The 115343-nt window shown below is 59.6% G+C and carries 95 protein-coding genes and 1 pseudogene (2 of these 96 running past the window's edge); 64 read left to right on the top strand and 32 right to left on the bottom strand.

The genetic code is table 11. The features are described 5' to 3' along the window. The 9 genes from ACXZ1M_RS06395 to ACXZ1M_RS06355 all read left to right on the top strand — a co-directional run. On the top strand, positions 1 to 1444 hold the 3' end of the coding sequence (locus tag ACXZ1M_RS06395; protein WP_459052354.1) for an error-prone DNA polymerase. The gene continues 1721 nt to the left of window position 1, outside the view; 1444 of the gene's 3165 nt are visible here — the last part of the coding sequence; its start codon lies off the left edge, out of view; it ends in the stop codon at positions 1442 to 1444. 134 nt (positions 1445 to 1578) lie between these two features. Continuing rightward, a complete protein-coding gene (locus ACXZ1M_RS06390) occupies positions 1579 to 3216 on the top strand; it encodes a DUF1800 domain-containing protein (protein WP_459052353.1) in 1638 nt (545 codons plus the stop codon). Next, entirely contained in the window at positions 3213 to 4577 is a 1365-nt protein-coding gene (locus ACXZ1M_RS06385) for a DUF1501 domain-containing protein (RefSeq protein WP_459052352.1), read from the top strand. The genes ACXZ1M_RS06390 and ACXZ1M_RS06385 overlap by 4 nt, the downstream gene beginning before the upstream one ends. 14 nt (positions 4578 to 4591) lie before the next feature. Further along, on the top strand, positions 4592 to 7150 hold the full coding sequence (locus ACXZ1M_RS06380; protein WP_459052351.1) for a DUF4214 domain-containing protein: 2559 nt from the start codon (positions 4592 to 4594) through the stop codon (positions 7148 to 7150). A 40-nt stretch (positions 7151 to 7190) separates the two neighbouring features. Then, entirely contained in the window at positions 7191 to 7688 is a 498-nt protein-coding gene (locus ACXZ1M_RS06375; protein ID WP_459052350.1) for a TlpA family protein disulfide reductase, read from the top strand. After that, entirely contained in the window at positions 7685 to 7942 is a 258-nt protein-coding gene (locus ACXZ1M_RS06370) for a DUF4266 domain-containing protein (RefSeq protein WP_459052349.1), read from the top strand. Before ACXZ1M_RS06375 ends, ACXZ1M_RS06370 begins: the two co-directional genes overlap by 4 nt. Next, complete coding sequence (locus tag ACXZ1M_RS06365; protein ID WP_459052348.1) at positions 7942 to 9081, top strand: DUF3570 domain-containing protein; 1140 nt, start codon at positions 7942 to 7944, stop codon at positions 9079 to 9081. Before ACXZ1M_RS06370 ends, ACXZ1M_RS06365 begins: the two co-directional genes overlap by 1 nt. Continuing rightward, a complete protein-coding gene (locus ACXZ1M_RS06360) occupies positions 9081 to 9998 on the top strand; it encodes an FAD:protein FMN transferase (protein ID WP_459052347.1) in 918 nt (305 codons plus the stop codon). The genes ACXZ1M_RS06365 and ACXZ1M_RS06360 overlap by 1 nt, the downstream gene beginning before the upstream one ends. A 34-nt stretch (positions 9999 to 10032) precedes the next feature. Beyond that, positions 10033 to 10980 (top strand): DUF4214 domain-containing protein, encoded by a 948-nt coding sequence (locus ACXZ1M_RS06355; RefSeq protein WP_459052346.1) that lies wholly within the window; start codon positions 10033 to 10035, stop codon positions 10978 to 10980. 27 nt (positions 10981 to 11007) lie between these two features. Here the strand turns inward: ACXZ1M_RS06355 and ACXZ1M_RS06350 are convergent, their stop codons facing one another. Continuing rightward, the gene (locus ACXZ1M_RS06350; RefSeq protein WP_459052345.1) at positions 11008 to 11430 is read right to left on the bottom strand and encodes a PRC-barrel domain-containing protein; all 423 of its coding nucleotides are present in this window, start codon (positions 11428 to 11430) and stop codon (positions 11008 to 11010) included. Between the two features lie 145 nt (positions 11431 to 11575). On the opposite strand from ACXZ1M_RS06350, the gene ACXZ1M_RS06345 reads away from it, so the two are divergent. The 3 genes from ACXZ1M_RS06345 (at position 11576) to eno (ending at position 15486) form a co-directional block, all read left to right on the top strand. Beyond that, positions 11576 to 13225, top strand: coding sequence for a CTP synthase (locus ACXZ1M_RS06345; RefSeq protein ID WP_459052344.1), 1650 nt, complete (start codon positions 11576 to 11578; stop codon positions 13223 to 13225). After that, on the top strand, positions 13222 to 14076 hold the full coding sequence (kdsA, locus tag ACXZ1M_RS06340; protein ID WP_459052343.1) for a 3-deoxy-8-phosphooctulonate synthase: 855 nt from the start codon (positions 13222 to 13224) through the stop codon (positions 14074 to 14076). The genes ACXZ1M_RS06345 and kdsA overlap by 4 nt, the downstream gene beginning before the upstream one ends. A 126-nt stretch (positions 14077 to 14202) precedes the next feature. Continuing rightward, a complete protein-coding gene (gene eno, locus ACXZ1M_RS06335; protein WP_459052342.1) occupies positions 14203 to 15486 on the top strand; it encodes a phosphopyruvate hydratase in 1284 nt (427 codons plus the stop codon). A gap of 46 nt (positions 15487 to 15532) precedes the next feature. On the opposite strand, the gene ACXZ1M_RS06330 is transcribed toward eno, so the two are convergent. Genes ACXZ1M_RS06330 through ACXZ1M_RS06310 form a run of 5 tightly spaced genes read right to left on the bottom strand, consistent with a single transcriptional unit; the run spans position 15533 to position 20685 of the window. Next, positions 15533 to 16177 carry a TetR family transcriptional regulator gene (locus tag ACXZ1M_RS06330; protein WP_459052341.1) on the bottom strand — a complete coding sequence of 215 codons (645 nt, stop codon included), beginning with the start codon at positions 16175 to 16177 and terminating at the stop codon, positions 15533 to 15535. 5 nt (positions 16178 to 16182) lie between these two features. After that, on the bottom strand, positions 16183 to 17103 hold the full coding sequence (locus tag ACXZ1M_RS06325; RefSeq protein WP_459052340.1) for an ABC transporter permease: 921 nt from the start codon (positions 17101 to 17103) through the stop codon (positions 16183 to 16185). Next, positions 17100 to 18149, bottom strand: coding sequence for an ABC transporter permease (locus tag ACXZ1M_RS06320; protein WP_459052339.1), 1050 nt, complete (start codon positions 18147 to 18149; stop codon positions 17100 to 17102). The genes ACXZ1M_RS06325 and ACXZ1M_RS06320 overlap by 4 nt, the downstream gene beginning before the upstream one ends. 5 nt (positions 18150 to 18154) lie before the next feature. Next, a complete protein-coding gene (locus tag ACXZ1M_RS06315) occupies positions 18155 to 19711 on the bottom strand; it encodes an ABC transporter ATP-binding protein (RefSeq protein WP_459052338.1) in 1557 nt (518 codons plus the stop codon). After that, on the bottom strand, positions 19711 to 20685 hold the full coding sequence (locus tag ACXZ1M_RS06310) for a BMP family protein (protein WP_459052337.1): 975 nt from the start codon (positions 20683 to 20685) through the stop codon (positions 19711 to 19713). Before ACXZ1M_RS06310 ends, ACXZ1M_RS06315 begins: the two co-directional genes overlap by 1 nt. 91 nt (positions 20686 to 20776) lie before the next feature. Between ACXZ1M_RS06310 and ACXZ1M_RS06305 the strand changes: the two genes are divergently transcribed. The 16 genes from ACXZ1M_RS06305 to ACXZ1M_RS06230 all read left to right on the top strand — a co-directional run bounded on the left by ACXZ1M_RS06305 (position 20777) and on the right by ACXZ1M_RS06230 (position 34887). Next, the gene (locus ACXZ1M_RS06305) at positions 20777 to 21556 is read left to right on the top strand and encodes a cysteine hydrolase family protein (RefSeq protein WP_459052336.1); all 780 of its coding nucleotides are present in this window, start codon (positions 20777 to 20779) and stop codon (positions 21554 to 21556) included. After that, the gene (locus ACXZ1M_RS06300) at positions 21553 to 22746 is read left to right on the top strand and encodes an amidase (RefSeq protein ID WP_459052335.1); all 1194 of its coding nucleotides are present in this window, start codon (positions 21553 to 21555) and stop codon (positions 22744 to 22746) included. The genes ACXZ1M_RS06305 and ACXZ1M_RS06300 overlap by 4 nt, the downstream gene beginning before the upstream one ends. Next, the gene (locus tag ACXZ1M_RS06295) at positions 22743 to 23984 is read left to right on the top strand and encodes an amidase (RefSeq protein WP_459052334.1); all 1242 of its coding nucleotides are present in this window, start codon (positions 22743 to 22745) and stop codon (positions 23982 to 23984) included. Before ACXZ1M_RS06300 ends, ACXZ1M_RS06295 begins: the two co-directional genes overlap by 4 nt. A 1-nt stretch (position 23985) precedes the next feature. Further along, positions 23986 to 24381, top strand: coding sequence for an oxalurate catabolism protein HpxZ (gene hpxZ, locus ACXZ1M_RS06290; protein WP_459052333.1), 396 nt, complete (start codon positions 23986 to 23988; stop codon positions 24379 to 24381). Continuing rightward, entirely contained in the window at positions 24371 to 25966 is a 1596-nt protein-coding gene (locus ACXZ1M_RS06285; protein ID WP_459052332.1) for a gamma-glutamyltransferase family protein, read from the top strand. The genes hpxZ and ACXZ1M_RS06285 overlap by 11 nt, the downstream gene beginning before the upstream one ends. A gap of 53 nt (positions 25967 to 26019) precedes the next feature. Beyond that, complete coding sequence (gene ftsB / locus ACXZ1M_RS06280; RefSeq protein WP_459052331.1) at positions 26020 to 26349, top strand: cell division protein FtsB; 330 nt, start codon at positions 26020 to 26022, stop codon at positions 26347 to 26349. A gap of 5 nt (positions 26350 to 26354) precedes the next feature. After that, positions 26355 to 27158, top strand: a complete 804-nt coding sequence (locus ACXZ1M_RS06275) for a hypothetical protein (RefSeq protein ID WP_459052330.1) — start codon at positions 26355 to 26357, stop codon at positions 27156 to 27158. A 7-nt stretch (positions 27159 to 27165) separates the two neighbouring features. After that, complete coding sequence (locus ACXZ1M_RS06270) at positions 27166 to 27555, top strand: VOC family protein (RefSeq protein ID WP_459052329.1); 390 nt, start codon at positions 27166 to 27168, stop codon at positions 27553 to 27555. A gap of 2 nt (positions 27556 to 27557) precedes the next feature. Next, entirely contained in the window at positions 27558 to 27944 is a 387-nt protein-coding gene (locus ACXZ1M_RS06265; RefSeq protein WP_459052328.1) for a VOC family protein, read from the top strand. Between the two features lie 43 nt (positions 27945 to 27987). Further along, positions 27988 to 28956, top strand: coding sequence for a L,D-transpeptidase family protein (locus ACXZ1M_RS06260; RefSeq protein ID WP_459052327.1), 969 nt, complete (start codon positions 27988 to 27990; stop codon positions 28954 to 28956). Positions 28957 to 29001: 45 nt separating this feature from the next. After that, positions 29002 to 29313 (top strand): DUF4124 domain-containing protein, encoded by a 312-nt coding sequence (locus ACXZ1M_RS06255; protein WP_459052326.1) that lies wholly within the window; start codon positions 29002 to 29004, stop codon positions 29311 to 29313. 33 nt (positions 29314 to 29346) lie between these two features. After that, entirely contained in the window at positions 29347 to 30039 is a 693-nt protein-coding gene (locus tag ACXZ1M_RS06250; RefSeq protein ID WP_459052325.1) for an aspartate/glutamate racemase family protein, read from the top strand. Between the two features lie 38 nt (positions 30040 to 30077). After that, entirely contained in the window at positions 30078 to 30710 is a 633-nt protein-coding gene (locus tag ACXZ1M_RS06245; RefSeq protein ID WP_459052324.1) for a glutathione S-transferase, read from the top strand. An 11-nt stretch (positions 30711 to 30721) separates the two neighbouring features. Further along, positions 30722 to 31252 (top strand): gamma carbonic anhydrase family protein, encoded by a 531-nt coding sequence (locus ACXZ1M_RS06240; protein WP_459052323.1) that lies wholly within the window; start codon positions 30722 to 30724, stop codon positions 31250 to 31252. A gap of 172 nt (positions 31253 to 31424) precedes the next feature. Continuing rightward, on the top strand, positions 31425 to 33695 hold the full coding sequence (locus tag ACXZ1M_RS06235) for a TonB-dependent receptor domain-containing protein (protein ID WP_459052322.1): 2271 nt from the start codon (positions 31425 to 31427) through the stop codon (positions 33693 to 33695). 10 nt (positions 33696 to 33705) lie between these two features. Then, positions 33706 to 34887, top strand: coding sequence for a hemin-degrading factor (locus ACXZ1M_RS06230; protein ID WP_459052321.1), 1182 nt, complete (start codon positions 33706 to 33708; stop codon positions 34885 to 34887). Positions 34888 to 34984: 97 nt separating this feature from the next. Here the strand turns inward: ACXZ1M_RS06230 and ACXZ1M_RS06225 are convergent, their stop codons facing one another. Further along, complete coding sequence (locus ACXZ1M_RS06225; protein ID WP_459052320.1) at positions 34985 to 36187, bottom strand: glycerophosphodiester phosphodiesterase; 1203 nt, start codon at positions 36185 to 36187, stop codon at positions 34985 to 34987. Then, positions 36187 to 38565 carry a TonB-dependent receptor gene (locus ACXZ1M_RS06220; RefSeq protein WP_459052319.1) on the bottom strand — a complete coding sequence of 793 codons (2379 nt, stop codon included), beginning with the start codon at positions 38563 to 38565 and terminating at the stop codon, positions 36187 to 36189. Before ACXZ1M_RS06220 ends, ACXZ1M_RS06225 begins: the two co-directional genes overlap by 1 nt. Before the next feature lie 114 nt (positions 38566 to 38679). Here ACXZ1M_RS06220 and ACXZ1M_RS06215 point away from each other — a divergent pair, with 114 nt between their 5' ends. Together ACXZ1M_RS06215 and ACXZ1M_RS06210 are read left to right on the top strand one after the other, a co-directional pair. Then, a complete protein-coding gene (locus ACXZ1M_RS06215) occupies positions 38680 to 39000 on the top strand; it encodes a hypothetical protein (RefSeq protein WP_459052318.1) in 321 nt (106 codons plus the stop codon). Continuing rightward, a complete protein-coding gene (locus ACXZ1M_RS06210) occupies positions 39000 to 39959 on the top strand; it encodes a bile acid:sodium symporter family protein (protein WP_459052317.1) in 960 nt (319 codons plus the stop codon). Before ACXZ1M_RS06215 ends, ACXZ1M_RS06210 begins: the two co-directional genes overlap by 1 nt. Positions 39960 to 40052: 93 nt before the next feature. On the opposite strand, the gene hslO is transcribed toward ACXZ1M_RS06210, so the two are convergent. Continuing rightward, positions 40053 to 41012 (bottom strand): Hsp33 family molecular chaperone HslO, encoded by a 960-nt coding sequence (gene hslO / locus ACXZ1M_RS06205; protein ID WP_459052316.1) that lies wholly within the window; start codon positions 41010 to 41012, stop codon positions 40053 to 40055. A gap of 6 nt (positions 41013 to 41018) precedes the next feature. Next, positions 41019 to 41543, bottom strand: a complete 525-nt coding sequence (locus ACXZ1M_RS06200) for a gamma carbonic anhydrase family protein (RefSeq protein ID WP_459052315.1) — start codon at positions 41541 to 41543, stop codon at positions 41019 to 41021. 156 nt (positions 41544 to 41699) lie between these two features. On the opposite strand from ACXZ1M_RS06200, the gene ACXZ1M_RS06195 reads away from it, so the two are divergent. After that, positions 41700 to 42587 (top strand): alpha/beta fold hydrolase, encoded by an 888-nt coding sequence (locus ACXZ1M_RS06195; protein WP_459052314.1) that lies wholly within the window; start codon positions 41700 to 41702, stop codon positions 42585 to 42587. Between the two features lie 39 nt (positions 42588 to 42626). On the opposite strand, the gene ACXZ1M_RS06190 is transcribed toward ACXZ1M_RS06195, so the two are convergent. Together ACXZ1M_RS06190 and ACXZ1M_RS06185 are read right to left on the bottom strand one after the other, a co-directional pair. After that, positions 42627 to 45779 (bottom strand): S8 family peptidase, encoded by a 3153-nt coding sequence (locus tag ACXZ1M_RS06190; protein ID WP_459052313.1) that lies wholly within the window; start codon positions 45777 to 45779, stop codon positions 42627 to 42629. Then, the gene (locus ACXZ1M_RS06185) at positions 45780 to 47231 is read right to left on the bottom strand and encodes an NF038120 family PEP-CTERM protein (RefSeq protein ID WP_459052312.1); all 1452 of its coding nucleotides are present in this window, start codon (positions 47229 to 47231) and stop codon (positions 45780 to 45782) included. A 172-nt stretch (positions 47232 to 47403) separates the two neighbouring features. Between ACXZ1M_RS06185 and ACXZ1M_RS06180 the strand changes: the two genes are divergently transcribed. From ACXZ1M_RS06180 to bamC, 8 genes are all read left to right on the top strand, one after another. Then, positions 47404 to 48243: a 3',5'-nucleoside bisphosphate phosphatase gene (locus ACXZ1M_RS06180; RefSeq protein WP_459052311.1), complete on the top strand. Its 840-nt coding sequence runs from the start codon at positions 47404 to 47406 to the stop codon at positions 48241 to 48243. A 114-nt stretch (positions 48244 to 48357) separates the two neighbouring features. Then, complete coding sequence (gene htpX, locus ACXZ1M_RS06175) at positions 48358 to 49242, top strand: protease HtpX (RefSeq protein WP_459052310.1); 885 nt, start codon at positions 48358 to 48360, stop codon at positions 49240 to 49242. 3 nt (positions 49243 to 49245) lie between these two features. Further along, the gene (locus ACXZ1M_RS06170) at positions 49246 to 49869 is read left to right on the top strand and encodes an L-threonylcarbamoyladenylate synthase (RefSeq protein ID WP_459052309.1); all 624 of its coding nucleotides are present in this window, start codon (positions 49246 to 49248) and stop codon (positions 49867 to 49869) included. A 76-nt stretch (positions 49870 to 49945) separates the two neighbouring features. Then, the gene (locus ACXZ1M_RS06165; RefSeq protein WP_459052308.1) at positions 49946 to 50623 is read left to right on the top strand and encodes a site-2 protease family protein; all 678 of its coding nucleotides are present in this window, start codon (positions 49946 to 49948) and stop codon (positions 50621 to 50623) included. A gap of 2 nt (positions 50624 to 50625) precedes the next feature. Further along, entirely contained in the window at positions 50626 to 51828 is a 1203-nt protein-coding gene (locus tag ACXZ1M_RS06160) for a tryptophan--tRNA ligase (protein ID WP_459052307.1), read from the top strand. Positions 51829 to 51841: 13 nt separating this feature from the next. Beyond that, entirely contained in the window at positions 51842 to 52390 is a 549-nt protein-coding gene (locus ACXZ1M_RS06155; RefSeq protein WP_459052306.1) for a class I SAM-dependent methyltransferase, read from the top strand. Positions 52391 to 52474: 84 nt separating this feature from the next. After that, positions 52475 to 53350 (top strand): 4-hydroxy-tetrahydrodipicolinate synthase, encoded by an 876-nt coding sequence (gene dapA / locus ACXZ1M_RS06150; protein ID WP_459052305.1) that lies wholly within the window; start codon positions 52475 to 52477, stop codon positions 53348 to 53350. Between the two features lie 78 nt (positions 53351 to 53428). After that, positions 53429 to 54619 (top strand): outer membrane protein assembly factor BamC, encoded by a 1191-nt coding sequence (bamC, locus tag ACXZ1M_RS06145; protein ID WP_459052304.1) that lies wholly within the window; start codon positions 53429 to 53431, stop codon positions 54617 to 54619. Positions 54620 to 54769: 150 nt separating this feature from the next. On the opposite strand, the gene ACXZ1M_RS06140 is transcribed toward bamC, so the two are convergent. The 3 genes from ACXZ1M_RS06140 to ACXZ1M_RS06130 all read right to left on the bottom strand — a co-directional run bounded on the left by ACXZ1M_RS06140 (position 54770) and on the right by ACXZ1M_RS06130 (position 56937). Continuing rightward, positions 54770 to 55021, bottom strand: a complete 252-nt coding sequence (locus tag ACXZ1M_RS06140; protein WP_459052303.1) for a hypothetical protein — start codon at positions 55019 to 55021, stop codon at positions 54770 to 54772. Positions 55022 to 55316: 295 nt separating this feature from the next. After that, on the bottom strand, positions 55317 to 55793 hold the full coding sequence (locus ACXZ1M_RS06135; protein ID WP_459052302.1) for a DUF7931 domain-containing protein: 477 nt from the start codon (positions 55791 to 55793) through the stop codon (positions 55317 to 55319). 22 nt (positions 55794 to 55815) lie between these two features. Further along, entirely contained in the window at positions 55816 to 56937 is a 1122-nt protein-coding gene (locus ACXZ1M_RS06130; protein WP_459052301.1) for a JmjC domain-containing protein, read from the bottom strand. Between the two features lie 100 nt (positions 56938 to 57037). Here ACXZ1M_RS06130 and ACXZ1M_RS06125 point away from each other — a divergent pair, with 100 nt between their 5' ends. Then, positions 57038 to 57583: an FKBP-type peptidyl-prolyl cis-trans isomerase gene (locus ACXZ1M_RS06125; RefSeq protein WP_459052300.1), complete on the top strand. Its 546-nt coding sequence runs from the start codon at positions 57038 to 57040 to the stop codon at positions 57581 to 57583. Positions 57584 to 57586: 3 nt separating this feature from the next. Here the strand turns inward: ACXZ1M_RS06125 and ACXZ1M_RS06120 are convergent, their stop codons facing one another. Further along, positions 57587 to 58627, bottom strand: coding sequence for a hypothetical protein (locus ACXZ1M_RS06120; RefSeq protein WP_459052299.1), 1041 nt, complete (start codon positions 58625 to 58627; stop codon positions 57587 to 57589). Continuing rightward, positions 58624 to 61266, bottom strand: a complete 2643-nt coding sequence (gene mutS / locus ACXZ1M_RS06115; RefSeq protein WP_459052298.1) for a DNA mismatch repair protein MutS — start codon at positions 61264 to 61266, stop codon at positions 58624 to 58626. The genes ACXZ1M_RS06120 and mutS overlap by 4 nt, the downstream gene beginning before the upstream one ends. 321 nt (positions 61267 to 61587) lie before the next feature. Here mutS and ACXZ1M_RS06110 point away from each other — a divergent pair, with 321 nt between their 5' ends. Then, positions 61588 to 63135, top strand: a complete 1548-nt coding sequence (locus ACXZ1M_RS06110; RefSeq protein ID WP_459052297.1) for a tyrosine-type recombinase/integrase — start codon at positions 61588 to 61590, stop codon at positions 63133 to 63135. Between the two features lie 254 nt (positions 63136 to 63389). Here the strand turns inward: ACXZ1M_RS06110 and ACXZ1M_RS06105 are convergent, their stop codons facing one another. Continuing rightward, positions 63390 to 63971, bottom strand: coding sequence for a hypothetical protein (locus ACXZ1M_RS06105; protein WP_459052296.1), 582 nt, complete (start codon positions 63969 to 63971; stop codon positions 63390 to 63392). A gap of 160 nt (positions 63972 to 64131) precedes the next feature. Between ACXZ1M_RS06105 and ACXZ1M_RS06100 the strand changes: the two are divergent. From ACXZ1M_RS06100 to ACXZ1M_RS06090, 3 genes and pseudogenes are all read left to right on the top strand, one after another. After that, positions 64132 to 64394: pseudogene (locus tag ACXZ1M_RS06100) on the top strand (helix-turn-helix domain-containing protein). A 1018-nt stretch (positions 64395 to 65412) separates the two neighbouring features. Beyond that, complete coding sequence (locus ACXZ1M_RS06095) at positions 65413 to 66981, top strand: AAA family ATPase (protein ID WP_459052295.1); 1569 nt, start codon at positions 65413 to 65415, stop codon at positions 66979 to 66981. Then, on the top strand, positions 66978 to 68309 hold the full coding sequence (locus ACXZ1M_RS06090; RefSeq protein WP_459052294.1) for an HNH endonuclease family protein: 1332 nt from the start codon (positions 66978 to 66980) through the stop codon (positions 68307 to 68309). Before ACXZ1M_RS06095 ends, ACXZ1M_RS06090 begins: the two co-directional genes overlap by 4 nt. A 137-nt stretch (positions 68310 to 68446) precedes the next feature. On the opposite strand, the gene ACXZ1M_RS06085 is transcribed toward ACXZ1M_RS06090, so the two are convergent. Further along, positions 68447 to 68797 carry a helix-turn-helix domain-containing protein gene (locus ACXZ1M_RS06085; protein WP_459052293.1) on the bottom strand — a complete coding sequence of 117 codons (351 nt, stop codon included), beginning with the start codon at positions 68795 to 68797 and terminating at the stop codon, positions 68447 to 68449. Positions 68798 to 68895: 98 nt separating this feature from the next. On the opposite strand from ACXZ1M_RS06085, the gene ACXZ1M_RS06080 reads away from it, so the two are divergent. Further along, complete coding sequence (locus tag ACXZ1M_RS06080) at positions 68896 to 70005, top strand: CAP domain-containing protein (RefSeq protein ID WP_459052292.1); 1110 nt, start codon at positions 68896 to 68898, stop codon at positions 70003 to 70005. Positions 70006 to 70041: 36 nt separating this feature from the next. Then, positions 70042 to 70686, top strand: coding sequence for a hypothetical protein (locus tag ACXZ1M_RS06075; protein ID WP_459052291.1), 645 nt, complete (start codon positions 70042 to 70044; stop codon positions 70684 to 70686). Between the two features lie 451 nt (positions 70687 to 71137). Here the strand turns inward: ACXZ1M_RS06075 and ACXZ1M_RS06070 are convergent, their stop codons facing one another. After that, positions 71138 to 71788 (bottom strand): hypothetical protein, encoded by a 651-nt coding sequence (locus tag ACXZ1M_RS06070; RefSeq protein ID WP_459052290.1) that lies wholly within the window; start codon positions 71786 to 71788, stop codon positions 71138 to 71140. A 327-nt stretch (positions 71789 to 72115) separates the two neighbouring features. Here ACXZ1M_RS06070 and dgoD point away from each other — a divergent pair, with 327 nt between their 5' ends. The 3 genes from dgoD to ACXZ1M_RS06055 are packed head-to-tail and all read left to right on the top strand — an operon-like array spanning position 72116 to position 74771. Continuing rightward, positions 72116 to 73264 carry a galactonate dehydratase gene (gene dgoD, locus ACXZ1M_RS06065; protein WP_459052289.1) on the top strand — a complete coding sequence of 383 codons (1149 nt, stop codon included), beginning with the start codon at positions 72116 to 72118 and terminating at the stop codon, positions 73262 to 73264. A 5-nt stretch (positions 73265 to 73269) separates the two neighbouring features. After that, positions 73270 to 74157 (top strand): 2-dehydro-3-deoxygalactonokinase, encoded by an 888-nt coding sequence (locus tag ACXZ1M_RS06060; RefSeq protein ID WP_459052288.1) that lies wholly within the window; start codon positions 73270 to 73272, stop codon positions 74155 to 74157. After that, entirely contained in the window at positions 74154 to 74771 is a 618-nt protein-coding gene (locus ACXZ1M_RS06055) for a 2-dehydro-3-deoxy-6-phosphogalactonate aldolase (protein ID WP_459052287.1), read from the top strand. The genes ACXZ1M_RS06060 and ACXZ1M_RS06055 overlap by 4 nt, the downstream gene beginning before the upstream one ends. Positions 74772 to 74792: 21 nt before the next feature. On the opposite strand, the gene ACXZ1M_RS06050 is transcribed toward ACXZ1M_RS06055, so the two are convergent. Further along, the gene (locus ACXZ1M_RS06050) at positions 74793 to 76214 is read right to left on the bottom strand and encodes a sugar porter family MFS transporter (protein ID WP_459052286.1); all 1422 of its coding nucleotides are present in this window, start codon (positions 76212 to 76214) and stop codon (positions 74793 to 74795) included. Between the two features lie 66 nt (positions 76215 to 76280). On the opposite strand from ACXZ1M_RS06050, the gene ACXZ1M_RS06045 reads away from it, so the two are divergent. Continuing rightward, positions 76281 to 77222, top strand: coding sequence for an aldose 1-epimerase (locus tag ACXZ1M_RS06045; protein WP_459052285.1), 942 nt, complete (start codon positions 76281 to 76283; stop codon positions 77220 to 77222). 13 nt (positions 77223 to 77235) lie between these two features. Here ACXZ1M_RS06045 and ACXZ1M_RS06040 read toward each other — a convergent pair whose 3' ends face one another. Further along, on the bottom strand, positions 77236 to 78198 hold the full coding sequence (locus ACXZ1M_RS06040; RefSeq protein WP_459052284.1) for a LysR family transcriptional regulator: 963 nt from the start codon (positions 78196 to 78198) through the stop codon (positions 77236 to 77238). A 106-nt stretch (positions 78199 to 78304) separates the two neighbouring features. Next, on the bottom strand, positions 78305 to 79216 hold the full coding sequence (locus ACXZ1M_RS06035; protein WP_459052283.1) for an SMP-30/gluconolactonase/LRE family protein: 912 nt from the start codon (positions 79214 to 79216) through the stop codon (positions 78305 to 78307). A 233-nt stretch (positions 79217 to 79449) separates the two neighbouring features. On the opposite strand from ACXZ1M_RS06035, the gene ACXZ1M_RS06030 reads away from it, so the two are divergent. The 7 genes from ACXZ1M_RS06030 to ACXZ1M_RS06000 are packed head-to-tail and all read left to right on the top strand — an operon-like array spanning position 79450 to position 91422. Continuing rightward, positions 79450 to 80970 carry a family 43 glycosylhydrolase gene (locus tag ACXZ1M_RS06030; protein WP_459052282.1) on the top strand — a complete coding sequence of 507 codons (1521 nt, stop codon included), beginning with the start codon at positions 79450 to 79452 and terminating at the stop codon, positions 80968 to 80970. Between the two features lie 31 nt (positions 80971 to 81001). After that, positions 81002 to 81775, top strand: coding sequence for an SDR family oxidoreductase (locus ACXZ1M_RS06025; protein WP_459052281.1), 774 nt, complete (start codon positions 81002 to 81004; stop codon positions 81773 to 81775). A gap of 16 nt (positions 81776 to 81791) precedes the next feature. Then, positions 81792 to 84251 carry a beta-galactosidase gene (locus ACXZ1M_RS06020; protein WP_459052280.1) on the top strand — a complete coding sequence of 820 codons (2460 nt, stop codon included), beginning with the start codon at positions 81792 to 81794 and terminating at the stop codon, positions 84249 to 84251. Positions 84252 to 84269: 18 nt separating this feature from the next. After that, the gene (locus tag ACXZ1M_RS06015; protein WP_459052279.1) at positions 84270 to 85295 is read left to right on the top strand and encodes a glycoside hydrolase family 43 protein; all 1026 of its coding nucleotides are present in this window, start codon (positions 84270 to 84272) and stop codon (positions 85293 to 85295) included. Next, positions 85292 to 88465 carry a glycoside hydrolase family 2 protein gene (locus ACXZ1M_RS06010; protein ID WP_459052278.1) on the top strand — a complete coding sequence of 1058 codons (3174 nt, stop codon included), beginning with the start codon at positions 85292 to 85294 and terminating at the stop codon, positions 88463 to 88465. The genes ACXZ1M_RS06015 and ACXZ1M_RS06010 overlap by 4 nt, the downstream gene beginning before the upstream one ends. A gap of 20 nt (positions 88466 to 88485) precedes the next feature. Next, the gene (locus ACXZ1M_RS06005) at positions 88486 to 91104 is read left to right on the top strand and encodes a glycoside hydrolase 5 family protein (RefSeq protein ID WP_459052277.1); all 2619 of its coding nucleotides are present in this window, start codon (positions 88486 to 88488) and stop codon (positions 91102 to 91104) included. A gap of 24 nt (positions 91105 to 91128) precedes the next feature. Beyond that, positions 91129 to 91422 (top strand): L-rhamnose mutarotase, encoded by a 294-nt coding sequence (locus tag ACXZ1M_RS06000; RefSeq protein ID WP_459052276.1) that lies wholly within the window; start codon positions 91129 to 91131, stop codon positions 91420 to 91422. On the opposite strand, the gene ACXZ1M_RS05995 is transcribed toward ACXZ1M_RS06000, so the two are convergent. The 4 genes from ACXZ1M_RS05995 to ACXZ1M_RS05980 form a co-directional block, all read right to left on the bottom strand. After that, entirely contained in the window at positions 91410 to 92147 is a 738-nt protein-coding gene (locus tag ACXZ1M_RS05995; RefSeq protein ID WP_459052275.1) for a carbohydrate-binding family 9-like protein, read from the bottom strand. The genes ACXZ1M_RS06000 and ACXZ1M_RS05995 overlap by 13 nt on opposite strands. 95 nt (positions 92148 to 92242) lie before the next feature. Further along, positions 92243 to 94990: a TonB-dependent receptor gene (locus ACXZ1M_RS05990; protein ID WP_459052274.1), complete on the bottom strand. Its 2748-nt coding sequence runs from the start codon at positions 94988 to 94990 to the stop codon at positions 92243 to 92245. 279 nt (positions 94991 to 95269) lie between these two features. Then, positions 95270 to 98242: a TonB-dependent receptor domain-containing protein gene (locus tag ACXZ1M_RS05985; protein ID WP_459052273.1), complete on the bottom strand. Its 2973-nt coding sequence runs from the start codon at positions 98240 to 98242 to the stop codon at positions 95270 to 95272. A 487-nt stretch (positions 98243 to 98729) separates the two neighbouring features. Then, positions 98730 to 99503, bottom strand: coding sequence for a FadR/GntR family transcriptional regulator (locus ACXZ1M_RS05980; protein WP_459052272.1), 774 nt, complete (start codon positions 99501 to 99503; stop codon positions 98730 to 98732). 381 nt (positions 99504 to 99884) lie between these two features. Here ACXZ1M_RS05980 and ACXZ1M_RS05975 point away from each other — a divergent pair, with 381 nt between their 5' ends. After that, a complete protein-coding gene (locus ACXZ1M_RS05975) occupies positions 99885 to 101432 on the top strand; it encodes an AbfB domain-containing protein (RefSeq protein ID WP_459052271.1) in 1548 nt (515 codons plus the stop codon). A 258-nt stretch (positions 101433 to 101690) separates the two neighbouring features. On the opposite strand, the gene ACXZ1M_RS05970 is transcribed toward ACXZ1M_RS05975, so the two are convergent. From ACXZ1M_RS05970 to ACXZ1M_RS05950, 5 genes are all read right to left on the bottom strand, one after another. Further along, positions 101691 to 103910, bottom strand: a complete 2220-nt coding sequence (locus tag ACXZ1M_RS05970) for a hypothetical protein (RefSeq protein ID WP_459052270.1) — start codon at positions 103908 to 103910, stop codon at positions 101691 to 101693. Between the two features lie 45 nt (positions 103911 to 103955). Then, the gene (locus ACXZ1M_RS05965) at positions 103956 to 104351 is read right to left on the bottom strand and encodes a plasmid mobilization protein (protein ID WP_459052269.1); all 396 of its coding nucleotides are present in this window, start codon (positions 104349 to 104351) and stop codon (positions 103956 to 103958) included. A 1539-nt stretch (positions 104352 to 105890) separates the two neighbouring features. Then, on the bottom strand, positions 105891 to 107135 hold the full coding sequence (locus ACXZ1M_RS05960; RefSeq protein WP_459052268.1) for an AAA family ATPase: 1245 nt from the start codon (positions 107133 to 107135) through the stop codon (positions 105891 to 105893). Between the two features lie 355 nt (positions 107136 to 107490). Then, positions 107491 to 108636 carry a hypothetical protein gene (locus tag ACXZ1M_RS05955; protein WP_459052267.1) on the bottom strand — a complete coding sequence of 382 codons (1146 nt, stop codon included), beginning with the start codon at positions 108634 to 108636 and terminating at the stop codon, positions 107491 to 107493. 361 nt (positions 108637 to 108997) lie between these two features. Then, positions 108998 to 109675 carry a hypothetical protein gene (locus ACXZ1M_RS05950; protein WP_459052266.1) on the bottom strand — a complete coding sequence of 226 codons (678 nt, stop codon included), beginning with the start codon at positions 109673 to 109675 and terminating at the stop codon, positions 108998 to 109000. A gap of 59 nt (positions 109676 to 109734) precedes the next feature. Between ACXZ1M_RS05950 and ACXZ1M_RS05945 the strand changes: the two genes are divergently transcribed. The 6 genes from ACXZ1M_RS05945 to ACXZ1M_RS05920 all read left to right on the top strand — a co-directional run. Continuing rightward, positions 109735 to 110457, top strand: a complete 723-nt coding sequence (locus ACXZ1M_RS05945; protein ID WP_459052265.1) for an SOS response-associated peptidase — start codon at positions 109735 to 109737, stop codon at positions 110455 to 110457. After that, positions 110454 to 110861 carry a hypothetical protein gene (locus ACXZ1M_RS05940; protein WP_459052264.1) on the top strand — a complete coding sequence of 136 codons (408 nt, stop codon included), beginning with the start codon at positions 110454 to 110456 and terminating at the stop codon, positions 110859 to 110861. Before ACXZ1M_RS05945 ends, ACXZ1M_RS05940 begins: the two co-directional genes overlap by 4 nt. A gap of 122 nt (positions 110862 to 110983) precedes the next feature. After that, positions 110984 to 112171, top strand: a complete 1188-nt coding sequence (locus tag ACXZ1M_RS05935) for a hypothetical protein (protein ID WP_459052263.1) — start codon at positions 110984 to 110986, stop codon at positions 112169 to 112171. Between the two features lie 570 nt (positions 112172 to 112741). Continuing rightward, positions 112742 to 113458, top strand: a complete 717-nt coding sequence (locus ACXZ1M_RS05930; RefSeq protein ID WP_459052262.1) for a hypothetical protein — start codon at positions 112742 to 112744, stop codon at positions 113456 to 113458. 9 nt (positions 113459 to 113467) lie between these two features. Next, on the top strand, positions 113468 to 114535 hold the full coding sequence (locus ACXZ1M_RS05925) for an ImmA/IrrE family metallo-endopeptidase (RefSeq protein ID WP_459052261.1): 1068 nt from the start codon (positions 113468 to 113470) through the stop codon (positions 114533 to 114535). A gap of 160 nt (positions 114536 to 114695) precedes the next feature. After that, positions 114696 to 115343, top strand: the start of a protein-coding gene (locus ACXZ1M_RS05920) for a Fic family protein (protein ID WP_459052260.1). Its footprint extends 648 nt past the window's final position; the window shows 648 of its 1296 coding nt (coding positions 1-648); its start codon is at positions 114696 to 114698; its stop codon lies beyond the right edge, outside the window.

Below are 115343 nucleotides of genomic sequence, written 5' to 3'. Positions count from 1 at the left end.
TATGGATTTATACGATATTCCCAGGGAGGACGTGGCAACCTACGACATGATCTGCGAAGCTGACACGATCGGCGTCTTCCAGATCGAATCGCGCGCCCAGATGAGTATGTTGCCGCGCCTGCGGCCCAGGCGGTTTTATGATCTGGTCGTCGAAGTGGCTATTGTGCGGCCCGGGCCGATCCAGGGAGGCATGGTGCACCCCTATCTGCAACGGCGCATGGGACTGCAAAAAATTGACTGTCCCAAGGGATTGGAGACGGCGCTCGGCCGCACCATGGGCGTGCCCATTTTCCAGGAGCAGGTGATGCAGATTGCCATGATCGCCGCCGGCTTTAGCGAAGGCGAGGCCGATGAATTGCGCCGCGCGATGGCAGCCTGGAAGCGCAAGGGCGGCGTCGATGGATATCATGACCGCATCGTCAACGGCATGACCGCACGGGGCTATGATCTGAAGTTTGCCAAAGCGATTTTTGAGCAGATCAAAGGCTTTGGCGAGTATGGTTTCCCCGAGTCGCACGCGGCCAGCTTTGCGCTGTTGACCTATTTCAGCTCGTGGATCAAATGCCACGAACCGGCCGCCTTCCTGTGCGCGCTGCTCAACAGCCAGCCGATGGGCTTCTACAGCCCGTCGCAACTGGTGCAGGACGCCAAGCGCCACGGCGTGGTGGTGCGCGAGATCGACGTCGCCATCAGCGGCTGGGATTCCTCGCTGGAAGAACCGGCCGGGCAGCTGGGCCAGCCGGCGGTGCGGCTCGGCCTGTCCATGTTGAAGGGCATGCGCGAGGACGTGGCGCAGCGCATCGCGGCGGCGCGCGCCCACGGTCCGTTCGCCGGCGTCGATGAACTGGCGCGCCGCGCCGACCTCGATCGCCACGCCCTGCAGGTGCTGGCTGGCGGCAACGCCCTGCGCCAGCTGGCCGGTCACCGCCGCCAGGCGCTCTGGCAGGCGGTCGGTGCGGTGCCGGACAAGGACTTGCTGCGGCCCACCGCGCCGCGTGAAGCGGCGCCGGTGCTGGCGGCGCCGTCCGAAGGCGAGGACATCCTTGGCGACTACCGCTCGCACGGCCTGACGCTGGGCCGCCATCCGCTGGCGCTGCTGCGCGCCACGCTCACGCAACACCGCTTCATGCCGGCCGAAACGCTCAACAGCTACACCAGCGGCATGGTGGCGCGCGCCTGCGGCATGGTCACCGTGCGCCAGCGTCCCGGCACCGCCAAGGGCGTGATCTTCATGACGCTGGAGGATGAAACCGGCAACGTCAACGTCATCATCTGGCCGGCCTTGCTGGAGCAGCAGCGCCGCGAAGTGCTGAGCGCGCCGCTGCTGGGCGTGTATGGCGTGTGGCAGCAGGAGGGCATGGTGCGCCATCTGGTGGCCAAGCGCCTGGTCGACATGTCCCATCTGCTGGGACGGTTGCCGACCGTGAGCCGCGATTTCTGCTAACTAGCGGCTTTGCTGCAACAAAAGTCGGCATTTCACCTATTTGGGTGACGAGGCTTAACAATATCAATACTATAATTTCCTGCCAGTAGGCAATTCCTCTTTTTAGCGTCGCACTAATCCTCAGGGCCCGAGCAATGAAAACTCCGTCACGATTTTTGATCACGCTGGCGCTGGCGACGCTGGGCGGCTGCGGCCAGCAGTCCGGGTCCGATACGCCGGCGGCGGCGCTGGTGGCGTCAAGCGGCCAGGTGGTCAACAAGCCGGATACCACGGTCTCCCATTACGCCGCCGCCCGGTTCGCCGAGCAGGCCACCTTCGGCCCGACGCCGGAGCTGGTCGCCGAGCTGGAGAAAAAAGGCTACGCGCAATGGATAGACGAGCAGTTCGCCTTGCCCGCGTCCAAATACAATACCGCGCCGATCCGGGTCTACAACAGCGAGATCCCGGCCGAGGGCCAGCGCGCCAACGATTACTACGTCTCCGAGACCTATCCGCTGCTGGTCAACAGCCAGGACCAACTGCGACGCCGGGTCAGCTGGGCGCTGTCGCAGTTCGTGACGGCTTCGGTGGGCAAGCTGACGCCGTATCCGGGCCTGGTCTACGCCAACTTCCTGCAGGACCAGGCGTTCGGCAACTATGGCGACTTCATCCGGGCGCTGACCATCCATCCCCCGATGGGGCTGTATCTCGACAACCTGCAGAACCGGCCGTTGTCGCCGCAGTGCATCGGCTGCGCGCCGAACGAAAACTATGCGCGCGAGCTGCTGCAGCTGTTCACCCTGGGCGTGGTCAAGCTCAATATGGACGGCAGCACCGTGCGCGACGCCAAGGGCGCGCCGGTCGAAACCTACAGCCAGGAGGACGTCTCGCAGCTGGCGCGCGCGTTGACCGGCTGGAGCATGGCCGAGGCGCCGTCGCGCTGGGACTGGTCGAACCGCGATGGTGTGCTGTTCCCCGACAGCTGGGACCAGGCCCACGACTACGGCCAGAAAACCGTGCTGGGCACCACCTTCCCGGCCGGCAAGGGCGCCGCCGCCGAACTGGAAACCATCGTCACCATGCTGATGGGGCACCAGAACATCGCCCCCTTCATCAGCCTGCGCATGATCCAGCATCTGGTGACCAGCAACCCGACGCCGGCCTACATCGGCCGCATCGCCGCCGTGTTCCGCAACAACGGCCAGGGCGTGGCCGGCGACATGAAGGCGGTGGTCAAGGCCATCCTGCTCGACCCGGAAGCCCGCAAGGGTGACCAGTTGGGCGCCGACACGACGCGCTTCGGCAAACTGCGCGAGCCGGTGCTGTGGTTCACCGGCGTGATGCGTGGCCTGGGGTGCCGGCAGGCGCCGAAATGGGACAACTCGAACGATTTTGCCCAACCCTACCAGCAGATGCCCTACAACGCCAGCAGCGTGTTCAGCTTCTACGCGCCCACCGACCGGGCGCCTGGCAGCAACCTGCTGGCGCCCGAACAAAAGCTGATCAACGCCGACACGCTGGCCTCGCGCATGGGCGGTTTCAACTTCGGCAGCACCACGGCGGCGGCGGCGGCCGGCTGCAAGATCGATCCTTTCGGCCAGGCGCTGGCGGCCTCGCCGCAGTCGTATGTCAACCTGGTCAACGAGCGCTTCTTCAGGGGGGCCATGGCGCCGACCCTGCGCCAGAACCTGATCGACCTGGCCCCCACCATCTGGGGCGAGAACAACAATATGAAGGCCATGAATTTGCTGGCCTACGCGCTGTCGAGCCCTTATTACGGAGTGATGCGATGATGAACCTGAAGCGACGCCATTTCCTGCGCCTGTCGGGCGCGGCGCCGGTGCTCGGCATGCTCGGCGGCGCCGCGCTGCTGGGCCAGATGCGCAACGGCCAGGCCGCCGCCAGTGATTACCGTGCGGTGATCTGCCTCTACCTCGGCGGCGGCAACGACGGCAACAACACCCTGGTACCGCTGGATGGCGCCTTTGGCGACTATGCCTCGGCGCGTCCGGAGCTGGCGCTGCCCAAGGACAGCCTGGTGCCGCTGGGCGGCAGCAGCGCCGGTCACACTTTCGGCCTGCACCCGGCGCTGGCGCCGCTGGCCGGCCTGTACAACCAGGGCCGGCTGGCGTGGATCGCCAACGCCGGGCCGCTGGTCAAGCCGGCCACCGCGCGCCAGGTGCTGGAGCAATCGGTGCAAGTGCCATCGTTCCTGCTGTCGCACAGCGACCAGGCCATGTGGCAGCAGGGTTGGATGGGCGACGCCGACGGCAGCGGTTGGGCCGGCCGCTCGCTCGAGTACTTCCCGACCGCGCTGCGCAACAACATCAACGCCGTCACCATGAGCAACGACCGCACGCTGGTGCTGGGCCGTAATTCGCCGGTGTCCTTCCTGAGCAGCGGCGACTCCCGTTACTGGGGCGCGGCCGACCTGGCGCAGCCGCAGGCGCCGGCCACCCAGGCCATGAACCGCATGGCCCAGTGGCAGTTCGCCAATCAGTACGAGGCCGAGTATGCGGCCACCTTCGGGCGCAGCGTGGCGGACTCCACCTTGTTCACCCAGGCGGCCTTGATCGCCAAGCCGCCGGCCGGCAATTTTGCCGACAACGACCTGGCCTACAACCTGAAGAAACTGGCTTCGCTGCTGCCGGTGTTCAAGAGCCTGGGCTACAAGCGCCAGGTGTTCATGGTGCAGTGGGGCAGTTTCGACACCCACACCGGCCAGCGCGGCAGCAGCGCCAATTCGCAGGACAGTCAGCTCGATGTGATGGCCAAGGCGCTGGCCGCGTTCGACCAGGCCAACCAGGCCTCCGGTATGGACCAGAGCGTGGTCACGCTGATGATGACCGACTTCGGCCGCACCCTGCGCCAGGCCTCCGGCGGCGGCACCGACCACGCTTGGGGCAACCACCTGTTCGCCATGGGCGGGCCGGTGGCCGGCGGCCAGGTGCTGGGCACCTTCCCGACCCTGGTGCCGGGCGGCGTCGACGACATGGACAAGGACCAGGCCGGCCGCTGGGTGCCGACCACCTCGACCGACCAGGTCGGCGCCAGCGTGATGCAATGGATGGGCTTGCCCGCCGGCGACATCACCAGCGCCTTCCCGCACCTGGCCAACTTTTCCCAGAAAACCCTGGGTTTCCTGCGTAGCTAAAGGCAAGGGCGTTTATGGATATCCACTTAACCAAGCACAACGACACCTATATTCAGAAGATCAAGGACGAGTGGAACACCTTCTTCGGAGAAGAAGGCGACGACATCTTCAAAATGTACGACGGCACCGTGGTCGGCGGCCAAGGCAACGACCGCATCGAAAAAGCGGCCGATGCCGAACCCTGGCGCGGACTGCAGGTCGCCTACTGGGACAGCCCGGGTGCCATCAAGGTTGATCTTGAGGCCGGCTACGCGGATGACGGCTGGGGCACGCGCGACACCCTGATCGGCGTGACCGACGTCGGTTGCGGTTGGGTCGACAGCGACGTGCGCGGCAGCGCGGGCGACAATTCGGTTTACCTCGGCGGCCTGCACAGTGTGGTGGACGGCCGTGGCGGCCAGGATACGATATGGCTGCCCGAGTTCGTGCAGGGCGTCACCAATTTTTCGGACTTCAATATCAAGGTCAGTATCGACGGCCTCACTGCCGTGATCACGTCGAAGCAGGAGGCCGGTTTTTCGGTGCAGGTCAGCAATGTCGAGCTGATCGGCATGGGCGGTCACTGGGATGACAGGTTCTCGCTGCTCAATTTCATCAAGCCGGAGGACGTGGCCATCCAGGGCCTGGTCGCCGGCGGCGATGCGCGCTGGAACGCTGGCGCGGAGATGGGCACGGCGGCGCAGGTGTCGTACAGCTTCGTGACGCAGGCGCCGGCCAGCGGCGCCGGCGCCACCGGCTTCCGCGCCTTCACGGCGGCCGAGCAGGCCACGGTGCGCGCCATCTTCGACGAGCTGTCCAAGCTGACCGGACTGAGCTTCAAGGAAGTGACCGAGACCGGCGGCGCCGTCGGCGACGTGCGCTTCGGCGCCAGCGAACAGAGCGCCACCAAGGGCGTGACCAGCCTGCCCGGCAGCGGCGCCGGCGGCGACGTCTGGATGGACCTCGATTCCATGTTGCAGCTCACGCCCGGCTCGGAAGGCTACGCCGCGCTGCTGCACGAGATCGGCCACGCGCTGGGCCTGCGCCACCCGACCAATGTCGATCCGGGCGACCACTACGCCGCGCAGTTTCATGCCAACTTCGACATGACCGGCTTGACGGTCATGTCGGGCAACGCTTCGCCGGACGGGCTGTTCCCGGCCACCTGGGGCGCGCTCGACGTCACCGCGCTGCGCGCGCTGTACGGCCAGACCGCCTTCAACGCCGGCGACACGGTCTATCAGCTCAGCGGCCTGCAGTTCAGCGCTGAAACCAGCATCACCGACGATGGCGGCATCGACACGCTCGACGCCTCGCTGGCCGTCACCGGCGCGTCGATCAACCTGACGCCGGGGCAGGTGAGCAGCGTCGGCGTCACCGCCGGCGGCGCCAGTTCCATCAACAACCTGTCGCTGGGCACCAGCACGCTGATCGAACGCGCGATCGGCTCCGCCTTCGACGACGTCATGCTCGGCAACGACGCCGACAATACACTTAAGGGCGGCCTCGGCAACGACTGGATCGACGGCGGCAAGGGCAGCGACACCGCCGTGTTCGACGGCGTCCGCAGCGACTATCTGCTCAGCTCGGGCTTCGGCAAGATCTTCGTCACCGCGCGCGACGGCAGCAGCGGCTTCGACACGCTGCTGGCCACCGAAGTGCTGCAGTTCGCCGACGGCAGCGTCACGCTCGGCAAATCGGCCTTCGGCGCCGACCTGACGTTCGCGGTCGACCAGTCGGCCCAGGCCGCCGGCGTGCTGCCGGACCCCAGCGACGAGGCGCGCGCGCTGGTCAGCTACAAGCTCGACGCCAAGCCGCTGCACGGCACACTGACCCTGAACACCGACGGCAGCTATGTGTACGTGCCGAACCGCAGCTACAGCGGCAACGACAGCTTCAGCTACATCCTCAGCGACCAGGCCGGCGGCAGCAATGTCTACCACACCTTCATCAGCGTGCTGCCGACCGGCGGCGTGCCGCCCGTGCTCGGCACAGAGGGGCGCGACCTGCTCAACGGCAGCGTGATGGACGACCAGGTCGACGGCGGCGCGGGACTGGACACCTTCGTGGTGGCCGGCAAGCGCGCCGACTTCACGGTCGTGAAAACCGCCAAGGGCTACACGCTGACCGACAACACCGGCGTGCAGGGCATGGACAGCCTGGTCAATGTCGAGCGCATCAAGTTCAACGACGCCAGCATCGGTCTCGATGCCGAGGGTGTGGGCGGCATGGCCTATCGGATCTACCAGGCCGCCTTCGGCCGCTCGCCCGACGCGGCCGGCCTCGGCTACTGGCTGACGCAGATGGACCAGGGCCTGACGCTGCGCCAGGTGGCGCAGAGTTTCGTCGACTCGGCCGAGTTCAAGGACCTGTACGGCAGCAATCCGACCAACGCCCAGGTGGTGGAAAAGTTCTACCAGAACGTGCTGCACCGCGCCGGCGAGCCGGCCGGCGTGGCTTACTGGAACGGCATCCTCGACCAGAAGCAGGACACGGTCTCCGGACTGCTGATGAACTTCAGCGAGGGCTTTGAGAACCATGACGCCCTTGCCACGGTGATCGGCAACGGCTTTACCTACGTTCCCTATGGCTAGGCGGCCGAACGCCGCGCCAGGAGTCCGGCTGGCGGCCCCGTTGGCCGTCGCGGTCGCCACGGTTGCCGCCATTGTGCTCGCCATGGCGCCGGCGCGCGCGCTGGAGCCGGGCCAGGCGGCGCCGGAGCTTGCCGTCGTCAAGGGCGTGGACGCGGCCGCGCCGCGCCTTGCCGATTATCGCGGCAAGGTGGTGTACCTGGATTTCTGGGCCTCGTGGTGCGGGCCCTGCAAGCAATCGTTCCCCTGGATGGCGGCGATGCAGGCGCGCTACGCGGCGCAAGGCCTGCAGATCATCGCCGTCAACCTCGACGCCGACAGCGAGGACGGCCGCCGCTTCCTGGCCGCCACGCCGGCGGCGTTCCCCGTCATTTTCGACCCCGAAGGCAAGCTGCCGCGACTCTACGCGATCAAGGGCATGCCCAGCAGCTTCCTGATCGGCCGCGACGGCCGCGTGCGCAAGCAGCACGCCGGCTTCAATCCAGGCATCCGGCAACAGCTGGAAGCCGACCTGCAATCCGCGCTGGAGGAACAACCATGAAACAAATTTTCGCCGCCCTGCGCCGGCGCATCGCATCGCGGCTGGCGCTGCTTTCCACGGTCCTGCTGGCTGGCTTGCTGAGCGGCTGCGCCGGACCGGCCGTGCAACCCTGGGAGCGCGGCACGCTGGCGCGCACCGAGATGACCTTCAACGGCAACCAGCTGGACAGCAAATTCGCCGAGCACATCTACAGCAGCAAGGAAGCGGCCGCCGGCGGCGCGGGCGTGGGCGGCGGCGGCTGCGGGTGCAACTGATGACGGAAAATGTGATTTCCAAGCCGGCCGCGCTCGGCTCGTCCCTGCTGGCGGCGGCCATGGCGCTGCCGTTGACCCTGACGGCGCCTTTGCCGGCGCAGGCTGAAACCGCGCCCGAGCGCGCCACCATCAGCTACAAATACCTGGACTACCAGGACCGCCAGCCCGACGCCGACCGCATCCGCGTCAAGGCCAGCGCCATCAACATCGTCGTCCCGGTGGCCGGCGTGTGGGCGCTGGGCGCCACGCTGGTGCACGACGCCATCTCCGGCGCCTCGCCGGCCTACCACACGGAACTGCTGACCAATATGCACGACACGCGCCGCGCGGCCGACCTCGAAGCCACGCGCTACTTCGAGCGCGCCAGCGTCACCGTCGGCGCCAGCGTCTCCAGCGAATCGGACTACCTGTCGCGCGCCGGCTCGGTACAGGGCAACCTGTCGAGCGAAGACCAGAACACCACCTGGACCGCCGGACTGTCGTTCAGCAACGACGACATCAACTCCAACAACCGCGTCGCCAAGGGCCAGACCAAGCACATCGGCGCGGCCCTGCTGGGCGTGACGCAGGTGCTGGGCATCAACGACATCGTGCAGCTGAACCTGGGTCGTTCGCTCGGCACCGGCTATTTTTCCGATCCCTACAAGGTGTTCGATGAACGCCCGCGCAGCCGCCGCATCAGCACAGTGATGGGGCGCTGGAATCATCACGTGCCGAGCGTGAAGGGCACGGTGCGGCTGAGCTACCGCTACTACAGCGATTCATGGGACGTGCGCGCCCATACGCTGGGCGCGGAATACGTGCAGCCGCTGCCCGGCGGCTGGACCCTGACCCCGGCGCTGCGCCTGTACACCCAAAGCGCGGCGCACTTTTACGTGGACGCCGAGCCCGGTTCGCCCTTCGTGCCCAGCCCGCCTGCGGACTGGATCTACTACGCGGAGGACCAGCGCCTGTCGGCCTTCGGCGCCGTCACGCTCGGCCTCAAGGTGGCCAAGCAGCTCAACGCCGACTGGCAGGTCGACTTCAAGCTGGAGCACTACGACCAGCGCTCGAACTGGCGGCGTTTCGGCGAGGGCAATCCGGGCCTGCCACGGTTCCAGGCGCGCAGCGTGTTCGCCGGGTTGTCGCGGCAGTTCTGATGGCGGACATGGAAATCCAGCGGCACCCGTTCAGCGCCATGGCCTGCGCCTGCGAAATCGTGATCGCCGCCGATCCGGCGCAGGGTCCGCAGGCGACGGCGGAAGCGGTGGCGGCGGCCATTGCCGAAGTACACCGCATCGAAACCAAGTTCTCGCGCTACCGTGCGGACAGCGTGCTGTCGCGCATCAACGCGGCCGCCGGCGGCAAGGCGGTCGAGTGCGACGCCGAGACCATCTCGCTGCTGGACTACGCGGATACGCTGTTCAACGCCAGCGACGGCCTGTTCGACATCACCGCCGGCGTGCTGCGGCAGGCCTGGGACTTCAAGCGCGCGCAGCTGCCATCCTCCGCCGAACTGGCGCGCGTGTGCGCCCTGATCGGCTGGGAGCGGGTGCAACGCGGCGCCGGCCGCGTGCGGCTGCCGCAGGCCGGCATGGAGCTCGACTTCGGCGGCTTCGGCAAGGAATACGCGGCCGACCGTGCCGGCGCCATGCTGGCCGCCGCCGGCCTGCGCCACGGCTATGTCAGCCTGGGCGGAGACCTGCGCGTGATCGGTCCCAAGCCCGACGGCACGCCGTGGATGATCGGCATCCAGGACCCGCGCCGGCCCGGCGCCATCATCGCCAGCATTCCGGTGACGCAGGGCGGCCTGGCCACCAGTGGCGACTACGAACGGTTTTTCGAGCTGGACGGGCGGCGCTACTGCCACCTGCTGAATCCGCGCAGCGGCCAGCCGGTCAGCCACTGGCGTACCATCAGCGTGGTGGCGCCGCTGGCCGTCATGGCCGGCAACTGCAGCACTATCGCCATGCTGAAGGAAGAGATGGCGCTGGACTTCCTGGAGGCGACCGGCGTAAGCTATCTGGCAATGGATCAGCAGGGCGCCATCCATGTCGCCAAGCCCCGGGCCGAGTGATAATTGAGTAAAAGTTAACGGAGATTCCTGAAGCATGGCGACCATATTCGGCTCGGCGGGCAACGACACCTGGAGGGTGGTTGCGGCCAATTCCTTCACCCTGGACGGCCTGGGCGGCATCGACACGCTCGACCTCGGCACCTCGCTGCGCAGCGACTACACCATCACCCAGGCCAGCGACGGCGCCGTGCTGATCGATACCTTGTCCGGCGCCAGTGCGGCGCTGCACGCCAAGCTGTACAACATCGAAACGCTGGCCTTCAACACCCGTGGCGACATGCTGGACCTGACCAACTACTTCGGCCTGACGGTGGCGGGCGGGGCGGGCGATGACGTGCTGACCGGCGGCAGCGCCGGCGACACCCTGCGCGGCGGCGCCGGCAGCGATCGTTTGGACGGCGGCGCAGGCAACGACCTGCTCGACGGCGGCGCCGGCATTGACATCGCCGTATTCCACGGCAACCGCGCCGACTTCAGCGTGGCCAAAACCGCCACCGGCTACACGGTGACGGCGCTGTCCGGCAACGCCGGCGTGGATACGCTGGTCGATGTCGAACGGCTGGCCTTCAATGATGTGACGGTGGGGCTGGACTTCAACGGCCTCGGCGGACAGGCCTACCGCCTGTACCAGGCGGCCTTCGATCGCACGCCGGACTTGGCCGGCCTCGGCTACTGGCTGTACCAGATGGAGCGCGGCGTCGGCCTGAACCAGGTGGCGCGCGATTTTTCCACCTCGACTGAATTCCAGGACATCTATGGCATCGCGCCCAGCAATGATGAAATCGTTCAGCGGCTGTACATGAATATCCTGCACCGACCCGGCGAGGCGGCCGGCGTGGCGTACTGGAAGGGGATATTGGATGGCGGCCTGGATACCTTGGCCAATGTGCTGGTGAATTTCTCGGAAGGGGCGGAGAATGTCGCCGCCCTGATCGGCGTGGCCGAAGCCGGTTTCGCCTACACGCCTTACGGCGCGGGCTGAACCGGCCCCGGTCGTTCCTGACGCTGCTTAGCGCAGGCCGACGCCGCTGCCGCCGATGGTGGTGCCGTAGTAGTCATGCACCTGGCTGGCCCAGGTCTGGTTGGCCATGTCCGGCCAGTCGTCCTTGTCGAAGCCGGGCGCGTCCTCGATGCGTTCCTTGTCGAGGTTGAGGGTGAAGCGCTTGTTGACGGTGTCCAGCGTCAGGGCTTCCCAAGGCACGGCGAACAGCTTTTCGCCGATGGTCAGCACGCCGCCGTAGGCCATGACCGCGTAGGCGATCTTGCCGGTGTGCATGTCGAGCATGATTTCCTTGATCTCGCCCAGGTGCTCGTTTTTCAGGTTGTGGACGTGGTCGCCAATCAGCGTGTCGGCGCCCATCAGTTCCGGGCCGGGGCCCTTGTGGCCGTTGTCCACATACATGCCATATTGGTCGCGATCTTCGTAGCTCATGATGAATCTCCTCTGATTGGTGAAGTTGCAATTTTGCTCTTTTTGGCCGGCCGGATCTGTACGCTGATGCACATGCGGGGTGAAGAATTGCGCGTTTTAGGGTATAATTTCAATTTCCCGCATGTGCCGTTCGGCACCTTCCGCAATGACCAAATTTGTCTTCGTCACTGGCGGCGTCGTGTCTTCCCTGGGTAAAGGGATCGCCGCTGCCTCTCTCGCCGCGATCCTTGAATCGCGCGGCCTCAAAGTCACCATGCTCAAGCTGGATCCGTACATCAACGTCGATCCGGGCACCATGTCGCCTATGCAACACGGTGAAGTGTTCGTCACCGACGACGGCGCCGAAACCGATCTCGACCTCGGCCACTACGAGCGCTTCATCAGCACCCGCATGAAGAAGGTGAACAACTTCACCACCGGCCAAATCTACGAATCGGTGATCCGCAAGGAACGCCGTGGCGAGTACCTGGGCAAGACCGTGCAGGTCATTCCGCACATCACCAACGAAATCCAGGACTACATCCGTCGCGGCGCCGAAGGCTACGACGTGGCCCTGTGCGAAATCGGCGGCACCGTGGGCGACATCGAATCGCTGCCGTTCCTGGAAGCGGCACGTCAGCTGAGCCTGCGCGCCGGCCGCAAGAACACCGCCTTCGTGCACCTGACCCTGGTGCCGTACATCGCCTCGGCCGGTGAACTGAAGACCAAGCCGACCCAGCACTCGGTACAGAAGCTGCGCGAAATCGGCATCTCGCCGAATGCGCTGCTGTGCCGCGCCGACCGCGCCATCCCGGAAGACGAACGCGCCAAGATCTCGCTGTTCTCGAACATCGAAGAGCAGGCCGTGATCTCCGTGTGGGACGTCGACACCATCTACAAAGTGCCGCAAATGCTGCACGACCAGGGCCTGGACGCCATCATCTGCGAAGCGCTGGACCTGAACCCCGCGCCGGCCGACCTGTCGGTCTGGAGCAAGCTGATCTTCACGCTCGAGCATCCGAAGTCGGAAGTATCGATCGGCATGGTCGGCAAGTACGTCGAGCTGACCGAATCGTACAAGTCGCTGACCGAAGCGCTGCGCCACGCCGGCATCCACAACGAAGCCAAGGTCAACATCGAGTACATCGACTCGGAAGAGATCGAAACCATCGGTTGCGCCTCGCTGGCCAAGTACGACGCCATCCTGGTGCCGGGCGGCTTCGGCAAGCGCGGCGTGGAAGGCAAGATCATGGCGGCCCAGTTCGCCCGTGAGAACAAGATCCCTTACCTCGGCATCTGCCTCGGCATGCAGGTCGCGCTGATCGAATACGCGCGCCACAAGGCCGGCCTGACCAGCGCCAACTCGACCGAGTTCGACCTCGACACCGCCCAGCCGGTCGTCGCCCTGATCGACGAATGGCAAGGCCAGGACGGCAAGGTTGAAAAGCGCGACGAGAACTCCGACCTGGGCGGCACCATGCGCCTGGGCGCGCAGACCTGCGCCATCAAGCCGGGCACGCTGGCGTCGGAAATCTACGGCGCGGTCGTGACCGAGCGTCACCGTCACCGTTACGAAGCCAACAACCACTACCTGCCACGCGTGGAAGCGGCCGGCCTGGTGGTGGCGGCCCGTACCCCGACCGAAGACCTGTGCGAAATCATGGAACTGCCACGCAGCGGCGACAACGCCCACCCATGGTATATGGGCGTGCAGTACCACCCTGAATTCAAATCGACCCCGCGTGACGGCCACCCGCTGTTCACGTCTTACATCAAGGCGGCCCTGGCTCACAAGGCCGCAGGAGAAGCAGCATGAAACTGTGCGGATTCGACGTAGGCCTGGACCAACCGTTCTTCCTGATCTCCGGTAACTGTGTCGTCGAATCGCGCCAGATGGCCTTCGACACCGCCGGCGCGCTGAAAGAGATGACCACCGAGCTGGGCATTCCTTTCATCTTCAAGGCCTCGTTCGACAAGGCCAACCGCTCGTCGGGCACCTCGTATCGCGGCCCCGGCCGCGAGCAGGGCCTGGAGATCCTGGCCGCCGTCAAGCGCGAGCTGAACGTGCCGGTGCTGACCGACGTGCACTCGATCGAAGACATCGAAGTGGCCTCGAAAGTGGTGGACGTGCTGCAGACCCCGGCCTTCCTGTGCCGCCAGACCGACTTCATCGTCGCCTGCGCGCAGTCCGGCCTGCCGGTCAACATCAAGAAGGGCCAGTTCCTGGCCCCGCACGACATGAAGAACGTGATCGACAAGGCCCGCGCCGCCGCCAAGGCAGCCGGCCTGAACGAAGACAACTTCATGGCCTGCGAACGCGGCGCCTCGTTCGGCTACAACAACCTGGTGTCGGACATGCGCTCGCTGGCGATCATGCGCGAAACCGGTTCGCCGGTGGTGTTCGACGCCACCCACTCGGTGCAGCTGCCGGGCGGTAACGGCACTTCCTCGGGCGGCATGCGCGAGATGGTGCCGGTGCTGTCGCGCGCGGCCGTGGCCGTGGGCGTCGACGGCCTGTTCATGGAAACCCATCCCAACCCTGCGGAAGCACTGTCGGACGGCCCCAACGCCGTGCCGCTGGGCCGCATGAAGGACCTGCTGTCGGTTCTGATCGAACTCGACCGCGTCACCAAAAAAGCTGGCTTCCTGGAGAACAGCTTCAACTAAGCAGCCTGCCCGGTGTGGGAAAATTAACAATATTCCCGGCACCGGGTACAATTCCCGTTATCCTTGACCTCGCAACGCGCGTAAAGACGCGGCGCGACTTCGTATCGCCTAACTTTGGAGAATGACATGAGTGCTATTGTTGATATTATCGGCCGTGAAATTATCGATTCGCGCGGCAATCCAACCGTCGAATGCGACGTGCTGCTGGAATCGGGCGTGATGGGCCGTGCGGCCGTGCCGTCGGGCGCGTCGACCGGTTCGCGCGAAGCGATCGAGCTGCGTGACGGCGATCCGAAGCGTTACTTCGGCAAGGGCGTACTGAAAGCCTGCGAAAACATCAACACCGAAATCTCGGAAGCCATCATGGGCCTGGACGCCAATGAACAAGCCTTCCTGGACCGCACTCTGATCGACCTGGACGGCACCGAAAACAAGGCACGCCTGGGCGCCAACGCCATGCTGGCGGTGTCGATGGCCGTGGCCAAGGCCGCCGCTGAAGAAGCCGGCCTGCCGCTGTACCGCTACTTCGGCGGTTCGGGCGCGATGCAACTGCCAGTGCCGATGATGAACGTGATCAACGGCGGCGCGCACGCCGACAACAATCTGGACATCCAGGAATTCATGATCATTCCAGTCGGCGCACCGTCGTTCAAGGAAGCCGTGCGTTACGGCGCGGAAGTGTTCCACACCCTGAAGAAGATCCTGCACAAGAAGGGCCTGAACACCAACGTCGGCGACGAAGGCGGCTTCGCCCCATCGCTGGCCAACCACGAAGAAGCGATCAAGCTGATCATCGAAGCGATCGAACAGGCCGGCTACGAGCCAGGCACCCAGATCGCCATCGGCCTCGATTGCGCGGCGTCGGAATTCTACAAAGACGGTAAATACGAACTGGAAGGCGAAGGCCTGTCGCTGACTGCGACCGAGTTCACCAACCTGCTGGCGACCTGGTGCGACAAGTACCCGATCATCTCGATCGAAGACGCGATGCACGAAGGCGACTGGGACGGCTGGGCCATCCTGACCAAGGAACTGGGCCAGAAGGTTCAGCTGGTGGGCGACGATCTGTACGTCACCAACACCAAGATCCTGAAAGAAGGCATCCAGAAGGGCATCGCCAACTCGATCCTGATCAAGATCAACCAGATCGGCACCCTGACCGAGACCTTCGCCGCCATCGAAATGGCCAAGCGCGCCGGCTACACCGCCGTGATCTCGCACCGTTCGGGCGAAACCGAAGACTCGACCATCGCCGATATCGCGGTTGGCCTGAACGCCCTGCAGATCAAGACCGGCTCGATGTCGCGTTCGGACCGCATGGCGAAATACAACCAGCTGCTGCGTATCGAAGAAGATCTGGGCGATATCGCTTCCTACCCAGGCCGCGATGCGTTCTACAACTTGAAGTAATCCTGGGGTAACCTAGAAGAGGCCGGTTGATTCAACCGGCCTTTTTTTATGGCTGCGGCGCCAGGAAGCCGAATAGCATCTGCTGCGCTTGCTGCTTGTGCTCGCGCTGCCAGGCCGGGTCGAGCAGGTCGCGCTGGAAAATACGCGACAGGGTGTAGGCGTTGGACTTGTGAAAGTAGGCCATGCTCACCATCGCCACGTACAGGTGCAGCGCATCGATGCCTTTGCGGAACTGGCCGGCTTTCACACCGCGTTTCAGCAGCTGGTCCAGCAGCGTAATCACCGGCGAAGCGCGCTCCGGGATATGGGTCGACTGCTCCATGAAGCGGGCGCGGTTCAAGTTTTCCCAGGACAGCAAACTCATCAACTCCGGGTGCGCCGCAAAGTGGCCGTGGATGAAATCGAAGATCGCCCGCATGCCCTCCAGCGGCGAATCGCGCTCGAAGTCGAATTGCAGGCTCAGTTCATCCGCGCGCAGGCTGTCCAGCACCTGCTCCAGCACCGCCACGTACAAGGCTTCCTTGTTGCCGAAGTAGTGGTAAATCATGCGGATATTCGAGCGGGCATTGCGCGCGATAGTGTCGGTGCGGGCGCCGCTGTAGCCCTTGTCCGCGAACTCGGTAATCGCGGCTTGCAGGATGCGCTCGCGCGAGCCGGGCGCGCTGTCTGCTTCGGTATTTTTTTCGGTCATCGTGGTCAAGCTCTCCGGTAGGGCTGGGTCAGTGCCTTGGGTGCGGTCTGGCGGCCGATGAAACCGGCCACGGCCAACAACGCCAGCACGTAAGGCAACATGATAAGCAGTGCGCTCGGCACCGTCACGCCTATTGTGGGCAGGAAGAATTGCAGCGCGCTGGCGGCGCCGAACAGCAGGCAGGCCAGCAGCATGCGTCCCGGCTTCCAGTTGCCGAAGATGATGGCGGCAATCGCCAGATAGCCGGCACCGCCGGTCATGCCTTCGGTGAAAGTGTGGATGTCGCCGATCGAAATAAAGCTGCCGGCCAGCGCCGCCATTACGCCGCTGAACAGCACGGCGCGGTAGCGCAGCCGCGTCACCGCCATGCCGGCCTTGTCGACCGCGCCCGGCTCGGCGCCGCAAGCGTGCAGGGCCAGGCCGAGCGCGCTGTGGCGCAGGGCCCAAGCCACCGCCGCCAGCACCGCCAGGCCCAGATACAGCAGCCACACCTGTTCAAACACGGCATGACCGATCAGCGGCAAGTCGCGCAGGCCGGGCGGCGTCCAGCTGGCCAGCGCCGGGATGGCGGCGGCGGAACGGCTGCCGAACATTTCGCGGTAGGCCAGCGTGGTGCCGCCCAGCGCCAGGATATTGATGCCGATGCCGGTAACAATCTGGTTGGCGCCCAGCGTGATGCTGAGCCAGCCTTGCAGCAGCGCAAGCGGCAGTACCGCCAGCACGGCGATCAGCAGTCCCAGTAGTGGATCGCCGCTGAAGTAGGACCCGGCAGCGGCGGCAAAGGCGCCGGTTAGCATCATGCCTTCCAGGCTCATGTTCAATACCCCGGCGCGCTGGCTGGCCAGTTCGCCGGTGGCACCCAGCAGCAGCGGGGCGGCAAAGCGGATCGACGATCCGACAAAGACTGCGGTGGTTTCCCAGCTCATGCGCGTGCTCCTTGCGCCTGGCGATGGGCCGCCGCAGCGACCATCAGGATAATCACACCTTGCACGACCAGCACCAGTGCTGATGGCACGGCCGCCACCATTTCCATGGTGATGCCACCCGAACGCAGGAAGCCGAACAGCAGCGCACCGGCAAACACGCCGCTGACCGAGCCGCGCGCCAGCAAGCCGACCACCAGGCCGTCGAAGCCGTAGCCGGACGAGAAGCCGGCTTTCAGCACATACTGTTCGCTTTGCAGCATGATGGCGCCGGCCAAGCCGGAGAGCGCGCCGGCCAGCAGCATGGCACCGATCATGGTGGACACAATCGGCATGCCGGCGCGGCGCGCGGCTACGGGGTTCAGGCCAACAGCGCGCAGATGTATGCCGAACAGCGATCGCGCCAGCACGGCCGACACCAGCACGCCCAGCAGCACGGCCAGCGGCAGGCCGAGGTGCAGCGGCATGGAATCGTCACCGAAGAACCACGGCAGGTGCGTGCTGAGCGGGATCTCCGACGATTCCGGCAGCGTGCCGGCATTCGTCATTGGCTGGCGCAGCAGGTGTTCCGATTGCACGCTCCAGTACAGCAGCCAGACGCCGATGAAGGACAACATCAGCGTGCTGATCACTTCATTGGCGCCGGCCGTGGCCTTCAGCACGCCGGCGATGCCGCCCCAGCAGCCGCCGGCCAGCGCGCCTGCCAGCAGCGGCAGTACAAACGGCAGGCCGAACGGCAATTCCTGCACGCCGCCATACAGCGCCACGGCAGTGGCGGCCATGCCGCCGACTGCAATCTGGCCCTCGCCGCCGACATTGGTGAGGCGCGCGCGGTCAGCCAGCACGAAGCCGGTACCGATCAGGGCCAGCACCAGCGCGCGGTTGATCGAGGCGGCAAAGGCATACGGCGAACCGGCGGCGCCGTCGAGGAAAGCGGCCAGCGCTTCCGCCACTGGCGTGCCGGTCAGCGCCACCAGGATCACGCCCAGCAGCAGCGCAGCCGCCACCGCGCCCACGGGCGCCAGCGCGGCGCGGTAATCGATTTTCATAGTCGTCAGCATTCTTGTCCCGCCATCATTGCGCCTATGCGCTCGCGTTGATCCTGGCTGGCCGGGCAGGTGCCTGTGATGCGCCCCCGGTACAGCACCACGATACGGTCTGCCACGGCCAGCAGATCGTCCAATTCGGAAGACATCAGTAGCACCGCCACCCCACGGTCGCGCGCCGCGCGGATGTGGCCGTACACCGCCTCCACTGCGCCGACATCCAGTCCGCGCGTCGGTTGCGCCGCCACCAGCAGCGCCAGGTTGGGCAGCGTCAGCTCGCGTGCCAGCACGGCTTTCTGCTGGTTGCCGCCGGACAGGCCGCTAAAGGTCACGTCCTCGCTGGCGGCGCGTACATCGAAGCGCTGCATTAGCGCGCGCGCGGCGGTGCGCATGGCCTTGCGGTCGATGCGGCCCCAGCGCGTGAACTGCTGGTAGCGGTTGAGGAAAATATTGTCGGCCACGCTCAGGCCGGTAATGCAGCCGACGCTGTGCCGGTCTTCCGGCACGATGCCAACGCCGGCCGCCGTGATTTGCTTCGGCGTCGATCCGGACAGCAACTGGCGTTTCACATAAAAGCGGCCGGCCGAACTGGCTTGCATGCCGGCCAGCACCGCCGCCAGCTCGCCCTGGCCATTGCCTTCCACGCCGGCCACGCCGACGATCTCACCCCGGTTGAGTACCAGCGTGAAGTTGTCCAGCCGCTTGCGGCCATGCGCGTCTTCGACGCTGAGGCCGTCGATTTGCAGTACCTCGTCGGCCAGCGTGGCGCGCGGCCGCTCCAGCGCCTGCAGGGCAGGCGTGGCGCCGCTGCTATCGCGGCCTATCATGGCGCGCACCAGCCGTTCGATGTCGTCGGCCGGGCGGGCCGAGGTGGCGGCGATACGGCCGCCGCGCAGCACGGTGGCGCGGTCGGCCACCTGGCGGATTTCGGCCAGCTTGTGCGTCACCAGCACCACGCTGCAACCTTGCTGGGCGACGCGGCGGCAGACTTGTAGCAGGGCGGCGATTTCATCCGGCAGCAGCACGGCGGTCGGCTCGTCCAGCACCAGCAGGCGCGGCGCGCGCATCAGGCATTTGACGATTTCTACCCGCTGCCGCTGGCCCACTGACAAATCCGCAATGCGCGCCCATGGATCCAGTTCCAGGCCGTATTGCGCGGCCAACTGGTTCAGCTGTTCCGCAGCGTCCTTGCGCTTCAGCACACCGCGCGCCTGGCCCAGCATCAGGTTATCGACCACGCTCAGGTCATCGACCAGGCTGAAGTGCTGGTGCACCATGGCGATGCCGTGCTGTAGCGCATCGGCCGGGCGGCGCGGCTGATAGGGCTGGCCGTCGATTTCCATGGCGCCGTCGTCCGCCGCGTGCACGCCGAAGATCAGGTTGCACAAGGTGGACTTACCGGCACCGTTTTCGCCCAGCAGGCAATGGATCTCGCCCGGCGCCACCTCCAGCGCCACGTCGTGCAGCACGGTGACGGCGCCGAAACTTTTGCGCATGCCAGACAGCCGCAGCCGCGCCGGCACGACCGGGGCGGGCGCGATGGCTTGAAGAGCAGCTGCCATCATCAACCCTCCAGAATCTTGATCTTGCCGTTCAGGATGTCCTGCTTGATCTGGTTCAGTTTGTTGACCATGGCTGGCGTGGCGCCGCAGGCTTTCATATCGGCCGCCTCCGGACCCATGGCCAGGCCGAACGGTTTGTAGCCGGCCGTCCAGCTGCCGTTGACCACCTGACTGATGGCGTAGCGCGCCTGGTAGCCGATGCCGGTGACGCTGTAGGCGAGGTAGAGCGGATCGGTGCCGCAGCGGTCCGTGTAGCTGCCGATCATGTGGGTGTGCTTTTCCGTGGCGGCCTGCTCCATGCCGCGCGAGCCGAGGTTCAGGATGTGGTAATGCACGTCAGCGCCCTGGGCGATTGCCGCCAGCGTGGCTTCCTTGGCCTTGGTGACGTTATCGAAGTCGCCGGTGTAGTTGCTGATGTATTTGACCTTTGGATTGATGTAGCGGGCGCCGTTGCCGAACTCGGTGCCGGCGTTGACGATCGACGGCAGCTCCATGCCGCCGATGTAGCTGACCACGCCGGTCTTGGACAGCATGGCCGCAGCGGCGCCGGCCACGAAGGCGATCTGCGCCTGCTTGACGTCGTAGCCTGCCACGTTCGGCGCCGACAGTCCCTCATTGCCGCCGACGATAGAGAACTTTTTCTTGGGGAAGCGCTTGGCGATCTTGTACACGGCAGCCTGGGTCTGACCGCCGATGCCGATCACCAGATCGTTCTTGGCGGCGAGGTTGGTCAGCGCCTGTTCCATGTCGGCGTAGTTGATGTTCTCGATAAGCTGCAGCTGGATCTTGTCGCCGAATTCTCTCTGCGCGGCGCTGAGGCCGTCGTAACCGGATTCCATCCAGCCCTTGTCGGAGCGCGAACCCGGCAGCAGTACGCCGACCTTGAGCGGGGCGGCCGCAGCGGCGATGGCGGGCGGGAAGATGGCACTGATACAGACAGCGGCCACGGTCTTGACGGTGAATTGCTTGCGATTCATCTGGCACTCCTTTTGCTAGTTGTAAGGGGTAAGTAAGTTTTTACTTCCCTTCGATCCTTAGCAATTTCGATGCCATCAACAGGAGAGCAGCATGAACAACAGTGACGGTTTTTTGGGCGTCAGCGTCAACCACGGCTGGCTGGCCAGTGCGCAGCTAGTCGATATGGCGGTGCCAACGCCAGCGCCGCAGCCGCTGCGGATTGAATCCGCGCCGCAGTCGGTGATCTTGAACCTGCGCCAGACCGCCATCATCGTGATCGACATGCAGAACGACTTTTGCACCAAAGAGGGCTGGGTTGACCAGATTGGCGGCGACCCGACGCCCAATCGTGGGCCAATTGCACCATTGCAGTGCCTGCTGCCGGAATTGCGCCAGGCCGGTGTGCCGGTGATCTGGCTGAACTGGGGCAACCGCCCCGACCTCGCCAATATGCCGCCTAACCAGCTGCACTTATATAAGCCGACCGGGCAGGGCATTGGCCTTGGCGATCCGCTGGCCAGCAGCGGCGCGCCGGTGTTGCAGAAGGATAGCTGGGCGGCGGCCATCGTCGATGAACTGCAGCCGGAGGCCAGCGACATCCTGGTCGACAAGCACCGCATCAGCGGTTTTTGGGATACGCCGCTGGACAGCATCCTGCGCAACCTCGGCATCAAGACGATTCTGTTTGCCGGCGTGAATACCGACCAGTGCGTGCTGCATACGCTAAGCGACGCCAATTTCCTCGGCTATGGCTGCGTGCTGGTGGAGGACTGCTGCGCCACCACCTCGCCGGCCTTCTGTGCCGAGGCGGCGGTGTGGAACGTCAAGAAATGCTTCGGCTTCGTCACCGACTCGCAGCGCGTGCGCGCCGCGCTGGCAGACCTGCGATGAGTAAAGACGACTACGGCGCTTATGTGCCGGGAACTTTTTGCGGCGTGGCGCCGCTGGCTGGCGGCGCGCTCGATGGCCTGCGCTTCGCGGTCAAGGATTTGATCGACGTGGCTGGCTACGTCACGGGCGGCGGCAATCCGGATTGGGCACGTGGACGGGCGCCGGCAGCGCGTCATGCGCCGGCGGTGCGGCAACTGCTGGCGGCTGGCGCTTCCGTGCACGGCAAGACCATCAGCGACGAACTGGCGTTCAGCCTGGAAGGGGAGAACTGGCATTACGGCACGCCGCGCAATCCGCGCTGCCCGGACAGCCTGCCGGGCGGCTCGTCCAGCGGATCGGCGGTAGCGGTGGCGGCCGGCCTGGCCGACTTTGCGCTCGGCACCGACACCGGCGGCTCGGTACGCGTGCCTGCGGCGTTCTGCGGCGTGTACGGCATGCGCCCCAGCCATGGTCGCCTGCCGCTGCACGGCGTGCTGCCGTTCGCGCCCGGCTACGACACAATCGGCTGGTTCGCCCGCAGCGCCGACATGTTGGCGCGGGTGGGCGCGGTGCTGCTCGGCGACGACGCCATCGCCGTCGCTGGCGCCCCGCGCCTGCTGCTGTTGGAAGACGTGTTTGCCATGTGCGAGCCCGCCCTGGATGCTCATCTGCGGCAGGTCGCGCAAGCGCTGGTCCCGGCCGCGTCGCTGACCATCTTCGACGGCCATCCGCAAGACTGGCTGCAAAGCTACCAGGTGCTGCAAGGCGCGCAGATCAAGCAATCGCTGGGCGACTGGCTGATGCGCGCACGCCCGCAATTTGGCCCCGCCATCGCTCCCCGCTTCGACAGCGTGCTGGCGCTGCACGACGAACAGGCGCTGGAACAGCTGGCTCACCGCACCGCCATGCGCCGCATTCTGAAACAACTGCTGCAACCCGGCGTGGTGCTGGTGCTGCCCACCACCCCCACCACTGCGCTGGCGCTGAACGCCAGCGCCGAGTCGCGCAACGCCTTCTACGCGGCCGTACTGGCCATCAACGCCATTGCCGGCCACGCCGGCCTGCCACAGCTCACCATTCCCGCCGGCGAGGTGAATGGCAAACCCGCCGGCCTGTCCTTCATCACGATGCGCGGCGCCGACCGCTGGCTGCTGCACCATGCGCAGCAGTGGAGCGCCGTCATCGACCATCAACATCTGGAGACCGCATGACCGCATTTCCCATCAACGATACCGTCGGCGCATGGGTGCCGCATGGCCGCTTCGTGATTCCCGGCGCCGGCAGCGGGCCGCTGGCAGGCCTCAGCTTTGCCGTCAAAGACGTGTTCGACGTGGCCGGCTACGCGACCGGCGCCGGCAATCCCACCTGGCTGGCAAGCCACGCCATTCCCGAGCGCAGCAGCCCGATGGTGGAGCAACTGCTGGCCGCCGGCGCCACGCTGGTCGGCAAAACCCTGACCGACGAACTGGCCTACAGCATCCACGGCGACAATGTCCACTACGGCACGCCGCTGAATGTGCGTGCGCCCGGCCGCGTGCCGGGCGGCTCCTCCAGCGGCTCGGCGGCGGCGGTCGCGGCGGGCCTATGTGACTTCGCGCTGGCCACCGATACTGGCGGCTCGACCCGCGTCCCGGCCAGCTATTGCGGCCTGTGGGGGCTGCGCACCACGCACGATGCGCTGCCACGTACTGCGATGGTACCGCTGCATCCGGGCTTCGACACACCAACCTGGCTGGCGTGCGATGGCGCCACCTTCGGCCGCGTCGCCGAAGTGCTGCTGGCAGGGCAGGCCAGCGCCAAGTTTAGTCGCGTGCTGATGCTGGACGACGCATTGGCGCAGGCCGACGCCGTCTTCCATTCGCTGGCGGAACAGATCTACGCCGCGCTGGCGCAGAGCATGCCTGCGCAGCGCACCCGTGCAGCAGCATCGCCGCAACAGATGCCGACGCAGCACGCCAACGTCGCCGCGCAGGCGCTGGAACACTGGCGCGAAATTTATGTCGCATTGGCCGCGCATGAGGCGTGGCAAGTGCATGGCGAGTGGATCACCGCCGCCAGTCCGCGCTTTGGCGCCGCCATCGCCGGCCGCTGGGAATTGGCGCGCCAGGCTGGCACGCGCAACGACGTCGACGCTGCGCGCGCCAGCCAGGCCAGCATCCGTGCCGAAGTGCGCGCCTTGCTGGGCAACGATGCGGTGGCGGTGCTGCCCTCGGCTGCCAGCGTGGCGCCGCTGCTGGACGCGCCGGAGGCCGAGATCGACGAAGTGCGCCGCCGCACCCTGCGCATCACTTGCATCGCCGGCCTGGCCGGCCTGCCGCAAGTGAGCATTCCCGGCTGGACGGCAGACGGCCTGCCGATCGGCATTTCGCTGCTCGGCCCGGCCGGCAGCGACCGCGCGCTGGTACAGTTAGCCATGAGCCTGGCCCACCTTACCCACCCACAGGACTGATATGGAACACCTCATTAATCTGCCTGAGACCGTGGCCGAAGTCACGGCCGCTTTCCGCCGCTACGAAGCCGCCCTGTCCGGCAACGACCTTGCCGTGCTCGACGAATTATTCTGGAACGCGCCGCACACCATCCGTTACGGCGTCGGCGAAAACCTGCATGGCTACGCCGAGATCCAGGCCTACCGCGCGCGCCGCCCTTCAGCCGGGCTGGAGCGCGACTTGCACCATACCGTCATCACCACTTACGGCCGCGACTACGCTACCGCCAATACCGAATTCACGCGTGCCGGCAGCAGCGCCATCGGCCGCCAGAGCCACACCTGGCTGCGCATGCCGGCGGGCTGGCGCATCGTTGCCGCCCACGTTTCCCTGCTGGAGGTGGACCATGCTGCGTAGCCGTACCTGCATCGGCGGCATGGTCAGCGCGCCGCATCATCTCGCGGCCCAGGCCGGCAGCACCATCCTGCGCGAAGGCGGCAATGCGATCGAAGCCATGCTGGCCGCCGCCGCTGCCATTGCCGTGGTCTACCCGCACATGAACGGCATTGGCGGCGACGGCTTCTGGCTGATCAGCCAGCCGGGCCGCGAGCCGGTGGCGATCCGCGCCTGCGGCGGCGCCGCTGGTCTGGCCGACAGCCATTTCTACGCTGAGCGAGGCGACGCCGCCATTCCCACGCGCGGCCCGCGCGCCGCGCTGACCGTGGCTGGCGCCATCGGCGGCTGGAGCGAAGCGCTGCGGTATGCCGAGGCGGCCGGCGGCCGCATGCCGCTGTCACGGCTGCTACAGGACGCGATCCGCCACGCCAGCGATGGCGTGCCGGTCACGCCGTCGCAAGTGGAACTGACCGCCGCCAAATGGCAGGAATTGTCGCCGCAGCCCGGCTTCGCCGAGACCTACGCGCCGGACGGCCCGCCTGCGCTGCACACGCTGCTACGCCAGCCGGCGCTGGCGGCCACGCTGGCGCGGCTGGCCGAGGCCGGACTGGACGACTACTATCGCGGCGACGTGGCGCGTACGCTGGCGGCGGGACTGGAACAGCTAGGCAGCCCGTTGCGGCTGGCCGATCTGGAAGCCTATCGCGCCCGCAGCGTGATCCCGCTCAGTGTGCAGCTGGGCGTGGGGCGCGTCTACAACCTGCCGCCGCCGACTCAGGGCGTGTCTGCGCTGATGATACTGGGTTTGTTCGAGCGCCTGCGCGCGGCCCGGCAAGACATGCAGGCCGACAGTCATGCCCATCTGCACGCGCTGGTGGAAGCCACCAAACGCGCCTTCCTGCTGCGTAACGCCCACGTCGGCGACCCGGCGCACATGCCGTTCGACGCCCAGGACTGGCTGCAGGAGCCGGTGCTGGCGCGCGAGGCGGCCGCCATCGATGCCGCAAGCGCCGCGCAATGGCCGCATCCGGCCAAGCCTGGCGACACCATCTGGATGGGCGCGGCCGACCGCCATGGCACGGTGGTCAGTTACATCCAGAGCATTTTCTGGGAATTCGGCAGCGGCGTGGTGGTGCCTGGCACCGGCGTGGTGTGGCAGAACCGAGGCGCCAGCTTCACACTGGAAGATGGCCCCAACCGCCTGCTGCCGGGCAGGCTGCCGTTCCACACCCTCAATCCGGCGCTGGCGCGGCTGAAAGACGGCCGTACCATCGCCTACGGCACCATGGGCGGCGAAGGGCAGCCGCAGACCCAAGCCGCGGTGTTCAGCCGCCATGTGCTGTTCGGCCAGGACATGCAGGCGGCGCTCAACGCGCCGCGCTGGCTGCTGGGCCGGACCTGGGGGGCTGCCTCGACCAATCTCAAGCTGGAAAACCGTTTCCCGCCGGCGCTGGTCGAACAGCTGGTGCGGACCGGCCACGAGGTGGAGTTGGTAGACGCCTACAGCGACATGATGGGGCATGCCGGCGCGGTAGCCCATCACGCCAGCGGGCTGATCGAGGCAGCCACCGATCCGCGCGCCGATGGCGTCTGTGCCGGATTCTGAGAAAAGCGGCGGCGGCGTTATATAATTGCGGATCATTTTGTCCGTCCCCGTCTATGCGTCTGATTACTCTTGCTTTGGCGTTTTTGTTGCTGCTGATCCAGTACCCGTTGTGGCTGGGGAAGGGCGGCTGGCTGCGCGTGAAGGATTTCGAGGCGCAGGTGGAGCAGGCGCACAAGAAGAACGCGGAGCTGTTGGCCCGCAACGCCAAGCTCGACTCCGAAGTGCGCGACCTCAAGGACGGCACCGGCGCGGTCGAAGAGCGTGCCCGCTACGAGCTCAGCATGCTCAAGCAAAACGAGATTTTCGTCCAAATCGTCGGCAAGGGACAAGCTGCCGCCCTTGCACCGCTGGCCCCCAAGCCGGCCGAACCTCCCCAACACTGAGACCCATGATGACGCTGCGCGCTGGCATATTCACGATGTTGCTCGCTGCCGCCACTGCCGTGCCTGTGCAGGCCGGCACGTGCATTCCCGTGCGCGTCGGCTATATGGACCAGAATCGTCCGCCGTACTGGCTGGGCGAGGGCGACAAGGTGCCCGATCCGCCCGGCGCGGCCGTCGACCTGATTCATGACGCCGTGGTCGGCGCCGGCTTCGGCTGCGCACCGATCTGGGTGCGGCTGCCGGTGGCGCGCCTCAAGCTGGCGTTGGCCAATGGCGACATCGACCTGGCGCCGCTGGGCGAACTGAGTTTTTATCCGGCCGAGATCGCCCTGCCGCGCGACAAGGCCGGCAATATCGATCTCGAACGCGCCCTGCACAACCAGGTGCTGGTGCTGGTGCGGGCCGGCGACAAGCTGCCCGCGAGCACCAATCCCATGCAATTCTTCAAAGGCAAAATACTGGGCATCCCGCAAGGCAACGGCTATGCCACGCGCCTGCGCGAAGCAGGCCTGACGCTGGACGAGGGCGGCCGCGACCTCGAGCGCAACATCGAAAAGCTCAAGCTGGGCCGGGTCGACGGCGTGGTGGTGGCGGCGGTGGCGCCCAAGCATCTGCAGCAGACGCTGGACAAGCACAAGGGCACCGTGGTGCAGTTGCAGCAGCCGCTGCTGAACATCCGCGTCTGGCTCGCCTTCAACGACAATTTCTACCGCGCCCACACGCCGCAAAGCGAAGCGCTGTGGACCTGGCTGGACAAGAACCGTAGCCGCCTCGGCTACGTCATGCAAAAATACCGTAAAACCGACTAAGGCCTCCATGCTGCATCACATCTCCTTCGGCGTGCGCGACCTCGCCCTGTCCGGCGTCTTCTACGACGCGGTGCTTGGCGCACTCGGTTATCGCCGCGTGTTCGAGGACGACACCGCCATCGGCTACGGCGTGGAAGACGATAAAGACCTGCTGTGCCTGAAACTGCGTCCCGAGGCCTCGGCGCCGGGCGACGGTTTCCACCTGGCCCTCAGGGCGCCATCGCGCGCGGCGGCCGCTGCCTTCCACGCCGCCGGCTTGCGCGCCGGCGGCGCCGACAACGGCGAACCGGGCCTGCGCGAAGACTACGGCGACCATTACTACGCGGCCTTCCTGGTGGACCCGGATGGCCATCGCATCGAAGCCGTGATCAACGGCCCAACCGAAGGATGCTGCTAACCATGAAACTCGAACACATCAATGCGATCAGTCTTTTCGTTGAAGACCTGCCTGCCGCCAAGGCGTTTTATGTGGATGTGTTTGGTGTGCAGGTGGTGTACGAGGACGCCAACTGTGCGGTGGTCAAATTCGGCGAGGTGCTGATCAACCTGCTGGAAGTGGCGCACGCACCAACCATCATAGCGCCTGGCGCGGTGGCGCCGCCGGAGGCGGGTTCTCGCTTCCAGTTCAGCATCTGGGTGGAGGACGTGGAAGCGGTCTGCGCGCAGCTGATACAGCGCGGCGTGACGCTGCTGCAAGGTCCGCTCGACCGCCCGTGGGGCATGCGCACCGCCAACTTCGTCGACCCTGCCGGGCACAGTTGGGAAGTGGCGCAGAAAATCGGCTGAGAAGGATAGAATGCGATTCCGTCTTTGATAGTCCGAGCATCGTTTGAAAGCACTGTTTCTTGTTCTGATGTTGGCCGCTACGCTCGCGCAAGCCGCCGAACCGGCGCTATCCGCAGCCGATACCCTGAACGCGGCGCAACGCGTCCGGCCTGTTCTTCCCAAGTCCAGCGGTCCCAACGTGCTGCGCGCGCAAGTATTGCTGGACCGCGCGCATTTCTCGCCAGGTGAAATGGACGCGGCCTACGGCAGCACCATGCGCCAGGCCATACGCGGCTTCCAGAAACTGCGCCAGCTGCCGGCGACCGGCAACATCGATGCGGCCACATGGCAGCAACTGGAGCAGGACCAGGCGCCGGTGCTGACGGTCTACACGCTGACCGCGCAGGATGTGGCCGGTCCCTACAAGCCGGTGCCGGCCGACATGGCGGGCAAGGCCAAGCTGCCGGCGCTGGGTTACGCCAGCCTGCTTGAAGCGCTGGGCGAGCGTTTTCACTGCAGTCCAGAACTGCTGCGCCGCCTCAATCCAGGCAAGACCATGAAGCGCGCCGGCGAGCAATTGCTGGTGCCTAACGTGGCGCTCGCCAAGCCGCTGCCGAAGGCGACCTCGGCGCTGATCGATGCAAAAGAGGGCACGTTGACGCTGCTGGATGCGGACGGCACGCCGTTCGCGCAATTCCCCGCCAGCACGGGCAGCAAACACGATCCGCTGCCGGAAGGCCGCTGGCAGGTGCGCGGCGTCGCCACCAATCCCGAATACCGCTACAACCCGAAACTGTTCTGGGATGCCAAGGCCAACGACAGCAAGGCGCGCATCGCCGCCGGCCCGAACAATCCGGTCGGCCTGGCGTGGCTGGACCTGAGCATCGAGCACTACGGCATCCACGGCACGCCGGAGCCGGGAAAAATCGGCAAAACCCAGTCCCACGGCTGCGTAAGGCTGACGAATTGGGACGTGATGCAGGTGGTGCGCTCGCTCGGGCGCGGCGCTACCGTCTTGATGCAGTCTTCGTGACATTTCAATAGATTCCCACACGGAAATATTTTGTAGAATCGGTCCATGCCGAAACTACTCACCTTCATGTTGTGCACGTTGCCGCTGCTGGCCCAGGCCCAGATCTACAAATGGGTCGATGCCAAGGGCGTGGTGCACTACAGCGACAACAAGTTCGCCGCCGGCGATATGCCGGTCACGGAAATTCGTCCGAACGGTGCGCCGTCGCCGGTGCTGCCGGCCGGCGTGACGTGGCAGGAGCGAGACGCCGAGTTCCGCCGCAAGCAGCAGCACAAGCTGATGGCGCCGTCCTACCGTCCGCGCGCACTGCAAGCCTCGAACTGCGTACCCGCCGCCGGCGCTTCTGTTTGCCGCTAGAATAGGACAGGCACACAGAACAAGGGACGGCATGTGAAAACCATAGGACTGATAGGCGGCATGAGCTGGGAATCGACGGTGCCTTACTACCGTCAGGTCAATGAAACCATCAAGGAAGAACTGGGCGGCCTGCATTCGGCCAAGGTGGTGCTGGTGAGCGTGGACTTTCACGAAGTCGAACGCCTGCAGCATGCCGGTGACTGGGATGCGGCCGGTGTGATGATGGCCGACGCGGCGCGCGCGTTGCAGGCCGCCGGCGCCGACTTCGTCGTGCTGTGCACGAACACCATGCACAAGGTGGCGCCGGCCATCGAAGCGGCGGTGCGCATACCGCTGTTCCACATCGCCGATCCCACCGCCACGGAAATCAAGCGTGCCGGCTTGCGCAAGATCGGCCTGCTGGGCACGCGCTTCACCATGGAGCAGGCGTTCTACAAGGACCGCCTGCGCGAGCTGCACGGCCTCGACGTGATCGTTCCCGAGCAGGCCGACCGCGACACCGTCCACCGCATCATCTACGACGAGCTATGCCTCGGCCGCATCGTCGACGGCTCGCGCGAGGAATACCGGCGCATCATCGCCGGCCTGGTCGAACAGGGCGCGCAAGCCATCATCCTCGGCTGCACCGAAATCTCCTTGCTGGTGAACCAGCAGGACTCGGCCGTGCCGCTGTTCGACACCACCGCCATCCACGCCCGCAGCGCGGCCCTTTGGGCGCTGGCGTAATGCCGGTAAAATGAACGGCCCAACCTGATGGAGAGAACATGAAACTGATCGGCATGCTGGATTCACCTTACGTCCGCCGCGTGGCGGTGTCGCTGCAGTTGCTTGACGTGCAGTTCGAGCACCAGTCGCTGTCGGTGTTCAGCACCTACGACCGGTTCCGCCAGATCAACCCGGTGGTCAAGGCGCCGACGCTGGTGGACGACGACGGCGCGGTGCTGATGGACTCGACTTTGATCCTGCAATACGCCGAAGCGCTGGCGCGGCCGTCCACGCGCCGCACGCCGACCATGCCGACCGAGCTGTTCCGCTCGCAGCGCCTGCTGGGCCTGGCGCTGGCGGCCTGCGACAAGGCGGTGCAGATCGTCTACGAGCGCCGCGTGCGTCCGGCCGAGAAGTTGCACCAGCCGTGGGTGGACCGCGTCAGCCAGCAACTGCTGGCCGCGCTCGACATGCTGGAAGCCGAGCAGATCAAGCAGCCGCTGGAGGTCGCCAGCGACACCATCGCGCCGCCGGGCGTGATGATCGCCATCACCTGGCACTTCATCCAGCAGATGCTGCCGGACGTGGTGGCCGCCGCCAACTACCCGGCGCTGGCCGACTACTCGCGCCAGGCTGAAGCGCTGCCCGAATTCAAGGCCGCGCCGCACGGCGACGGCACCTACAAAGCTTGAACGGAACCACGATGCCTGTTTCTTCCTACCTGAACACCTCGCCGCAACTGGGCGAGGGCCTGTACCTGCATCCATCGGCGCAAGTGATCGGCGACGTCACCGTCGGCCGTGATTGCTCGATCTGGTGCAACACCGTGCTGCGTGGCGACGTCAACCGCATCGTCATCGGCAACTGCACCAATGTGCAGGACTTCGCCATGGGCCACGTCTCGCACAAGAACGACAAGAAGCCCGAAGGCTCGCCGCTGATCATCGGCGACTACGTCACCATCGGCCACCAGGCCATGCTGCACGGCTGCACCATCGGCAATGAAGTGTTGATCGGCATGGCTGCCATCATCATGGACGACGTGGTGGTGCAGGACCAGGTGATGGTCGGCGCCGGCAGCCTGGTCTCGCCGGGCAAGGTGCTGGAGAGCGGCCACCTGTACGTCGGCCGCCCGGCGGTGAAGGTGAGGGCGCTCACGCCCGAGGAAATCGTCTACCTCAAGTATTCCGCAGAGCACTACGTGCGCGTGAAGAACAACTACCTCGCGGGGTGATGTAGCGTCTTTACCAATCTTGACCTCATTATCTCTTGTAAATGAGAATCATTATTGTTAAGATGCGTTTTTGCCAGCGATCGTCCGTCCGAGAGCCAGCCGTTTAAACACTACTCTCTCTTGGATAAATATGGTCGCTACCCCAACGGGCGCCCGGCATCAGGCCGCGCCTTTGTCTTTACACGTCCGTTCCGCGCTGCTGGTGATGCTGGGGGCGGTTGCCCTCCCGGCGCTGGCGCAGGAAGCCAAACCGGCTGCCGAGCTGTCGGAGATCCTGGTGCAAGCGCGCCGCGACGATGCCAACTCCACCCGTAACGGCAGCAGCACCGTCATCAACTCGCGCCAGCTGGAGCAGAACAACGCCGTCGACATGGGCAACATCGCCCGCTACTCGCCGCTGATCAGCGTGCCGGCGGCGGCCAGCGGTGGCGGCAGCGTGTGGGACAGCCCGGGCAACACCGGCATCAATATCCGGGGCGTCGAAGGCAACCGCGTCAGCCTGGAGCTGGATGGTATTTCGTTGCCGGACGCCGCACCGAAGCCGGACGGCAGCACCCTGAACGCCTTCGGCATCGGCCGCGACTACTTCGACCCTGAAACCTTCCGTGACGTGCGCATCGGTTCCGGCTCCAGCCCGGCCGGTGCAGGCACGCCGGGGCTGGGCGGCTCGGTCTCGTTCGTGACCAAGGCGCCGGAAGACTACCTGGATGGCACGCGCAAGGTCTACGCCGACTACAAGTTCGGCTACACCTCGGACCGCGCCGCCCGCATGCACGCGGTGACCGCCGCCACCGAAATCAATCCGAGCCTGAAAGCCCTGATCGTGGCGGTACACCGCAACGGCGAGCAGCCCGACAGCCTGAGCAGCGCACCACTGAATCCGGACGACTGGGATTCGGACGCCGTGCTGGCCAAGCTGAACTGGAGCATCTCCCAGAGCCAGAAGCTGAACTTCGCCATCGACAGCTTCAAGGCCGGCCACACCCGCGCCTACGACAACAAGACCAGCGCGCTGTACCCGACCGGCGTGTCCCAGGCCTCGGACACCAAACGCACCCGCTTCAGCATCGATCACCTGTGGGCGCCGCTTGGCGTAGCGCTGTTCGACACGCTGGACGCCAAGCTGTACACGCAAAAAGCCGAAGTGGTCGACCTGACCCACGCCGACTATACGACCGGCGGCCAGAAGTACGTCCGCGACATCAACACCGGCTTCTACAACGACAGCAGGGGCCTGGCGCTGGACGCCACCAAGCAGTTGGGCACGGCCCAGCTGCTGAGCTATGGCGTGCAGTACGAGCGCAGTGAAAGCCGCCGTCCATGGACCGAGGACCGGCTGGTGGTCGCCACCGGCGCGCACCAGTACATGACCAAGTCGCGCATGGCCGACATGGACACCGACAAATACGTCGCCTACCTGCGCGGCGAGTTCGGCTTCGCGCTGGGCGACCACCAGGCCACGCTGACGCCGGGCCTGCGCGGCGAACAGCGCAAGCTGACGCCGAAGAACCTCGACAAATACGTGGTGGCCGTGCCAAGCGCAGCCAAGGAAATCAAGGAGGAAACCGATTCCTTCCTGACGCCGTCGCTGAACCTGTCGGTGGAACTGGCGCCTAACCTGAACGTCTACGGTCAATATTCGCGCGGCACCCGCCTGCCGTCGGCGGCCGAGCGCACCGGCACCTACGATTCGTTCAGCTACACCGGCGCCGGTAACGGTTACGCCGTGCTGGGCAACGCCGACCTGAAAAAGGAAACCAGCAACGCCTTCGAGCTGGGCCTGAAAGGTGCGCCGGCGCAGGGCGTGGAACTGAGCGCCTCGGTGTTCAACACGCAGTACGACAACTTCATCGAGTACGCGACCCAGCCGGTGGACCGCGTCAACTACCCGACCATCACGCAAGGCCTGTTCCGTCCGGAGAACATCGGCGAAGCGCGCATCTACGGCGCCGAGTTCAGCGCCCACTTCACGCTGGGCCAATGGCTGCAAGGCGCCAAAGGCTACAGCATCAACCTGGCGGCGGGCGCGTCGAAAGGCACGGCGGAAAACACCAAGACCGGCAAGAAGGCCGACCTGGCGTCGGTGCAACCGTACAAGGCCAACGCCACCTTTGCCTACGACCATCCGGGCCATCGCGCCGGCGCGGCCTTCACGGCCAGCACCGCGCGCGGCAAGCAGGCCGAGAGCGACGTGCTCACCGGCAGCGCCACCACCATGTTCAAGGTGCCGGGCTATAGCGTGTTCGACCTGACCGCCTACTGGAACATCAGCAAGCACGTCGTGCTCAGCGGCGGTGTCTACAACCTGGGCGACAAGAAGTACTGGGACTACGCCTCGTCGCGCAGCCTGGCTGCGGCAACGACGGCGGCCACCCTGGCCGACATCGAACGCCAGGCGCGTCCGGGCCGCAACTATGCATTCAACCTCAAAGTGATTTACTAAGGAGCTAGCCATGAAACCCCACCATCGATTTGCCCTGGCGCTGACCGGCGCCTTGCTGATCTCCGCCGTGCCGGCGGGCGCAGCCAGTCTGACCGAGCGCTACGAAGCGCTGCGCACCGAACAACCCAAGCTGGCGCTGCGCGACGCGGCCGCCAAGCTGAACGTGTCAGAAGCGGAGCTGCTGGCCGCCAACGGCATCGGCAAGACCGTCACCCGTCTGCAAGAGGGCGAAAACGTGCCGCGCGAAATCATGCGGCGCGCGCTGGACCTCGGCAAAGTCATGGCGTTGACGCGCAACGACAACGGCCTGCTGGAGCGCACCGGCGTGGCCACGAAGATGAGGCCGCAGGAAGAAGTCACCGGCCTCGATCCGGACAAGGAAAAAGAGCGCGAGCAGCGCATGCGCAACATCGCCGGCGGCTATCTGGGCGGCGAGATCGACCTGCGCTTCACGTTCAAGAACTGGAAGTACGCGTTTGCCGTGGCACAGCCGGGCAAGGACGGCGTGGTCTCGCGCAGCCTGCAGTTCTTCGACGCCAGCGGCAACGCGGCGCACAAGCTGTACGTGAAGAGCGACGCCGGCGTGGCCGTGTTCGACAAGATCGTGGCCGACTTCCGCAATCCATCGCAAAGCGCGGAATTGAAAGTGGCGGCGGCGCCGGTCAAGCCGGCTGAAAAGGCGGACAGCAAGGTCGACGTCAAGGAATTCCAGCTGGCCTGGAACGAGCTAAGCGACGTGCACCAGTTCAACCGCCTGGTGGCGGAGTTCGGCATGTCGCGCGAGCAGGCGCTGCGTCTGGGGCCGGCCGACAAGGTGCAACGCATCGCGCCGCTGGCCGTGCGTCAACTGCTGGAGCAAGCGGCGAAGCAGCAGGTGGACATCATGGCCTTCCTGGGCAATGACGCGACGGTGCAGATCTACAGCGGCAAGATCAGCAAGGTGCAGGAAACGGGCGGCTACTTCAACGTGCTCGATCCGGACTTCAACCTGCACCTGCGCGACACGGCCTTCAGCAACGGCTACGTCATCAAGCGCGCCGGCGTCACGTCGGTGGAATTCTTCGACAAGAATGGCGAGTTGGTGGTGAGCTTCTTCGGCGTCCGCGAGCGCAACAAGCCGCAACCGCAAACCTGGATCGACCTGACGGCCGCCCTGCCCAAAGCAGACGCCAACCGCCAAGCCAGCCGCTAACCCAATCCGGGGTCAGGTCCTCCATTGCTACACGGGCTCTGCCGTGGCTTAAGCCACGGCAGAGCCCGTGTAGCAATGGAGGACCTGACCCCGGATTTTATGCCAGGGCGGCGCGGCCCAGGGCGGGGTCGTCGGTGAAGAAGCCGTCGATGCCGGCGGCGATGTAGCGCTTCATTTCGGCGATCGAGCCGGCTTCGTTGCGGGCCGTGAGGGCGCCGTTGCGGAAGTCGGCCGCAAGGAACTGGTTTTCTGGACGGAAGGTCCACGGTTCGATCCGCAGGCCGGCCTGGTGCGCGTCCATGACCAGCGAGCTCGGCTCGGCCAGCGTGCCGTCTTTCTGCAGCGGGATGATGGCCCGCGTCGGTGGCGCCACCACGTCGGCGTATTGGGCGATGTCGCGCAGGCCGGCCGGCGTGAGCATCTGCGCGAAGGTGAGCGTGCCGCCCGCCGCCGCGATGTCCACCGGACGCACGTTTTCACCGATCACCAGCTGCATCAGGCGCAGGTTGGCACGCCGTCCCAGCTTGCCGCGCAGGTATTTCAGGTTGGCCGTTTCGAACGATTGGATCTGCACCGGGTTGCGGCGCGTGTAGTCGTGCTCGCCCAGGATGGACAGGAAACGGTCCTCCAGCGGCAAGCCCACACTGGCGAAGTAGGTCGAGTGCTTGAGCTCGGGCACGATGCCGACGATGCGCCCGCGCGCCGCCGCTTCCGCCGCCACGAAGTCGATGATCTCTTCGAAGGTCGCCACCTGGAACATGCCGTTGTACTGCGCGCTGCCCGGACGGTATTGCGGAATCCGCTCCACCGCGCGCAGCGTTTTCAGTTCGGCCAGCGTGAAGTCGTCGACGAACCAGCCTTCGTGCGTTTCGCCGTCGATGGTCTTGCGGGTCTTGCGGCCGGCGAAACGTGGATGGCTGGCGACGTCGGTGGTTTCGCTGAGGAAGGCTTCGTGGCGCGCGACCAGCACGCCGTCCTTGGTGCTCACCAGGTCCGGCTCGACATAGTCGGCGCCGTCGGCGATGGCTTTGGCGTAGGCCGCCAGCGTGTGCTCGGGACGCAGCGCGCTGGCGCCGCGGTGGCCGAACACCAGTGGCCGCCCGGCGCCGGCGCCCACCGGCGCAACGCCCGGCAGGCCGGACAGGTCGACATTGCCGGCCGCCGCCGCCGTGCCGGCCGTGAGCGCCGTCACGCCCTTGGCCAGCGCGGCGCCTGGCAGCAGCAATACGCCGCCGGCGGCACCGGCCGCCTGGATGAAGCCGCGACGCGAAAGGCGCTGCGGTAAAGACAGTGGATTCATCAGATGTCCGCCATGAAAGTCAGGAAGCCCTGACGTGGTGCGATCGGGAAGGTATTGTACGTCCCGCTGGCCGCGCCGACCACCACGTTCAGGTCGCCCTTGCGGTCACCCAGGTTGGTGACGTTCAGGCGGTAGCGCGCGTTCTTGATCCAGCCGCCGTTGAGGAAGGGTAGCTTGCCCGACACGCCGAGGTTGGTCAGGAAGTAGCTCTTCACCTCCAGGTCGTTGGTGAAGGTAGCGTAGCGCTTGCCGACGTAGTCGCCGCTGAGCTGGAACTCGGTGTCGGCCACGGTCAGGGTGGCGGCGAACTTGTCCATCCACTCCGGGCTGCCCGGTACTTTTTTGCCCGAGGTGAAGATGGTGTCCTTGCCGCTGACGTAGTTGTCATCGTACTTCGACTGGTTGTACGACACCGCGTTGTACAGCGAGAAGTTGCGGCCGAAGTGCACGGTGCCCGACAGGTCGACACCGTTGGTCTTGACGCTGCCGACGTTGGTCAGCACCGCCAGGTTGCCACCGATGATGGAGGTGATCACCGAAGTCGGGCTGATCTGCAGCAGGCGGTCCTTGAAGTCGACGTGGTAGACGTTGAGCTGGCCGTCGAACGCGCTGACCGCGCCCCAGTTCAGCTGGCGGCTGGTGCGCAGGCCGGCTTCGTAGGTGATCGAGGTTTCCGGCTTGGCGGTCTTCTTGAACAGGTCGAACGCGCCCTGGCTCGACAAGCTCCATGGCGAAGCGCCGCCGCCGCCGTAGGTGACGAACTGGCGCATGTTTTTCTGCACGTTGAAGAAGGCCTGGTCTTGCGCGCTGATGTCCCAGCGGCCGCCGATCTGCGGCAGGAACCATTTCTTGGTGTCGATCTCGCCGACCGGCAGGGCGGTCGAGTTGGCGATGGCGCCGACCTTCGGCTGCACCGGGAACTGGCCTTCGGCGAATTGCAGGCTGGACTTGAAGCCGGCCTGCAGGCGCAGATCCGGGCTCAGGCGCCATTCATCCTGCAGGTGCAGCTGCACCACTTTGTTGTCGATCTCGCTGCCGTATTGCGTGATCAGCGGATTGCTCGGACGGTCGTAGGGCGAGCTTGGATTGTTGACGTCCAGCGCGTACCAGCGGCGATAGGCGGAGGAGCGGTTGTGCTCGAACCAGAAGCCGGCCTGCAGCTTGTGGTCGCCGAATTCGGTGTTCAGGGTCGACAGCCAGCCGTTGCGGTTGATCGCGTATTCGGTGGTGCGGGTGGCGAAGCCGGAGTTGCCGAACACCTGCTTCAGGTTCTGGCCCGGGAAGTAGACCGCGAACAGCGCCGGCAGGCCGGCCACGCCGATCGGGCCGGCCACCACGCCGACGCCGTCGTCGTTGTGGTAGTAGACCTGGTTCGACCAGGTGGTCGACTCGCCCAGGTTCATGTCGAACTTGGCGTAGGTCAGGTAGTCGGTGCGCTGGGCATCGCTGTAGTAGTTGCGGTAGTTGTTGCCTTCGGCCGTAGGCGTGCTGCCGGTGGCCGACAGGTAGGCCAGCGCCTGCTGGAAGTTCGGGTACATGAACGGACGGGTGTACGGCTGGTACTTCTCGGTGGCCGAGTGCACGGTGCTGTCTTCGTTCGGTTCGATCTTGTCCGAGTAGGCCAGGTACAGGGTCAGCTTGCCCAGGCTGCTGTCGTTGACGAACTTGGCGTTGAACTGGTCGCCGCCCTGGCGGCCGTTGAAGTCCCAGGCTTTCTGCTCGTGGTGCACGCCCGAGATGTAGGCGCTGTTGCCTTCGCCGAAGTTGCCGGTGTCGTAGCGCAGGAAGGTGCGCGAGGTCTTGTAGCTGCCCACGGTTTGCTGCACGGCCAGGTTGCGGTTCGGCTGCGGATTGCTGGAGAAGGTCTCGATGGTGCCGCCCAGGTTGCTGGTCGAGGCGGTCGACAGGTCGCCGGCGCCGGTCGACAGGATTACGCGGCCGACGTTTTCACTGGTGATGGCGCGCTGCGGCGACAAGCCGTTGTAATTGCCGTATTGCTGGTCGCCGAGCGGCACGCCGTCCAGCGTGTAGCCCAGCTGCGAGCCGCTGAAGCCGTGGATGAACAGCGACAGGTTCTGCTCGTTGTTGCCCCATGGGTCGGCGGTCTGGAAGCTCACGCCCGGCAGGGTTTGCAGCGCCTTCAACGGATTCACGCCCGGCAGGATTTTTTGCATCTCGTTCTTGCCCAGTTCGACGGAGGAGCGGGTCTTGCGGGTGGCCACTTCCACCGTGGCGATCGGCGCGGCGGCAGCCGCTTCGACCTCCGCTGCGGCCGCCGGATCGGCCATGTCGGCAACGGCGGCGGCCACATTGGCGGCCATGGCCAGCATCGGCAGGCTAAGGGCGGCGAAGCATAATGCGGAGATTTTTTTGTTCATTTTTTGCTCAGGTTGAGGGATGAATAACGCTGCGCATCATAGGACGCGAGTGTGACCGGATCATGACGCGCGCATTGCGTTACACTGCTGTCTGGAAATAAGGAGATCGCTACGATGCGGAGAGTTTTGTTGTTGGCCGTGCCACTGCTGCCGATGCTGTTGGCAGCCTGCTCAATCGACCAGTCCCGGCTCGGTCATTTCGTCAACCAGACCGTGCAGCCCGGCATGCCGATGGACCAGGCGCTCACGCGCATGCACGCCGAAGGCTTCTATTGCAACGCCGGCAGCGGCGCCGACGCCGTCATCGCCTGCACGCGCGCCTACGAGCGGCTGGTGCAGAAGAATTGCGTGGAGCGCGTCGATCTGGTGCGCAGCGCGCAGAACGTCAAGACCCTGGGCGCCGTCGAGGTGCTGGAAGTGAAGTGTCCCAAATAATGAAGCGTCCCCGTTTTTTGCCGGATAATTTCACGCTGGCGATGATCGCCACCGTGATCGCGGCCAGTGTCTTTCCATGCCACGGCCAGGGTGCCGTGATTTTCAATGGCATCACCCATGCCGGCGTTTCGCTGCTGTTCTTCCTGCACGGCGCCAAGCTGTCGCGCGAGGCCGTGATCGCCGGCGTGACGCACTGGCGTTTGCACCTGCTGGTGCTGTTGTGCACCTTCGCGCTGTTCCCGCTGCTGGGCTTGCTGCTCAAGCCGGTGCTGACGCCGCTGGTGACGCCGGATCTGTATCTGGGGATTTTGTTCCTGTGCATGCTGCCGTCGACCGTGCAATCGTCGATCGCCTTCACTGCGGCGGCGCGTGGCAATGTGCCGGCCGCCATCTGCAGCGCGTCGGCTTCCAACCTGCTGGGGATTTTCCTCACGCCGCTGCTGGTCGGCCTGCTGACCACGGCCGTGATGCAGGGCAGTTCCGGGCTGGACGCGGCATTGCAGATCGCCACGCAACTGTTGTTGCCCTTCATTGCCGGCCAAGTGGCGCGGCGCTGGATCGGCGCCTGGGTCGAGCGTCACAAACCGCTGACGCGGATGGTGGACCAGGGCTCGATCTTGCTGGTGGTGTACACGGCGTTCAGCGAAGCGATCGGGCAGGGCTTGTGGCACCAGGTGTCGTGGGGCACGCTGGCGGGGCTGATGCTGATCAACGTGCTGCTGTTGGGATTGGTGATGGGGATTTCGGCGCAACTGGCGCGGCGCCTGGGCTTTAGTCGCGAGGACCGGATAGCGATCGTGTTCTGCGGTTCCAAGAAAAGCCTGGCCAGCGGCGTGCCGATGGCCAAGATCCTGTTCGCAGGCGGTGCGCTGGGCGCCGTGGTGCTGCCGCTGATGTTGTTTCACCAGCTGCAGCTGATGGTCTGCGCCGTGCTGGCGCAGCGCTACGCCAAAGAATAATCCGGGGTCAGTTCTGCCAATCGGACACGGGCCCTGCCGTAGTCGTTGCTACGGCAGGGCCCGTGTCCGATTGGCAGAACTGACCCCGGATTTTTAATGCTTGATGTCGCCGGCGGGAATCAGCACTTCGACCGGCGCATCCGTGGTGAACAGCTGCGCGCAGTCGACCTTGTCGTACTCGTAGTGCTGGCCGCAGAAGTCGCAGTTGACCGCCACCACGCCGTGCTCCTCGATCACGCTGTCCACTTCCGGACGGCCCAGCATCTTCAGCATATTGCCGACTTTTTCACGCGTGCAGCTGCAGTGGAATTGCGGGTGCAGCGGATCGAAGACGCGGATCGTCTCTTCCCAGAACAAGCGCTGGATCAGCACGTCGATGCCGGTCTCCAGCAACTCCTGCTCCTTCAACGTCGAACCCAGAATCACGGCGCGGTTCCACGTTTCCAGCGCATCTTCCTCGTTCAGCGGCGTCGCTTCAGCCTTGCCGCCGTGGTAAGGCAGCTTTTGCAGCAGCAGGCCGCGCGAGACGTTGTCGTCGGCCGCCAGCCACAGCTTGGTGTCCAGCTGTTCCGAACGCAGCATGTAGTTCTCGATCACGGTCGCCACTTCGTTGCCGTCCAGCGGCACGATGCCCTGGTAGGGCTGCTGGCCAGGCATCTTGTCCGCCGGGTCGAGCGTGATCACGAAACGCCCCTTGCCGTGCGCGTTGACCAGCGCGGTCAGGTTGGCGTCGTCCGCCACCTCGGCGCCGTCCACCAGTTTGGCGGTGGCGCGCAGGCGCAGGTCGGCGTCGCATTCGACCACCAGCAGGTTGACCGGGCCATCGCCATGGATCTGCATCACGATCGAACCGTTGAATTTCAGGTTGGCCGACAGCAGCGCGGCGGCGGCCGTCATCTGGCCCAGCACTTTCTTGACCGGCGCCGGGTAGTCGCGGCGCGACAGCACATCGCGCCAGGTGGCGGAGATGTCGATCAGCTCGCCACGCACGGCGGCGTTGTCGAAGATGAATTTTTGCAGGGTGTCCTGGCCGGTGGTAAGGGTGATGCTCATACTTTGTTATCCGATCTTTTTGAGTTGCGTCTTGAACAGTTGGCCGCGCGCCACATAGCTGGCGGCCGCGCCTTGCAGGCCGGCGACTTCCTCCGCCGTCAGCTGGCGCGCGACCTTGGCCGGGGCGCCGATGATCAGCGAGTGGTCGGGAAATTCCTTGCCCTCGGTGACCAGGGCGCCGGCGCCGACCAGGCAGCCCTTGCCGATCTTGGCGCCATTCAGGATCACGGCCTGGATGCCGACCAGCGAACCGTCGCCGATGGTGCAGCCGTGCAGCATGGCCTGGTGGCCGATGGTCACGTCGCGGCCGACCTCGAGCGGGTAGCCCATGTCCGTGTGCATGACCGTGCCTTCCTGCACATTGCTATTTTCGCCAATGGTGATACGCTCGTTGTCGCCGCGCAGCGAGGCGCCGAACCACACCGAGGCATTTTCATGCAGGGTGACCTTGCCGATCACGGCGGCGGTGTCGGCAACAAACGACGATGCAGCGATCTCGGGCGTGTGATCGCCTAGTTGGTATATTGACATTGGAGCCTGTTGAGTGCGGTGGGATAGCGCTATTTTACGCTGGCTTTGCATTTGCGCAGCTATCGAACGGTCGTGCTATTATTTTACTTTGCGGCCAGCAAGCATCCGCAAGTATCCGATATTGCGCCAGCCCCCGTATTTTCAAGGCAGACAGAGATGAACATCCATACCCCTTCCCGTTCCGAATTCCTGACCATCCGCGGCTTGCGCTGCCACGTGCGCCATTGGGGCAGGGAGGACGCCCCCAAGCTGTTCATGATGCATGGCTGGATGGACGTGGGCGCCTCGTTCCAGTTCGTGGTCGATGCGTTCAAGGGCGAGTACCACGTGATTGCGCCGGATTGGCGCGGTTTCGGCCTGTCCCAGCGCAGCGGCCAGGACACCTACTGGTTCCCTGATTACATGGCCGACCTGGACGCCATCCTGCGCCATTATTCGCCGGAGCAGGCGGTCGATCTGCTGGGCCACAGCATGGGCGGCAATATCGTCGGCCTGTACGCCGGCGCGCGCCCGGAGCGCATCCGCAAGCTGATCAACCTGGAGGGCGCCGGCCTGCGCTCGTCCAAGCCGGAGCAGGCGCCGGGTCGCTTCGCCAAATGGATGGACGGGCTGCTGGAAAAGCCCGAGATGCGCAACTACCCGAGCCAGGCCGCAGTCGCCGCGCGCCTGCAAAAGACCAATCCGCGCCTCTCCGACGACAAGGCGGCCTTCCTGGCGCAGCACTGGTCGGCGCAGAACGAGGCCGGCGAGTGGGAAATCCTGGGCGATCCGGTGCACAAGCAGGCCGGCCCGCTGCCGTACCACGTCGATGATGTGATGGCGTGCTGGCAGGCCATCACCGCGCCGGTGCTGTGGGTGGAGGCCGACCAGACCAATATGTGGGACTGGATGGGTTCCAAGCCGGCCGGCCGCGTCGAGCTGGAGCGCCGCCTCGACCATTTGCGCGACGTCACCAAGAAAATGGTGGTTGACGCCGGCCACATGCTGCACCATGACCAGCCGCAGGCGCTGGCGCAAATGATCGAAGAATTCCTCGCCGCCTGACCAGCGAAAAAAAACGCCGCCCGAAGGCGGCGTTGCTGCTTACAGCTCGCTGCGCCGCGATGGCGTGGTGCGCTCCATGCCGCTGACCACCGGCACCGCATTGTCGGTATCGACCGCCACCGCCGTGGTGGTGGCGATCCGTCCGTTCGGATCAAGGTAGGTGGCGGCGCCCAGATAGCGCTTGTCCGCCGCCAGGCCCGACCAGCTGAGGCCGACCGTGGCGGTGCTGCCGCCATACACCTTGCCCGGCGCCGCCGCTTTCAGCGTGCCCGGCGAGCTGTTGCGCGGAACGATGGCCGACGATACTTTCAGCCTGGCCGTCGCGCCGGCCGGCAGGTCGTAGCCGATCACGCACAGCTGGTACACGCCGGCCTTCGGTGTGGTCACCGTGATGGACTCGTTGGAGCCGATCGTCATGCTGTAGTCGAGCAGCTTGCCGTCCTTCATCAAGGCCAGGTCGACGTCCTGCGTCCGCTCGGCGTTGTTCTCGATATCGCGGTCGAAGGTTTCAAAGCGTGCGACCAGCGTATCGGCCGGCACCGTGAACGGCATCACCCGCACGCCGTTGCTGCCGGCATTGCAGGTGGCGGCGGCCTGGGCCAGCGAATCGGCCGAGCCCGGCGGCGCCGAACCCACCGAGACCGGCGCCGACTGCGACACTTCCTTCATGCCGGCCAACTGCACGCCCAGCTTGCCGGTGAAGCCGGTGTACAGGCTGACCAGCCGCATGCCGCTGGCGCGCTCCGATTTGACCAGCTCGGTGGCGATCACCGGCGGGCCCGACTGCGCCGCGATCGGGCTGCGCACCACGTGGCTGCCGTCGGTCCAGCTCAACTGGCCGTACTGCCAGGTGTTGTCGGCCGCATCGGTGCGGTTCAGCGTCACGGTGAAGCTCTGGCTCTCTCCCGGCCCCAGCGTCAGCGTTGATGGCGAGACGCTGATCTTGTAGCCGCTGATGCTGGCGCTGGCGGTGTAGGTCGAGGCGCGCTCGCCGACGTTGGTCACGGTGCGGGTCACTGTTTCCGTCCCCAGTACATTGGCCACGGCAATCGACGGCGTGTTCAGGTTGAACGGCTGCATCTGCGCGCCGCTGCAATCCTCCGTCGTACGGCCGACCGCGCACAGGTATTTGAGATACTCGGCCGGCTTGATGTCGTACACCAGGCCCGGATCGGCGGCGCGCGTCGGCAACACGTTGCCGCTGCCCTGGGCCCACGGCAGGATGCCGGCCTGGTCGCCAACGATGGCGTCGGGCAGCGTATCCATGGCCGAGGTCATCAGCGCGGACTTGATGGCGGCGGGGCTCCAGTCCGGATGGCGTTGCAGCAGCAGCGCGCCCAGGCCGGCCACGTGCGGCGTGGCCATCGAGGTGCCCTGCATGAAGGCCCAGTTCGACGGTGGGACCAGGGTGCCGTCCATCAGCTGCTGCTTCTGCTCCTGGCTCATGCCCGGCGATACCGCAGCCAGGATGTCCACACCCGGCGCGGCCAGGTCGGGCTTGATCTGGTTGCGCTCGGCGCGGCTGGGGCCGCGCGAGGAGAACGAGGCCACGATGGGCGCCGGTTTCACGCCGAGGCGCACGCTGTAGCGCGACAGGTCGGCCGCCGCCTGCGCGGTGGCGGCATACGCTTGGATCAGTTGGCCATCGGCCTTGTTGACGTGGATCGCCGGCAGCACATGCTGATCGGCCAGCGGGCCGAGGCCGTCGTCGGCCATCACCATGCCGGCGCCGCCTGCCGCCAGTACGGCTTTGCCCTTGTCGAGCCGGCCGTTGGAGCCGCGATCGCAGACCACGATCTTGCCGGCCACCTTGGCCGCATCCAGCACCGGAACGCCGTTGTTGTCGCTGGCGCCGAAGCAGTAGCGGGCCAGGGCGCGGTCGACGCCGGCCACGCCCGCATCCTCGCCGCGTATCAGCGCGGTGCGCGGCAGTGGGTTGCTGTTCAGCGAAGCGCCGCTGTAGGCGGCGCCGTTGCCCAAGGTCAGGCGGGCCAGGTATTCGCGGTCATGCGACGATGCCGCGACGGTGGTCAGCCATGGCGCCACGTGGTTGACGGTGGGCTTGGGACCGGCATTGCCGGCCGCCGCCGCCACGAAGACGCCGGCGTTGCTGGCCTGGCGGAAGGCTTCCTCGACCGGATCGTCGGAGGTGGCGCCGCCGCTGATCGAGAAGTTCAGCACGTTGACGCCGTCGGCAATCGCCTGCTCGATGGCGGCGATGCTGTCGCCCGGCCAGCAGCCGGCGCCGATGCTGCCGTCATGCTCCGTATCGTTGTAGGACCAGCACACTTTGTACATGGCGACCCGCGCGCGCGGCGCCATGCCGGTCACCATGCCGATGTCGACACCGCCGATGCGCGACGGCGCGCGGTTGCCGGCGGCGGTGGAGGAGGTGTGGGTGCCGTGGCCGCCCTCGCCGACATCGCCGCCGATGGAGTCGCGCGCGGAATGGAAATCGGTCCAGTGCAGTTCCTTGCCGGTGGCCGCGAAGTCGGCGTCGAAGTAGCGCGCGCCGATCAGCTTGTTGTTGCAATGCGACGCGGTGAAGCCTTCGCCGGTATCGCAGCCGCCTTTCCAGCCGGCCGGCGGCGGGCCGTAGGCCAGCTGCGCGCTGCTGTCGAAGCTCGGCATGCCCTGGCTGTCGATGCGGTCGGCGTAGGCCGGATTTTCCGGCCAGATGCCGCCGTCGATGACGCCGACGACGATTCCTTCACCGGCATGTTCCTGGCCGCCCAGCTGACTCCACAAGCCGCCCGGCGCGTCGAGACCGAGGAAATTGGCGGTGTGGTTGGTGAGCAGCTGGCGCGGCGTGCTGGGCACGATGGCGGCCACGGCGCTGTTGGCCTTCAACTGGCGCACTTCGGCGTCGGTCAGGCTGGCGGAGAAGCCGTTGAAGACCAGCTTGTATTCGTGGTTGACCGGCGCGTTGGCGATGGTGGCGCGCACGGCGCTGCGTTTCTGGTCGAGGTAGGCGCCGTAGACCTGGACATTGGGATTGTTCAGGTCGATGCGCTGGCCGAAGCCCGCGACCGGTTGCGTGGCGGCCATGCCGGCCAGTCCGCCGTTGTAGCCGGCGACCGGCTTGTCCTGCAGGCGCACCACGTAGGGGCGGCGGATATCATCGGCCTCGGCGGCATGGGCGGTGCTGCTCAGCAGCGCCAGTACGGCCAGGCTTAAAGCGTGTCGTTTCATTTAGCAGTCCTGTTGTGGTTTGGATGACTGGCGGCGCACTGCGGCCAGGCCTAGCAGGCCCATGCCCAGCATCATGTAGGTGGAGGGTTCCGGCACGGCCGAGACGTTCAGGTTGTCCAGGCCCATCTGGCCCATATTCGAGTCGAAAGCGTGGCATTGCTCATACCAGTTGCAAGCGTAGGGAGTGAAGCTGAGCTGCACGAAATCGGTGGTGCTGAAGGCGGCGCTGGTCTGGTAGTGGCCGAAGCCCAGGTTCGGGTCGGCCAGCGCGTAGATTTCATCGAACACGGTATGGTCGGCGCGCTCGCCGCGCACCAGCAGCAGGCCCGAGATTTCCGGGTGCACGCCTTGCCAGCTGCCGATGAAGGCGGCGTCGAAGCTGCTCAGGCGGAAGGTCTGCCCGGCCTGCGTCGAGCTCATGTGCAGAACGCCGTCGTTGAGGGCGCCATAGTAGTGGCTGGCGTTGTTGCGCGGGCACTCCAGGCCGCCGGCTTCGCACAGGCCGGCGTCGCCGCCGTCCATGATGGCGCCGACCAGGCCGCCGCTATCTTCCGGGGCGCCGATGAATTGGCCGCCGAACTGATAACCGCCGTGCTGGAAGCTGTCGCCATCCATCACGAAAGCGATGTCGTTCAAGCCTTCGAAGTCGATGGTATCGGCCTGCGCCGCCGGCGCCATGCCGATGGCCGCCACAGCCGCTGCCGCGCCGGCAGCCTTCAGGCCGCGCCGATGCAGGCGCCGGCCGCGCACGGCCAGCAGCGACACGCCGCCCAGCAGCAGCGCCCAGGTGGAAGGTTCGGGCACCGGCGCCGCCTGGCCCAGGTCCAGCGTCATCATGACCTGTTCACGGCCGAAGCCGCTGATGTAGATGCCGGCGGCCTCGCCGTGCTGCGGCAAGGCGTTCAGGGTGTGGTTGGTAAAACCGATGAAGAAGTAAGTGCCTGCTGCGGCGTTGATGTCGGCCAGGCCGCGCCCGTTAAGGTTCAGGCTCAGCGGGTCGTTGAACAGCGTGGCGGAAGCATACTGGCGGCCGCTGCCCAGGTCTTTGTAGGCGTCGACGCCGGGTGGTACGTAGTCGTCCATCAGCACATCGAATCTGGTCTCCACCTGGTACATGCCGATCAGGCTGGGGCCGGCGGCGCCGTAGGTGCTGGGGTCGAGCGACAAGGTGGCCGAGGTGTACTTGCCGGGCGGGATGTAGAACGCGACCCAGCTGTTGAAGCGCAGACCGGATTCATTGCCGGTGTAGTTGTTGCTGTCGGGGCCGGGGCGATTGTTGCCGCCGGCACTGTTGATCCAGCCTTGGGCGTACTCGACCACCTGCACGTCGGCGTGCGCCGGCGCGGCCAGCAACACGGCCGACATCAGGCCCAGTGCGACGCCGGCGTGCGCCAGCCAGGTTAGCCAGCGGTTGCGAGGTTTGCTACTTATTTGCGTTCTGCTAATGCTCATAGATTAACTCCCGTTGTTATTAAAAGTAGAGTTTTCAAGAATACATATAGACAAGTTGTGATGCAACCGATAGTTACAAGTTACAAATTACTACAAGTTACTTTGGGGCGTGGGTTCGAATTCCGCTAGGATGGGAGGCGAGGAGGTACGTGTGCGCGCGAGGCAGCGTACAATGTCGTTTATGAAAGTTGATCTGCATTGCCACTCCAACGTCTCCGATGGCGTCCTGAGTCCCGCCGCCGTGGCTGAAACCGCGCGCAAGGCGGGCGTCGACGTCTGGGCGCTGACCGACCACGACGAGGTGCGCGGCATCCCCGCCGCCCGCACCGCCGCCGAAGCGCAGGGCATGCGTTTTGTCACCGGCGTCGAGATTTCCATCACCTGGGCCAAGGAAACCGTGCACATCGTCGGCTTGCGGATCGACGAGAACAACGCCGCGCTGGTGCAGGGCCTGGCCAGCACCCGCTCCGGCCGCGACAACCGGGGCCGCGAGATTTCGCGCCAACTGGCCTCGTTCGGCATCGAGGGCGCTTATGAAGGAGCGTTGAAATACGTCGGCAACCCGGACCTGATGTCGCGCACCCACTTTGCCCGCTACCTGGTGGAGATCGGTGCCTGCGCCAACACCGGCGAGGTGTTCAAGAAATACCTGTCCGAAGGCAAGCCCGGCTATGTGCCGCATTGCTGGGCCACGCTGGAGCAGTCGGTCAAGTGGATCCGCGACGCCGGCGGTATCGCCGTGATCGCCCATCCGGGCCGCTACCGCTTCACGCCGCTGGCGCAGGGCGAGCTGTTCAGCGAATTCAAGCAACTGGGCGGCGCCGCCATCGAGGTGGTGACCGGCAGCCACACGCCCGATCAATATCCGGAATACGCGCAGCTGGCCAACCACTACGGCTTTTTGGCTTCGCGCGGCACCGATTTCCATGCGCCGGGCGAGTCGCGGGTCGACTTCGCCGCGCTGCCGCCGCTGCCCGCCAATGTGACGCCGGTCTGGCACGACTGGTTCTGAGCTCCGGTAATCCTGCTTTGCGATTACCGGGCGCGGCGCGCGCCTGCACCTTGATTTTCCTCAAGCCCGGCCTTATCTTATGATTTCGGCAAACTGTCCGCCCCGGAGATTTTTATGAAACGCATTGTCCTGTTTATCGCCACCAACCTTGCCGTGATGCTGGTGCTGTCCATCGTGCTGTCGCTGCTGGGCATCGGCCGTCCGGGCTCGGGCGATACGCTGCAGCTGGGCAGCCTGCTGGCGTTCTCGCTGGTGGTCGGCTTTACCGGCGCCATCTTCTCGCTGCTGATTTCCAAGCCGATGGCCAAGTGGTCGACCGGCGCGCGCGTGATCGACAATCCATCCTCGTCCACCGAGCTGTGGCTGGTGAACACCGTGCGCACGCTGGCCGAGCGCGCCGGCATCGGCATGCCGGAAGTGGCGGTCTATCCGGGCGACCCGAACGCGTTCGCGACCGGCGCCTTCAAGAACTCGGCCCTGGTCGCGGTCTCGACCGGCCTGCTGGAAAGCATGAACCGCGATGAAGTGGAAGCCGTGCTGGGCCACGAAGTGGCGCACATCGCCAACGGCGACATGGTCACCATGACCCTGATCCAGGGCGTTACCAACACTTTCGTGGTGTTCCTGGCGCGCATCGTCGGCTTCTTTGTCGACAATATGCTCAACAAGAACAGCGACGGCGAGCGTCGCGGACCCGGCATCGGCTACATGGTGACGGTGTTCGTGTGCGAACTCGTGTTCGGCCTGTTGGCTTCGATCATCGTGGCCTGGTTCTCGCGCCAGCGCGAATTCCGCGCCGACGCCGGTTCCGCCAAGCTGCTGGGCAGCACGGTGCCGATGCAGCACGCGCTGGCACGCCTGAATGGCGTGGAGCCGGGCGCCTTGCCGCAGTCGTTTGCGGCCTCGGGCATCAGCAGCGGCCGGGGCGGCTGGGGCGCGCTGTTCTCGACCCATCCACCGTTTGAAGAACGTATCGCCGCGCTGCGTGCCGTACAATAAGGTATGAGCCAGTTCTTCCAGATCCATCCCGTCAATCCGCAGGCCCGCCTGATCAAGCAGGCCGCGCAGATCATTCACGGCGGCGGCATTGTCGCCGTGCCGACGGATTCCTGCTACGCGCTGGTTTGCCACCTGGACGACAAGGGCGCCGTCGAGCGCCTGCGCCGCCTGCGCGGCATCGACGAGAAACACCATTTGACCCTGCTGTGCCGCGATTTGAGCGAGCTGGGCGTCTACGCCCGGGTCGACAACCGCCAGTTCCGCCTGCTGAAGGCGGCTACGCCCGGGCCGTTCACCTTCATCCTTGAAGCGACCAAGTGCGTGCCGCGCCGGCTCAGCCACCCGTCGCGCAAGACGATCGGCCTGCGGGTGCCGGAAGACGCCATCATCAACGCCCTGCTGGCCGAGCTGGACCAGCCGCTGCTCGGCACCACGCTGATCATGCCGGACGAAACCGATCCGCTCAACGACGCCGATGAGATCTGCGAGCGGCTGGGCAAGCAGCTGGAGCTGATCATCGACGGCGGCGCCTGCAGCATGGAGCCGACCACGGTGATCGACCTGACCGGCGCCGACGCCGTCCTGGTGCGCCAGGGCAGGGGCGACGCCGCCGCCTTCGGACTCTGATTCCTCAACAAGGCAAGCGCGCCGGCCTTCGACGGCGCCGCAAAGCAAGCTCCGCGCCTCTGGTAAAATCCCTTTCATGAACGAAACCGACAGTATTATCCAGACCATCGCGGTCTACCTGATCCCTGTTCTTTTTGCAATTTCCCTGCACGAAGCCGCACACGGATACGTCGCCCGCTATTTCGGCGACCCCACCGCCGCCGAACTCGGCCGCCTGACCGCCAATCCGCTCAAGCACATCGACCCATTCGGCACTATCCTGTTGCCGCTGGTGCTGAGCCTGCTGCACCTGCCGGCGCTGGGTTACGCCAAGCCGGTGCCGGTGGACTTCGGCCGCCTGCGCAATCCGAAAAAGCACATGGCCTTCGTGGCCGCCGCCGGCCCGGCCGCCAACTTCGTCATGGGCCTGGGCTGGATGGTGTTCTGGGTGGTGCTGGTGCGCGGCATGGGCTTCGACATGCACGACTTCTTCGTGCAGATGGCGCGCGCGGGCGTGCTGGTCAACTGCGCCATGTGCGTGTTCAACCTGATTCCGCTACCGCCGCTCGATGGCGGCCGCATCGTGACCGGCATCCTGCCCTTGTCGGTGGCGCGCCGCTATGCGCAGATCGAGCGCTACGGCGTGTACGTGTTCATCGGCCTGATCCTGCTGATGCAGTTCGGCTTCCTGACCGGCTACATGATTGGCGGTATTTCGGTGCTGCAGAACATCTACGGCATCCTGGTCAAGCCGCTCGTTTTCCTGCTGGGCTGATCATGTATCCCGACCGCGTCGTCTCCGGCATGCGTCCCACCGGCTCCATGCATCTGGGCCACTACCATGGCGCGCTGAAAAACTGGATCAGGATGCAGGCCGAGCTGCCGTGCCTGTTCTTCGTGGCCGACTGGCACGCGCTGACCACGCACTACGACGATCCGTCCGTGATCGAGCGCAGCACCTGGGACATGCTGGTCGACTGGCTGGCCGCCGGCGTCGACCCGTCGCAGGCCACCTTGTTCATCCAGTCGCGCGTGCCCGAGCACGCCGAGCTGCATCTGCTGCTGTCGATGGCCACGCCGCTGGGCTGGCTCGAACGCGTGCCGACCTACAAGGACCAGATCGAGAACCTGTCCAGCAAGGACCTGGCCACCTACGGCTTCCTCGGCTACCCGCTGCTGCAGGCGGCCGACGTGCTGATCTACCGCGCCAGCCAGGTGCCGGTCGGTGAAGACCAGGTGCCGCACATCGAGATGATGCGCGAAATCGCGCGCCGGTTTAATCACCTGTACGGCAAGGAAAAAGGCTTCGAGGAAAAGGCGCAGGACGCCGTGAAAAAGCTGGGCAGCAAGCGCGCCAAGCTGTACAACGAACTGCGCACCGAATACCAGCAGGAAGGCAAGGACGAGGCGTTGGAACAGGCCAAGGCCATGCTGGACGATGCCCAGAGCCTGTCCATGGGCGACCGCGAACGCCTGTTCGGCTACCTCGAAGGCAGCCGCAAGCTGATCCTGGTGGAGCCGCACGCGCGCCTCACCGAGTCCGGCCGCCTGCCTGGCCTCGACGGCCGCAAGATGTCCAAGAGCTACGGCAACGCCATCGCCCTGCGCGAGGACAAGGAATCGGTCACCAAGAAAATCAAGACCATGCCGACCGACCCGGCGCGCGTGCGCCGCACCGACGCCGGCGATCCGGCGCGTTGCCCGGTCTGGCAGTTCCACCAGGTGTATTCCGACGTGCCGACCCAGGAATGGGTGGTCAAGGGCTGCACCTCGGCCGGCATCGGCTGCATCGAGTGCAAGCAGCCGGTGATCGACGCCATCATCAAGGAACAGGAACCGATGCACGAGCGCGCCCAGCCGTATCTGGACGACCCGTCGCTGGTGCGCGCCATCGTCGCCGACGGCAACGACGCGGCCCGCAAACTGGCCCAGGAAACCATGCGCGACGTGCGCGAGGCCATGGGCCTGTCCTATTCGTAAAAGCAGGTAAAACATGAGCGATCAAATTTCCCCCTGGGTGCAACGCTACGCCCCGCTGGTACCCGGCGGTGCGGTGCTGGACCTGGCTTGCGGCAGCGGCCGCCACTCGCGCCACATGGCGGCCCTGGGCCACGAAGTGGTGGCGGTCGACCGCGACTCGGAAGCGCTGGCCGCCGCCGCCGGCCAGGGCATCACCACCAGCGCCATCGACCTGGAGCAGGAGGGCGCAGCCTGGCCTTTCGGTCCGCACCGTTTTGCCGGCATCGTGGTGACAAACTACCTGCATCGTCCGCTAATTGCTGATATGCTGGGTAGCTTGGCGCCGAACGGCGTGTTGATCTACGAAACCTTCGCGGACGGCAATGCGCAGTTCGGCAAGCCGTCGAATCCGGCCTTCCTGCTGCAGCCGGGCGAGCTGCTGGAACTGGCGCGCGCCCACGGCCTGCGCGTGGTAGCCTTCGAGGATGGCGTGGTCGATCATCCAAAAGCTGCCATGGTGCAACGTCTATGCGCCGTGAAGCCGGAATTTCCCCGAGAAGCGGCTCTATTACCGCCATTTTGAGCGTCGATTTGTGCCCCCGGATGCACCACGGGCGCAACCTATCGACTACAATCGTTGTTTTAATACTTTACGCAGTGGTTTCCTATGATTAAGGGCAGCATCGTAGCAATCGTCACCCCGATGCACGCAGACGGCAGTCTGGACTTTGAGGGTTTGAATCAGCTGATCGACTGGCACATCGCCGAAGGTACGGACAGCATCGTCATCGCCGGCACCACCGGTGAATCGGCCACCGTGAGCGTGGAAGAGCACTGCGCCCTGATCAAGGCGACCGTGGCGCATGCCAAGGGCCGCATCCCGATCATCGCCGGCGCCGGCGCCAACTCGACCGCCGAAGCGATCAAGCTGACCCGCTACGCCAAGGAAGCCGGTGCGGACGCCACCCTGCAAGTGGTTCCTTACTACAACCGTCCTACCCAGGAAGGCATGTACCAGCACTTCAAGGCTATCGCCGAAGCGGTGGACCTGCCGATCATCCTGTACAACGTGCCGGGCCGTACCGTTGCCGACATGAGCAACGACACCATCCTGCGCCTGGCGGAAATCCCGAACATCATCGGCGTGAAAGACGCGACCGGCAATATCGGCCGCGGCTACGACCTGCTGCGCCTGGCGCCGAAATCGTTCGCCGTGTACTCGGGCGACGATCCGACCGCGATGGCCCTGATGCTGGCCGGCGGCGCCGGCAACATCTCGGTCACCGCCAACGTGGCCCCGCGCGCCATGGCCGACATGTGCCGCGCCGCCATCGCCGGCGATATCGCCACGGCCGTGGCACTGAACAACAAGGTCTTCCCGTTGCACCAGAAACTGTTCATTGAACCGAATCCGGTGCCGGTCAAATGGGCGCTGGCGGAAATGGGCAAGATGCCCGCCGGTATCCGCCTGCCACTGGTGCCGCTGGCGGACGATTGCCACGCGGCAGTCCGCGCGGCGCTGCAAGAAGCCGGCGTCCTGTAAAACCCGTAGCAACGAGCACACGTCCCGACTCGCGTCGGATCATATTTTGCTGCACTCAGTTTCTTAAACAGTAACGACATGACTATTCGCAAGACAGCTTTTATTTCCTCGCAGCGCGCGCTGGTAGTGGGCGCCTTAGTAAGCTCCCTGACCGGCTGCGGCATGCTCAGCTCGGTCATCGGCAACGACAAGGTCGATTACAAGTCCGCCAAGAAGGCCAGCACGCTGGACGTGCCGCCGGACCTGACGCAATTGCAGAAAGATAACCGCTACTCGCTGCCGGATTCGAACAACGGCGTGGCCACCGCTTCCGGCTACAGCGCCTCGAAGGCGGCGATGTCGGGCGCAACCACCCCGAATGCCGTGATCATCCCGGGCCAGCCGCCTGCCGGTACGGTGGCGGCGGTGAGCCTGAGCGATATCAAGGTCGAGCGCGACGGCAACCAGCGCTGGCTGATCATCAAGCAGACGCCGGAGCAGCTGTGGCCGCAACTGAAGCAGTTCTGGGAAGATTCGGGCTTCACCCTGTCGCAGGAACTGCCTGCGGCCGGCATCATGGAAACCGAGTGGAACGAGAACCGCGCGAAGATTCCGCAGGATTTCATCCGCAACACCATCGGCAAGGTATTTGACTCGGTCTATTCGAGCGGCGAGCGCGACAAGTTCCGCACCCGCATCGAGCGCCGTGCCGACGGTTCCAGCGAGATCTACATCAGCCATCGCGGCGTGCAGGAAGTGGCTCAGGGCGCGGACAAGGAATCGACCAAGTGGATGGGCCGTCCGAACGACCCAGGCCTGGAGGCTGAATTCCTGGCCCGCCTGATGAACAAGCTGGGCAACGGCGGCGAACAGCTGGCGTCGGCCAAGACCGCCGTCGAAGGCGCCATTGTGCAGCCTCAGCACGCCTCCCTGGTGGGCGCGGGCGCCGACCGTGCGGTACAGGTGGACGAGGGCTTCGACCGCGCCTGGCGCCGCGTAGGCCTGGCGCTGGACCGCGCCGGCTTCACCGTGGAAGACCGCGACCGCGTGCAGGGTATTTACTTCGTGCGTTATATCAACGATGCGACCGAAACCAAAGGCTTCTTCAGCAAGCTGTTCAGCTGGGGGGCGTCGTCGGAGCAGGAGAAGGAAGCGCAGCGCTATCGTATTTCGGTGAAAGCCAGCGAAGGCAATAGCAGCGTGGTCAAGGTATTGAACAATAACGGCCAGCCTGAAGCCGGTCCGGTGGGCGAGAAAATTATTACTCTGCTGCACGAACAGCTGAAATAATAAGCGCCGCTCGCGGCGTGTAAAAACCGCCAGCCTGAACGCGATCCAGATCGCGTTCGGTGCTGGCGGTTTTTTTATGCGTGAATATAGTTTAAAAGATTCAGACGTAAAAAAACCGGCCCGAAGGCCGGTTTTTCTATGAAGCTAATATTACTTCGAAGCAGCTGGAGCAGCGGCAGCAGCGGCCGAAGCAGCTTGCGAAGCAGCAGCAGCTGCGTCAGCAGCAGCCGAAGCAGCTTGCGAAGCAGCAGCAGCTGCGTCAGCTGCTGGAGCTGGTGCTGGTGCTGGAGCAGCAGCTTCTGGAGCAGCTACTGGAGCTGGAGCAACAGGAGCTTCTTCTTTTTTCGAGCAAGCAGCCAGAGCAACAGCCAGCAGGGAGGCGATCAGCAGGGATTTTTTCATGGGTTTTCCTTAGTTAATTCAAAAATTAAACACAGTGTTGCGATTAATAATTACCGGTAATTATCGCTCATTAGGTCGTCCTCGAAGGCTTTCGTACCTTAAAAGGTGCCTACTAGACAACGGAAACTTCCTAGCCGAATATTATAGCGATTTTTAGTGCATCGCAATAGTTCAACAAGCCTAACACATAACTATTTTGCGTTACCGCAACATTTGGTTAAGGTCAAGCTTGGCACTCTATCTTTGCACTATTACCAGTGTTCGCATCGAACTTCCGCATTTTACCCGAAGCGACTCATAATCCTGTTGAGTTTCCATACAATCCGGGGCCGGATTCTATCCAAATTGTAAGGAAACGTTCCAGGCTGGTTTGCAGGTCGTTGGGGCCGTTGAAAACCGCTTCACCACGGAAATAATCGGCGTGAAAACGGCGCACGATATCGCGCTGGTCGGCGATGCAGAAGGAGTCGGTCAACTGCCGCAATTGCTGGCTGGTGCGGCGTACTTCGACCAAGTGGCCGTAGTCTTTCAGCAGGCGCAGAAAGCGCGGCGCGTCGCGCTCCATCTGGCGGCCTTCGTGCGCCACCAGTTGCAGCCGGCCGCCGCCCTGCAGGAAGCGCCGCAGCTGGGCGTCGGTGCCGCTGCTGCCCAGCTCCCAACTGGCGTAGTCGGGATCGAACATCTGTAACGTTTGCTGGGCGCGCGAGAGGCAACTGGCCAGGTGCTGCTGAAATTCCGCCCGCGAGGTAAAGGGAATGACCAGTCTGTCCATATTGCCTCCGAATTAAATCAACTCAACCGAGTTCGGCCCAGCCGTCCTGATACCAGGTGTGCAGCGCGTCCAGCACATCGTCCGAGGCTTGCGCGAACTCGGCGGGTTCCAGGCGGCGGTTGTTGGCCAGCAGTTCCAGCGTGGCCTTGTCGGCCTTGCCGACGCCGAACGATTCGCCGTTAATGAACACGTTCTTGCCACGGTACAGCATCTGCGTCTTGGCCGACAGCGACAGGCCCTTCTTCATCACCGCTTCGCCGAACTTGCCGACGCTGAGCGGCTTGGCCGGGCCGGTGAAGAACACGTTGTGCTTCGGCTCGGACAGGTACTCGCCGAAGAAGATGGTGATGTCATCTTCGGTGAAGCGCACCTTGTTCAGCTCCTCGGTCAGCGCGGCCAGCATGGCGCGCGGAATCTCGGCCGGCTTGTTGGTCGGCTCCAGGTCCGGATCGGCGTAGCGGCCCGGCAGGTCGATGGAGTCGGCCATGAATTGCAGGAAGTTCTCGCCCAGTTCCTGGTAGGACGGCGAACGGAAGCCGATCGAATAGGTCTGGCAATCGCCGATGGCCACGCCGTCGTGGGCGTAGTGCGGCGGCAGGTACAGCATGTCGCCCGGATTGAGGACGAATTCCTCTTCGGCCTGGAAATTGGCCAGGATTTTCAGTGGCAGGCCGTCCACCAGCGACAGGTCTTTCTGCGCGCTGATCTTCCAGCGGCGCTGGCCCTGGGCCTGCAGCAGGAACACGTCGTAGGAATCGAAGTGGGGACCGACACCGCCGCCGTCGGTGGCGAAGCTGACCATCAAGTCGTCCAGGCGCGCATCCGGGATGAAGCGGAACTGGCGCAGCAGGGCGTCGGCCTTGGCGTCGAACAGGTTGACGCCTTGCACCAGCATGGTCCATTCCTTCTGGTCGCGCGCCGGCAGGGTTTCCAGCGGGCCGTGCTGCATGGCCCATTCGCCGTCGACGGCGGTGACCAGGCGCGATTCGGCGTGGTTGGTGGCGGCCAGCTTGGTCAGCGCGTCGTAGCTCAGCAGCGGCTTGAAGCCGGGGATGGCGTTGCGGATCAGGAGTGGCTTTTTGTGCCAGTAGTCGCGCAGGAACTGCGCAGGCGTGATATCGCCGAGGAGAGGTAATTTTTTCATACGCCATTATAACCAGCCGCGCGCCGTCTGGCGTCGCCGCGCCGGGGCGTAGCGCGATCCAAGGTATAATCCGGGGCTAATTAAAGAAAGGATGCACAACATGAAGATTGCCAAAAACACGGTCGTGACTGTGAACTACAAACTGTCCGATGCACAGGACAATCTGATCGAAGACGGCCGTCAGCCTATGGTCTACCTGCACGGTGGCTACGAGAACACCCTGCCGAAAATTGAAGAAGAACTGGATGGCAAAGACGTGGGTTACTCGTCGACTATCCAGATCGAACCGGAAGATGCATTCGGCGACTACGACGCCGCGCTGGTGAAGGTTGAAGAGCGCAAGCGCCTGCCGGAACCGCTGGAAGTGGGCATGCAGTTCGAAGGCATGCCGGACGGCGACAGTGGCGACGACGAAGCGATGATCTTCACCGTCACCGACATCGCCGACGACAAGGTGGTCCTGGATGGCAACCATCCATTGGCCGGCATGGCGCTGCGCTTCTCGCTGGAAGTGGTCGATGTGCGTGAAGCGAGCGATGAAGAAATCGCCCACGGTCACGTGCACGGCGCGCACGGTCATCACCACGGTGATGAGGATGATGAAGGCGAAGAGGGCGATCACGTCGCCATCCACCCGATTCACTAAGCTTTAAGGTTGCGCTTCGGCGCTGCCGCCCTTGATGGTGAAAAGGGTGGCGGCGCCTGGCGCAACGCGCACCTCGGCCCAATCTGCGGCCATGTGCAGATGTCCCACGTTGTCGCGCCATTGAATGGCCGGCTCGCCCGATGTTCCCGGTGTAACCGGTTGAGCGTCGATCAGCAGCACCTTCCCCTTGTACTTCTCCGCCAGTGTGCGGATCTGCTTGCGCGTTTCGGCAAAGCCGTCCTGCTTCGTCCTGAAACTGGTGAGCAGCGAAAAGCCTTCTTCCGTCGTCACGCCGGGATCGCCGTCCGAGAACAGCACCAGCGCGTGCATCTTCTGCCGTGCCGCCAGCGTGAACAGGCGGTGCAGCCAGGCGCGGTTGGCCACCAGGCGGTCTTCGAACTCGCTGTTGCGGCCCGCCTCCGCGCGGAAGTGGTTGTTGGTGGCCGGGAGGTTGATGGTGGCGAACAGCACCTTGCCGAATTCCCAGTGTGCGTTCTCCGCATAGCTGCGGAACTTGGCGGTGGACGACAATCGCGTGACGGCGATGCGGCGCGCGCCGAGCGAGTCGCCGTCGACATAGAACAATTCGCGCAGGCGGTTCAGGCGTTCGATGGCGTTGGAGCGGCCGGCCGAGTTGACGCAACCGGTCCAGTCGCTGCCGGCCAGCGAGATGATCATCGGCGGCGGCGACTCGTTGAGCAGCGCCTGGCGCTGGGCGTACAGCCTGTCGCTGCAAGGCTCGCTGGCGGACTTGATGCCGGTGGCGACCACGAAGGCCGGATCGGTTTGCGCGGCGTCCGCAATGGCGCGCTTGAGCGCCGCTTCGTCACGCCCGCGCTGCAAGGGATGGCCGATGATGGCGAACTGGAAGCTGCGCGCCAATTGCGCCGATTGCGCTGCTTGTGCCGATTGCGGCGACTGGCCCGTAGCGCCGGGTTGCGCCGCATGCGCAGCCGGCAGCGTTGCCGCCGCCATCGCCATTGCTACCGGCAGCGCCATGACGGCGCTCAGCAGCGTGCGGCGACGGCGCGCGGCGCGCATCATGCCTGCGCCGACTCCGTCAGGCGCTTCAGCTGATACAGACGGTCCAGTGCCTCGCGCGGCGTCAGCGCGTCCGGGTCCAGATCGTCCAGCGCATCGAGCAGCTCGCGCATGGCCGGGCTGGCGGCGGGCGTCGGCGTGTCGATCTCTTCATCGTTGGCGTCCACCGACGGCGCGGCAAACAAGTCCAGCTGCGGCGTCGCATCCAGCGCCTGCGCTTCCAGCCGCGCCAGATGTTTGCGCGCAGCCTTGATCACCGGCTGCGGCACGCCGGCCAGCTGCGCCACCTGCAAGCCGTAGCTCTGCGACGCCGGGCCATCCTGCACCGCGTGCAGGAACACGATGCTGTCCTTGTGCTCCACCGCCGACAGGTGCACGTTGCTGGCGGTCGGATGATTGTCCGGCAGCTGCGTCAGTTCGAAGTAGTGGGTGGCGAACAGCGTGAAGCTGCGGCTGGTCTCGATCAAATGGCGCGCAATCGCCCACGCCAGCGCCAGGCCGTCGAAGGTCGAGGTGCCACGGCCGATTTCATCCATCAGCACCAGCGAATTCTCGGTGGCGCCGTTCAGGATGGAGGCGGCTTCGGTCATCTCCACCATGAAGGTCGAGCGGCCGCCGGCCAGATCGTCGGTGGCGCCGATGCGGGTGAAGATGCGGTCGATCGGACCGATGACGGCGCTCTGCGCCGGCACGTAGCTACCCATGTAGGCCAGCAGCGTAATCAAAGCCACCTGGCGCATGAACGTCGATTTACCACCCATGTTAGGACCGGTAATCAGCAGCAGGCGGCGTTCATCGACGAAGCGGCAATCGTTGGCGATGAAGCGCTCGATCTGGTTTTCCACCACTGGATGGCGGCCTTCTTTGATGTTGATGCACGGCGTCTCGACCAGCTGCGGCGCGCACCAGTTGTTGCGCAGCGCGTGGTCGGTGAGGGCGGTCAGCGTATCCAGCTGGGCCAGCGCCTTGGCGATGCTTTGCAGCGTGCCGATGTACGGCGCCAGGTCGCCCAGCAGTTGGTCGTACAGCATCTTCTCGCGCGCCAGCGCGCGGTCCTGCGCCGACAGGGCCTTGTCTTCGAAAGCCTTCAGTTCCGGCGTGATGTAACGCTCGCAGTTCTTCAACGTTTGGCGACGGCGGTAATCGTCCGGCACCTTGGTGGCCTGGCCGTTGGTGACTTCGATATAGAAGCCGTGCACCTTGTTGTACTCCACGCGCAGATTGGCGATGCCGGTGCGGGCGCGTTCGCGCACTTCCAGGTCCACCAGATACTGGCCGGCGTTTTCCGACAGGCCGCGCAGTTCGTCCAGTTCCGCATCGAAGCCGCGCGCGATCACGCCGCCGTCGCGCACCATCACGGCCGGTTCCGGCATCACGGCGCGTTGTAGCAGATCGAGACAGGCGGCCGGCGTGGCCAGGTCGGCGTGGACGGCGGCCAGCAGGCCTTCGGCATCGACCAGCGTGCGCTGCATGCCATGACGCAGCGCCGGCAGTTGCTGCAAGCCGTCGCGCAGGCTGGCCAGGTCGCGTGGACGCGCCGACAGCAGTGCGATGCGGGTGGTGATGCGTTCGATGTCCGGCACCTGCGCCAGCGTGTGCGACAGGCTGCCGGTGGCGTCGGCCTGCGCCAGTGCGCCGATGGCTTGGTGGCGTGCGCGTGCGATACCCTGGTCGCGGCGTGCGTGGTGCAGCCAGTGGCGCAGCAGGCGCGAGCCCATGGCGGTGCGGCAGTGGTCCAGCAGCGAGAACAGCGTCGGCGATTCCTGGCCGCGGATGGTCTCGGTCAGTTCCAGGTTGCGGCGGGTGGCGGCATCGAGGCCGATGAATTCATTTTCGGTTTCGGTGGTGAGCGTGCGCACGTGCTGCAGGCCACGGCCTTGCGTCGATTGCGCGTAGCGCAGCAGCGCGCCGGCCGCGCCGAAGGCGGCGCCCAGGCCATCGGCGCCAAAGCCGGTGAGGGTGGACACGGCCAGTTGGTCGAGCAGCGCCTTGTGGCCGCTGACGACGTCGAAGTGCCACTCCGGCACATTGTTGACGTGGCAGGCCGTGTATTCCTCGAACAGGTCACCGTTATCGCCGCGCAGGATCTCGGCCGGGGAGATGCGCTCCAGCTCCTGCTGGATGCGCGCGCTGACTGTGTGGGCGTCGCCCGAGAACTCCATCAGGCGCAACGCGCCGCTGGCCAGCGACAGCCACGCCAGGCCGGCGGTGGCCACCTTGCGCTGGCTGATGATGCCGAGGGCCAGCAGCGGGCGCTCGGATTTCTCCGGTAGCAGGTCGGCGTCGGTCAGCGTGCCTGGTGTGACCACGCGCATCACCTTGCGTTCGACCGGGCCTTTGCTGGTGGCCGGATCGCCGATTTGCTCGCAAATGGCGCAGGACTCGCCGATCTTGACCAGCTTGGCCAGATAGCCTTCGAGCGAATGGAACGGCACGCCGCACATCTTGATCGGCTGGCCGTTGGCCGAACCGCGCGCGGTCAGGGTAATGCCGAGTATGCGCGCCGCCTTTTCCGCGTCCTCATGGAACAGCTCATAGAAATCGCCCATGCGGTAAAAAACCAGCATGTCCGGATGCTGGCTCTTGATACCCATGTACTGCTGCATCATCGGGGTCAATTTTTCGGGAGGGTTTGCGCTCATTGGGTTTGCTCAGTTCTGTTGTTTTTTGTCTGTTGAATCAAATGCTTAGACATTTTTGAGTACCGCAACTTGCCGCAGCTTTCCGCAACTTGCCGCAAAGTTCCTTCTCCAAAAAGTGTACCAAAAGGGGACTAGCGAAAAAAAGCAGAAAAACGCTTCAAACGTGGTCCCCTGCGAAATATGGGGTCTGAAAATGTTTAACATATTCAATAGCTTAGAGGGGAAATTTAGTCCCCTCGGAGCATGGAATACGGACGCCGGATTATACCGGGAAACCGGCGGCGCTGTGCTTAACAAACCTATATGCAAAGGAAACACGTAATGAAATTCAGCCTCACAATGCCGTTCGTTAAGAACCTGTCGATCGACCAGCGTCCAGTCGGAATCGATCCACAAGGTCAGATCATCTACGAAGCCAATCCGGCAGAGGCACCTTACATCGTCTATGATTCGGCCCAAGATGCACCGGTGGGGTTCGGTGTCAAAGTCGCCGGCAAGAAGACGTTTGTTCTGCGACGCAAAGTGGATGGTAAGTCCATGTTGGCGAAAGTTGGAGATGTGGCGGACTTCATGACGGGAGGCAAATCGCCGCTGCCTCGCGCACGTGAAGTTGCCGCCGGGTTGGCAATCGCGATGAAGGAGACCGGTAAGAATCCGGTTGTTGAGCAACGAATGCGACGCGCCAATGAGATTACACTGGGGCAGGCGTTCGATTCCTACAAGAGGCACTTAGCTACGCGGGCCGTCAAGCCAGCATCCGACAGCACTTTGAAGGCACACGATGTGGACGTTCGCAAGTTCGACGGTTACGGTTGGCTTCGCAAAAAGGTTTGTGAGCTGTCTATCGACGAGATATCGGAGAAGTTCATTGAGGAAGTCAAAACGCATCCAAGCGCAAAAGAGCGCGCGTTTCGTCATGCGATTACCTGCGTGAATTGGTACATTCAAAAAGAGAAACTCGCAGCGCGCAGTGAGCAACGCAATCCTCGTCTCACGGCGAATCCATTCGAAGTGTTGGTATTAGATAAGATGTTTCGCACGCCAGCTCAACTGGAATTGTTGAGGCAAGAGAACCAAGTTCGAAACCCCCTTATACCTTCTACGACATTAGGGCCTTTCCTGGAGGTTGCCTGGGCGAAAAGGAGGTATAACGACAATGAAACCGCTGTCGATTTCTTGATTCTGCAGTTGCTGCTGGGGTGCCGCAAGTCAGAACATGGAGCTACTCAGTGGGGCGAGCAACTGACTCCTGAGCAGCGTCTTAAGACTAGCCATGTGATGTTGGATTGTCCCGAGCGCGGTGCGTATATCTTCTTTTATCAAACGAAGAACGGTTTGAATCACATGCTTCCGCTAGGCCCAATCGCGGTGGAGTTGCTCCGGCGCCGACAAGCTCTGTGTGCTGAAGCTTTTATTGCAGGCGAGTCGACTTCGTTGGCCCGAAAGTTCGTCTTCCCGGCGCGTAATAAGTTCTGCAAAACGGGCCATTACTCGGACTCTACATACATCTTGAATGACATTCGAGAGGATGCCGAAATTCCGAAGTTGACAAATCACGATCTTCGCAGGAGCTTCGGCACTATGATGGTGACTTTGGCTGTGCCAGAAAACATCTACGCACGATTTTTCAATCACAAGCGACCGATCGTTACTGATCTCTATACCCAAGCCGAATGGGTATTGCTTCGAGAGTGGATTGAGAGGATTGAAAAGAGCATCATCGCTACTGCGCCAAATATCTACAATTCGTTGAGTCCAGCTGCCTGGCCTGCACTAGCGGCGCCCGAACCGTTTGTAACTAAGCGCATCGTTCGGTTGGGGCGCCCGCCTAAAAGCAGCAATCGAGCGCCAGCTACATTTATAGCGTAGCATTTAGGCCCATAGCTCAAACTTGTCCGACACAGCCGTTGGATGAGTTTGAGCTTTTTTGCGACCGTTGAATGATGTCAGTTTAAACTTTGGACGTGCCTACTCGATCCAGTCGCTTAAAGGCTCAATTTGCCCATAGGTCGATAAGCGAGCATGTGCGATCGCCAGCCCAACGTTGGTCGGCACAAAGTTCATCAATTGACTCCATCCCAGACATCAAACGTTTGCCTGCGTGCCAGATAAGTCTATCGGACTTACCAGACTGCCTCCGTAAAGAATTTCTCACCATTACCGGAGACCGCAGTAAAGACTGCACGTACCGAACCACGTTTTGGCCATCCGGTCTCTTCGAATCGTTTGAGTCCTTCTGCGGACGGCCAAATCGGCTTTCCGGTGCATCCCTCATTTTTTGCAAACCAATCGCCAAATTCCGGAGAAGCACGCGTCAGGAGCGGAAATCGAAATGTCTTAAAATGCTTCGCCTCAATTAAGATCGGAAATTGCTGTTTTTCCTGACCTGACGCCATGAAAGTTTGCGCGCTGTTTGGTCCGGCTGGCGTCATAGAAACGGCTTTGAGATTCTTGATGGTTATGGGCTGAGTCGAATTATTAAAAACCGTTACTTGCCAGTTCAAAGTGATAGCAGTGAGCCCATCACCCCAGCAGGAAATCATACCTGTGCGTTCAAGTGAATTTTCGTTTGGTCCTGCATCAATTGTGACCTTTTCCTCGTTGAATAAATTTGCCTTCCGTGCAGACCATGCTTGACTTATGGTGGCGGCTAACGCGACCACACTTATGATGAGCGCAAATCTTGATTCAGTAATTTTGAACATTGATGTTTTTTCTATTAAATGACTATTCGCGTTGTGAAAGAAAAAAAGACAACTTGTACTCGATACAGGGAGGACTTCATCTAAGCGAGGCCGAGAGAACCGTTTGACTTTATCTGCATTTCAGATAAATTTCGCTTATCTGAAATGCGTATACACAATTATGCTCTCGTTACCGGTCTCTTTCCGCCTTATCACCGCGCTGCAGCGGGGCATCTCCTCGTTACGGCCCGCAAGCGGCGCAAATTAACGCAAGCCGAAGTGGGGATACGGCTCACTCTGAGCCAAAATCGTATCTCTCATTTGGAGAATCACCCCGACGAAATCAGCTTCAAGCAGCTTCTTAGCTGGTGCTCGGTACTTGAGTTGGAGTTGCGCTTGGGTGAAAGAGATACATCTACTTTGAACAACGAGGGAGAGTGGTGAACATTAGGACACTTTCAGCTGCGTAAGGAACGTAACGTATTTTGCGTGAATCAGGGACGAGTAGCATTTGCACCGCTGTTCGGTGAGGTAGTCGCCAGCAGACGTAGAAATTTTAAAAAAATTGGGGAAAAAGTGAAAAAAATCCCGAGTCCGCCGCGTTTCCAAAAAATGCTCTCACTTACGCTGCTACCATAGCTGCATTACCTTCACGGAACAGCTTTGGGCTTAAGTAAATATGGATGACGAATTCGAAAAAAGAATAGCTTTGTACGCACTGCCGGACAATGCGCCATTGACTTCTGCGGAAGCGGCTGTCTTTTTATGCTGCTCCTTAAGGTCGCTCGAAGAGATGCGTCGCGACGGGAGCGGTCCCAAATATTCTCAACCAGGCTCGAAGAAGCGCGGCAATACCACGCGCAGATGCCTGTACATCAAAAGAGATCTTCATAAGTGGCTTGATGCATCCGTTGTCACTTCGATCGCTGATTCGTCGAGCAAACAACGGTAATACTATTTAGATCGAATTTTCGATGTGATGCACGCATGTAGGAGGCGGCGATATAGCGCTGCTCATAGGCGTTAGCTATACTTGAATTACCCAGCACAGACCTATTCATGTCGTGCTCCTCGAAAACCAATCCACGGCGGGGAGCGAGACTTGCTGGAATTTCCCCGTGCGCCACGAACAGCGCATTCGAGCCCCAACGTCTTTTTATAACCGCGCAGTTTCGAGTAATCGGTGGAGCGGCCGACACGGTTTGTCGACTTTTTGACTTCGAATACCAGTTGGTTTTCCTAGGCATTACGCTTGATAATGATGTCTGGTAATACAGTCGTTGATTGGAGCTCTGTGCTGTGACCTTCTTGTCCTCTTTTACCACTCGGACGAAACCTGCATCGCCTTCAATTTATTCATTGCTGCAAGCGTTCTTTTTCGGTTAATTTTTATACAATTTTGCGCTCCAAGTCGTTAAAATTCACCCGAGAAATATAATCCCGACAGCTACGACTCATCACGATGATAGAAAAATTTGAATCCCCCGAAGAACAATGCATTCGGCTTCGAAACGTAAAGCCATCATCCGACCGTTCTGGAGATGTTCCTCAACTGGAGCAAAACCTCTTTTCGATCGACTCACTGTCTCTGGTCATCGGCAATAATGGCTCTGGCAAAACAAGGTTGCTTGAGGCGATGTGGGACTCAATTGACACTCCGGCCCCGGAAAACTGGCAGCAGGAGTGGAACCCCACGTTTATCAAAGGAACAGTGGGGGGCGCCAATGAAGTGGGAGTAATCCTTTTTTCTCTCGCGCCCGACAAAACGGAGCCCAGGAAAAGCGACAGCAAAAGATGCGTCGACGCATCTCCCATCGGGCCGGAACGTTACAGTCCTGAACTCGTTATCCAGCATCGGGAAGAATTCAAACACGTATTTCCCCCTAGTTCGCACCTTGAAGCAGACTTCCATTTCAGCCCGGGCTCCAGCATTCGCCGCTGCCTGGAACTGATAATGGCGAGCGCACTCGACATGCCTCCAGCTTGGGTAGACCTGCGTCAGCAGATCGCGGACTTCGAGTACTCATTCCCCGAGCTGACAAGCAAGCCAAATGCGTGGTCTCAGCAAAACCCACAGGTTAGGCGGGTTTTCGGTTCCGGCGCCGACAGCGATGCCCGTCTCAAACCATTAGTGAAAGAACTTTTCGATCAGCTTCGTCAGCTGAACAAAGCGAGCCTGATGATATGGCTGACCGCGATTCATGCGGCGAACAGGAAAAACATGGGGGGCGATGCCTTGCTGATGCACGTATTTTCCAATCATTTAGGACTTACAGCGAATCCCTCATTTGAACCGCCGGTCGATATGTCCGCACTGGCTATCTCACTTTTCAACACAGTCCGCGATATGACCGAGGGCGCCTACGGCTATGTTCAGCAAGAGCATCGTTCTCTAGAGTCCATCCGATTCCTGGTAGCGCTGGATGGCGACGACGGTCTCAATTGGCTAAAAAACTCGCTAATAGCCGATATCGCGCGGATAGGATGGACGCAAGTGAGTTCGGGACAATGGGCAATTATCAATCAATTCATTAAACTGGAGATGGCGTTCCGCAAGCTCGTGCAAGAAGAGAATGGCATACGTTCAATTCTGGTATTGATAGACGAGGGAGATGCATTTCTTCACCTCGAATGGCAACGGGAATACATCAGCCAATTGGACCGAACGCTGGCGCGGATGCGAGCGGAACACAGGGGGAAAATAGCCTACGTGCAGGCCGTCATCGCCACGCATTCGCCGCTGCTTGCCAGCGACGTGCCTGGGGAGTATGTAAATCGACTCGTCGATGGAAAGGTGGCGGCGCAGGCACCCGCATTTGCCGCGCCGTTCCAACTACTCATGAGCAATTCATTTGGCGCCCGATCCATCGGCGCGCTCGCCACGCATCAATTGCGCGAGACCGTCAACAATATAAAAATCGGTAAGCCAACCGATATGGATCGCTACATACTCAGCATCGTCGACGATCCGATTCTCAAGCGCGAACTTGCCGCGTTGATGAATGGCCTCGACCGCGAGCCGCGCCTATGATCATCTCCATTAAAGGTAACTGGAGCGCAGCGGAAGTAGAGCACAACGCATACGTTAAAGCACAGGTCAAATATTTTAGGGACTATTATTCGGCGCGCTCGCAGATAGATCCGCACTTTACCGTTTTCCTGAGCGACCTCGTCAAGAACCTGAAAGAGAGCGAGATAGAGGCCGCCCTAAAGGCGCTGTCTGCAGCCATCAGCGTCGAAGCATCGCTCCCCGCCGCCGAGAGACCGCAATTCCGCAGCTACCTATTGGGCAACACCCCTATGGCCGGTCTGACGAAAGCCCGCGCACGAATCAAGAAGTTCAACGCCGATTACCACGCCGCGCTGGCCCTTCCTGTGTTCTCATGCCGAGACGCGCTAGAAAAAAAGTTCCCAGACCCGGCCTGCTCGAAGATAGTTCAAGATTGCTTGAATCAGGAGATATTCGCGGGGAAAAAGCCGAAGAATTTCAAGTTAGTACACGATCGTTTGAACCCATATATCGCGGCTCTTCCAATCAGAAGCGCAGCCGATCCGGTGACAGTGGCTTTTCTCGACGAGTTGGATACCGACATAGGCATCGCTGATTTCACCGAACTAGAGTCTTCGATTGAAGTACTTGAACGACATCAATTGAGCCTAAAAAAAGTCGCACAGCGCAAGCACTTCATTTCTAGCATAGAGACCGTTTTCGACTACGACAGGTTTATTGCCCGGAAGTCGGGATGGAACGCTTATTCCCTGTGTTCCGCGTCGACAAGCAAAACCTGCCCCTATTGCGCCCAAGCCTATGCGTTCACGATTTATCGTGAAGACGATTCGCCTGGATTCAGGCCGACCCTTGATCATTTTCTGCCTAAGCATAAGTTTCCACATTTAGCGCTCTCGCTCGGCAATTTGATCCCGAGCTGCTACACCTGCAACAGCAATTTGAAGAACAGCAAAGATTTCCGTGCGATCCCCCATCTTCATCCCTTGTACGACAATGAATCATTCACCTTTGAACTGGCACTCGAGTGCGGAACCTCGCTCGATGCCCTGAGTGACATCAAAGCACTCCGACCGAAAACTTTCCTGCAACTGCGCCGCGCAGACAAAACAACAAAAGTGAAAAACTCTGCCAGTACTTTTTTGCTGGATCGACGTTATGTCGGCCACTTGAACGAGGCACTCGATTTCAGCGAATACGTGCTAAATCTGGACACGGAGCGGTTCACCGAAGTGTCCGGTATCTTGGGGGGCATGACGATAGAGCAGCTGTTGCGCTTCGACAGCAAGAACTATCGCAACACGATCATGGGCAAGATGTACCTCGACCTATTCAAACATTTTCATAGGTAACGTGCGGAAGGATGCGGCAGAAGCTTAGATAGTAGAAAGCCCGTAGTTCTGTGAAAGAGTGGCTATTAAATCGGATCTCCGCAATGCGCGTTTGGCCATTCAGAACTCTAACTTATCTGACCGCTCGTGCCGGTCTTTCATTGAGCGTGCCGCTGTTTGTACAGGATGATCAAGTCTAAAACGAATTTACGCTGTTCAGAGTCTAGACCATCCATGGCTTGAGCTAATGCCAGTGCCTCGCTGGATACTGTTCGCTCCCCCTCTCCAAGTAGGCGCGAGGCACTCACGTCCAGGACGCGGGCGAGTTTCAAGAGGTGTTCAACTGTGGGCATGCGGACGCCGTTTTCGAGGCGTGAGATGGTCATATTATCGACGCCTGACAGCTCGGCTAGTTCTGCTTGTGTATAACCCTTGGCTTTTCTAAACGCGCGGATCTGGGCGCCTATACGCGCCTCTAGACCTTCTTCCGCTTCTCTGGTATCCGCCATTCCTAGCCTTACTTATTTGGTGTAGGCAGGATGGTTATGTATTTGACGAAAAAGATAAATTACCACCCAGTCAAATCAGTTGACTGAAATGATAATTCATGAGAAAGTTGCCATGTGTCAATCATTCGGTATTGACGAAAACCGACTCAAGGAATCCCATTTTGTCTTCTTCGCGCGCTTTGATTCTCCGTACTCTCCCCGTTACTATTGCGGTCCTGCTCGCTGCATGCGGTGGTGGCGGTAGTGGAACACCGTCGGCCGGTGTGACTACGCCTACGACGCCTACCGGGCCGACAATGCCAGTGGTGACGCCGGGTGACACTCAGACCACTGTTCCAGCGTTGACTTACGCTGCTACCAGCGAAGAATATGCCTTCGTGACGGCGCTCAACGACTTCCGAAGCAAGGTAGGTCTGGGTCTACTGGCGCAGAACACGAAGCTGGACACTGCATCGGCGAACCACCTGAGTTACATCATCACGAATGATGTCAACAACGGCGGCTCCGTGAACTTCAACACCTACGACTCGACCACTGGCCGCTCGATGCTGCACATCGAAAACGGCGCTCTGGCCAAGTTCACGGGCATTCAGGAAGCAGAGCGCGCCAAGTTCGCTCAATACGACGGTAGCTACGTAGGTGAAGAAGTGACCTTCGGTGGCAAGCAGGGCGGTGCTGTGGCCTTCGCAACGCTGGCGCAGACCGTATACCACCGTGCTGGCCTGATGATGCAGAACGTGCGTGAAATCGGCGTGGCTGTGGGCACTGACAAATCGCAAACCGTCGTTATGGAAATGGGCCTGAAAACCAACCAGTCGGTCGCCTCGGACTATGTTGGTGTGTACCCATCGAACGGTCAGACGGGCGTGGCTCTGCATGCGTATGTGGAAGCACCTAACCCATTCCCTGACCTGTCCACGGCTAACTCGGATTTCCCGACCAAGACCAGCTATCCAATCAGCGTTTCGGTTGTGACCGGCAACACCATCGCAGTGACCACTTTCACTGTGACCGAAGCTGGCCAGACTGCTCCGATGGATGCACGTCTGATGACTCGCTCGAACGATCCGAACTCCTACCTGAGCAGCAACGTGGCCTTCCTGATCGCGAAGGCTCCGTTCAAGGCCGGCACTACCTACAACGTGAAGTTCGCAGGCACCAACAACGGCGCTGCGTTTACCAAGGACTGGTCGTTCGCCACTAAGTAATTCGCAAGTTCAGTCACCACGCATCGGGGGAAGCTTATGATGAACGAAATTGGAAGTGCTGTGCTTGCCGCAAGCCGAGTTGGCCATGATGTTGGGCGCCAAATACAGGTTGATCGCGTCATCAATGAATGGGTACAGTATGCGAATTCATATAAGGCGCAGCGCGACGAAGCATGGGAACAAATTCGTTCGGTAAAAGCCAACCTGAGTAAGGTTCAAGAGGAACTGCGAGCATTGCAGGCGAAACTGAAAAGCGCGGAGACTCAAGTTAAAAGTCTCCGCTCCCATGCCAATGCCGTAGAGCGGAAGAATGTCAGTCTGTCCGACGAGGTGTTGGGGCTGACCAAATTCAAGCGAGATGCGCAGCATGCTATGCGGCTGCACAGTGAGCAATGCAACGCGCGGAGGAAGACGGAAGACGGGACCCGGAAACAGCTAGTCGAGAAACTTGATCTGCAATCCCGGCGTCTCATAGCGACTTGGGCGCGGTTAACCGGAGCGGAGCGAGTTCTAGGTCGTTTTGTGTCCGAGGTCGTAGAGCGTGCGCCGACCCTTAAATTGGAGATGCTTGATGATGTTCAACGGCGGTCGGTGCTTGAGCGTGCCTGGAACGACGTTGTCCGATCCAAGGCGCAATATGACCCCTCGTTGCGTTTTACGTTTGAGCCTATCCCTATCTGAGTCAAAAAAATTAAAAGTATGAAGGCTATAGCCAATCCAGACCGCTTTGCGTTAAGCGCCGAAGCACTTAAGCATCTGTTAGAAACGGTTCAAAAAAATGACCGGCGCTTAAAACAGTTGAACGAAGAGAGCAGGGCGGCCGGTCATCTCCCGCTCCGCACGCCTGCAGATTCTAAAATGCCACGCACTACGGAGTAGCGTGCTGTGAAAACGGAGTGGAAGCCAGAGGTCGATTTGGCGCGCGTTCCAACCTGATCCGTGTAGAGCATAGTCGCTCCGTGAAGCCACAAAGGTAAGATCTACTTAGGCACCGCTCACCTCGATTTGGTACTGTTTTTCTTATCCAGACTTCTGTCGCAAGGCGATACCTGCCAACGTTCGTATGCCTGAGTAGAGCGCAAACAGGGACGTATTACGAGCCGTTTCTCAAGTGCGCCGGCCAAGCTAATTTTTATGCAAAGTAGGTTCCTTGGCGCTCTTTAAGCGCCGCGTCTCTAACGGTGTTTTCGTCGTCGAGCGCGTTAGCCGGGGCCACAGCTGTTTCAACGCCGTCCTGCATGCGGCTTATCCATCCATTTGGAAATAGAAACCAACTCGCTATTGCCCATGCGTCGTCTTTACCCAGTATGTCTAGGATTTCCGAAATAATATGGCGTGGGCGGTACGCATCGTCAAATTGAAAAGCAGCGAAGAGTTGGCCCTGAAATTGCTCGACAGCGAAAATTTTCCGCTCACTCACCCAGAGATCGATCGCACTTGCGTCGCCCAGTTGCTTGTGCAGCGATTGGGAGAGTTCTTCGCGCGAAATCCAAGCCGTCATTGCTAGCAACTTTCCTACAGTTCGCTTCCGGGCCGATTGATATTGATCATTGTAGGAGGCTTCTTCAAGCATGCGAAGGTGCGAATGGATCGCAATTTTCTGGCCTGCTAGTGGGGCACTTTCGGCGTCCGTATGCCAATCTACGGCTTTAACACCTGCGGCCCGGATGCCGCTCTCCCAAAGCAGCCTGGCGAGCGCGATTGCGTCGATGTGCTTTAGCTCTCGCTCATCATCAAGGTGTGCGACTAACTCTTCACCGTTTAAACGAATCAAGGCGTTCATCGTATTTCCCGAATGTGCATTTGTTCGTAGACTATACCGGGTTTGAGTGCATAGTACGAAGCATTCATACAATCAGAAGCGTGAAGGCCCTGTAAACGCTGCAAAAACGCGATCATAACAGCCCTCAAAACTCAGTTATTTCAAGTCCGCGTGGACTTGTTTCAAGCAAAGTGGCTGCTTTACGGAACTCTGGTTGCGAACGTGCCAATGCCGGATTATGCCTTGGTGGTAGCAGTGTCAAAACAGCATAGCTCGGCGAGGATTCAGCATACGTCGGCTGTTGATGCCAACAGTAAACTACCGTCATGTATTTCAACGGAACATGACATGAAAATTACTAAAATGACGACGTACCGGGTGCCGCCTCGGTGGATGTTTCTGAAGATTGAGACCGATGAGGGAGTTGTCGGTTGGGGGGAGCCGGTCCTAGAAGGACGGGCGCGCACAGTTGAGACAGCCGTCGAAGAATTGTCGGAACTTCTAATCGGTCAGGATCCGGCTCGCATCAACGACCTATGGCAGACCATGTATCGCGCAGGCTTTTATCGCGGCGGTTCCATATTGATGAGTGCCATTGCCGGCATTGACCAAGCACTGTGGGACATCAAAGGCAAGGTCATGGGTAAGCCGGTGTACGAATTGCTCGGTGGTCTAGTGCGTGACCGCATGCAGGCATATAGCTGGGTCGGTGGTGACCGCCCAGCCGACGTCGTGGCCGGCATACGCACGTTGATGGAAACTGGAATCAAAACATTTAAGTTGAACGGCAGCGACGAGATGGGGTTGCTTGATACATCCGCGAAGGTCGATCAGGCGGTGGCGCGCGTTGCTGAGATCCGTGCAGTGTTCGGCAATACCATCGAATTTGGTTTGGACTTCCACGGGCGCATTTCAGCGCCGATGGCCAAGCCCTTGTTGCGCGAACTGGAGCGTTACCGCCCACTGTTCATCGAAGAACCGGTACTGGCGGAGCAGTCGGAATATTACGCGCGTCTGGCCCAAATGACCTCGCTTCCATTGGCCGCCGGTGAGCGGATGTATTCGCGTTATGAATTTAAGAACGTACTGGCGGCTGGTGGGCTGGCGATCGTCCAGCCAGATCTGTCGCACGCCGGTGGTATCACAGAATGCCTGAAGATTGCCTCCATGGCGGAAGCTTACGATGTTACGCTGGCGCCGCACTGCCCATTGGGGCCAATTGCACTTGCCTCTTGCCTGCATGTCGATTTTGTTTCCTACAACGCGGTGCTGCAGGAACAAAGCATGGGCATTCACTACAACAAGGGCGCCGAGTTGCTCGATTATGTAAATAACCCCGAGGACTTCTGCATCCATGACGGGTACTTCGCTCCGTTCACCAAGCCGGGCTTGGGCGTGGAAATCAACGAGGCTGCCGTCGTTGAAGCCAGCAAGCGCGTCACCGACTGGCGTAACCCTGTCTGGCGTCATGCCGATGGCAGCATCGCGGAATGGTGACATCGATGACAGTCCTGGGCATAGATTGGGGCACGACCAACAGGCGTGCATACCTGTTGAATTCGGAAGGGGACTGCATCAAGCGGCACGAAGATGAGCGTGGCATGTTGGCCGAGCGTGGCCGTTTTGCCTGGTCACTGTCATCACTACGCGCGACGATGGAAGTAGATGCTAGCGTACCAATCATCATGTCTGGCATGATCGGTAGTGCGCAGGGTTGGCAGGAAGTACCTTACCTGAACGACTCGGTGGCGGTATCTGATCTTCCGCGCCATCTGGCGCCGCTTCATGAAATGCCAGGTTGCTTTATCGTCCCAGGCTATATGCGTCAAGGTCTCGTCGCAGACGTCATGCGGGGTGAAGAAACCCAGATGTTAGGAGCGCTAGCTCTTGGACATTGCGATGGGTGGTTCGTGCTGCCCGGCACCCACAGCAAATGGGTATGCGTTGAAAACGGTCGCATGACATTTTGGTCGACCTACATGACGGGCGAGCTATATGCAACGCTTGGACGTGACGGCACTCTTGCTGCATTGCTGCAAATGAAAAGCGAAGAAAAACCAGAGGATTTCGACGCCGGCCTAGCACTGGCTGAGCAGCGACTGCCCCTCAGCAGTGCCTTGTTTTCAGTGCGTTCGGCTGTCGTGACTGGGCGCTTAAACCCCGAACGCGTGCGAGCTTACATCAGCGGCTTATTGATTGGCAGTGAATTCGTCTTTGCCGCATCTACCAGCGCTGCTCCGTCGCGCTTGCGCGTGCTTGCATCGAGCAATCTAGCCGCCCGCTATTCACGCGCTGCGGAACATTTCGGGATCGCAGCTGAGCTGCTCGACCCGCATCAAACCTACTGCGCGGCGCTTCGCCGTTGCTTAAACGGAGGAGAAATTCAATGAGTGAGCATGGAAAGCAGATACCTTTAGTGGCCATACTACGAGGTTTGACCTTGCAAGAGGCTCCGATCGTCGGCCGTATCCTGCTGGAAGCGGGATTCAGCATGCTTGAAGTGCCGCTGAACCGGCCGGGTGCGCTGGAATGTATCGGTACGCTGGCCGCCATGTCGCCGCCAGACGTATTGGTCGGCGGTGGCACCATGCTGAGTACGGAACACGTTCAACAGGTTGCTGATATCGGTGGCAAGCTATTTGTTGCACCTGATTGCAAGCCGGAGGTAATCAGTGCGGCGCGGCGCGTCGGCATGCTCTGCGCACCGGGCATTGCTACTCCGAGCGAGGCATTTGCAGCGCTGGAGGCCGGAGCCCATGCGCTGAAGCTGTTTCCTGCGGAGATGGTTGGTATTGGGGGGCTAAAAGCCCTAGCGACCGTCCTTCCTGCAGGCACTCCCTTGTGGCCGGTCGGTGGCGTGACGCCACAAAGCATGGCAGCTTGGCGGGATGCCGGCGCCACCGGTTTTGGCATCGGGGGGGCACTTTACACGCCAGGCGTCAATGAGGAAGCGCTGGCGCGCAGGGCTGCTGAATTTGTTGCCGCATGGCGGGCGATTGCTTGACGCCCGCCAGCGCCGACATACTTAACGCCAACCAGCCTCAATCTCTTCAAGGCTCTTGCCGCGTGTCTCCGGCAGCTTGCGGAATACGAAGAAGAAGCCGGCCAGACAGATGACAGCGTAGAGCCAGAAGGTCAGACCGGTTCCCATGGACGCATTGATCAATGGGAAGGTGTAGGTCAGCAGGAAACATGCCGCCCATAGCGCAGTGGTTGCCACAGCCATGCAGGCGCCGCGTACTTCATGCGGAAAGATCTCGGACAACGCTACCCAAGTGACTGGTGCGAGCGTCATCGAATAGCATGCAATCGCAGCCACCACCAGCAGCAATAATGGCCACCCCTTCCAGCCCGCCAGGTAACATGCTCCGAGTGCCACGTAGATGACAAACAAACCAGCGCAGCCCAGCAGCATCAGGCGGCGACGGCCCCAGCGTTCAACCGTGCCCAACGCTACCAATGCAAACACGCAGTTGACTACGCCTGTGATGACGATATTAAACAGCATGTCCGACACTGCATAGCCGGCCGATGCGAAAATCTCTTGCGCGTAATTGAAAATGACATTGATGCCGCACCACTGCTGCAGCACAGCCAGCACCACGCCGATCACCAATACCCGCACGAAGCGTGGTTCACCCAATACCTCGCGCAGTCCACGGCCAGTCGACTTCTCAAGCGATTTACGGATGTCCTGCATCGCGCTATTCGCATATTGCGGGCCGCCCAAGCGGCGCAGTGCGTTCATAGCCTCGTCTAGGCGTCCTTGACCTGCCAACCAGCGTGGGCTTTCTGGTATCAGCAGGCAGCCGGCTAAAAAGGCGGCCGCAGGCACTGCAGCGGCAGCAAACATCCAACGCCAACCGGTGGTGCCATTCCATGATGTTGCAATTTCGGCGATTCCAGCACCGGCCGGTACTGGCTGAGCAATCAGCAAGTTGATGATCTGCGCCCCGAGGATACCTAACACGATGGCTATCTGATTCAGGCACACCATCTTGCCACGGATAGCAGCCGGTGCTATTTCGGCGATATAGATCGGCGACAGGCCGGCAGCAAGGCCGATTGCCACACCGCCGATGATACGCCAAGCAACGAAGCTGTCCATGGAGCCAGCCCAGCCGGTACCGATCGAAGATATGGCAAAAATCAGCGCTGCAATCAGCAGGCCACGCCGGCGCCCCAGACGATCGCTGATGATGCCGGAGCAGAGCGCGCCGGCCAGACAGCCGATCAAGGCGCAACTCACGGCCCATGCCTGCTGCGCGGGCTCGATTAGGTTAAACCATGCTTCGTAAAATGGTTTGGCACCACCGATCACTACCCAGTCGTAGCCGAACAGCAGCCCTCCCAGTGCCGACACCGCCGCCGCCAGCCACAACGTGGTGGTCGATTCAGGCCGCTCCGCCACAGCTCCGGCGGTATTGGTTGTTTCAAATCCGTGCATCTTTGTCCCCTTATTGGTATCAGCAAGATCTTACAAAAAAAATCTATGCCAGCGAGACTTTGAGCCATGCTATTTGTGCTGCCGACCATGACAAAGCAGCATACCAGCACGCGCACGAGCACCTTTATAATCGTCCGCAGTGGCGATTTTCTATATGACAGGTGTGTATTGGATGCTTTTCAACTGCACTGCGGCGCAAGCACAGTGACTGTACTGCCAGCATGCGGCGCTGCGCTGGCCGGTTGGTGGTGGCGCGACAAACCGATGCTGTTTGCTGGTCACGGCCAAGGTCCGCAAGCGATGGCCTGTTTCCCGATGGTGCCCTACGTCAACCGAATTGCCCACGGTCGGCTACCGGGTGAGAACCCGCTGCCGCCGCATCCAGGAGAACACCACAGCTTGCATGGGGTAGGTTGGCGGCGAGCTTGGCAGGTACGCGAACGCAATGCTGCGCATGCTGTGCTTGTGTTGCGGCACCGTGCGGATCCTGACTGGCCGTTCGATTTCGATGCCGTGCTAACCATCGCGCTAGGGGAAAACTGGCTGATGCAGACTCTCGCCGTGACCAACAGTGGCACGCGTACTATGCCGACGGGCTTGGGTTTCCACCCGTTTTTCCCGGCTGATAGACAGACAGTGCTGGACACCGGATGGTCGGGCGTGTGGGGCGTCTCCGCCGATCATCTACCGACCGAATTCGGTCCAACGCCAGCATCTGGGGCAATTGAAGTCGGATCCTGGCACGTCAATAATTGCTACACCGGCTGGACAGGCCAAGCGCTGTTGAGCTATCCCGACTACGGGATGATTATTGGCGCCAACCCCGTGTGCAGCGCCTTGCAGTGTTATCGTCCGGGGGAGGGCAGCGGCTTTGTCGCCCTTGAACCGGTAAGTCATATCCCGAATGCTCATCAGCTACGTGAAGCAGGCGTAGTCGATACTGGCCTGCGAGATCTGGCGCCTGGACAAAACCTGGCGGCCTGGATGACGCTGCAGATCGTCTCCTAAGCAATACGGCTGGTCAGCGCCGTTTACGATTGAGCGCCAGTTCTTCTGCCGCAGCCTCACGCAGCGCATCTTGCATGATTTCAGCGCTTGGCGACAACACGTGTCCTTGGCGGGTAATGATGCCGTAGGCATCCATGCGCAGTTTCAGGTCATAGTCCAGCGCCACCAGTTCGCCGGAGTCGAGCTGTGCTCGTACCAAGTCCTTGGGGAGCGCAACTACCATATCGGTATTCGTCATCAGCGACACGACTAGCGGCACGGCCAGCGTTTCCACCGTCTCGATGGGCGGATCCAAACCTTCTGATAGGAAAAGGGCCGTTAGGCGATCGCGCAGGATACTCCCGGTCGGCGGAACGATCCATGACTGTTCGACTAGTTCGGCTAGCGTCAGCTCTTTCCGTTCAATCAGTGGATGACCAGCACGAACAATGATGTGATGGATTTCGTCTGTAATCGGTTCAAAGTTCAGCAACGGCACGGACGCTGTGTCGAGAATACGGCCGAGGACAATGTCGAGCTGGCCGTCAAGCAGGCGCTCGACCATGGACTTGCTGGTGCTAAAGTCAACGATTACGTTTGCCTTGGTACAGCGCGACTTAAATAGCTTGATGGCCTGCATCAGCATGCCAGTTGCCGGAGTCAACACGCTGCCGATCGCTACTCGGCCACCCATGCCAGATAATAGGCTGGAAATTTCGAAGTGCGCTGCGTCCATTTCAGCCAATGCGACTCCAGCGCGGCGGATCAGCATCTTTCCGGCCCACGTAGGAACAACACCACGCGCCATGCGTTCGAATAACTGTACTCCGAGAACATGTTCAAGGTCGCCGATCAGGCGCGAGGCGGAGGGCTGGGTTAGTCGTGCGGCAGCGGCGGCATTCGCAATCGACGCATGGCGGCCGAGCTCAACCAGCAGAATCAAATGCCGCATCTTAAGGTGGCTGCGAACGAAGCGGTCAGAAATCGAATTGCTCATGCAAAGATCAGATATCAGAAAATGCGGAATCAAGAGACCAAATGTTGCTTCTTGATTATAGCGCCTGAAAGCCAAACGGCGTAAGTCTGGCGCGCTGCCGGTGCTTTTAGCGTTCCACCCATCCGTGACTCAGTTGGCTGTCGTCAAAACGCGCTTCGGCATAGCCGCGCAAGGTGAAATGAGCGGCCATGCTGAGTGTGCCGGTATGATCCATGACGATCAGCTGCTGCAAGTCCGTGCCATAAGCCGCCAATCCAGTGATGCGGGACTGCGGGATGTCGATCATGCGTGCTTGTTTTCCGTCTGGCTGATAACAGACGACCGCGCTGCCAGCGTCCGGGCGCTGTTGAACTGACCAAACACAGTCGTCACTGTCTACTAGAGCATCGATGGGAGTGGCGCCGTCCCTGACGTGCGCGAACGGCTGGAGGTCGCTGATACTGGCACTGGCAGGCGTATACCGGCACTGATACATGACTGCCGTCGATTCATCGGCGAAATACATTCGGCTGCCGTCGAGGCTGAAACAGATACTGTTGGCCGCCACCACGGTCGGCAACGCCAGGCGGCGCAGGCCGAATTGTTGCGAATATTGATAGAAGCTGCCGATGGCACGACCATCGGGAGCGATATTGCGGGTGCTAAATACAAAATTGCCTGCACGGTCGGCTCGGCCGCCACTAATCACAGTGCGTGGATCGAGCGCATCCACGACGGCGAGCCAGCGGACGCGGTCGGGCCTCCGGCCTTTGCGTTGCTGCAATTCGATCAGGCACAAGCGTTTCGACAGGCCCAGCAATAGCCTGCCGCCTTGCGTCGGGCAAACTGTGTAGACCGCGTCTTGCAGCGGTATCCGGTCACGCGAGTTAGTTTCTGGTTCCCACGATGCCACCGCCTCCTTAGTCGGATCAGTCCACCAAAGTCGATTATTAGTGGCGTCCCAGCGTAAGGATCTAGCATGCTGGCCCGCGCGCTTCAAAACGGTGTGAAATGAATGATTTTGGTTAATCTCGGTCATGTTGGCAGATTGAATGAAGGGGCTCACCGGTTGACGGCGATAGCGCAAGTGCAGCGGCGAGTTTAGCGCTGGGATGGGGAGGCTGAGCCATGCTAATTTGCGCAGATGCCATGCCAAATTAGGATTGGCGCCCCGCTTGTCACGTCGTACACAATAGCGGCGCAGCAGGAGTCAATGTAACCCCACGCGCGGCGCGTCACGATACGGCCGGAAAAAAACCAAAAGGAGACAGTATGAACATCAGCTTTGGCAAGGTGTGTCAACGGGCAGTCGGTGCGGCACTGATTCTGGCAAGTAGCGTCGGCCAATTCGCCGTCGCCGCCCCAAAAACCATCCAGAACGACGTCTTCTGGAAGGACACCAGTAACAACCCGATCTACTCCCAGGGAGGCGGCATTCTCAAGGTTGGATCCACGTATTATTGGTATGGCGCAAAGTATGAAGGGGCCGTCACTTACGCCGCCAACCCGGTAAGCAAGAATGACAATAACAACTTCAACGCAATCACCGTATATTCATCGACCGACCTGGCTACCTGGACGTTCGAAGGCAACGCCCTGAGCGCCGGCGCGGCCGGCAGCACGCTCGATCCGGTCAACTGGATTGGTCGGCTGGGTGTGGTGTACAACGCCAACACGCAGAAGTATGTGCTGCTCTCCCAATATTACAGTGCCGCTACCGGTAACACGGTCATGTTCGCTACCAGCGACAGCCCAGTAGGGCCATTCACCTTCCATCACCTGCAGACACAGATCAGCAACGTGTCTACCGCTGGCACTGGCGACCAGACTGTCTTTACCGACGATGACGGCTTGTCGTATTTGATTTTCAGTAATGCTGGCGGTCGCGCCCGGGGCTATGTGGCCCAGATACGCGCCAGTGATTCACTGGCAATCGAAGCCGCCACCAACATTAGCTACAGCCCTGCGGGCCGTGAGGGCAATGCCCTGTTTAAATATAACGGTGTCTACTATTTCTGCTCGTCTGACCTGCACGGCTGGAACGCATCGCAGACCTACTGCCGTTCGGCCAACGCGATTACCGGTCCATATTCCACCGAATTTGTACTGAGCGGATCGGAGGCTGACTTTTCACACGTGACACAGACCGGTTTCTTCGTGCCCGTAGCGGGCAGCAGCGCTACCACGGTTCTGTTTGCGGGCGACCGCTGGAGCGATTTTGCTGGCAACGGCATTGGCTACAACCAGTGGCTGCCCATTTCCTTTACGGGCACGGTGCCAAAGCTGAACTCGCTCAGCCAATATACGCTTGATGCCGCTACCGGAACCTGGGCAGTGGGCGCCGGCAATAACTACGTTCTAAACCCCAGCTTCGAAGCCGATCGCATTTCGCAAAACAGTCTGGCTGGCTGGACAACCTGGACCGACCAGACCAGCACCGATCCTAATACCAATAAGCAGCTGGGACACACTGGCCGTTGGAGTGCGCAGTTGTGGCAATCTACCGCCTACAGCGGCAGCCGCTATCAGATCATCACCGGTTTGCCGAACGGAACTTATACGCTAAAAGCGTGGGTACGTAGCAGCGGTGGTCAAAGCATCGCCACCATCCGGGTGAAAGGCTACGGCGGCCAGGAGATGAGTGTAAGCGTCAATACCGCAATCCCGGCGTGGCAGGAAGTGACGATACCGAATATCGTAGTGACCAACAATACTGCCAATGTCGGCATGTACACGGTTGCCGGTGCCGGACAATGGTTGCTGGCGGACGATTTCTCATTGATAAAAAACTGACAGCGAGTTTCTTGGGCAAGGAGTGGCATGCATGGTGGATAGGATGAAAAACAAGGTCGTCATTGTGACCGGATCGACTCAGGGCATTGGCAAGGCCGTGGCCAAGTTGTTCTTGGCCGAAGGCGCGGCAGTGGTGCTCAATAGTCATCAGGATGATGAGTATGCCGCTGCTGCGCGCACCGAGTTTGCGGATGAGCAGGCGATCTACATCAAGGCCGATATCGCTGAGCGCCAGCAGGTCGAGACGATGGTGCAACAGGTGCTTGAGCGCTTTGGCCGCGTGGATGCGGTGATCAACAATGCCGGCATGAATGTGTTCACCGATCCCCTTGAAATGACGGCCGCAGATTGGCAGCGTTGCTTCTCGGTGGATTTGGAAGGAGCCTGGAACGTGATCCGCGCCGTGCTGCCATCAATGCTGGCAAGGGGCTACGGTAACATCGTCAACATCGCGTCGGTACATGGGCACAAAATCATCCCGGGCTGTTTTCCATATCCTGTCGCCAAGCATGCCTTGATTGGCCTGACGAAATCGCTGGGCATTGAATACGCGGCACGCGGCATCCGCGTCAACTCGATTTCGCCCGGTCTGATCATGACGGAGAGCGCCAGAAAGTGGTTGGATTCCTGCCCCGATCCGGAAGCTGAGCGCACTCGTCAGATCAACCTGCTACCTGTACGGCGCATTGGTGAACCGGAGGAAGTAGCCTACACCGCGCTATTCCTCGCGGGTGATGAAGCGCGCTTCATCAACGCCACCGACATATTGATCGATGGTGGGCGCTCGCAGCTTTACCACGAATAAAAAGAGAAGAGAAAAGATGAAGAAGAGTTCCGTAGTCAGCGCGGCGGTCGCCGCAATGTTTTTGCCTGCAGCAGTCGCACTGGCGGACACCGTACTTAAGGTTGATGCTTCAGCGCCAGTGGCGTCGCCACTGGAAGGACACTTGAAACAGGGGGCTGCCGTCACGCCTGCCGGTGTACGCCTGGGAGCAAATAATCAGTATCTGACACGCGACGGCAAACCCTGGTTTCCCGTCATGGGCGAATTCCATTACACGCGCACGCCTGCTGCACAGTGGGAATTGGAGTTGCGCAAAATGAAGGCGGCCGGCATTACCGTGGTGGCCAGCTATGTCATCTGGAACCATCACGAGGAACAGGAAGGGAAGTTCGATTGGAGCGAACGGCGCAATTTGCACCAGTTCCTGACCCTGTGCAAAAAGGTGGGGCTGGAAGCGGTAGTGCGTATCGGTCCTTGGGCGCACGCCGAAGTACGGTTCGGTGGGGTGCCGGACTGGGTGGTTTATTCCCTGCCTACGCGCGGCAACGATCCACAATACATGACCTATGTCGAACGTTTTTACCAGCAGATCGGCAAACAGCTCAAAGGGCAGTTGTGGAAAGACGGCGGTCCGGTGATTGCGATCCAGTTGGAAAACGAATATAACCTGCGAGGATCGGGAAAGGGCGCTGAACACATCAGCGCGCTGAAGAAGTTGGCGCTAAAAGCCGGCCTTGATGTGCCGTTATACACCGTCACCGGATGGGATGGCGCGGTGTATCCGGCTGGCGAGGTGACGCCAGTGTTTGGTGGCTATGTTGACGAGCCGTGGGGTAACACCGCTACTGAACTGCCGCCAAAGGAGACGTATGCGTTTCGCTTCGATACGCGCGTCAGTGGCGATCTCGGTGCTCAGACTGCTGCCTACGAGCCGGGCACGGCCGATGAGGAAATCGACAAAACCCCGTTTTTTGGCGCAGAGTACGGCCCAGGCGTGCCATTCATGTACCGCCGCCGGCCGGTCATCTCAAGCGACGATGTTGCCTCAATGGTGCCAGTGCAAATAGGCTCTGGCGTCAACCTTCTGGGCTACTACATGTTCCATGGTGGCCGTAATCCAGAGGGGCGCACTTGGCTGCAGGAGAGCACCGGCACCGGGGGCTATAACGATCTGCCGCTGATCAACTACGACTTTCAAGCACCGATTGGTCCTGACGGCCAGCAGCGGCCCGTGTTAGCCAGTCTGCGGCCTTATCACTGGTTCCTGCAGGATTTCGGCGCGCGTCTGGCGCCGATGACGGTACGCAAACCAGCGTTGGCGCCCGCAGGACCGGGCGATCTGAAAACACCGCGCTATTCAGTGCGCAGCAACGGCAACAGCGGCTTTGTATTCGTCAACAATTACGTGCGCCAGTATCCGATGGCCGCGCAACCGCAAGTACGCTTCGAGGTGGCGTTGCCAGGCCAGACGCTCCGATTCCCAAGCAAGCCAGTCGATATCGCCGATGGCGATTATTTCTTCTGGCCGTTCAACTTCGATCTGGACGGCGTGCTGCTGCGTTCGGCAACGGTGCAGCCTGTGGCGCGGCTCGACCAAGGCGCGGAAGGCGTACTGTATGTGTTCGCGGCGCATTCGCACATCCCAGCAGAATTGGCATTCGATCCGGCGCTTGCCTCGCGCATCAAAGCGGGCAACGGCAACCTTGCTGAGCGTGACGGGAATCTGGTACTTGACGGTTTGACGCCGGGCACGGCGACGGCGGTCACCATCGAACGCTCCAAAGGTGGTCCGGTGAAGGTGCTGGTGCTAAGTGCACAGCAGGCACGGCAGTTGACCATCGACCAGGTGGCCGGCAAGCGCCGCTTGTTGTTGAGCGAGCAGCAATTGATTGTGAATGGTGGTGAGCTGCAACTGCGTTCGGTCGGCAGCCCGCACTTCGGCGTCAGCGTGTTCCCGGCTCTGGCCAAGGCGCCGCGCGTGTCGGTGGCGTCGCTTAAAACCTCCACTGATGGCATTTTCCAGCGCATCGAGGCGACGCTGCCTGAGCGACGGCTGGACGCGACCATTGAGCCGCTCCGGGAGGCGCAGGCAGTCCCGCCCATCCTGATCGGCGGCAATGCCAAGGCAGCGCTTGAGCCAGCGCCTGAAACCTTCAAGGCAGCAGCTTCCTGGAAGGTGACTGTGCCACGTGCGCAGCTAAAAGGATTGGACGACGCCATTCTAAATATCGACTTTGTCGGCGATATAGGCCGGCTGTATTCGGGTGTTCAGATGCTGGACGACTGGTATTACAGCGGCTATGGCTGGCAGTTCGGGCTGCGTCAGATCGAGGCGCGGCTGGATCAGCCGCTGACGGTATCGGTATTGCCGCTGCGCGCGGATGCGCCGATCTATCTGCCCAAGGAAGGTCGCCCCGACTTCAGCGGAAAGCCTCAGCTCGCGCAGTTGCGTAAGGTGGTTGTTACTCCGGTCTACCTGCTCAAGCTGCCGTTGTAATCCTGATTTGGAGACAAGATGTTTTCACCAAAGCGCCGCATACTTACCCTGTCCGCCTTGGCCGGGGTTGCAAGCGTCCTCACCAGCGCACCGAGCGTTTCGGCAGCGTCCGGGGATGCCGCATACGACGCATACCTGATGGTTTATTTCACCGATGAATGGCTGGAAGACGGCGAACGAATCTACTTTGCAACCAGCAAAGACGGACTGCATTGGGAAGACGTCAATGGCGGCCGGCCAGTCCTCACGTCGAATCTCGGCGACAAAGGTGTACGCGATCCATCCATCATTCGCTCGCCTTCAGGAGACAAGTTCTACATATTGGCCACGGATTTACGCATTGCCAGCGGCAAGGGGTGGGACGCGGCGAAGACCCATGGCAGCAAGTCCATCATCATCTGGGAGTCGCCCGACCTAGTGAATTGGTCTGCTGCGCGCATAGTGGACTTGGCAAGCAGCATTCCGCGCACCGGTTACGTCTGGGCGCCAGAGGCGATCTATGACGACAGCACGCAGGACTATTTTGTTTACTGGACCAACAAGTCGCTGCTGAACGGTATCGAGAAAGCCCGCATTTACTATTCGCGGACGAAGGATTTCAGGAGCTTCACGCCGCCAGCCGTATATATCGACCGGCCTGGCAAGGAAGGCATCATCGACACCCAGATCATCCGCGTCGACGACAGCACCAGTGCGTTCAAGTACGTGCGGGTGTCCGGAGACGGTACGTTTGAAGGTAGCGATCGTCTGCTTGGTGTGTGGCAGCGGATCGGTGACTTGTCTCACACGGGCCTCAGCGGAGTGGAGGGGCCGATCCTGTACAAATTCAACCAGTCCCATCAATGGGGATTGTTAATGGATCAGTATCGCGACAAGAAAGGGTATCTGCCGCTGTTATCGCAAGATCCTTCTCGCGCTGGCACCTTCAGTCCGGTACCGGCCGACCGCTACGCGTTGGGCAAGGTCAAGAAACGGCATGGCTCGGTGCTCAACATTACCAGCGCGGAATTGCGCGCGGTGCAGAAAGTAAGGGAGATGGAATGAGTTGTTGTGAACGAAGCCGGCGGCATCGTCTGAACCTGGCATTGGTGTCGGTAGTCATTGCAATTAGCGGCTGGTGCGCTCCTTCCCAAGCTGCGCTGCAGACGACCGAGCAGATGTACTTGTCAGGGCAAGGCCCCAAAGATGCGGTCCCATGGGAATTCACCGTCACTGGTGGCCGTCGCGCCAATCAAAAAGCGACCATTCCCGTGCCGTCGGTATGGGAGCAACATGGCTTCGGTACTTATAACTATGGTGACGACAAGTCGCCGCACGCAAATGAGCATGGCTTGTATCGCCTGCAGTTCACGCCGCCCATCGGATGGAAGGGGGAGCGTGTGCGCCTGGTGTTCGACGGTGTCATGACGGACGCAACCGTCAAGCTGAATGGCGTGCCGGTCGGCCCGACCCATCAGGGTGGCTTTTTCCGCTTTGCATTCGATGTCAGCAAACAGATCAAGCTGGGCGAAGAGAACCTGCTGGAAGTGGACGTGGCCAAGGAATCTGCCAATCAAGCGACCAATATCGCCGAGCGCCATGCCGACTACTGGGTTTTCGGCGGCATCTTCCGCCCAGTCTGGCTGGAGGCCACGCCAGCCGAGGCCATCGAACATACCGCGATCGACGCACGTGCGGATGGCACATTAACGGCCGACGTAGCACTGGCGGCACCGCAGACCGTCACCCGACTGGAAGGACAGGTCACCACGTTGGCTGGTGAGGCGGTAGGAAAACCGTTTTCGGTGCGGGTCCCTGCCGGCGGCGGCAGCTCGCTGCGACTGAGTACACGTATCCATGCGCCGAAGTTGTGGAACGCCGAAACGCCCAACCTGTATCGGCTGAAGGTAGCTCTCTACAAGGGCGATGAACTGGTGCATAGCACCAGTGAGCGTTTCGGCTTCCGCACCATTGAAGTACGGCCAGGAAAGGGTGTCTACGTCAACGGCCAACGTGTGCTGCTGAAGGGGGTAAACCGCCACAGCTTCCGACCGGAGACAGGCCGCGCCCTCGATCGGCAGGATAACTACGACGATGTGCGTCTGATTAAGTCGATGAACATGAACGCTGTGCGCATGTCCCACTATTCGCCCGACAAGGCATTTCTGGAGGCGGCAGATGAACTTGGCCTCTATGTGCTCGACGAGTTGACTAGTTGGCAGCGTGGCCACGATACCTTTGTGGGCCGCTTGCTGGTGCGCGAGCTGGTGGAGCGGGATGTCAATCACCCGAGCGTCGTGTTCTGGAATAACGGCAATGAAGGTGGCTGGAACCGCGCGCTCGACGGCGAATTCGCACGTTATGATCCGCAGCAGCGCCGCGTTCTGCACCCGTGGGAGCTGCATGACGACGTCGATACCAAGCATTACCCAAGCTACCCGGATCTGGTCGACCATCTGGCGCGCAACAACGTACTGATGCCAACCGAAATCCTGCATGCGCTCTACGACGGCGGTGGCGGCGCCGGCCTGGATGACTACTGGAAGGCGATCACAGCATCACCGGTCGGCGGCGGTGCATTCATCTGGGATCTGGCGGACGAGGGCATCGCCCGCACTGACCGCCAAGGAGCGGTAGACGTCTTCTCCACCTACGGCCCTGATGGAATTGTCGGTCCGCATTTTGAAAAGGAAGGCAGCTATTTCACCATACGCGAGCTGTGGTCACCCGTGCAGGTGCGGGCACCGAAACTGGACGCTGGTTTTGATGGCGTACTGAAGGTCGCAAACCGGTATGACTTCACTTCGCTCAAGGCGGTCAACTTCCAGTGGAAGCTGGTGCGATTTGCAGCGCCCGGCGCCACAAACATCCAACCCACTGTGCTGGCCAATGGCCAGACGCATGGCAACGATATTGCACCGCATACCGACGGCGTGATCAAACTGAAGCTGCCGCGTGATTTCCGCCAGACACTGGCTGGTGCTGACGCGATGACGCTAACTGCCACAGGCCCTGCTGGCGATGCCCTTTGGACCTGGACTTGGCCTTTGAAGGCGCCGGCGTTGCCGCTGCCACAGGAAGGCGTCAGGCCAGTCGTCGCCACCACCGCCAATGAAATACGTCTGGGCAGTGGCGACGTCAGTGCAAGTTTCGATCCATCGACTGGCCTGCTGCGCGATTTCAAACGTGGCGGGCAGGATGCTGGGCTCAGCGCCGGCCCGCGCCTGGTCTATGCGAAGCCGACCCGATTGCGACCGGACGATCCATTCAACAAGCTGCCACCACCGGACAAGAGCGTAACACCCTTCGATCTGGAATGGACCGCACTGCCGGCCCAACCGGAGGCGCAGACGCTGGCTAAACCGCAAATGGCCAACGTCGCTCGCCTGAAGCTGGATTTCGTTCCTACAGACAGCTATGCCACCTTCCGCATCGAGATCAGCGTCGACGGCACGCAGTGGAAGACGATTTTTGACAGTACGCGTCGCGGTATTGATGGCGAACGTTTCATCTTTGCGCCTCAGTTGGTAACGGCGATACGCGTCACGCAGCCGCATAGCGATACCGGCCGCCGCATTGCCATCAAGTCCCTCGACCTGGCATACGAAGCGGAGCGGTTTCCGGCTGCCTCCCACCAGGCAGCGAACATCAGCACTGGCACGAGCGACGGTGAAGCGTGGTTGGAGGCCACCGGCGCCGGTGGTATCGACAAGCTGCGCTGGACGCTGCGCCGCGATGGCACCCTGAAGCTGGACTACAGCTACCAGCTCAGCGGCGAGTATCTCTACCACGGCGTCACCTTCGATCAGCAGCAGGGACTGAAAGCGGTTAAACGCCTCGGTGCCGGGCCATCGCGAGTGTGGAAGAACCGCCTGCATGGCACGGAGTTAATGATCAGCGACACGCCTTACCGCGTTACTGGTCCGGACGCTTTCAATTATCCGGAGTCGCAGGGGTATTTCGGCGACCTGTACTGGGCACGCTTCGATGCGGCACAGGGTTCCTTAGTAGTCCACAACGCCACGCCTGACACGTACTTACGGATTGGCACTCCATTGCTGGACCATATCAATACCTCGGTGGATTTCCCTCCCGGTGATTTGTCGTTCCTTGCGGCCATTCCAGCCATGGGGTCGAAAGCTATCCCGGTAGAGTTCACGGGGCCGTCCAGTCAGCCGACTAAAGCCGGTGGCACTTACACTGGCGCGCTGCTGTTCAGCTTGCCACCACGCTAATCATGGCTACATCCATACTAATGAAAAAACCCTCCCTGTTTGCCGCGTTGGCGCTCGCATTCGGAACGGTTGCCTCGGCCGCACCGGCAATCTTTGTCGATCCGGAAGGCGTAATGCGCTGGAGCGCGGACAAGCAGGAAGTACGGCTGTTCGGCGCCAACTATTCACCGTTTTCGGCGGGCGATTACCGGCTCGCGGTACGTACTGGCTCCGACATCAAGAAACTGATCGATGCCGATCTGGGGCACTTCGCGCGCATGGGTTGGGATGGTATGCGTCTCAGCTCCTGGGGGGACTGGGAAAGTGCTGACGCCAAGGGTAATCTGGTGGAGAACGTCCATACGGAACTGATGGACTACCTGATCGCCAAGGCTAAGGAACGCGATATCACGATGCTGCTCAGCCCCATCGTTACTTATCCTTCCTCTTTCGCGGACGGCGTAAGCGATCCGTCCTACAAAGCTACTGGCTTCTCCTCGTTGTATCCGCGCAAGGAGATGGGCGTCAAACCCGAGGCTGTTGCCGCTCAGGTGAATTATGTGCGTCAAGTGCTGAACCATGTGAATCCTTACACTGGCTTGGCGCTGAAAGATGATCCGGCGATTCCGATGATTGAGATGATCAATGAGCCGGAGCACCATCCACAGGACCTACAGCTTTCGATCAGCTACATTAACACGCTGGTAGACGCCGTACGCAGCACCGGCAGCCAACAGATCACTTTCCATAACTACTCGCAGGACTACGCGATCGCTGATGCGCTGGCTAAGTCCAAGGTGCAAGGCATCGATTTCGGATGGTATCCGTCGGGCCTAGTTTCGGGTCGCACGCTGAAAGGTAGCTATCTGAGCTCGGTCGATGACTTTCCTGCTTTGCGCGCTCCCTCGCTGGCAAAAAAGCCCCGCATCGTTTACGAATTCGATCAGGCCGATCTGCTGACAGGTTATATGTATCCGGCGATGGCACGCACCTTCCGCAGTGTCGGCGCACAGTTCGCGGCGATCTTCTCGTATGACATGTTGGACACCGCACCCTACAACCTTTCGTGGCAAACGCACTTCATCAATCTGGTGCATACGCCGCGCAAGGCGGTCAGTGCGGTGATTTCCGGTGAAGCGATGCGCCGCCTACCGCGACTAAAGTCTTTTGGCAGTTTCGCGGAAAGTAAGCAGTTCGGCGACTTCAGTCTGGATGATGATGCCGATACCAGCTTGCTCAACGCTGACGACGCCTACATGAATGCCGGCGATAGCCTCGCTACTCCACGTCGGCCGACTTCGCTGAAGCGGGTAGTCGGATTGGGTTCGTCTCCATTGGTGAATTACGAAGGTAGCGGAGCCTACTTTTTGGATAAGGTAGCTGATGGTGTGTGGCGACTTGAGGTGTATCCGAATGCGCTACTGGTAAGCGACCCGTATGCCCAGCCCGTGCCTGGAAAGGTCGTCTCCCGCTTGTACTTCAATGCCTGGCCGATGGCTATTCACCTGCCAGATCTCGGCGCTGCATTTACCGCGACTCCGCTGGTGGTGCCTGCCAACAGCAAGGTGGAGAAACGCCAGGCCAGTGCTGGGGTATTTAGTGTAGAGCCGGGCGTTTGGCTACTGAGCAATCGTGCCAATCCAGACCTGGCTTCCTTACCCGCCAAAATCAACCGCGTCGGTATGCGCGAGTACCACGTCAATCCACCGCAAACGTATGACGATCTGATTCAAAACACCTCCGTCACCGAGCATGTGGCCGGCCAGCAGGTCAGGCTTAGCGTGCGATTGGCCAGCGGTACGCTGCCTGACCAGTTGGATCTCGCGCTGCGCCCAGCGGGCCGCAAAGGCTTCGATCAGCCGTTGGCGATGCGACGCGTACGCGGTTTTGATTATGTCGTCGTCATCGATAGCGCAGCAATCTCTGAAGGTGACTACGAGTTCGTGGTTAGCCTGCCAGCCAGCAAGGGGAAAATTACCTTCCCCGGCGCCACGGCTGGACAGCCAGGGTTGTGGCCGTTCGCTGCCAGCGATGTTTGGCGCTTTACCGTCACGGCGCCGCAAATGCCGCTGGAGATTTTTAATCCTAAGCGCGACAGCGGTAACCTAAGCGCGGCACGTGCTGGTGAAACTGACCGTCTACTGAACTTCAAGCTTGGTCCTGGCGAAACCAGCGGCACCCCGGCCCTGACACTGGGATTGGAAGAGCGCGGTGGCGTGAAGCCGGAATTGAATGCCGGCGTGTTGTATATCGGCGATGCGATCGCGGCGCGACGCGCTGGCGGCATCAGCCCGACCAGTCTTAGCGCCAGACTCAAGGCCAGCAACGGCAAGCCAAGAACGCTGGAGGTGTTCCTCGTCGAGAAAGATGGATCAAGCTGGCGTGCACCGCTGGTAGCCGGATTGAACTGGGGGACTGTAACCGTTGATCTCAACGCCATGACATTCTCGCGCAGCGTACTGGCGCCAACACCGTATCCCGGCTTGGGCAGCTACTGGCGGCAGGGACCGGCGTCGCGCGCGCGAGGGAAAATTCAGCCTTGGAATATCGAGCGGTTGGAGTTGCGTGTATCGCGCCAGTCCAGCGATGGGAGGGCGGACGATGCCGGCGGCGTAGACATCGCTTCGGTTCAGCTGCATTTCGATGGAAGAAAAGACTAGGCCATGCCGATACGTGCATTCCGAATGAAAGTCCGGGAAGGAAAGGTGGCGGAGTATAAGCGCCGGCAGCAGCATGTGTGGCCTCACCTTGAGCGCGTGCTGCGGCATGTCGGTATTTATGACTACTCGATCTTCCTGGACGAGGAGACGCGGCATCTGTTCGCGGTTCTGAAATTATGGCCGGACCACCAAATGGAGTCGCTACAGTCGCATCCAACCATGGCGCGCTGGTGGCTTTATATGGCCGACGTCATGGAGGTGGGACCAGACAATTTGCCGCGCCAGTGGCCACTAGAGTCGACGTTTCATTTTGCATAAGTCTGCATATCACCACTGAAATGCAAGCGGCCGAACCGTTCCGGTTGATGAGGATCCGGCTGCAATTTTCCGGAGTCCGACCACATGCTCAGGCGGCGGTGAGGCGCGGTTCCATCCCATCGGTTCAGATTTGCCTTCCAGACCGTACCGACCATAGCAGGTTGAGAAAAATTGCTTAGCGGTATAGCCAGCTCCAGAACCCATCTCTTGTCTTGGTCTGAAGCGTCGTTCAACGTTCCCTGACGTTGGACCGCTATCCGCACTCCTTTTAGGTCGTAGGATTTATCCAGCCCGCGCGTCGATTTGAAATAGTCGTACAGCACACCCAATGCATTCATCTCCAGGCCGATATACCCGGGTTTATCCGATCCTGTATCGATAAACAGTTCCACTGCATCGTCTTCGTATGTCGGGTCATCGTGGTGAGTGTGCCGGGCGGTTATATCGATGTCCTCGCATTCATAAGCCACATAGAGGTAGGCATCATCCCAGAGCAGACGCGCGCGCGTGGCCTGTTGGGAACCGGTCTGCTGATTCCATGGGAATTGGAGATCGATTGATGCAGCATTGCGCCACGCGCTGTCATCGAGGTGGCCGTCAATGACGATCTCTGCTTTCGCGCGCCGAACCTCATAGTCAGGAACCGGCGCTTGCACCGGCCGTTCAGTCGCATGAATAGGGCCAATAGCGATAAGGAGTAGTGTGAGAACGGCGTGTTTGATCATGTGATGGATTTTTCTATCGGTGTGTGCAAGTACAAAAAGCGGGGCCTGCCCGATACATTAGGCAGACCCCGCGTCCAACGAAATGGATGCGTAAGTTAGAAGGTATATTTCAACACGGCGCTGACCTTGCGATCCCATACGTCGCGGAAACGCTTACGATCAATTTGCCCCATGTAGTACATATCCTCCGCTTTGTTCGCGTTCTGTACGTCTATCGAGAAATCATAGTGCTCATTGAACTTGTAGCCGATCGAGGCATCGGCGATACCGAACGAGCCAGCATAAATAGGCTGGGAGCCGGAGCCGGGGCCTTGCAAGGTGTCGAGCCAGCCATCACGGTGGGTGTATGCGATTCGGGCGCGCCAGCCATTCTTCTCGTAGTAGGCAACCAGGTTGTAGCTGTTCTTCGAGAGATACTGCAGTGGCACTGTAGTGCCTACCACCGGTCCTGGTGCGCTACTGTTCACGCGGGTATAGTTGGCCTGCATCCCCAAACCATCGAACGGAGCGGGCAGGAAACTCAGGAAACTCTGGACGCCAACTTCATACCCCTTGATCACGCCGTCATCGCCATTAATTTTGCGCGACACCAAGGCGGTCGAGTTGTTAGGGAATTCTGGCAGGGAGATGTTCTCCGTTACCTGAATATTCTGGATAAACCCACTGACGTTCTTGCGGAACGCCGATACATAGGTATAGCTGTCCTTGGTGAAGTAGTATTCCAGCGACGCATCAAATGAAGTTGAGCGCAGCGGCTTCAGGTCAGGATTACCAACCGTGCCTTGTACCTGCTGGCCGGAGCCGGCACCGAGCGTGTAGCTTGAGTTCGGATTCAGGTCAGAGAAGGCGGGACGCGTGATTTGCTTGCCGTAAGCAAAACGCGTGAACAAATCCTTCTTCAGCTCCACACGCGCATTCAAGCTTGGCAGTACGTCGCTGTAGTCGGATTTTTTATTGATCGGCGTATAGATGTTGCCATTCGAGCGGCGAGTACCGTCGATCGACAGGTCGGTACGCACATAGCGGACGCCGACGTTACCATCAACCGGGAAGCCGCCCAACGCGAAGCTGTAGTTTGCCTGACCGTAGATGGTCTTGGTTTTCTCGTCAGCGCGATAGGTGTTAAATGGATCGAAGGTTGGGTAGCAGACTGCATCGCCAAGCGCTGCGCAGACCTTCGACACATTTTGCACCAAACTTTCTGGAATTAGCCAGTTGTAGTTGGTGATCACCATGTGGCCCAAGCCATCATAGAAATTGTTTTTGTAAGGATTACTGCCAAACGCTTCTGGCAAAACCTGATCCAGCCTGAAACCGCTAGCCTGAGTCGGAATGGTGTGATTACGGGTGCCCAGCTGGTTCTGCATGTCGCGCGACGCAAAACGCAAGCCAACGTCCACGCTGTTGATAACCGGCGTATCCAGTGTTTTGGTGACGTCGACACGGGCTGACGTAGACGAGCCTTCCAAGTGACCAACGGAATGGCTGGAATCCAACGGGTTCCACAGCGCCTTGTTGTTAAAATCAAAGCCCGTTAAGTCCAGTTTCGGATACGCGCCGCTGGTGTCGAAATTCAGCGTAGTACCGGTCGCGTTCCAAGTGTTACTCATGCGCAGTGAGCCCGCAGAAGTATCCTGGCCAGAGTTCGTGCGTGCCAAGTCAGCGCTGACCTTCAGATCATCTGCTGGCGCCCATTTGGTAGCAAACGCGACCTGATTGGTGAAGGAGTCTTGAATTTGATACAGAGTGTTTTGCGTAAAACCGACGTCGCGGTAAGCGCCGGACTGCACGGTATTGCCATGGCCAGGTATGGTCGAGAAGGTCCACTGCGCGCCAGGCAGTCCCGCGAGCGCCAGCTTGTTGGCGTAGCCCACGAATTGATCGGTTTCCCGGTCGAACTGATAACTCGTACCGGTCAAGGTTAACTCAAGGGTATTACTTGGACGCCATTGGCCGACAATGTTGACGCCGCTGCGCTTACGTTTCGTAATATCGACCGAATTGCCGCCACCAGCAGGAGAGAAGATCAGGTCGCCCGGATCGGTGGCGCAGTTGTTAGTCGGGGACAGTATGCCGTTCTTGTTAAAGTCGACCAGATCGCAACGATTGTTGTAAGGTTCGACGCCAACATTGTCTTTGCGTGTGCTGGTCTTTGCATGCGTTACGTTCAGCATCACGCCGACCTGGCCGATGCCGGTATCCCAGCGATTGCTGATCAAGCCAGAAACCTGCGGGTCGTTGGAGCCTTCTAGGGAGTTGTTCGTATAGCGAACGGTACCGGTAGCAGTAAATCCTTTGAAGTCGAACGGCTTACGGGATTTAAGATTGATAATGCCGCCAAGACCGCCTTCGATCAGGCTGGCCGATGGGTTTTTGTAGACGTCTACCCCGGCAAGCAGTTCGGTAGGAATAAATTCCAGCGAAAGGTCACGGCCCGCGTCACTGTAAATTTCGCGGCCGTCCAATAGGGTTTTAACCTGCGACAGGCCACGAATAGCAACGCTGGTACCTTCGCCTTCATTACGCTGGATCTGGATGCCAGGAACGCGTTGCAGCGCTTCGGCGATATTGCTATCGGGGAGTTTACCGATGTCTTCAGCAGCGATGGAGTCGACGATCTCCGTTGCGTTCTTCTTGGTATTCATCGCACTACGCAGCGATGCTCTCATACCCGACACCACCACCACTGCAGGATCATCTCCTTGTGCAGTAGCGGCGACGGGCTTTGCTACGGCCTCCGCAGTTGGTGCCGACTGGGAGTTTTCCTGCGCCTGTGCATAGTTCCCCATAGCCGGCGCTGCAAATAGTGCCCCGATAACCCAGCTCATTTTTTTAATTTTCATTTCGCGTCTCCATTTTTTTGATATAGCCGCCAAAAGCTCTTGTGATGCATGGCTATTTTTTATCGTAATAGATTCAGGAAACCATAAGGCATGCTGTTGCACGCTTCAGCTATGTTCAAATTGCATGGGTGCTGGCGGAGCAATTCTGCGATTCCAATAAGTTCGCAAAATAAGATTTCCAATGTTGTACTAAGTATCGAAAACGATGCCATCCCGGCAACGTGCGAAGAAACAAAAAAAAAGCCCGCTCGAAAGCGGGCTTTTTAGCGTTGTCAGTGCTTAGTATTTGAAGCGAACACCGGCGGTGAAGTAACGACCTACGACGTCGGCATAAGGCAGCGACGGGTAGCGCAGTCCAGGTGAACCCGAGTAGCCTTGATGCTGCTGCAGGTCGCCCGTGGTATTGAACAGATTGCTGATGTTGAAGAAGGCCGTCATCGCGCCATTGGCCGGCTTCAGGTCATACGCTAGATTGAGATCGGTCTGTTTGTACGCGGATACCGTTGGGGATGCCCACACCACGTTGGCGACGTTGGTAATGCGCGACTTGGATATGAAGCGCTGCAAAACGTCCACAGTGTAGCGGTCCTTGTGATACGTCGCGGACAGGTTAACCTTGTTGGCCGGCGCCGCAATCGTGCCCGCCGTATTGGTGGCTGCCAGATTCGGGATGTAGACCTTGGTCAGTTCGGATTGATGCGACCACAATGCGCGAAGATTTACATCGCCATATTGCTGCAGCTGGACCACGTAATTGACTTCCGCATCGAAACCACGCGACTTGGCGACACCGGTATTTTGCAAGGTGTTATAGACCAAGGTAGGGAAGTTCGCTGCCGAGGTATTGTTGTACGAGATTGGGCGTACCACTGCTGCACAGTAAGGCGAAGAGCCGTCCGATGCCAGGCACAGACGTTGCGCATTATTGTCCAGGCCGTTGACGCTGCCGATCGCGTCTTTGATCTCAATGTTGAACACATCGAAAGCGAAGCCCAAATTGCGAATCTGCTTAGGCTGGTAGACAACGCCCAAGGTATAGGTGTTTGCCACCTCAGGCTTCAAGTTCGGGTTGCCACCAGTGACGACATTCAGCGTACCCGCAGAGTTGGTCAGCGGATCGGTAACGCCGCTTGCCGAGATGAACTGGGTTTGGTAGAGCTCCCACAGCGTCGGCGCACGGAAGTCACGCGACTTGGTACCGCGCAGGCGCAAGCCTTCTAACAAAGTCCAGTCGAATCCAAGCTTCCAAGTCTTGGAGGAAAACTTGTTCGAGCTAACATCGTTGCCGCTGACGCGGTAATCGGCCATGCGGTAGGCGGTGCTCAACGTCAGATCTTTCACCAGACGGACGTCGGACAAGACTGGTACGGTCAGTTCAACGTTCTTCTCCAGCACTCGCGATTCGCCCTTGGCTGACGAAGGAACTTCCTTGAAATAGGCCAGATTGCCGCCCGGGTAGCTGCCGACCGTCGACGTACCGCCCGGTCCCAAACGCAGGTATTGCGGATTGAAGACGTTGCTGCCGACGTTAGGCTGCATGCCAAGGGTTTCGTGTCGGTATTCAAGGCCGGCGGCGAATTTGATCGGGCCTGCCCAACCCTCGATCACGGTGCCATTGATATTGAAAGCTGCATCGGTCGTCGTATTGGTAGCGCGGTACGAGGTGTCGTCGAAAACGTAATCCATCGCTGCGGCGGTGGCACGTCCCGCTCCCAGCAAATTGAGAGGAACGCAACCTGGGAATGCACCTGGCGTGGTCAGCGTAGCGCGGCAGACTGTCGCGCCAGTGGCCGGATCGGTCACCGCATCTACTGCCGCATAGAATTTGGCGGAGTTGACGTTGTTTTGCGTGGTATAGGTGTTGGCATTGCTGCCGCGCGTGATGTGTGCATCCCACTGTAGGTCACCTATGCCTGCCTGACCATTCAGGCCAGCGGTGGCTGCGCTCGACTTCAATTCCTGATCAAACGCCAGCTTGCTCATCAGGTCGTTGTCCATTCTGTTCAGAGCGAAGCTGTTCACGCCAGCGCTGGACAAGGTGGCACGTTGCGCTGCAGTCAGGAAGGCGTTGTCATTATAGATCCACAAAGGATAGCTACCGCCAGTCGCCGTCGGATTCGCGGTGCTGGCGTTTGACACGTTGGTGTAGATTTGGTTGGCACCAAAGTCCGTGTTTTTCGCAGTGCGCCCTTGCAGGTAGAAGTGCGTATCGTCGGAGAGGTCGTAATCAAAGCGCGCGAAACCCTGCGCCGTACGGTGCTTGAACAGCAGGTACTGGTGCTGTGCCGAGCTGCCATCACCACCAATTGCCAGGTTGTTGGTAACGGTTGGCGTGCCCGAAACAAACGGCACCAGCGACCCATCGCTCTGGAAGCGTTGACCAGCAAATGGCCCGGTCATGACCAGCCCGCCGGACGACACATTGTTTTGCCTGATGTTGTAGCCGGTCACATAAGGATTCGCCGCAGTGCCGGATCCCAGAATGACGGCGCCGGCGCGGCCAAAGGCACGTGCCGAAGTATCTTCCACGGGGGCGCGTTCGTAAAACTCGACGCTGCCGACGAAGTGGCCGCGTTCGCCGACGTTGGTACCGAAGGCGATACCGCCCTTGGCCGAATTTGCATCTCGGTATTTCGAGGTGCCGCCCTGAGCAACGCCTTTGACGCCGTTGAACTTGTTATCGGTGATGAAGTTGACCACGCCGGAAATTGCATCCGAACCGTACACGGAAGACACACCGCCCGTGACGACGTCGACGCGCTTCATGAGCAACTGTGGCAGCAAATTGGTGTCGACTTTGCCATCGAAAGCAGTGGCGGGGACGCGATTGCCATCTTGCAGAATCAGCGTGCGATTCGTGCCGAGGCCGCGCAAGTCGAGGAATGTGCCAGGCTGGCCGAAGCCAGCGCCATTCGAAGTGATCGGAGTATTTGCCGTCGATAGGCTAGGGTTAAATGCTGGCAGCTTGAACAGCGCGTCTGGAATACTGGTAGCGGTGGTGGCATTGAGCTTGTCTGCCGACAGTACCGTGGTTGGCGTCGATTCGATGTTGACATTGCGGATCCGCGAGCCAGTCACCACCACCACGTTATCTTCCGGCTTCTCTTTCTCGGTCGGCTGCGCCGCGTTCTGGGAGACGGCTGCGGCTTCCTGCGCTTCGGCAGCATGGGCGTTAGTAACACAGTAGCCGGTGGCGGTAAGCAATGTCAGGGCACTTCCCCCGAGCAGGCGAAGTTTGAACTTTGGTTTCACTATTCTTTCTCCAATGTGCGCGCCATGAGGATTTCCTATGCCTCGATGGTGTCGCGCGGTTCTCTAGTTACTTGGCCTTGCTGTCGAGACCAATGCGCTTGCAAAACTGGATATATAGTATTTATTCGGGAAATCTCACGCAATGGTTTTTGTTGCAGTCGCAAATTTGCAACCCACAAATCGGCGCAGATTTGAGTGTAGTTCTGCTTCAATTCAGGGCCGCTCTAACAACCGCATATAGAATAGCGCTGGGTCGAAGAAAGCCCGTCGTTGCAGGGAGAATGCTAATTGTAGTATTTAATTTTAACTATCTGGCGAGGCGGGATTGTCGCGGGGTACCGTGAGGTAGTTTGGCGAGCCATGTTCATTTTGCATACCAGCCAACGTAAGCAACATACAGCTGCAAGCGATTTGAACGCTATTATCGGAGAGCCGGGTTTCAATTCATCGGCACTCAAGGCGTCTACCGCAGCGCCGTGGTGCGCTGTCAGATTTTAGGACGTGGCGCATGGGCGCCGGCGGTCAGCAACAAATCCAGCGCGCCTTGAAGTAGCTGGCTCATCATTTGGTGTGCCTGCACAGGTTCGCCTTTGATGATGGCCGCTTGCACCAACGCGTGATCCTTGGCGCTTGCGCGTGTCACTCCGGCATATTCATTGGTGCGGCGTATGCTAAAGCGCAAAGTTGCTTCGGTCAGATCCCGAAACTGGCGGATAAAACGGTTGTTGCTGGCGATTATGATTGCAGTGTGAAATGCGATATCCGCTTCCAGTGGATCGTCCTCGCCGCGCTCGGCAGCGAACATGCGTTCGGTCGCCAGCACGATGTCGCGGCGCTGAGGGCCAGTTGCACAATGCGCTGCGAGGCCGGCAGCGCGTGGTTCTATCGCCATGCGCACTTCGGTGAAGTCGATTAGTAAGTCGATTGAAAATTTACGCTCCAGCATCCAGCGCAGAATGTCCGGGTCCAGCAAGTTCCAATTTTCTTCTGGCTCGACCGTAGTTCCCGCCCGCTGCCGCGATTTGAGTAACCCCTTTGCGGTCAGCATTTTCACCGCCTCCCTGACGATGGTCCTGCTGGCGTTGAATCGCTGGCACAATTCAGCTTCGACAGGAAAAGGGGCAGACAACGAAAACTGCTCGGTGACGATAGCCAAGCCCAATGCGTCGACGATGCGGCGCGTCATGTTGTTGCGGTCCGGTTCGCCCATTGTCTCCAGCAGGCTATTTCCCGCTTCCGATTTTTTTTTGTGCTCAGTCATCACCGAAATTCAAAAGAGCTATTTAATGGCGGCCAATTGTATCGTAACTACCAAGCATGCTGAAATAGCTTGGCTGACAGCAGACTTGGCATACCTCGATGCGGTGATTTCTGAATATGATCCAAATGCGCGGAACATCTGCGTGTCTCTCAGTGCTTGAATCTTGGCCCACCCTTGAGGTGGGCTTTTTTTTGATTCTTCACGCAGGTCGTGATCCGTAATGCATGGCGATAGTCAACCCATGTTAAACCGGCATGGCCACTTTCGATATCAGCATACCTTCACAAAATATTAGTCTATTAGCATGATCGTGGACCGTCCTGTAGGAAGGAACATGAAGCTGCACGGCGGGATCCGACAAACTATAAAACGGAGATGATGATGGAAAATACCAAAGCGGGTCGGGCTCGCTTCCCGGCTACTTTATTGCCAGTCTTTCTCAACATTCGCATGTTGGTCAGCTTGGCCGCCATGATGTTGCTGTCGCTGCTGTCTTACAGCTCGGTAGCAAACGCAGAAGAGATAGTAAAAATTCAGTCGCAGAATTATCCGAACTTATTCTGGCGTTCGTCCGGCTTGACTGCTGTGATCGGCGAAGACGTAAACCCAGAAAATAACTCTGACTGGCGTATCGTGCCTGGTCTGGCAGACGCCAGCGGCGACTACGTGTCGTTTCAGTCCATCAGTAATCCCGGCTATTATCTTCGGCAGAGTAGTTATAACCTGATCCTGTCGCAGTCGGACAATACACTCAACTTCGCGCTGGACGCGACGTTCAAGAAAGTCCCCGGACTCAAAGATCCTGCGTTGTTCTCGTTCCAATCCTATCGATTCCCGCAGAAGTACATACGCCACTACCACAACTTAAGATTGGACAACATCTCTACCGATACCCAGAGGCAGGATGCAACGTTTAAGCTGATGCCTGATGAGTGTGGTGGCATCGGGATGAGCGCTGAGGATGTGGCCGCTCTGCAATCGTGTAGCGGTGACCCGGCTAGTTGCTCAGTGGGCGGGGACGACAAGCAGATCTACAAAGTGGCAATGCGATTCGACCGCAGCTATACGGATCCGATCGATGTCTACGCTGAATCGCGTCGTCGTATCTTCTTCGACGAAGCGCAGTCCACCGCAAAGAATCGCTGCGTGACCGCGCTGGTCGATGTTCGTGATTACCTCTTCGAAGGGGAGCCTTTGCAGGCCAGAGATCCAGGTATCCCTGGTCTTAATTTGCGTGTAGCCCAAGGTGTTAGCGGACTTACTGCACTCTCGGCAAAACCGGTGCTCAATCCGGTAACGATCTTCATCGCAGGCGACTCCACTGTAGCAGACCAGCCACCACAGTTGAATCTTGCACCCAATGCTCGGTACACGGGATGGGGCGGCATGATCCCACGTTTTTTTGCTAACCAGGCAGCAGTGGCAAATTATGCCGATTCCGGCGAGGGCACGAAAGCCTTCAGGGTAGACGGAGGGTTCATCTGGTACAAGATCGACTACCGGTTGAAGGCAAACGACTGGGTCTTGATACAGCTTGGTCACAACGATAAGGACACCAGTGCCGAACTTTATCGCTCCCGCATTTTGGGAATGATCAATGCGATTAAAGCCAAAGGTGCGCATCCGGTACTGGTGACACCGATGGTACGCAACAACGGTGTGGCTCTTGCGAGCCAGCACATCTACGGAGATTTGAACGTTCGCACTGAATTGACGAACCTCTCGGTTTCTGAGAATGTGCCGCTGATCGATCTAATGAAGATATCCAGCGAATGGGTTACGTCCGTTGGCCGCACCACGGCGCAGACATATTTTGTCGGCACTGATACCACTCACTCAAATGAGTTAGGTGCGCAAGTGTTTGCTCAGATGGTAGAGGATGAAATCGCACGCCAAAATTTCGATCTTGCAGCTTTCTTGCGAAAATAGGTCACTATTGACGATGAGGCAGCTACTGTCTCCGGTGTCTATGTGCTACTCATCCTGTCGAGTGCGGATCCCTACTAGCAAACCCCTATCAGGCGGTTGGCCAGCTAAGCGCTGAACAGGCGTCTGATGATAGAGGGGGACTCAAATTGCTCACCGAGTCCCCTGCGGTAACTGCATCATATCTTTCAGACGAAATGAACCGACGGCCACGATCCAGGATCGGATAAACAAATGATCTCGTAGGCGCTTCTGCAATGCCTACGAGATTTGCTTCCTCATCGGGTAAGAGACATGCAGGTTGTCGTCTCCCATTCGCATTTCCATTTTTTGGAGAAAATCTGTGGGGTCTACTATGGCTAGTTGGGCGCCCCATTTTTTCTTAGCCAATGCTAAGCCAATCGGGCCTCCGTGGTCTCGATCGATAATCAATAACCGGTCTCCCTGATCGTGTAGAAGCGCGCGACCATTTTGGGAGTAGATGATGTCGCCGTTGAGCATTACCTCTCGCATGCAGCCGTGCTTCGAGACGATCCCCCTGTCGTCGATGATAGAGCTACCCACGTTGTTACCTTTAATGAAGCATGCGTCGGGAAGTATTTCACGGGCGACGGCAAGACGACGCAACTCCTGCAAGCATTCTTCATCGCCGCGCGATCGCAGAAATATCTGATACAGCGCCCAATCTTTGATCTGCAGCTTTGCCCGCTTGAGTACGAACTCCTTTTGTCGAGCGACGAATCGCTGGCTTGTCCTGCGAGTTTGGTACTCCCGTTCAATGTCTGCCAAAAATAACTCCCTAAAGTGTCGAGGCATCCTGTTGAGGTAGAGAGCGAATCTGCGATCGCTCCGTTCCTGCTGTATGTCGGAGCGTTCTTCCTGCAAGCAGTTCCGCAATTGATCTAGCTCTAACCGATATTCCTCCAGAACGCGCACTCGAAGTGAGCGTCGAACCATAGAAAACTGCCTCCAAAGGATCGGCTCAGGAGTGTTCTTGTCGGGATGACAGTTGGCTTCAAAATGGCTTTGACGCGCTACAGTATTCTTTAGTGTAGATAGTGCCGCGACGAATGGCATTCGCAATTCTTGTGTCAAGAAGTCGATTGCGTTTAGGTGCCTGGCGCCGCAGCGAATCCGCCTCGGCGGCACTGGGGGCTCGCCCTGATTTTCTTGGCCTGCAATCTGATACTTGGACCGCACCAAGCCAACCTTGTCGACCATCTCCTGAAGGAGAAACTCCAGGTCCACGGCTTGGTTCCATCTAGCGACAATGATCCTATGTTCTTCTCGTTGACTCAGCGTGAACTCAGCTTTGTTCCGAACGTTTTGGGAAATTGTCGTATCGTATCGCCTGCCCGTGGCTGTTGAAGGAGAGGACAGTTCGAGACGAGGTAAGCGCAGCGTCGGCCTTTTATCGAGGTCGGATAGCTGTTTCTGAAAAGATATAGAAGATCCGATCTTATTGTAGAAGGCGATTTCCTTCCTCCTGAGAGCATCGAGCTTTTCTTCGCGCGCCAGCGCTTTGTACGTCTTAGGCAAGCCACCAGGGAAATATTTGATCTCTCTGGCGCGTATTGAGTGCCATTCGTTGATTAGCGTCATGAGCGCCTCATCCGTGTTTCGGGGACTCCCGATCGCTACGTAACTGTCATTGTCGAACGCGGATAGATACTTCGTCTTCTCATCGGGGCTGAGTATCAAAAACGCTTCTTTGAAGACATTGTGCCGCAGATTCACGAAGCGCTCGCGCCCAGACACCCTTATCGCCTCATGTTCGTTTGCACGCCCCAAGTTCACTATCTTGTGTTCTCCAATACTCTTAAGATACCTGCGGAATTCGGATAACGTAGATATATTGTTATCTATTATGTGACGTAGTATCTCGCGCTTCAATTGATCGCCATTTCCTAAAAATACGTCTCCCTTTGAGCGTTGTAGAATAGTTGATTCCATAGTGAAGTCACTTCTACCGCTGTCTCGTGGTGAAATTGTTCCGTATTTTCGATTTAGATATTCTTGAAAAGCGTCAAAGTAGGGAATGTTGTGGTCATACTTCCCCCATGGATTCAATGCCTGACCGCTAAGTAAATTAAGGTTGGGAACGACAATATGCATGTGTGGTAGTCGAATCAATTTTTTTCCATCAATCGTTAGAATACTTTTTTTCTTAGGCATGTGGATTTCTGCGTAAATATTGTATTCATCGGGATGATAAGCAGAGAATATAAATTTCTCGAAATCCTTTAGCATTCCACTAAATATTGAGGCGTCCACCATATCCTCTTTTAGTGATAACGTGATGTGGTGGTATTTGATTCGATTTGATGTGATGCTATTTATTATTTCGTCCATGAGGTCAATATTCCCAATCGGGATTCTTTCATCAAGCTCGTTTCTCGTGAACTCTCTTCCACTTTTCGTTCCATTGATCAAGTAATTTTTAATTCCTTTATTCGCTCCGGTGACTCTTATTAATGTCATTGTAAAATCCTTATGAAATATTGGTTTTATTAAAATAGATTTTTTTCAAAATTCCCCTTGGATAGCCTGTTGCAACTCTTCTAGGTAAGCGGTGAGCTTGGTTGCCACTGATTCGGTAGCTGCTCCATGTTGGAACGCAGAGAGAAGTTTCAACATGTCATCCAACTTTTGGTTCATAGAGCTTAAATAAGCTAATCGACGCAGAATGTGCTCTGGGATATTTTTTTCAAGTTCTCGTTTCTTTATTATCCTATCTGCTGCAATTGCCCTTTTAGCTAGTTCTTCAGATGATTCGATTGCCGCTGTGGTTGAAATAACATCGAGAGATAAGACTCTTGATCTGAAGTAATCGGAGGCATCTAAACCATGAGCGAAAGCAAGTGCTTTGAATTGATCTCGCTCTTCCTCTGTTAATCTGATGTTGACTTGTTTTGTTTTCATGTTTCTCTAGCCACGTCAGGGGCGTAATTGGATTCAAAGGCGCAGCCTTTGGCACATAACGTATAGCAGACACGTCAGTGTGTGATATACGTTTGGCGTGCCTTGCTACGATATTTTTATACTTCGGCTTGGAGCTGCTATACGAAATAGTTTAAACCGATTGCATCGCTCAATTTTCGTAAGGTGAGGAAATTGAGTGGATTTTCTCTGTTTTGACAAATTATTTTATTAGGGGAAAGGATTTATGTTGATTTATAGTTATAAAATTTTATTTGATTAACTTTGATTGGATGAAGACGCCCCCAGAACGCCCCCAGAACGCCCCCAGAACGCCCCCAGAACGCCCCCAGAACGCCCCCAGAACGCCCCCAGAACGCCCCGAGAGCGCCTCCCACCGACGTCGAAGTGCCGCAGAAGTGCTTCTAAGTGCGTCGAAGTGCCACTGAAATGCCTCGGAGTGCCACTGAAATGCCTCGGAGTGCCACTGAAATGCCTCGGAGTGCCACTGAAATGCCGCGAAGTGCCACTGAAATGCCACGAAGTGCCGCTGAAGTGCCGCTGAAGTGTCGTTGAAGTGCCGCTGAAGTGTCGCTGAAGTGCCGCTGAAGTGCCGCTGAAGTGCCACTGAAGTGCCGGGGAACTGCCAGGGGTCTGCTAGGGGTCTGCTAGGGGACGGTCAAGGGGAGCTGCCAGGGATCTGGCAGAGACGTGGGACTGCCTTTGAGCGGCCTGCGGCCCCTCCAGCATGGCGGGGCCGTGAGAGTACAGCGGGACTTATGGCCGGAGCGGCAGAGGTGATTTAGCGTTCGCTGAGCAGGTGTTATACGAGGTCACCGCTTCGGACCGGGATTGTGACTTTCGAAGCCGAGGCGGCTTCGAGTCGGTACTTTGGTTTGCCTCAGGCTGAAGTACTTCATTTATCAGGTTCATGCCCAACCTGATTGCGTGCCCAACGCGAACGAGAGCAGCTAGCTCTTTCGTTCCGTCCAACAGCGTTTTATACATGCCTTGACTACGCATCTGTTTCTTCAAACTCATCCAGTTGCCATTGTAAGAAACGAACTCTCCACGAGAGTCTATTCCCGATACTCGGTAATTCCATCGGCTGATTGTGATGCCGCTTCTTGTTTTGAACGTTCCGTATGAGTATCCCTCAATAATGATTTCATCAGATTTTGGGACGTAAAAATCGCCTAAAAATATACGCCCTGGTATATGACTCGGATATTCAACGGCAGAAGGAAGCGGAAGTCTGCAATGATCTGAAATAATTTTGACCCAACCATCTCGTATTGGATATGAGTTGGGAGTTTTTTTGAAAACCATCTGATTGTTTGCATCGGGAATTATGTCTAAAGATCTTTTTGTGTACATTTTATCCTCTAAGTCAATGTCATGGCATATTGAATCACATAGCGGAGGAGACATTTTCCCATCCGCTCTGAAAAACGATAAAACTATAATGATTTTTTGCTTTTTAAGGATAATCTAAGTATTTTTATGACAAGGTGATGTTGGCTGAACAGACTGGTTATCAATTTACAGAAAACCCATTTTGGGCTTTGCATGTACGAATGTTTTTATATCCTTCGGTTCAACAATATCTCGACCACCTAAGAGAGTACGTCCCAATGCATCCTCGGCATATTTCTTCATGATCCTGGGCGATTCTAACTCTGATAGCTTCTCAATTGCCGACGGATGAAATACAACCTCTGTATCAGGCAGATCATCAATCAGATCGTGTGTGATAGAAACAGCAATGTCCTTCATTTGTTTTTTTGAAATCTTAATGACGAACTCCCTGAACCTAGACCTCAGGGTGGTAGGAACTAAATCCACATCGTTGCATGTCGCGACGAATGTGTAGTTTGAAACGTCTAACGGGATGTCGATTGCTAGATCAGTGAAGCAGGCCGCCGAATGCCTTTCTAGCAGCGTGTGGAGCACGCCTAACGGATCGGCATTGGTGAAGCCTAAGGAGCGCGCCGGCTTGTCGATCTCGTCGAGCAGGAAAATTGGATTTGCGAGAGATTCACCCTTTACTCCCTGGCTGGCCATGAGGAAAATTTTGGATGGCGCCGAATTGCTCCAAAAACTTGATGATCCGGCTAGTTCGGAGTTAGATTGACTTGCGCTAAGGTCAATCTTCTTGAATCCGACTTTGAGCAAGGCCGCAAACTCTTGTACGAATTGCGTCTTTCCGACACCAGCTTCCCCAATCAAGAGGATCGGAGACATACGCAATACATTGTCGCCGCGATGCTGCGAGAGGGCCGCGCAGCTGACCACATATTCGATAACTTCCTGAAACTGCTGATACTTGTCCAGAAGACGACGTAGCGAATAGTTGAAGTCCTTTTGTATCTGACCGAGTTTCCTGTATTCGCCGTGGCTTGCGAGCGTTTTGATGACTTTGGAAATGCGGGCGCATGATTCCGGATCGCACAGCTGTGCGGCATTCACAGCCGCGATTGCGTCCTTTTTCTGGAAGAGCCGGATTTTGGGACCTGGGTAGAATTCTAGTGGCTCAGGATACTGTTCAGAGAGCATGTATTTCAGCTCTATGTCTTTTGAGGTTGCGTCTTCTTGGATTTCTGGTTGGAGACTAACAGAGCTGTGTTCGGGAGCTTCTTGAGTGGGGAACAATGAATCCTGTCCAGGATCATTGCGCAACTCGAAGGGGTTTAATTTCTGAGCGGGCTCCCGCAGAGAGGGGCCGGTCGAGCTTACTAGTTCCAGTTTAGGCTGGACGGCATTGGATGGGGTAGTAAAGATCTGCAAATCATTCTCCTGACATTTGGACAGGAGAACTATCATATGCATATTTTTCCCTAATGCAACGAAATTCTTTTTTGTCGCGCCGGAGAAAATTCTTGTGTTTTGCAATCGTTGTGGTAGGGATGGAGCGCCTGATGCATCAACAAGACCACGTTGGTGCGTGAAACTGTGGAAGATGTGGATTAAGTGGGAACCCTCCCGTGAGAAAAATCTCTTATCCGTTGTTGGCAGTGTTAGAGCTATAAAAATTACTACTTTATCCCTTTACTGCTTTACCCCTCTACTACTTTATATGACAAAAAAGGCTTGAAACCCGCATTATTTCGTGAGCCTGTTTTTCCGAAAAAAGGAAATGAAATTAATGCAAGATCAAATCGTTGTCCATAGAATATTCAATCATATTACTCCAAATCTTACGGAGGAGATTGAATTCTGCTGAAATTTCAACTATATCGTCAGTATTTGGCACATGAGCTGGCTCAATCGTTGAACGAACTACGTAGCACAACTTGCTGGTGCTTACAAATTCAATACTCTCTGACCTGAAAGGGGGGATCAGTTGAGCGTTAGGCTTGTTTTTCAGATACTCAGAAAAGTTCCTGACTAATTCTTTAAGCGGAGACACACCTAGTGGTTGAGCCGATCCGGTAAAGTCCGAATCAAGAACATAACCCATTTCGTATGTCTTTTTTAAGCCCTTGCCTACACTGATGAATTTCTGCTGGCACACACTGGTTAAAGTATACGCAAGGCCAAGCGTTTTTAAGTTTTCGACCGCAAGCGTAATGCGAGGCAAAATCTGATGGCTAGGGCAAGTGTTTCCAAATGCTTCTTTAGCCGCATCGGGGTCAAATTGGAGGACGCCCTTAGTCGCAGCGAGTAGACATATCTCTTGCTCGTCAAATGTCATAAGTGACATAGCTTTTCCCTTCGACGTTTGTGTATCCCACTCCCACCAAACCAAATTCTGCCTGGTCTCGCCACGTTGATATTGCTTATAAAGTGCAATCAGTACGAGCATCGCGTCTACTCGTGCTTGGCCGGTTGAAATATTACTCCAGGGGGCGGTGCGGATGTTCCGCATTAGCTGTCCTAGTGGACCGCCTTCCTTTCCTCCTTCGACGTTGTCTACGAGGGAGTTGGGCAGGAATATCCATTTCTTAATGTCGGGCAGAGAGCGAACCGGAAAGAGATGTTCTTTGCCTTTGGCACCGCTTTGGCCTTCACCTAAGCTTTTATCCTTGGATTTGACTTCGCGCTTACCTTCGATGAAGTATCGATTCTCTAGCAACCAGTCGATAGCGTAGTTAGCACGAGAGTGAGGTAGCGCCATGTGTTTCTTGATCGAAAGCCGCCCCCAGCCGGTATTCTTTTTTTTGCCTTGACCACGGCGAAGTGCAATCATCGCAAGTATGCAGTCTGCGTTGCCTGACTTCTCGGCAATCTCGTGGATTTCCTCAAGTGAAACGGCGAAAAATGATCCGATGGGTGGTTCTGCGCTCATTGACTATGATGCTGTGCATCAAGAATTCTTGGGAGCAACATGCTACCAGTGTTTGCGCGGCTTTGGCAGGGAAAAACGCTGAAAACTCATTAAACTGCACTTTAAACTGCAAGCAACAAACTTCTTAAATTTTTGAGTGGAAATGCTAACTATCTGATTCAATTGCGTTTTCACAAGAATTTTGAATAATTCAGCATTCTTTGTGAAAAAGCTTTATAAACAACGACATAGCTCCAAAAATAAGGCACGGATTTTTGGGGGGCGGTGACGCCTGGCTGACATCGCTTATCCCTCAATTTCTAGCTCTTGAAGTCTATCTTATCCTATTGCTGTGTTCCGGCGACAGACATGAAGTGTTGAGCTAGTGTGTTGTTGGCTTTAGCATTCGATACTCCATCCTCGTCAAATCAGGCAGTTCGGTATGAAACTCGCATAACCAGGCATCGCGCAGAATCTGTTCTGGCCGGGTTTCAAATGGTGGATTGACGTATAACCCCGATAGCTCAAATCGCTCGTCGCTCATGAACTCGATATCGCAATCGATCAAGCGTTTAGGACCATAGACCGCGGTCTCATAGCTCGCCAGTTCTGCTGTCAATGCATGGCGGTTCAACGCGCGCTCGAAGTGACTAGATATTGTCAAAATTCCTGTGCTGCTGCCCAGGTCACGAATCGCGCCACGGGGGCGAGCAACGCCGCTCTGATATACATCTGCAACACGAAATCCCTTGGCAAAATCCGGTGGCGCTAGATTACATAGCCACGTTTGGTGGACCTCACGTTTAGTTTCCTTAAGAACTTCGATACCAGACAGGATGAGACTGCGCTCCTTTAGCCAAACTAATTTGGGCTTAGCAATTTCGGCAAGAATGCGTTGCTCACCTATCGGAAGAATTCTTGCCAATTTTATTGGGCGCCGGCTGGTGTAGTCGGTGACATTCACGACCACAAGTTGGCAGGGCCGTGCGCCTTCTACCATCGGGATTGCCTCTTCCAGCAGGCTCCCATCCCACCGGCGCCTTGAGACCCAAGCACGCATTTGTACCTCCAAATTAAAATACTGTGTATTTGTACAGTATAATGGTGATGTGAAATACGATGTACCATATTTGCATGTGCGGACGACTTGACCAAAACGATGTGGGAAGACTGCTAGCTGATTTCAGTTGGGCGGGGGAAGTCTTGCGGCGCGATAGTGGCGCTAGATCGTTCAATGCATCGCCTGGGGCGCGTCTACCGATCCTGTATCAAGATGGCCCGAGTCTCGTACTGGAAGACCGCTTTTGGGGTTATTTGGGCCGCAATGCTCCACCTGGTGCAACGCGACCGGTTCCCAATGCTCAATTGGCAAAGCTGTTGGGTGGTTATTGGGGGCGGCTTACTCGCGGGCGACGTGTGATAGTTCCTGCGAATGGCTGGTACGAATGGGTTCCAGACGTCGATAATCCTAAGAAAAAACATCGTTGGCACATCCATCGAAACGATGGAGAGCTCCTCTACATGGCTGGTATCACGCTTTGGCAAGAAACTGAGAAGCCGCATGAGAGCGGTTTCGTTACAGTGACTGCCGGCGCGGAGGGAAGCATGGTCGATATCCATTCAAGGGCGCCGGTCATTTTTACTGCACCAGACGCAGCAACTTGGCTTGACCCGGAGCTCTCAGGCGAGCAGGCGGCCGAGCTCGCGCGGACGATGGCGTTAGGGGCTGATAAGTTCGCTTGGTTCGAAGTGAACAGCACAGTGAAAGATGGTCCGGAGTTAGCGCGACCTCTGACATTGGATGCGGTAGACGCTGCGTCTAAACAATTGGATCTGCTATGACTAATAAAAGCGATGGACGTCACTTCAAGGCGGGCGACATTGTCCAAGAGGGTGGGCATGGACGAGGAATGGTTATAGCCAGTCCAGAGAAGTTTAAGGACCGATGGTGGGACAACGTTCCAGGCGCTGTAGTTTGCGAGTGGACAGAAGATGAACGACCTCGTGATTTGGTCTATCTGGCACGCGACCTTGAACTCGTGGGATCGCAACGGCGTCGATCAGATTCTGAGGTCTACGAGAAAATGACGGCGGCGGCGGTTCAAGCCATCACAGCTCTTGCCATTGATGGAAACTACCAGCAAGCCTTGGGCGCATTCAAATTGTGGTCGGCCTTTGCGGGGCAGCTCGCGTGTGATGCTGACACACTTAGGTTACAACAATTGGTTGACCGGGCAGCGCGCTAACGTTGAAAGCATTGTGTGGGCAATCTAGATTTTATTCTGATTTGCGGGCATTTTTATCGCGCAAACAGTGTCCTTGGAATCCTGGGTACTCAATCATTATTGACATAATCGAGAACAGTTAGATGAGCCAACGGGACGATTTCTCCGCAAGAACTCGAAGCAATCTCGCTGCGCGGGCCGGATGGCACTGCTCGTTCAACGGCTGCAGAAAGCTTACTATCGGGCCGAGCGACGAGTCGTCGCAATCCGCTGCGTGCATTGGAGTAGCAGCCCATATCACCGCAGCCTCGCCGGGCGGGCGCCGTTATGATTCGGCGTTGACATCTGAAGAGCGGAGCAGTATCGACAACGGGATATGGCTATGTGCCGATCATGCGACCCTAATTGACCGCGATGAAGTAACGTACACGTCTGCGATGCTACGCAAGATGAAGAGCGATCACGAGGTAGCGTGTGCAGATGCGGTTCGGTCTGGAGCTGGCGCGGGCGCTGATTTTTCTGTGCAGCTATTCAGCATGGGGGCAGAGATCATCTTTACAGGCAGCTTCGATCAGGTTGGCGCTTCAAGTTGGATATTGCAGGTCAGGAACTTTCTTGTCGGCGATTTTCAAGGTCTAGTTCTTTATATAAATGGCTTTGCCGGCAAAGCCGCTAGCGAGCGATACATCCTTAGCACTGGCCTCGGTGACGGTAGAATTTTGAGCGCGGCCCCAGTCCTTGTTAAGAGAGAAAATGGTTATAACCTCAGCTGCCAGGTAATGGAGCGTGAACCTCGGATAGACGTCCAGCGGATCGGAAGCAGTATTGCCATCCATAAGGATACTAACGATATCTACTTAGACGAACGAGGTGGCATAGCACGGGTTTCCGGCGTGGACTACTTCCCGCAAAGAGTGCGCGAGGTGCTATCGATGCAGCGTGGTGAGAACGTTTTTGATCCTTGCTCAGGTGTTCGATTCTCTGAATATCTGTCGGAATATGGTGATACGGGGTGGTTGAATTCGTTCTTGACACTTGAGGTCATCAGGCAGGCTTGCTTGCCTGACCATGCCGTAAAGGCAGGGCAGCGCACTCCGCTTCAGTCCGTGGAGCGTGTTTACAAAGTGGAATTGCGTGCAGACGTGAGTGGCGGTAAATGGCTTCCTCTTTTCGTCGATTTCGATGTTCGGGGGATAGGCCGTTGGCGTGGGGAAGTTCCGGTTTATTTTCCATCGGATGCTCAAATGGTCGAGTGCAAAAAAAGATTGGAGGATTGGGCCTTAATGGCGCAAGGCCCCCAGGGTTTTGCCGGCCTGATAGATCAGCTTTAGGAAGCGCTTCAGTTGTATGCCAACCGCGAGGGATCCGTTCTGATTGACTGTTATCGTCAAGGGCCGTAATGGAACCGTATATAAAGTCGGCAGGCTGGAGCAGAGTGTGGAGCGTGTAATTATCGTGTCGCCATCCTCAGCGGAGCTGAAAATGCCAGGTTCATCATTCAAGCCGTGGAAGTAATCGTCGCCGAACGAACTCATTCAGCTGATGCCCTGCCTCGCGAAGTCTTCTCTTCGGTCATCGCGACACTGAAGACGAGCGCTGACTCACCGCTTTGTCAATCACTGGCTGGCCGGAAAGGCGCGGGGGCGCGCCCTCAAATCTTCTACCCTTTGATTTGGTCGGATAGCAGCCGGTGTTTGTGCTGAGGTCTGGCATAAATAGGTGGATGAGTTAGAGTCTTGATTGGCTGGCTAACTGCAAGATTACTGTACAAAAACACAGTGTTGGATTATGATTTATTGCCTCGTCGCAGTGGACGGGGCGTCGCTCGATTCAGTTGCAATTTGGCTTCATGTTTTTCCGCTTTTTTTCCCTCGGGTTGAGGTATAATTTCCGGAAAATTCATGTGGGGAGTTACCGTGCGAAATTCTGAGTTCAAACTGGTTCATTCCAATGCCCACGGGCTACGTGGCAAGACTGTTATCGATCCTGTCCTGGTTGAAGCGCGCCTAAAGGAGTTGTCCGGCGATCTCTCTTTCAGCCTGTTATCCGAAATCATTCAGAGCGGCTTGAGCGCCCGAAACGAGACTACGCGCGCCTCTGCTGTGATTGCAGCCGGTGTGCAGCAATGGTTGAAGACCGTTGAAGAGTTGCGCACACGACTCAGTGAAAAGCAATGGAACATCCACGAAGAGAAGAATTGTCCATTTATCAGCTCGCCAGATCGCTTGCTTTCTTTCGTCGTAATGACTGGTAATGGCGAAACGGGCAAATTGGGTTTTGATGAACCCACTAACCAAGCGGAAAAGGGTGTTGTTGTTGAGGGATTTGTTCAAAAGAATCAATTGGAGTTGTTTAACCAAGACTCATTCCGCTTGGCGAAGGAAAAGCGTGAAGAGACCCAAGTTTGGGCGTTTCTCTATCACTATGATAAAAAACTAAAGGAAGTGCGATTCGAACTGTCATATCCAATCGGATTTGATAAGAAAAAAATCACGGCGTGGGGAGAGCGGATTATTTTAGGTAGCATCCCCAACAATCCAGCTGACTTCGCGATTCGTAAGGATGCTCCAAATGCGCCTGCTAACGTGGAAGTTGAACCAAAGTCAGGGACTTTTTAAGTTATAACTATGTCAGAAATCAACCCCTCGCAAATTACGTTTGCCCGGGTTCGAAGGCGCCTAACGAAAGCACAATTAGCCAAAGAACTGAGTGTTACCAGCCGTAGTATTCAAAACTATGAGACGGGTACCTCCGCTCCTGATTCTGAAACCTTCGCTAGAATGGCCAAACTGCTGAATTTCCCTCAGCAGTTTTTTTTCATTGAGGAGTCCATGCCTACGATTGAGGAGCATGCGGCCAGCTTCCGTTCGCTTTCAAAGATGACGGACGCGATGAAAAACTGTGCCCTAAGCGCGGGAGCAATTGCGTTCAAAATCAATGAGTGGATGGAAGAAAGGTTCAATTTGCCTCAAGCTGATTTGCCCGACCTTAGCGACCTTTCTCCTGAGGATGCAGCTGCGACTTTGCGTCGTATGTGGGGGCTGGGCAATGCTCCAATTCCCAATATGATTCATTTGTTGGAATCTAAGGGTATTCGAGTTTTTTCGCTGGCGGAGGAAGCACGAGAAGTTGATGCTTTCTGCACATGGCATGACGGCAAGCCGTTCGTGTTTCTCAATACAATGAAGTCTGCTGAGCGTAGTCGTTTTGACTCGGCCCATGAGCTAGGTCATTTAGTGCGTGATACTTACAGTATGCAACATGGACAGGTTCACGGACCCGAAATGGAACGTCAAGCAGATGCGTTCGCTTCGGCATTTCTCATGCCGAAGGAAAGTGTGGTAGCCAACAGGCCGCCGGTGTTTACAATCAAGTATCTATTGAAGTTAAAACAGTATTGGGGAGTGTCGCTCGCTGCACTGGCTTATCGCTACAACGCACTAGAGCAAGTGACGGAGTGGACCTATCGCAATCTCTGCATCGAGATCGCAAAGAATGGCTTCCGAACAAACGAACCGGAACCGATGGGCCGCGAAAGCTCTCAGTTATTGAGTAAAGTATTGGATTTCCTAAAGAGTCAAAGAGTAGGCCGTGCCGAGATTGCTAGAAATTTGTGTATTAGTGTGGATGAGATCAATGCGCTAACTTTCCACCTCACGAGACTCTCAGTTGTATCTGTAAGCGGTATTCGTTGATTTGCAAGGTCGAGACTCCTTCCTTAGCGAGGGCGAATATGACCCTGACCAGGCCCAGCCGCCTCTGATTGCCAATTAGCGTGACAATGATCACACGATTAGTTGCACTTGGACGGAGTGCAGGCGGTTAAACTAATTCTGAAATATTATTCTATTGACCATGACGAATACTGAACTATTGCTCAAGTTCTGGCGAGGCGACCAGATTGGCGCCGAGCGTCTGTCTGCTACGATTTTGCATATTGAAGGCTTTTCATCGGTCGATCCACAATGTCCCCTAGGGGGGCCTGATGGTATCAAGGACGTTCTCTGCGAGAAAAATAACTGGCGCTATGTCGCCGCAGCATACTTCCCAGTAAGTGATAAAGCGTTTAGTGATACTAAATCAAAATTCATTAGCGATCTAAAGGGAGTTACAAGTAACTCGGTTGATGGAATTGTCTTTTTGACTAATCAGTCTTTGACGCCGGGGGAGCGGGATGTTCTAACAAAACAAGCCGATGCACTTGGACATAGGTCGATTATTTATCACTTGGAACGTCTTCGCTCCATACTTGACAGCCCATCTGGCTATGGCGCGCGGTTGGAATATTTAGACATAGGCATGTCGAAAGAGGAGCAGCTTAGCTTCTTTTCACAATGGAATAGGTCTTTCGCTGATATGCTCCAAGCACAGGGACTCATGATCATTCGTGAAATTGGCAAGCGTATTGACTCTTTGTCCGATGTAACCACGTCATTTGGTGACGTGGCTCATCAGGTTAAGCAAACTCACTCAATGCTTACCAACCTTTCTGCTCCCAGCAAT

It is taken from the genome of Duganella paludis, from assembly GCF_054461335.1.
This window is presented reverse-complemented; position numbering and strand designations above follow the sequence as displayed.

What these genes read in the sequence shown, in the direction of transcription:
- ACXZ1M_RS06385 (WP_459052352.1), top strand. Translation starts at nt 3,213, where the DNA reads ATGATGAACCTGAAGCGACGCCATTTCCTGCGCCTGTCGGGCGCGGCG.
- ACXZ1M_RS06275 (WP_459052330.1), top strand. Translation starts at nt 26,355, where the DNA reads ATGATGACGCTGCGCGCTGGCATATTCACGATGTTGCTCGCTGCCGCC.
- ACXZ1M_RS05975 (WP_459052271.1), top strand. Translation starts at nt 99,885, where the DNA reads ATGGAAAATACCAAAGCGGGTCGGGCTCGCTTCCCGGCTACTTTATTG.
- hslO (WP_459052316.1), bottom strand. Translation starts at nt 41,012, where the DNA reads ATGAGCATCACCCTTACCACCGGCCAGGACACCCTGCAAAAATTCATC.
- ACXZ1M_RS05955 (WP_459052267.1), bottom strand. Translation starts at nt 108,636, where the DNA reads ATGAGCGCAGAACCACCCATCGGATCATTTTTCGCCGTTTCACTTGAG.
- ACXZ1M_RS06160 (WP_459052307.1), top strand. Translation starts at nt 50,626, where the DNA reads ATGTATCCCGACCGCGTCGTCTCCGGCATGCGTCCCACCGGCTCCATG.
- ACXZ1M_RS06380 (WP_459052351.1), top strand. Translation starts at nt 4,592, where the DNA reads ATGGATATCCACTTAACCAAGCACAACGACACCTATATTCAGAAGATC.
- ACXZ1M_RS06020 (WP_459052280.1), top strand. Translation starts at nt 81,792, where the DNA reads ATGAAGAAGAGTTCCGTAGTCAGCGCGGCGGTCGCCGCAATGTTTTTG.
- ACXZ1M_RS05940 (WP_459052264.1), top strand. Translation starts at nt 110,454, where the DNA reads ATGACTAATAAAAGCGATGGACGTCACTTCAAGGCGGGCGACATTGTC.
- mutS (WP_459052298.1), bottom strand. Translation starts at nt 61,266, where the DNA reads ATGAGCGCAAACCCTCCCGAAAAATTGACCCCGATGATGCAGCAGTAC.
- ACXZ1M_RS06140 (WP_459052303.1), bottom strand. Translation starts at nt 55,021, where the DNA reads ATGAAAAAATCCCTGCTGATCGCCTCCCTGCTGGCTGTTGCTCTGGCT.
- ACXZ1M_RS05980 (WP_459052272.1), bottom strand. Translation starts at nt 99,503, where the DNA reads ATGACTGAGCACAAAAAAAAATCGGAAGCGGGAAATAGCCTGCTGGAG.
- ACXZ1M_RS05995 (WP_459052275.1), bottom strand. Translation starts at nt 92,147, where the DNA reads ATGATCAAACACGCCGTTCTCACACTACTCCTTATCGCTATTGGCCCT.
- ACXZ1M_RS06090 (WP_459052294.1), top strand. Translation starts at nt 66,978, where the DNA reads ATGATCATCTCCATTAAAGGTAACTGGAGCGCAGCGGAAGTAGAGCAC.
- ACXZ1M_RS06165 (WP_459052308.1), top strand. Translation starts at nt 49,946, where the DNA reads ATGAACGAAACCGACAGTATTATCCAGACCATCGCGGTCTACCTGATC.
- ACXZ1M_RS06220 (WP_459052319.1), bottom strand. Translation starts at nt 38,565, where the DNA reads ATGAACAAAAAAATCTCCGCATTATGCTTCGCCGCCCTTAGCCTGCCG.
- ACXZ1M_RS06355 (WP_459052346.1), top strand. Translation starts at nt 10,033, where the DNA reads ATGGCGACCATATTCGGCTCGGCGGGCAACGACACCTGGAGGGTGGTT.
- ACXZ1M_RS06070 (WP_459052290.1), bottom strand. Translation starts at nt 71,788, where the DNA reads ATGAACGCCTTGATTCGTTTAAACGGTGAAGAGTTAGTCGCACACCTT.
- ACXZ1M_RS06170 (WP_459052309.1), top strand. Translation starts at nt 49,246, where the DNA reads ATGAGCCAGTTCTTCCAGATCCATCCCGTCAATCCGCAGGCCCGCCTG.
- ACXZ1M_RS06045 (WP_459052285.1), top strand. Translation starts at nt 76,281, where the DNA reads ATGCTATTTGTGCTGCCGACCATGACAAAGCAGCATACCAGCACGCGC.
- ACXZ1M_RS06360 (WP_459052347.1), top strand. Translation starts at nt 9,081, where the DNA reads ATGGCGGACATGGAAATCCAGCGGCACCCGTTCAGCGCCATGGCCTGC.
- htpX (WP_459052310.1), top strand. Translation starts at nt 48,358, where the DNA reads ATGAAACGCATTGTCCTGTTTATCGCCACCAACCTTGCCGTGATGCTG.
- ACXZ1M_RS06080 (WP_459052292.1), top strand. Translation starts at nt 68,896, where the DNA reads ATGAGAAAGTTGCCATGTGTCAATCATTCGGTATTGACGAAAACCGAC.
- ACXZ1M_RS06105 (WP_459052296.1), bottom strand. Translation starts at nt 63,971, where the DNA reads ATGTTCAAAATTACTGAATCAAGATTTGCGCTCATCATAAGTGTGGTC.
- ACXZ1M_RS05935 (WP_459052263.1), top strand. Translation starts at nt 110,984, where the DNA reads ATGAGCCAACGGGACGATTTCTCCGCAAGAACTCGAAGCAATCTCGCT.
- ACXZ1M_RS06035 (WP_459052283.1), bottom strand. Translation starts at nt 79,216, where the DNA reads ATGACCGAGATTAACCAAAATCATTCATTTCACACCGTTTTGAAGCGC.
- ACXZ1M_RS06040 (WP_459052284.1), bottom strand. Translation starts at nt 78,198, where the DNA reads ATGAGCAATTCGATTTCTGACCGCTTCGTTCGCAGCCACCTTAAGATG.
- ACXZ1M_RS06215 (WP_459052318.1), top strand. Translation starts at nt 38,680, where the DNA reads ATGCGGAGAGTTTTGTTGTTGGCCGTGCCACTGCTGCCGATGCTGTTG.
- ftsB (WP_459052331.1), top strand. Translation starts at nt 26,020, where the DNA reads ATGCGTCTGATTACTCTTGCTTTGGCGTTTTTGTTGCTGCTGATCCAG.
- ACXZ1M_RS05970 (WP_459052270.1), bottom strand. Translation starts at nt 103,910, where the DNA reads ATGACATTAATAAGAGTCACCGGAGCGAATAAAGGAATTAAAAATTAC.
- ACXZ1M_RS05945 (WP_459052265.1), top strand. Translation starts at nt 109,735, where the DNA reads ATGTACCATATTTGCATGTGCGGACGACTTGACCAAAACGATGTGGGA.
- ACXZ1M_RS06370 (WP_459052349.1), top strand. Translation starts at nt 7,685, where the DNA reads ATGAAACAAATTTTCGCCGCCCTGCGCCGGCGCATCGCATCGCGGCTG.
- ACXZ1M_RS06315 (WP_459052338.1), bottom strand. Translation starts at nt 19,711, where the DNA reads ATGATGGCAGCTGCTCTTCAAGCCATCGCGCCCGCCCCGGTCGTGCCG.
- ACXZ1M_RS06345 (WP_459052344.1), top strand. Translation starts at nt 11,576, where the DNA reads ATGACCAAATTTGTCTTCGTCACTGGCGGCGTCGTGTCTTCCCTGGGT.
- ACXZ1M_RS06120 (WP_459052299.1), bottom strand. Translation starts at nt 58,627, where the DNA reads ATGATGCGCGCCGCGCGCCGTCGCCGCACGCTGCTGAGCGCCGTCATG.
- ACXZ1M_RS06255 (WP_459052326.1), top strand. Translation starts at nt 29,002, where the DNA reads ATGCCGAAACTACTCACCTTCATGTTGTGCACGTTGCCGCTGCTGGCC.
- ACXZ1M_RS05965 (WP_459052269.1), bottom strand. Translation starts at nt 104,351, where the DNA reads ATGAAAACAAAACAAGTCAACATCAGATTAACAGAGGAAGAGCGAGAT.
- ACXZ1M_RS06010 (WP_459052278.1), top strand. Translation starts at nt 85,292, where the DNA reads ATGAGTTGTTGTGAACGAAGCCGGCGGCATCGTCTGAACCTGGCATTG.
- ACXZ1M_RS06095 (WP_459052295.1), top strand. Translation starts at nt 65,413, where the DNA reads ATGATAGAAAAATTTGAATCCCCCGAAGAACAATGCATTCGGCTTCGA.
- ACXZ1M_RS06085 (WP_459052293.1), bottom strand. Translation starts at nt 68,797, where the DNA reads ATGGCGGATACCAGAGAAGCGGAAGAAGGTCTAGAGGCGCGTATAGGC.
- ACXZ1M_RS06125 (WP_459052300.1), top strand. Translation starts at nt 57,038, where the DNA reads ATGAAGATTGCCAAAAACACGGTCGTGACTGTGAACTACAAACTGTCC.
- ACXZ1M_RS06240 (WP_459052323.1), top strand. Translation starts at nt 30,722, where the DNA reads ATGCCTGTTTCTTCCTACCTGAACACCTCGCCGCAACTGGGCGAGGGC.
- ACXZ1M_RS06015 (WP_459052279.1), top strand. Translation starts at nt 84,270, where the DNA reads ATGTTTTCACCAAAGCGCCGCATACTTACCCTGTCCGCCTTGGCCGGG.
- bamC (WP_459052304.1), top strand. Translation starts at nt 53,429, where the DNA reads ATGACTATTCGCAAGACAGCTTTTATTTCCTCGCAGCGCGCGCTGGTA.
- ACXZ1M_RS06305 (WP_459052336.1), top strand. Translation starts at nt 20,777, where the DNA reads ATGAACAACAGTGACGGTTTTTTGGGCGTCAGCGTCAACCACGGCTGG.
- ACXZ1M_RS06325 (WP_459052340.1), bottom strand. Translation starts at nt 17,103, where the DNA reads ATGAGCTGGGAAACCACCGCAGTCTTTGTCGGATCGTCGATCCGCTTT.
- ACXZ1M_RS06350 (WP_459052345.1), bottom strand. Translation starts at nt 11,430, where the DNA reads ATGAGCTACGAAGATCGCGACCAATATGGCATGTATGTGGACAACGGC.
- ACXZ1M_RS06030 (WP_459052282.1), top strand. Translation starts at nt 79,450, where the DNA reads ATGAACATCAGCTTTGGCAAGGTGTGTCAACGGGCAGTCGGTGCGGCA.
- ACXZ1M_RS06265 (WP_459052328.1), top strand. Translation starts at nt 27,558, where the DNA reads ATGAAACTCGAACACATCAATGCGATCAGTCTTTTCGTTGAAGACCTG.
- ACXZ1M_RS06055 (WP_459052287.1), top strand. Translation starts at nt 74,154, where the DNA reads ATGAGTGAGCATGGAAAGCAGATACCTTTAGTGGCCATACTACGAGGT.
- ACXZ1M_RS06135 (WP_459052302.1), bottom strand. Translation starts at nt 55,793, where the DNA reads ATGGACAGACTGGTCATTCCCTTTACCTCGCGGGCGGAATTTCAGCAG.
- ACXZ1M_RS06000 (WP_459052276.1), top strand. Translation starts at nt 91,129, where the DNA reads ATGAAAGTCCGGGAAGGAAAGGTGGCGGAGTATAAGCGCCGGCAGCAG.
- ACXZ1M_RS06285 (WP_459052332.1), top strand. Translation starts at nt 24,371, where the DNA reads ATGCTGCGTAGCCGTACCTGCATCGGCGGCATGGTCAGCGCGCCGCAT.
- ACXZ1M_RS06180 (WP_459052311.1), top strand. Translation starts at nt 47,404, where the DNA reads ATGTCGTTTATGAAAGTTGATCTGCATTGCCACTCCAACGTCTCCGAT.
- eno (WP_459052342.1), top strand. Translation starts at nt 14,203, where the DNA reads ATGAGTGCTATTGTTGATATTATCGGCCGTGAAATTATCGATTCGCGC.
- ACXZ1M_RS06320 (WP_459052339.1), bottom strand. Translation starts at nt 18,149, where the DNA reads ATGAAAATCGATTACCGCGCCGCGCTGGCGCCCGTGGGCGCGGTGGCG.
- ACXZ1M_RS05950 (WP_459052266.1), bottom strand. Translation starts at nt 109,675, where the DNA reads ATGCGTGCTTGGGTCTCAAGGCGCCGGTGGGATGGGAGCCTGCTGGAA.
- ACXZ1M_RS06005 (WP_459052277.1), top strand. Translation starts at nt 88,486, where the DNA reads ATGAAAAAACCCTCCCTGTTTGCCGCGTTGGCGCTCGCATTCGGAACG.
- ACXZ1M_RS06155 (WP_459052306.1), top strand. Translation starts at nt 51,842, where the DNA reads ATGAGCGATCAAATTTCCCCCTGGGTGCAACGCTACGCCCCGCTGGTA.
- ACXZ1M_RS06110 (WP_459052297.1), top strand. Translation starts at nt 61,588, where the DNA reads ATGAAATTCAGCCTCACAATGCCGTTCGTTAAGAACCTGTCGATCGAC.
- ACXZ1M_RS06245 (WP_459052324.1), top strand. Translation starts at nt 30,078, where the DNA reads ATGAAACTGATCGGCATGCTGGATTCACCTTACGTCCGCCGCGTGGCG.
- ACXZ1M_RS06310 (WP_459052337.1), bottom strand. Translation starts at nt 20,685, where the DNA reads ATGAATCGCAAGCAATTCACCGTCAAGACCGTGGCCGCTGTCTGTATC.
- ACXZ1M_RS06295 (WP_459052334.1), top strand. Translation starts at nt 22,743, where the DNA reads ATGACCGCATTTCCCATCAACGATACCGTCGGCGCATGGGTGCCGCAT.
- ACXZ1M_RS06185 (WP_459052312.1), bottom strand. Translation starts at nt 47,231, where the DNA reads ATGAGCATTAGCAGAACGCAAATAAGTAGCAAACCTCGCAACCGCTGG.
- ACXZ1M_RS05990 (WP_459052274.1), bottom strand. Translation starts at nt 94,990, where the DNA reads ATGAAAATTAAAAAAATGAGCTGGGTTATCGGGGCACTATTTGCAGCG.
- ACXZ1M_RS06330 (WP_459052341.1), bottom strand. Translation starts at nt 16,177, where the DNA reads ATGACCGAAAAAAATACCGAAGCAGACAGCGCGCCCGGCTCGCGCGAG.
- ACXZ1M_RS05925 (WP_459052261.1), top strand. Translation starts at nt 113,468, where the DNA reads ATGTCAGAAATCAACCCCTCGCAAATTACGTTTGCCCGGGTTCGAAGG.
- ACXZ1M_RS06270 (WP_459052329.1), top strand. Translation starts at nt 27,166, where the DNA reads ATGCTGCATCACATCTCCTTCGGCGTGCGCGACCTCGCCCTGTCCGGC.
- ACXZ1M_RS06390 (WP_459052353.1), top strand. Translation starts at nt 1,579, where the DNA reads ATGAAAACTCCGTCACGATTTTTGATCACGCTGGCGCTGGCGACGCTG.
- dapA (WP_459052305.1), top strand. Translation starts at nt 52,475, where the DNA reads ATGATTAAGGGCAGCATCGTAGCAATCGTCACCCCGATGCACGCAGAC.
- ACXZ1M_RS06130 (WP_459052301.1), bottom strand. Translation starts at nt 56,937, where the DNA reads ATGAAAAAATTACCTCTCCTCGGCGATATCACGCCTGCGCAGTTCCTG.
- ACXZ1M_RS06195 (WP_459052314.1), top strand. Translation starts at nt 41,700, where the DNA reads ATGAACATCCATACCCCTTCCCGTTCCGAATTCCTGACCATCCGCGGC.
- ACXZ1M_RS05930 (WP_459052262.1), top strand. Translation starts at nt 112,742, where the DNA reads ATGTGGGGAGTTACCGTGCGAAATTCTGAGTTCAAACTGGTTCATTCC.
- ACXZ1M_RS06050 (WP_459052286.1), bottom strand. Translation starts at nt 76,214, where the DNA reads ATGCACGGATTTGAAACAACCAATACCGCCGGAGCTGTGGCGGAGCGG.
- ACXZ1M_RS06200 (WP_459052315.1), bottom strand. Translation starts at nt 41,543, where the DNA reads ATGTCAATATACCAACTAGGCGATCACACGCCCGAGATCGCTGCATCG.
- ACXZ1M_RS06225 (WP_459052320.1), bottom strand. Translation starts at nt 36,187, where the DNA reads ATGAATCCACTGTCTTTACCGCAGCGCCTTTCGCGTCGCGGCTTCATC.
- ACXZ1M_RS06230 (WP_459052321.1), top strand. Translation starts at nt 33,706, where the DNA reads ATGAAACCCCACCATCGATTTGCCCTGGCGCTGACCGGCGCCTTGCTG.
- ACXZ1M_RS06075 (WP_459052291.1), top strand. Translation starts at nt 70,042, where the DNA reads ATGATGAACGAAATTGGAAGTGCTGTGCTTGCCGCAAGCCGAGTTGGC.
- hpxZ (WP_459052333.1), top strand. Translation starts at nt 23,986, where the DNA reads ATGGAACACCTCATTAATCTGCCTGAGACCGTGGCCGAAGTCACGGCC.
- ACXZ1M_RS06365 (WP_459052348.1), top strand. Translation starts at nt 7,942, where the DNA reads ATGACGGAAAATGTGATTTCCAAGCCGGCCGCGCTCGGCTCGTCCCTG.
- ACXZ1M_RS06190 (WP_459052313.1), bottom strand. Translation starts at nt 45,779, where the DNA reads ATGAAACGACACGCTTTAAGCCTGGCCGTACTGGCGCTGCTGAGCAGC.
- ACXZ1M_RS06300 (WP_459052335.1), top strand. Translation starts at nt 21,553, where the DNA reads ATGAGTAAAGACGACTACGGCGCTTATGTGCCGGGAACTTTTTGCGGC.
- ACXZ1M_RS06025 (WP_459052281.1), top strand. Translation starts at nt 81,002, where the DNA reads ATGGTGGATAGGATGAAAAACAAGGTCGTCATTGTGACCGGATCGACT.
- ACXZ1M_RS06210 (WP_459052317.1), top strand. Translation starts at nt 39,000, where the DNA reads ATGAAGCGTCCCCGTTTTTTGCCGGATAATTTCACGCTGGCGATGATC.
- dgoD (WP_459052289.1), top strand. Translation starts at nt 72,116, where the DNA reads ATGAAAATTACTAAAATGACGACGTACCGGGTGCCGCCTCGGTGGATG.
- ACXZ1M_RS06060 (WP_459052288.1), top strand. Translation starts at nt 73,270, where the DNA reads ATGACAGTCCTGGGCATAGATTGGGGCACGACCAACAGGCGTGCATAC.
- kdsA (WP_459052343.1), top strand. Translation starts at nt 13,222, where the DNA reads ATGAAACTGTGCGGATTCGACGTAGGCCTGGACCAACCGTTCTTCCTG.